The following is a 115,343-nucleotide window of genomic DNA, read 5'->3' on the forward strand; positions in this document are numbered from 1 at the left end:
AGTCAGCGGTCATCTCTTCCGGCAGACCGAGTCGGTTCTTGGCTTGCCAACCAGGACGCTCGACCGTCTTGATCACACGCTCGCCACTGCCGGTTGCAACGGTGCGATCCCTCCCGAACGATTCTTCGCTCTTGCGGGTGTAGACCTTGTACTGACCGAACAGAACTTCATCTGCCCATTCCTGCAGCAACGCAGAAGTCCGCTTGTGAAGCTTTGGAAGGTAGCGGTCGTAAGATTCGCCCTCTGGTGAATCGAACCGCTTAATGTCGCAGTGCGCCGTGAAGATGACATGCATCCCGCGATCACGCAGACCATTGCAGGCTTTCAAGAACCGCATGAATTGGCGTTCCGCCAAGTCATAGCCCTTGTTAAACCCTGCATCGGCGATCGACGAGATGCCCTTCTTGTTGCAGACATCATTCCAGTTCAGCTGTTCCAGCCAGTCTGCGCTGTCGATGATCGCGGTGCCGAAACCGTGACTGGACTGGTCATGCCCCAGTTCCATCACAGCTTGCATGATCGTGTTGTAATCCGTGAACAGCGGAAACGATGGACAGTCAATGTCCGCGTTGCCGTCCTCAGTCGGAAGGAAGATTGGCCGATACCACTGTGATGACCATGTCGACTTGCCCCAGCCATGAATGCTGTAGATGACAGTTCGGCGCGGTCGAGCTACGCGACCAGGGATAATGCTATCGAGCAGTCCCATTAAGCAGTGCCTCGAAATTGCGGGGAATGTCCCTGCGTTTCTTCTTTGGCTTGGGCGCTTCTGATTGCATTGAACGCAATTCAATGAACCGTTTAATTGATTCGCTTTTGTACCGAATCATCGGTTTAGAAGATGTCCGAAGTGAAATGTCGACTGCGACCAGATCACCGGAATTACGAAGTCGTCGCACATGCTTTTCATCAACGCATAGCAAGTCGGCGACTTGTGATTGCGTATAGAGAGCGTTGGGTGACAAACAGTCGTTATGGGTGGAATCCATCACAACAACAACAAAGAGATCCGCAGCAAAATAAACTTTCGCTGCATGCTAAGAATCAGACATGCCTTGTTCAGGACTATTTTCGGAGGATGCCGGAATAGCCGATAATGCTATGGCGGCAAGTCCTTGCATAACCTAGACTTAGCAGCCTAAACATTTTTATTCAGGAAAAAACAGCCCTAAGAGGGTGCCAAACTAGCCCTGTCAAGATAGAGTATTTGACACGTTTGGTCATAAGTACCCCATCACCCCCAGTTCGATATGCCACGCAATCCAGAAAAGACCGAGCAGATGAGTCCCGAGGAACGACGCTCATACGCGCGTCGCCTACGTGAAGCAGCTGACGCGATCGAAGCACTGCACGATGTCGTGGGGCACGAGACGACCGCGTGGGTGTTCCGCAAGCCATCGCTGGTTGATGGACTTCGTCGCGTCGAGTCATTCTCGCGAGACGCTCGTCGTACGATTAACCAAGTAATCGCCGGACGACCGCTAAAGAAAAGCAGCTCGAAAGACGACTTAAACAGTTAATCTCAGAAAACAGTCTTGATCTTGGCTGTGAGATCGCTACATTTGGCTGCTCAGTCGTTTAACTAGCGGAGAGAGTCATGGATGACACATCAATGGTCGCGGAGTACAAGCGTGTGACTCGCGACAGTATGGTGGCACATGTCGTGTTCGATGTATGGCTGATCGCAGGAGTGATCGCCGTTCTTTTTTTTACGCTCTAACAGTCCTGATCAAGACAGATGAAGAAGCACAAGCTTATCAAGCATATCAGCGGATTGATCAATGATGCTGGTATGAAGGTGGTCAACGTACGATGCAATGGTCACCTTCACTTCACCGTTGAAGCGAATAGCCAGCGTCGGAAGCTTCACTTTTCTTCCACGACAAGTGACCATCGCGCTATTAAGAACATTAGAGCTACATGCAACAGAATCGGCGCAGAGATGTGTGCCTGATCCTTTGCTACGACCACCCCAGTCCTGAACAAGACTAATGTTGAAGCTGATCACCGAAGCAAGCAATGCCCCGGCTAACACGAAAGTGAAGTGTCCTGCACATGGGACAGGCGACTTTATCGTCCGCCATCACATCGATCGCTGGGGAAGCACCTACACGAGCATCGAAGACCATCGCGGCAAGACAAAGGCGATTGTCGACAAGACGCCTGTCGAGATCACCATCGAGAAAAACAACCCGCACACGCGATGGCTCGCTGAAGCAACCTTCATCGGTGCGACCAGCAATTAACCGATGGCGAAACGACGCTCATCGAAAAGCAAAGCGACCTGCAACAACTGCGGTCAACCAACCCATTCAAAGCTGATCGATCGCGGATCTCACGTTGAAAGCGTTCCGCAAACGATCTGCAAACGATGCCAATGCGGCAAGTGCGACTATCCCGGCTTGTCGATGTTCTGCTACTGCAAACCACCTTACACAGACAATGGCAAAGAGCAAACAACGTCCAACTGCTGACACGTTCAGCACACTGCAAGAAGCGTACGACTTTTTTAATGATCAGTTGTGGGGCGGCAAGCTTCCACAGTGCATGCTCCTGGTACATCGCAAAGCGGGCGCGCATGGCTACTATTGGCCGATGCAATTCAAGGGTCCACGCGGGAAGCGGATCGACGAGATCGCATTGTCACCCGAGTCGATGGAGCGTACCGACCGCGAAGTCCTGTCGACGCTCGTGCACGAGATGGCGCACCTGTGGCAGCACCACTTCGGATCTCCGAGTGCCGGTTACCACAATGCGGAGTGGGCGGATGAGATGGATCGACTTGGACTGCCCGCTTCGGACACTGGGGAGCCAGGTGGTAAGCGTACCGGCAAGTCGATGTCGCACTACATCAAACGCAATGGACTGTACGCCAAAGCGTTCACGCAGTGGCGCAAAAAGAAACGCAAGCTGAAGTATTGCGCCGACGCTGCATTCGGCGATGGCGAGAAGGCTGCGCGAAAACGCGCGAGCAAGACCAAGTACACATGCCCTGAATGCGGACAGAACGCATGGGCTAAGCCTGCGGCGAAGATCGACTGCGGCGACTGCGGATTCGAGCTTGAACCAGAGGAACAAGGCTGATGCGACTTGTTAGTGTCCTCTGTGTTTCACCGACCAGCAACTACAAGCTGATCGATGGTGTCGATGTTTTCGATGCAGAGCGTGACTGCATGACGTTTGACGGCAGCACACCGATCGTCGCGCATCCCCCTTGTCGCGCATGGTCTGCGTTCTGTCGGCATCAAGCGAAACCAGATCCAGGCGAGAAGGAACTTGCGCCATGGTGCGTCGAGCAGCTGCGTCATTGCGGTGGTGTGCTGGAGCATCCCGCGTATTCGAAGCTCTGGGACGAACTCGATCTACCCAAGCCGAATGAACCACCGCGTGATGGCCTTTGGTCGATGTGGGTGAATCAGTCCTGGTGGGGCGATCGGCGAATCAAGAACACTTGGCTGCTTGTTTCCGGTCGAGATCCACGCGCAGTCGAGACGCCTCTGTCGCTTCACGGTGGAGTCTGCAGCACTGCAGCGTGGAACTCGATGAGCAAACACAACCGAGCATCAACACCGCTGGCGATGGCGCAGTGGTTGGTTGATCAAGCACGACAAACAACACTTAACCCCGAGGAATTGCTCTGTGCAAATTGAACTAACACTCGACGAATGTGGCGACTTCTACACGCATGATGGCATGCCTTTCATGTGTGAAGACGGTGCCCGTGAGTTCTTTGAGATTCCTGATAGTGTCACACGGATCTGGGTGGTCATGTCGACTGACTCACAGATCGGCTACGAGGTTGCTATGGGTGGTGAAAAACTACTCGTACATCAGTCTGATGGATGGCTGAACCGTGTCCGCGTGTACTACCGCTTGCAGATGTTCGTAAGGTCAGCATGTCGTCTCGACCTGACTTGTCTTGAACTCTATTACGAAGAACCAGAGGCGATTGAAGAATGAGTACCATCGAAGTTCACAAGGCGGATGCCGAGACGTTCCAGACCAGCGAGCTACACCCTGGTTTCAATCTGGCGTTTCTCGATCCACCGTTCAACATCGGCCAGGACTATCTCGGCTACCACGATCGCCGGAACCTCGATGACTTCGAGTCATCTATCCATGACGCGATCGCAAACACCAAGTCGCTGATGCGGCACGGTGGGATCATCGCGCTGCATGGTCCTGATGACATGGCTGACTTGTATCTTCGCTCTGCTCGATCACTGGGGATGCATCGGATCGAATGGGTTATCTGGCACTATCGCTTTGGCATGGGCGGCAAGCTCGAAACCAAGCGACAGTTCACTGATTCGTTCTGTCACTGCATCATCTTTATGGTCGGTCCACAGAACCACCGCTGGACGTTCAATGGCGAAGCTGTCGCGGTCGAGAGTGATCGCAAAGCGATCTACAACGACAAGCGCACTCGCGATGGCAATGGCGGCATGCGGGTTCCGTCTGATGTCTGGGGATTACCTAGCGACGGTCCTTACTGGGGTCGCGTCCAAGGTACAAGTCGCGAGCGCATGGCAGGACGTCCGAACCAGCTGCCCGAAGTCTACCTCGAGCGCCTGATCAAGGCTTACACCAACACAGGCGATCACGTTTACGATCCGTATGGCGGAACAGGAACAACAGCTGTCGTCGCACAAGCACTTGATCGCAACTGCGTGACACTGGATATCACCGATCACGCGGTGGCAACCATTCACGAGCGTCTTAAACGCGGAGCTATCCGCATCACTTCATCAACTACGGAACCTTCCGATGTCACTGCTATCGAAACCGATCAAGAACCAGAGCCTAGTCAATCAGGCGAAAGCGTTCTGTCGCCTGCATAGCCTGCCGGTCACGGGCATCGTTGTATTCAGCAATGGCGCACCGATCGAATGGCAGCACAACCGACCGTCCATCATGAACAAGTCAATGGGTGACATCGCTGTTCGGATCAGCGATGGCGAAGCGTGGGAAGCTCGCAAGAGCGATGCAAACAACAATCCAACTAAGTGGGAGTCGTACAACTAATGAACCGTCGAATCGTATTGATCGGGTGCAGCAAAACGAAGCTACCCTACAAGCCAGAACGTCGTCGCGGTGGTCGACTGTATCCAACGGAGTTGTACGGCGGCGACCTGTTCCCAAAACGGGTCGCGTATGCCGAGTCTCGCAACTTGCCCTGGATGGTCCTGTCAGCCGAGTATGGCGTATGGAATCCGAACCAGGAACGCAAACCGTATGACACGGCATTCAGTGATCTGTCACCAGCAGATCGCGCCGATTGGCACGCTCGCGTGGCATACCATGTCATCCAAGAATTGTTTGAACCGTTCGAAGTTGGCGAAGCCAATCGACCGCTCACGCCATCTGAGCTGACTGTCGAGATCCATGCCGGTCGAGACTACGCAGAACCGCTCGCCACGATCCTTACCGCTCTTGGCATCAACGTCGAGCTACCGTGCAAGGGACTTGCTATCGGCCAGCAAAAGAAGCTCTACGCATCAGGCAGTCTGTCTCCAGCAGCTGCGTGACCTGTTCGATCAACACCCATCAACCTTGGATTTAACATGGACTTTCATGCTGAAATGCTTAATAGGTTTTTTGTCTCAGTGGTGATGCCAGCGCTCCCTTGGCTGTTCTGGTTGGCAATCCTGTTCTTCGCACTCTATCTGGTGCTTCTGATCGCGTGCGTCTTTCGGTGTGCGATCAGTTTCCTTAACCCATTCGAAGACTACGAAGTCGAGTACGCACCGGATTTACATTCCGCAAATAACGTCATTCAGTTCGTTGACTCGAAACGTCGCCAAGTGATTGATACGCAGGGAAAGCCAGGACACCGCTTCTACGTTCGTCGACTTCGAATTTGGGGATACGGCAAGACTAACAAAGTAGCATAACCAACCAGGAATGATTTCATGAATCACAAAACAGATATCGAGCACTTCATGCGATACGCATATCAGATCGCTCGATATTCCACTGATGACAGCACCCAGAACGGCGCTGTTCTGATTTCCCCAGACTCCACCGGAAAATACTACGCCGTGTCGTCTGGCAATAACAACTTCCCAGATGGATTCAAGGCGGAACCGGAGCACTTAGAACGCCCTCGCAAATACAACTTCCGAAAACACGCTGAATGGGAAGCGGTTACTGGGGTTGACTGGAACCTTGCAAGGGCAAGCGTGCTGATCTGCCCCTTCGCTGCCTGCTCCATCTGCGCCAGGGCTATCGTGATGAGCGGATGCCTTCACATGATCGTTCATAAGCAAAGGATGGAGATCGCGCACGGGAAGTGGATCGACGAGATCAAGGACGGTAATTACATCCTCGACTGCGCAGGTGTGACACGCTCAGAGTTTGACGGGGTTCTCGGTTGTGAACCGATCCTTGCCGACGGCAAGCTCTGGACCCCTTAGTGATAACTGAACTCCTGACGACTAGGTAGCGAATAATGGACGACGACGAATTACCAGTGATTGAAAGCCAGTGCTGTCGCAACTGCGATCACTGGCTCAAATCTCGCGGCACAGCCGACATCGGGGTCTGCATGCTTTACGCAGAAGACTTCTGGGGGTGCGAAGGCGATGACTGCTCATCGTACGAAGCACGCGGAACGCAATTTGACAACGCAATGACCAAAGCACACGAGGGAAGGAATTGATCAACACACCACACTTTACAATCCGCGAATGGAAGTTTCCGAAGACTCCATTCGTCACCTACGAGAAGTCAGATGAAGCGTGGGCTATCCCACTGAAGATCGGCAAGTGGGTTGAACGTAAGGTCACGGCAGAACAAATTCGCCGGATGATCCAGGCCAAGCTCGATGGCGAAGCAAAGGTCACCGTCTGCTATGAAAGCCTTGATGGATGGGAAGGTTTCATCTTTAAGTGGCAAGAAACCATCAACAGCAAGTTGTATGCTCAAAGGTACTCTGTCAGCATGTCATCAATCGATTGGCTTGGTGGCAATTACATCATCGACCGTGCTCACGAGAAGTTTAATGTGCAACGCAGCAAGCTGATCAAGCAGGCCGACCAGCAACGCCGAGAAGACTTCACTTCCAACCCGTCACGCAGCCGGGTTGTGATCGATGGAGTCGAGCTTGCAGCAGAGAATGTCTCGATCGACTTCGGCGCTGTCGAATGCAGCCCTCCGAACAGTAGCATCTACAAACGCCAAATTGCTGGTCGTGCGGTCCGACCGACCATCACGATCACAACACCAACCAGCAATGCCCACAAGTGGCTTATGAACCATTATCCACAGCCTGACGGTCAGCCATTCCTGCGGGAACATGAGAACGTCTGGTATCCTCCCCGCGACTAGCGACGACGAACCCCTGACCAATCATCACTACGCCACCCATCAGCCATAGTTGCAGTTGGGTGGCGTAGCTCGTTTCTAGGATGATCGCCAGATCCACTTCATCGAGTCTGGTCACCTTCGTCATCGTCATTGCTGCAAGCGAGTAGGCGACCATCAGTCCGCCGACAACCCAGAATCCGTATTTCATCTCTTGCTATTCTTTAGCGGTTCCAAAAGCCATTCGCGGACAGTTTCCGCAACACGCTCTAATCTAGCGTCCGAGATCCGCTGGCGGTAGCGGCTCGACATCGAGTTGTCGTCATGCCCCATCACTAGCGAGATCGCAGGGAAGTCGCCAGACTCTTCCGCGACAGTCTGAAACGTGCGTCGCAGGGAATAGAAACCGACGCCATGCCGATAGTGACCAAGCAGTTTTAAGATCTTGCGAAATTCTGCCGAGATCGGGCATGCCGAGTCCTTGCCTTCCCAGCTGTTTCCGTATTTGGTTCGGAACACCAGCTGGTCGCCGGTCTGCCGCGTTCCATCGTACGATCCCCCGCAAGCTTTGATCGCCTCCATCGTTTCTGGCCAAAGCTTTGCTCGTCGCTCGATGCCTGTCTTGGGTCGCGGATAGTCGAGCCATCCTTCGCGCCAGTCGATGTGACGCAGCTGCAGCTTGCTGCAGTCTGAGTTGCCGAGTCCCGCGTTGATGCCCAGCAGTATCATTGCCGAGATCGGATCTTTACTCGCGCCAGCTGTTTCGAGGATTGCAAACGCCGACAAGCTCTGATCACCCTTCTCGGCTCGTTCCTTCCGCAGCACTTTGCGTCCTGGTTTCTTGAACGCATTACCCACCGAGATTGGCTGCTCGATCTCCATCACCCCCTTTGGACCGATGTGATTGATCACAGCCATGACGCGACCAATCTCATTGCCAAGCGAGTTCAGGTTACGAGACTTCCCAAGCTTGACGCGGAACTCAGCGAAGTCAGCCGGGCGAAGATCCTCGATCGACCTGCTCGGGCCGAAGTGCTTGATGATCCGCTCGCAAGTCTTCTTGTAGTCTCGGAACGTGCGCTCGACGATCTCCTTCGTCTTCACCTTGCCCTTGCAGTGATTGATGAAGATGTCACACATATCAAGTACCGTCAGGCTACCGTCAGATGACCTTGGCTTGCGTCCTGCGTACAAGTCATCGCGTTCTGCCTGGAATCGTTCAAGCGCAGCCTGCCATCCATCCGACCATGAACCAAAGTAGTGCGTTTTGCCTCTGATCGTTTTAGCCCAACGCCCCGAAGCATGGGCATACATCGGAAAGTCCGGATAGGGCTTGGCAGGTTTCTGTTTCTTTGGCATATTCTCGCTCCCTGACGGTTGACGGTGAGCCAACTACCGTCAAAACTACCGTCAGACGCTTGGCGGTCAAATCTTGAAACGAGAAAAACCCCGGTTTTTCCCGCACGGCGGCATAGCTCAGCTGGTTAGAGCAGCGGAATCATAATCCGCGTGTCGGGGGTTCGAGTCCCTCTGCCGCTATATCGGGGTGAGCCACCCCAAGACAATCAAAGCCGAACACCGAAAACACCGGTGCTCGGCTTTTTTTATGCGCATTCACGTAGGGAACGAGGCGACGAGTCCATATTGTCAGTTGCCGAAATAAGCCGGGACTCGTCGCCTCGTCCACTACCCGTTGAGACCCGGGCAGGTTGAAACACGGAGTAACAGAGTTCACAGAGAATGGCACGCTGGGGCGTTGATCGGGGTTTGATCGCGCTGAACTGTGCTGACAATCACAACTTGACTCTGTGTTCTCGGTGCCTCGGCGTTTCAATATCTACCCGGCTTGGTTGAACGAGTGAAGCTCATGATGTCAGCGTGTTCTTGACGCTTGATTTTATCTCAAGGTTGAGCAACCACTTTCACTCTGCTGCGGTGCTACAGTCTGGATCGGGCTGGATGCTTCGGGACCAAATTGGCTACCTTAGATTGGGTGGGGTACGGGATACTCTGCTCGCGTTTGGCTGTGGTTTTGGGCCTTGAGGGATCAGGATGAGTGCTTACGGTGATCAGCCCGGTGGTGGGTTCAGTAGCGTCGATGGCTACAACGATCTAGCTGGTTCGCAGGCTGAAGAACAGCGGAGAATGCAAGAAGATGAGATGAACCGCCAGCGTCAGGAGCAAGCGGCCAATGATGCTGCGATAATCCAAGCCGAACAGCAAGCCGCCTATGCGCAGCAGCGCACTGAAACATCGCAAGCACGGCGGAACGAACGCCAGCCTTCAAAAAAGAATGTCCGCCAACAACAGCGTCGAAAGGTTTCTAGAGTCAACGCAGCACCACCATCCAAGATCAATCCCGGTTTCGCACTGTTGGGGTTCGTTGTCGCGGGTACTTGGGGCCTAGGTTTGCTCGAAGGTGACGGCAAGGCCTTTGGAGGCATCGTCACGGGGCTGATCGGGGCCTATGTCGCTGGGCATCACTATAAGGTGCTTATCGCTGCCGTTTTGGTTGGTGGCGGATGGTGGTTTCTCAGCCAACCTAACAACGGCAAATCAAATCTGAAATTGCCGGCCATCGCTGACATCCCAGTCGCAAGATCGTCCTCGGTACCGAATCCGGTCTCGATCAATCAATCGCAGCCCAAGCCATCTAAAACCAGGGTTGCCAGTTCGACTGCGAAGTCAGCTAGTCACTTTGGATATCCCGCCAAGCCTTCAATTTTGCTGCGTCCCTACCAGGCGATGAAAACAGATCCGTCCCTGATGCGTCAGTTCAAGGCGGCAATGCTTGAATATGAACAGAGAACAGGGAAGTCCTTTCTAGATGACCATCCATCCATGCGGCAGCCGACTGCTACCACGTTTGACTATTTCTCGAGGTATGGCAACGGAAAGCTACTGGACGGAGAAGTGCCAATGAAGTCCATCCAATCGACGGACAATCTCTGGGAATACAGCAGTCCTCAACTTTGGGAAATCGATCTGCTCGCAACCGTGAAGCAGACCTTCGAGTATTCGTCGATTGATTCAAGTGGTGTATCTCGTGATGGAAAAACGCGGACTTATCCGGGCGAAGGATTGTGCTACCAGCCAATGAACCGCCCGCTCTATCGAAACGGGAATCGCTATACACCTTTCCAAGTTCCCGTGATCGGTGGCGATGTCTGGCGGAACTATGTTCGCTCGGTGTATCAAGCCAAGACCGATGCGGAATTGCTGAAGCTTGACCCATTCAATCTTGCGATCACTCAAACTCATCGCGACACCGCAAAAGCACAATCTGAGTACGAACTTGCAAAGCGTCAGGTCGATGAACGAAGCAACGCCGCCGCATCAGGCCAGCTAGAAGCGAGTCATCGCTAGTGCTTCGTTCCAATTCGAGTTTAGGATTAGCCGTCTGGCGTTAGCCACGGTTTCAGTGCAATAACCGGGCTAAGGCACGTCAGCTGATGACCCGAACTCGTATTTTCATATGGAACGGAGCACTAGCGTCTTCGCAACAGAATGGGGATACCAATCGCGATCGCCGCACCTAACGCAGAGGCTGCGTACGCGATCTGGACAGCTCGACCTGCAAGCGATGCAGGCAAGGGTGGACCACCAGGATTGCGAGACGCGATCGAAATCAAACATCCAAAGATGATCGTTGTCACGCCGACCAAGACTGCGGTGAGTGAAATGGCACGTTTGGTGTGGCTTTTCATACTTTTTTAGCGTTTGATTCGCCCTCCGGACTTCCCTACCTGTGCCTCACGGATCTCTTCTTCGTTGATCAAGCTAAAGTCGCCAGGGATCGTGTGGGCCAGTGCACAGGCCGCGACCGCAAAGTTCAAGCGATCTTTGTGATCGCGGAAGTCATCCGAAGTGATCGCGTAAATCAAAGCGGCCGCGAAAGCGTCACCGGTGCCGATTCGGTCGACGACCGCGTCAATGATGGCTTCTTCGGATTCGACTGTCGTTTCGTCTGTGGTCAAAGTGGCTGAAAATCGCTGCTCGGTCCCGATGCTTCGTCGCCGCGTTTGGATGACATAGCGAATGTTTTGATATGTCGAAGAGACGTCTGCGGCAATCGAAGCCGTTTTCGTTTCCTTGATTTGCAGACGCTCTTCAAAGTCGGTTTGGCCGCCGATCAATAGGTCGACCTGTCCGGCAAGTTTGCGCATCCACTCAGCAGCCAAGTCTGTTTGGGTAACGCTCTCGTGCCATAGCCACAGCTTGGAGCGAAAGTTCATGTCCAGCATGATTTTCACGTCATGAGCTTTCGCGTGACCGATCGCGTCGAGCGTTAGCGCGGCGGCGGACTTCGAAATTGCAGGCGATATTCCGGTCAAGATCAACCAGTCAGTGTTTTTAAAGATCGCATCCCAGTCGAACAGACTTGCAGAGACCTGTGCAAACGCAGAATCAGCACGGTCATAGATGACCTGACCTGGACGCGCTCCGATCGCCTGTTCAACGAAGTACAGACCCATCCTTGAATCATCAACGAGTTCAATGTGATCCGTGTTGACCCGTAGTGATCGAAGCTGCGAAACACATGCCTGTCCGATCGGATTATTTGGTAGCGCGGTCACGTATGTTGCGTCGGCACCAAGGCTGGCCAGCAGAGCGGCGATCGAGGCTTCGGCGCCGCCGAAGTTGAAATCGAGCGATCCTGGCATCGCTTGACGGAAACGCTGGTGACCTGGGGTGCTGAGTCGCCCCATGATTTCGCCAATTGTGACAAAGCGAGTGATCGCCATTTGAAATCTAGCTAGACGGTGTGTTTGTAGGCGGCGAGCCGCTATGGCTGCCCGTTGAAGCGAAACGTGCGATGTGCTGCTATTAAGATGGACTTCGATGTTGCCGGAGAAGCGCATTTAGCGATTGGCATCGTCGGGCAATTTCGTCCCAGTCTTGATCCTGTATCAGATGGCGAGCAGCGATCCATGATCCGCCGACGGAATGCACCAGTTTGGACTGGAAATAGGAGACGACATTCGTTTCATCGATACCGCCGAGCGGGATAAACTTGAGTCCGAGATGTGCGTAAGGGCCGGCAACCGCGTTCAAATACGGCAAGCCTCCGGATGCTTCTGCCGGAAAGAATTTAAGAAGCCTGCAGTCCAAGGAAATCGCTGTTTCGATATCAGAAGGCGTACAGATCCCAGGGGCAAAAGGTAGCCCGACATTTTTGGCCGCTTCAATCGTTGACGGGTTCAGTCCTGGTGAAACGGCAAACGAAGCACCCGAATCGGCAACCTCGACCACTTGATCGGATGATAAGACCGTTCCCGCACCGACAATCAATTCGGGAATCGTCTGTCGGATGCACTTGATTGCTTCGACTGCGATCGGCGTTCGAAGCGTCAGCTCAATCGCTTTGATTCCGTTTTCGAAAAGCGTTTCGGCAAGCGGTCGCACGGCGTCAAGCGAGTCAATCACAACGACAGCGATCAGGCCCGATTCGTGAAGCGATTGGGCCAGTGCGTTTGGGAAGACGCTAGGTGTGTTTTCTGGCGTATGCATCGCAACAGCATACCGTCTGGGACGTGATGCCGTCAGAGACTCTCGTGATCGGCGGCTGTGGACAAAGCAACTGGATTCCTAGTTTGGATCCGCTATCGGAACCGTTTTGTCTTGGAAGCGAAAATAGAGATCATCGGAGTCTCGCCAGCTTGTGTTGGTGGCCGAGCGAACGTTTTTCCAGACTTCCATTTTGTCAAATAGGAGATAGGTCTCTTTGTCAGTCATCCGAATCGGTGCGAATTTCCAAGAGGTTGCCGAAGAGTTCTCCTGGATTGCCTCGACGATGATTCCACATTCCAGGTCGTTGCCAAGATCACCCATCATGCCAAGGATGGCACCGAAACCGCTTTGGCCATCTCGCGAGATCGGGTAGAGCAGTAATGGAGTTGGCAGCACCCGCAATTCCCAGCGTTTTCCAGACGGCTCCAAACAGTAGCCGCTAAACCGCCGCGAGATTTGACGCACTGCCAATCTGAAACGAGTTTCTGTCGGAACCGGAATCGTGACGGCCGGAAGCGTCTGGCGATCTAGCGGCGATTGGGGTTTCCAAAGTGTACCTTCATCGGATCGGGAAACATCCAACCGGATCGGAGACAGTGCATGCATCTCATGGACAACTCGTCGTTGGTAAGGATCATTTTGCCAAGGGAACGAAAAGATAGCCGCAATCGCGACCGGCTCCTGTGACTGTTGCCAAACGAAGACGTGTCCCAATTGACCACTGTTGCGTCGTGAATTGGTCCACTGTGAAAGGGGCGTCTCTCGCAAAGCGATCTTGGAATCCGATTGGCCCTCTAGCTCAAACGAATAGGTTCGTGCCGCGTCCAAGTGGATTGGTAGTAGGCGGTCGAGCGTGATCGAAGTCGGTCCATCGTCTTGGCCGACACAAGCGCTAGATGACTGCCAAGCGAACGCTATCAGAACCAGGCTTACTTGGAACCATCGCATCGAATTGGCCTTTGTAAATTGTCGAACTTTAGCCGCCTGAGTCTGCACCGGCTGATTCGGTTCAACGAAGACTCAATGACGCTACTACACTGGGGCGCTGGGCAACACAGATTCATTGTAGACGGTATGTCTTTGGCCGTGTAATGAAAAGCCATTGTTGTCGCGATCTGGGAAAGGGTTGCAGACAACGGACGAATTGGACAAGAATGGCTATTGTTGGTGTGCGTTCCCGAAAGGCCAAGAAAGGACGACGGTGATCCAGCCAATCACGTTCACACCAAGGCTTTGTCTCGTTATTCCTTGGGCGGAACTTTCGCGGAAGTCGGCGTCGACTCACTTTCGGGTTTCAGCACGTTCATCACACCAGATTCCAGTGCGACTTCGGATTTGGTCACGGCTACTTTTGGATCCGATATCTTGGATTTAGAAATCGCTTCACCGTTCGACGATTGATCGGGAAACTGGCTGAGCAGAACGATCTTTTGCCAAATTTTGCGTGAAAGGCCGGTGCTAAGTTGTTCGATTTCACTGACCGCTGCGACTGCGACAGGATCATCGAAACGCTGAACGTAGAGGGCTGCAATTTTACCGATCAGCGAGAGCATTTCGCTGCAGTAATCAAGGTACCGGTTCAATTCGAAAGCCGTCATTGGATCGGCTGGCGAGTGCGCGGCGGCTTGATAGTTCCCCAATGTCCGTTCTGGATCTTTGGTCAACTGATGCATGTCGATCACGTGAGCGAGTGACCGCAGTTGATGAACCGCAATGAGTGCTCGGCGACGCTTAATCCTGACTTCCAGGGAGAGCAAGAAGTAGATCGTTGCGGCCAAAACGAGTAGGGCATTGGTACCGGCGTCAAACATGCCCAGTAAGTCTGGCCAGCCGAACGATTCGTCTTTGAATCGAACCGAGTGTGTGACGGACCAGACCATCGCACCCACAATCATGACGACAAGCGCGGCAAGGGTGTATCCGACGATGCGGATCCACCAAACCGACTCATTGATCGCACTAGCGGTGACAGCGGAGTGCTCAGCAACTTCGCGAAGTTGTTTGCAAAGACGCGATATCCCTCGACCGGCAAAACGATCTTCGATGCGCTGTTCGAGGGCGACGACGGTTTTGATAATCGCGTCTTCGCGAAGTTGCAGGTCAGAGATCACTTTTGGCGTTTGTCGCATTCGATGAATGCGAAGGCGTTGTGGTTGTGAATCGATTCGTAATTTTCACTACTGCACTGGTACCAAACGATACGGTCGTCGTTGTTTAGGGCGACAGCGAGGTCTCGAACGATATCTTCGACAAATTTAGGATTCTCGTAGGCTCGTTCGGTCACCCATTTTTCGTCAGGACGCTTCAGTACGCTAAATACCTGGGTCGACGCACATTGCTCGATAATCGAGAACAGCTCTTCGATCCAGAAATTGACTCCGTCGGCCATGCGGACCTTGACGGTCATGTCACAACGTTGGTTGTGGGCGCCGTACTCTGAGATCTCCTTGGAGCACGGGCAAAGGCTGGTCGCGGGGACTTTCAGCGTCATGACAAAGTCATCGGTCCCGTTGCTAGCCAGTTCGAACGCAACATCGAAGTCCAGTTTACCGCATTGGCCGGTAACGGGGGCTTTCTTGTTGATGAAGTACGGGAACGAGAGTTCGAGGTAGGCCTCGTCCGATTCCAGCTTTTCCTTCATCCGGTTGGTGACCATCGAAAGGGTGTCGCTGCACAGCTCTTCGTGGAATTCATATAAGACTTCCAAGAACCGAGACATGTGCGTGCCTTTGACATCGTGCGGCAGCGATACAAACATGTTGATCGTCGCGACGGTGTGTAGGAACTCGTTGCCTTGTCCCGAGCCCGGCGTGCGCAGTGAAATCGGGTAACGAACATTGGTCACGCCAACCTTGTTGATATAAACCTGGCGACCGTCTCCGGTGGATTGAATGTCGGGTAGCGGTGTCGATGTGATCGAAGGTTTCGTCATAATTGAAATCAATTGTGCGGATCGGTTGATGCGCGTAATCGATCGAAGAATCGATAGGGATTGAATCCAAACTGAGAGCTGAGGTTTTCTACAGATCAGTCAGTTCGGAAAGCAATCCCTGAGCGCAAGCAGGTTCAAGCCCACTCGGAAAACGCAAGTAGCGACGCCGAGTTCATTGGTTGGGAGTACTGTCTTTGTACGCAGGAAATGTAAAGGGGCCGCAAAGCCTCCGCCGCATTTCGCCGAAACGCAGCCACTCCCAAACACACGTGCAAATTCATTAAGTCGGCTCTTAAACAGTCAAGCTTAGGGAGGCGGCAGCCGCGGGCGAGCCTTCGAAAGCTGGTGGGAGTCGGTCGCAGAAACAGTAGCGATAGCTGTGTATTGAGCTAATACCGCTGTTTTGCCGTTTGCAAAATGCAGACGTCCCAGCCGTACTAGTTTGACGCGTCGGCAACCCCTTCACAATGGGGAGTACCGCAATGCAATCGAATCACCCAGAAAACGACCGAAAATTGCGAATCAGAGATGGTTTCGTCCTCCACCGTTTGGGGTGAAATATGATTGCTGTCGCAGTAAAGCTATGCCGGTCGAAAACTTACCCGGTGAATCTGTCGAGATGAAATCGCGATTCGAATCAGCGAATTTTTGCAGCTTCGGCAAAACACTCTGCCGCAAGTTCGTCCTCCCCCAATTGCGAATGAACTTGCCCAAGTGACATCAGTGCGGTGCGCTGGCGTGGACCCTGACTGACGAAGACAGCCTGCAGCAGATATGTCTTCGCGGCTTGCAACTGACCTTCGCGAGCAAGAAGCTCTCCATAGGGCAATGCGGCACGGTCAAAGCCGCCGCTCTGAAACAGCACCTCGTACTGCTGGAGCCCTTCGGTGAGCTGCCCGAGTTTGACGCAGCAGTCCGCCATAAGGTACTGACTTTCCCCGTCGCCCGGGATTAAACGCAGTGCATCAGTGGCATGTCGTTTCGCCTCACTAAACTTGCCTGCCCAGTGTGTAACTTTTGCGAGGTTCCGGAAGGCAACTCCCTGACGGACGCGGTCAATCGATCCATGAATCACGTCGGAAACTTCCTGAAAGACACCGTCCGTCGGTTGGTTTGTGACAATGCCTTCAGTCGCAAGTTCGTTGACAATCATCCGAGCCAATTCGCCGTGACAATCAATTGTCGGATGCACGTGGTCTAGGAAGTACTCTGCACCAAAACATTGATGACCAAGCTCGGACATCGATTGGCGAGCAAGTAATGATTCGAAGTCAACTTGAATGATTCCCGGTTGTGAACTGAAGCGACGAATCGCTTCGCGAACCTTCGTCGGTGCTCGCAATGGACAAACGTCTTCATCGACTGCGGTTTGAAAACTCAATTCCGCAGTGCTGAATTGTTTCTTGTCGAACATCGCTTTTCCAAGCAGGTAGTTCGCTCCCGCATGCCTGGGTTGGTCACCGACAACCGACTGCAGCATCGCCGTCGCATCTTCGATCGCACCAATGGAAATCAAATCACGAGCCGTTTCTATAGCGTTGTTCAAATCTTGCTTTCGATTAGATACCTGGCTGGCAGCTTCAGCGGTGGGAGACTGCTGCGGTGCAATTTGTTCCGCAAATGTCCCCAGTGATTTGAAGGGTTCGCAATCACGAAGGTTGCTAGCCGGATTGATGATCGCGAGTCTTGCTCCGGCTTGTTCGGCGATCAACTTCATCCGGCCGAGGTTGAATTCCAAGTGGGCGAGAACTCCTTCATGCCACAGGTCATCACGAACATAGCTTGACGGTCCGACGCTGTGGTTGAGCATTTCGTCGACGTCACCGGACAGCTGTGCTGAATCACTTGCTGGTGGTTCTACGATTTGCGTCACCAGCTGCCGTGTAAGTTTTCCGACATAAGTTTTATCCACAGCAGAAGAAAGACGGGGGATCCAAGGAGACTGCTGCCGTTGTTCATCGTAAGTCCGCCATTCCAAGAACTCATTTTGCCCGGTGTAGACAATGAAAAGGTCGATGTCATAGGGAACAAACTGTTCCATCACCGCTGCCACACGGTAGCTGGCATAGCTAATGGCCCCAGCGTTGATGACTTCCCACTTCGTTTTAGGTTCAACGGCAGGAAGCAGCTTCCTCAACCATCCGCAGAAAGAAGTCCCGTCATCGAAGGGACGTCCGTAGGTGGTTGACCCACCCAGGCAAACGATTCGAAAAACATCGGCTGGCTTGTCACGCGAAAACCTCTGCTGGTTGAACCAAACCAGTTTTGCGGAATTGAATTCAACTTCTGATGGTATCGATGAAGGAACAATCAGCGGTACCGATTCAGAAAACCCGACGTATGGGTCCGTGGGGGGCGGTGGACTCCAAACCAATCTCAAGCAAGCCTCGAACGAGGCAAATGCGAAGATCAGCATCAGCGAAGAAAAAACGATTCGTTTCCGGCGACTTAAAGGAGACGCTTGCCGTGGGCGGACCGATTGTGTATCTGATGTTCCCAATAATTCATCACCTGAGAATCTGAAACGACGCTTCTGTTCATGGCAAAGAAACGCACGCAATCTTCTGAAGCTCTCATTGTGTCCCCGGGCCCCTCGGCGAATCAAGTCGTAAACGAAGCCGGCGTGACGCTCTCAGTTCCCGCAGGTTGGGAATTGCTGCCACCCGGCGACGCCGGACTGACACGCCGGGTTAAGGCGGCTGGGCCCAGTTGGACTGTAAAAGAAAAGAAAGGGCGACGCACGTTTTCGAAAGGCGTTTGGGCACCGGCGGAAAATATCAACGCCGCGCGATCGAAACTCGACCAAGAACGCTCAACGGAAGCCTACGCAAAACGGCGTGTTCGTGATGCGGAACGCCGAGACAAAAAACAGGCGGAGTATGTCGAGGATTTCGAAGCAGCCGTCATCGAATTTCTGAACTTCTCGAATGTTTACGCGGACATTGCGAAACGGCTCGCCAAGCTTGTCACCACCCATGCCACACCGGTCGGCAGCGGCACAGTCGCGAGGACAGAAAGGATTCCGATCGAACGTCGGGCAGAGTCGGCTGTCATCGCTTGGATGCGACACCAGACAACAGCCTATGACGACATGGTGATTCCTCGTGTCAAAGGAAAACGGCGTGAAGTCAGGCGGATGTTGGCGGAGCAGTCACGCAAGATCCTTGTCGCGTACCGCCAAGGCGCGGCGATCGATCGGTCAAGCTGTCCGTTGTTCAAGGCCCTAAAATCAGATGCCGCCTCCTGACGAACGTCGCTATTGACGTACGTCATTGATTGTTGCCCGACCCGTTTTGTGCGAACGCTGCACAACGATTGAAGACACATACTCTCTCTTGCTACTGAAAGGGAGAATAGGTTTTGGCAGTTCGCTAAAGTTCACGGATTCGAATCGATCGGAAGTAAAAGACGCTTTGGGGATCATGTGCCTGCAAAGCGATAGCGCCACCTTCGGGATCAATCAGTCTGTGTGCTCTGTCGGGCGCGCGGATCGGTGACTCAGGTTCCGTGTAATCGTTGACGAGCTTGTCATTTAACCAGACGCGAATCTGCTTCCCTTCGACACGGACTCGAACGGTAAACCATTCGGTTTCATCGACCGGAGATTGATCGAGATCAGCGACAGCATAAAGACTTCCGGTTTTGCGTTTTTCCTTTTCGGTGCTATTGAGCTGCACCTCGTAACCTTTGGCGAGGTACTTTTTGCGACGCAAGTCGTAACCGGTGTGGATGAAAAGCCCTGAATTCGAATTCGGTTTGCCGCGGGCGACCAATTCAATTTCAAAGTCTTTGAAAGCCTCAAATGGTTGCTGATGCCCGATAAAAAACAAGTGTGACATCGCGGTTTTGCCATGCGCTTTGATCGCCCCGTCATGAACCGAGAACGATTCGGGAGCCACATTGGCTTTCCAACCTGATAGGTCGCGTCCGTTGAAAAGTTCCCGCCATCCTTCATTGTCACGTTCGTCGGCCATCAGCCCAGGTGATTGCCAGATCACGCTAACTGCAAGCAAGGTGAAAATGTGACATTTGTAAAACACAGCTTTCGGGAGCAGAGCCTGAAATATTGACATCGGTGCTTTGTCGCCAGACGTTGAAAAAGTTGGGGAATTCGAAATGCCTACATCGTATGACGGCGACACTGATATCTGACTCCGTCAAGGCGTACTCGATTATAACCGCTCGACTTCATCGGTATCGACTATCGTTACCAGTGAAACCCAAGCAAGGTCGAGATGAAAGGACTTTCAAAGCATCGAATCGATGAAATTGCGTGGCAGGCATCGTATCGTTCGGTACTTGAAGCTCAGGTTAAATTTCGATTGCAGATCCAACTTTAGGTTTCAAAACTGCAGTCCAGGTGCACGCTGCGGCCAACAACGTCAGCAGCGCGATCGTTATAGCGGTTTGCCACCATTCGACTCGCCAGACCCGGGTCAGCTGCAACTGCAATTGCAGTGGAGCGTTCTCACTGACCTGCACCGCTCTGGTGAACCGATACACGGTGCCTTCTTCGGGAAGGCTGATGGTGATCGCTTGCGGAGCTGGCTCGGTGCCATGCTGATGCTGAACCAGACGCGATGCAATTTGACCCAAGACGGCGTTGTCCTCGGATGTGTTTCCTTGCAGTAATTCCGTTAACTGTTGCGGGCGAAAATTCAATTCGTTCTGCAACAGGATCGGGTTGATCGCGGCAGCATCACGTAGTTGCTTGTTATCGTCGAAGTCTGAATCGACCGGGCGATTATCAAGGTAAAGTCGTTGCCGTCGCGTGTTGAGTCCGACGATGGCTTGTTGTCGTTGGAGGTTTTCAAGCTGAACGCGAGCATCCTCGTTGGAGGCCGCGTCGAGGGCGTATTGGTTGGCGACGCTATTGAGTGCCCAAGTTGCCTTGGATTGTTCACCTTTCATCAACAGCTCGTTTGCCTGTTCAAGCAACTTCGATGCCTGCTCGGCTTGCGTTTCACGGCGTCGATTCATTTTTGACAAGTAACTGCCGCGATCATACTCATCACGATAGTCCAATTCGATCAGTTCAAGATCACCATCGTTGTCGGTCAATTCAAATCCCTTTGGCGCGACAACGTTCCACTGGATGTTTTCAAGCGGAACGTTCAGAGTCGGACTAACCAGTGTTAGGTTGGAAACACCATTTCCAGCAGCGGAATACGTAAAGCGGACGGTCGCGCTCCGGTCGTTAATTCCAGGCAAGACATAGAATTGCCATGTGTCGGAGGCTTCGCCAAGTCGAATCGAATTGACGCTTTCTCCGTTGACAAACACATTGAACAAAGTCCCTTCGCCAGGGATCTTGATTGTCATGCTACTGCGCTGAATGACATCCATCGTCAATTCGACAGACGTGAGCTGGTTTCCTGTAGAAGCGAGCACCGTTGTCAGGTTTCCTTCCGCGACACGAAGCTTCAATGCTTCGGCAAGTGAGTGGCGTTGGATGCTGATCGTCAGGGGTTGGCTGGCTCCGACCGAGCGAAACGCAAGAGCAGGCGCGTTGCGGTTTCCGGCATTTCGAATCGCTGTGGGTACACTGTTCCAGTCGATCCGTTGCCAGCCTGTTGGCAATGCTTGGGGCGAAAGTTCCAGACGACCACCGGCACGAATTGCGGCATAGCATGTCAGTTGTTTCGATTCGGGAAACTGGATTGGACGGAGCGTTTCGACGTTTCCTTGGCGATCGCCCCGACGTTCGTACTCGATTTGAAATTGAACCTTGCCAACGATTCTGCGTTTGAATTGCAACTCCCAACGATCCGAATTGGCCGTACTGCGAATGAAGTCACTGACGGCCTCGCCAGTGGCCCGCAGTGTTTTGATCTCGTCCTCAACCAAGCCGGGAAGTTCAATCATGATCGAGCGAACCGACGCGTTTTGAACTTCCATGTTCGCTAACAGCGTCGCGCGCGTTTGACCTTCGCGGAGCGTGATTTCATGGAGAACTTGGCCCGTGACCCACGGGGCAAGTTTTTCGATGCCGAGTTGCAAACTCCAATCGCGTTGCAATATTCGATATGCCAAATTTCCTTGGCCAAGCCCGCCAAGTGAACGCGGATCCGTTTCAGAGACGTTCTCTCGGGTGATTGTGCGGAGACGGATTCCAGTCGTCGGCCGCACCACAAACTCACCCGTCTGTCGCGTTGATTCATTTAGGATGAAAGCCGGTGCTTGCCACTGATCGACATCGGTCGGTGTCGCGGCAGTCAATGTGGCAGTGAAGCTTTGCACGCCAATAGTCTTGCCGTTCAAATGCATCACAATGGTCCGTGTATCTGATTCGTTCACTTCAGACCAGTGGTGCAAAGCAGGACCCGACAATGATTCGACCTCGAATCCCGATGGAAGGGGGAAACTAAGTTTGAAAACACCCGAACGTGTTATTTCGACAGCAAGGTTGATCCCGAAGACAATCCTTTCGTCACCAAAAGAGAGCACCTGCTTGGACTGAACGCGAACTTCAGGCTGCACTGGCGCTACCGCGATCGAGGCTGCACCTGCGTCACCGGTGTATCGGTAAACGCGGTGCAGTGTGATGTCTGTCGAGGGCATCAGGTCATGACGGAAATCACTTAGGTTGACTGCCGACAGTTGATCCGCTTCGATCTTTTCAGGTTGGGCATCCTGGCCAAAACCCAAAGCGATCAAACCAACTTGTCCGTTGGCATTTTCGACAACAAGCGGTTTGACCGTGACTTCAGCTGGTAGGGCACCCAATCCACGTTGAGTTTGAATGGTCAGTTGAAAGGTCGTTGCCTGGGGCGGCTGCAGTTCGATATTCAGTTTCCGAGCGTCCGCATCAAACTGCCACGATTGCACCGGACCGGCGACATCACTTACGGTCAGTTCATCCGGCACGTCGATAACCAGTTGGCTCAGTTGGCCTTGTGACGTGCGGATCTGAAACTGGTGCACTCCGTTGACCACACCAGGTCCCGGCATATAGACCTGACTGCCTTCGACATAGAACATCGATTTTTCAGTCGAAACGTCACGTGCCTTTGGGCGGACAAAGATGACTCCAGGACGCGGCTGAAGAAGGATTTCTGCTTTCGTTTCGTCGGCCGAGTCAGTCGGTTTGATTCGGACAACTGACGGACTTGTCACTTCCCATCCCGATTGGTTGGACGTCACGGTGATGCGTTGGATTCCGGCAATGCCAGTTGGAATCGTGATTCCCGCAAGTGGATTCACTTGTTCAATCTGGTATTCGAATGTCGCTTTGTGCTGCGAAACGGAGTCGTCATCAGAGTCGATCGGGATGCTGACAACATAGGCCGATGAGCCCTCTTGCAACGTCGTCTTTGTGACCGACAGAGAGTCACTTTTGAAGTCCGTTAGTATCGCGGAAGCCTGTAGTAGCATAGCCGAATCACCAGGGCGGCCTGTCAATTCCAAAGTCGCTGTCGCTGACAGTCGTGACTTTTGATGATCAACTTCCCATACCTGCTGAATCACATCGGCGCGAATTAACGAGGCTGTGTCATTGGCGACGGATGGTGATTGTTGACTGGCAACAAGTAATCCGATGAAGAAAAGTAATAGCGGCGCGCTACCTTCTACGATCGGAATGGCTGACGATTTTTTGCGGCTCGATTTGACAAGTTCTTTCGCGGTATGAAACGTGGCACCGACTAGACGCAAGATCGGCTTGATCAGTGCCAAGGCCAGTAAGACGGCGATAACACCAAAGAACAACGGTGCACTTCCCCCGTTAAGAAGAATGCCAAAGGAAATCGATACAAAGCCTAGCAGGTAGGGCAAAGTCGCGAGCTTGCCGGTTGGTGTTTCGGTTTGCGTTTGACCGCGACGCTTCATGCGTTGTCCAACGACCGGTACTAGGACAAGAAAGAGTCCTATCGCAACCAAGACGATCCCGATCCAAGAGATATCCACTCGCCATGCCGGTAGATTGTCCACCAACAGGCTTGCCGATTCACCGATCGAAAGAACTGGAATACTCAGTTCAATCGCTTGCGGGGCTTCAAGGTCCATCCATGCGATGCCGCTGGTGATTGAAGCGACAACAATGGCAACGGCGGTGCTGATGATCCCGACGACTTGCCATGGCGTTGATCGGCGAAGCGCCGACCAGCCTAGGATTGCGAAGAAGGCGGTCAGTGCAAGTGCCGGCAAGCCGCTTCTTGCGACCCAATTGAATCCAATCTGACGCGTAGTTGGACGCGGCGGACGAACATTACCACCCGACGCGATAAGGACCCGATTCTCATCACCCCGAACAACCCATTGGGTTTTCAGCACAGGGGCGTCGATAATCGGCAACGCCAATTCAGGACGTTGCTGGTCAACGCTCGGCTTTCCCAATCGCAATCGAACTTCGACCGGGACGTTGGGATCCGTTCCACCGGGAAGCGGAATCAGGGTCGCATTCTCAGCCTGGCGTGCCGTGACGATTTCGTTGTTGACCGATACTTGCCAAAGTCGAACGGGTTCGGGGGGCAACTGGACACGTAGACTTCGTTGACCACGAGACTTCACGTAGTAAAGCACATCGGTGACAAGCTCACCGTCTTGTGAAACGTGACTTTGGGCCTCCGAAAACTCAACGATTTGCGGAACTGTCGCGCCTGGCTGAAACCAGTCGACGTTAAGTTGCAACTGAAATGGACGTTCGGTGTATTGCCAGGTGCCGAGCGCGGGAGCGGTACTGAGCAGTCGGAATTCGGCCGGCAGTTCAAGCGGGTCGAGCGCGAGCAGGTCATCGGAAGCGGCGACCGTTTCTAAGTCGACCTGCATCGGACTCACTACTTGCACGTAGCCTCTTTCACCTTCGACTTCGAGTGGTGCGACAGAACCGGCTGAGAACTGACCTTGGTCGCGATCGGCCTTCTCTTCAAACGTCACCAATAGGGTGTAGGCGCCCATCACCGGCTGATGCAGTGTCACATACAACGTCGAACCATCCCGTCGCCATGTTCGGACATCTTGGCCTTCGACCATCAGGTTGCCCAACTCTTCGGGGACTGTGAGCTTCCATTGTGAAACCGGGGCTCCGGTAACAAAGTAGTTGACCAATGCGCTCCCATAGATGGTCTGTTGGCTAAGGGAGTAAAGATGGAAAACGTCTGACTGCACGTTGCGTTGCAGCAATTCGATATTCGCAGTCGCGGCCCAATCGGCCTGGCGGATTCGAAAGGCTTGTTGAAGACCAGGCGTGGATTTTGCAAAGTATGCGAGCGGCCGCTCGACGAGTTCGGTCGTGTCTGCAATCGAGATCCTAATTCCGGCGGCACCAACAATGCCGATGTCTCCGCGTGTCGATTTGACCGACGGAAACAACAGTTTGGGCAGTTGCCATTGTCCTGCCGCTGCGGGTTCGTTCTTCTCCAATGTCAACGAGATCAATTGCCGGCCAATGATTTCTTGCCCAAAGAAGATTTTCAATGAGCGGTGTGCATCGGTGATCTCGCTTCCGGCTAAGTAATCGACAACGCTTGCTCCGGTCGCGGAGACAATCGAATAGTCTTCGGGGATCGAAAACTCCCATTCACGGATGGCTGCCTCGCGTATGTCTAATTCGATATCTGCATTGATGACGCGATCCGCTTCGGCGACTTCGTAGCGAGTCAATGTCGAAACGTTGATCTCGGGTTGAATTCGATCGGCAGATACGCTGAAGCCATAGTCGGATGATGGGAAGCGATAAACGAACGTTTGACGCGCCTCGATCGGCTCAGCTGGAAACTGCTCCGGTGACAGCTGAGTCAAACCGCTTAGTTCGACAGGTTCCAATCGAATCGAGCCGAGGTTAGTCAAGCGAAGGTAACCGGAGTGCCTGATGGTCTCTTGCGGTGTGAGACGCAAGCCTTCGACGCGAACCGGAAATTCATCGAGTGCCGTTTGGCTACGAACAATTAAGCGACTCGTGTTTCGGATCGGCTGGCTGAGCGTGATTTCTAAGATCCGCTGGTCATCCTCGGATAGAACTTTCCATCCCAGAATGTCGGTCCCTTGGATATCAAGGATTTCGCCCGGACCAGAAAGGGCAAGCCGAAGTGTATCGAGTTCCCCTTGAAGGACTTGATAGTCAAGCTGGTGTGTTTGCTTTAACAACCCCGCACCGATTTGCGTTTCGATCTGTGCGTTGGTTGTGAAGAAGAGCTTTCCTTCGCCGGTTTTTCTCGCCGTCTTCCAACGCAGGATGACATTCCCAGAAGCAGGCAGGAAACCTGTCCATTGATCTTGCTGCAATTCTGGCACGATCGCTTTTTCGGTTCCGATAAACTGTAAATCGGTGCTTAGACCTTCGATCGAAAGCGGCATGACCGCCCCGGTCGCGATCACGAAGTCGACTCCGTTAAGGTCATTTTCCGTTGTTGTTATTGGAGCTGCAAAGTCGACTTGTAGCGGGAATTCGCCGGCGCTTGGAAAGTCGACTTGGTAGGCGTAGTCATTTTCCTTCTTGGATAGTTTTAGGCGGTGATTATCGGAGGAAGGAATAGTTGTGACAGCCACGTTCCCGGAAAGTACCTGTAGTGAGGCGTTCGGTTTGGTGACGACCGCTGTACCGATCAATTGAAAGGCAATCGATTTGCCAGTTTCGTCAACGACGCCTTCCAGCCGAGCGTCTTCAATCGTCACGGCAGCTTGTGGCACACCTTTGCGTCCGATCTTTAGAGCAAGCTTGCCACCAGTCGTGCTGTGAAAACGTTCCATCCGGCCTTCGTTAAGCACAGGTGAGAAACCATCCACATCAGCGACCGTAAACTGGACTTCAGGGCTGGTTGAAAGAGTCAGATCAGAATCGAAGGCAATCGCGTCCCCTGGCGATAGGTGAAGAAGCTCCACGTCGATCGGTAAACTCGGCAGCTTCGTTATCGAAGAGATTCGCCCGGCAAACTCCACGGCGTCATCCTTCAGTCGAAGATCTAGAAATCGGTTGCCCCCTTCACGACGAACCGACCAGGCCAGCAGCTGTTCCGATTCAACATTTGCGACTTCGCCCCATCCGTTGATTCCCAGGACGAGCACTTCGGGTTTACCTTGAATCAGTTTCGCTGTGATCTCGATGTCATGTGATACCAATTCTTGATCTATCCATACCGATGCTCGCGTTTTAACACTGTAGAAATCCGGCAGTTCTTTTGGTTCTGTCGATCCCTCGACGATGATCGTGGTGTGGCCGGAACGAACGCGTTTGGGACGTTGCTTTTGGTCGATTTCTGTTTTTTGAACTTCATCAGCAACTTCCACATCCGAGGTTTCCGATTGCTCGTCGGTCTGGGGCTCTTGTCCCGGCACGGTGTTCGCTAGCAGACTTGAAAGCGTCAGCAACGCGGTCAGTAGGTATCGACCGAAGGGTAAGATTTGCTTGGATGTTGACAACATCATGATGCTCCGGTAGCAGACCGCGCAGAAGCAAGCTTTGCAGGTCAGGACGCCGTTCAATAAGTGAAGGAGAAAGAAACGTAGGAGGTTTAGCGACGAGTCGCATGGAGGTTCTTGGATCGCAGAAAGTGGATCTGCGAAAATGGAACGTCCAGTCAGTTTGTTAGTTGGAGGACAATTGACTCGCTTGAGTGATCATCTCGATCAAGTCCTTCGTGTTGGATTGTTTCCCCAATGCCGTCGGCAATCCCTGCAGCAGTTCCGTCAAGGTTGAAAACTGAATCGTTTCACCTAACGGTTCGCCCTTGAGCTTGCTTGCGAAGAATGCGGCGGCCGCAGCCAAACGCATGGAGCTGTCGGCGGACTGAAGTCGTGCAGGAGCTGACTGATAGGGGATAGTCCAACGGTTTTCGACCATCTGTCCCGTTTCTAAATCTTGGAAGCGAACCGATACGGTTCCGATTTCACCATCGCCGTCAGGTTTTGCTTGGACTTGGTAAAGTGCGACGCCTGCTTCTTCAGCAGTCAGCTCTGCCGCATCGACGGCATCGTTTCGAAAGTCTTCTTTTTCTAGACGATGCTTTTCAAATCCCAACAGCTTGTAATTTCCAACTCGATTGGGATTGAATTCGATTTGTACTTTGACATTCTTCGCCGAAGGTCGCAGTGCACCGGCTATCTGCTTTGCGAATCCATCGTCCGCCGATGCGACATCGTCTAGCAAGTAGTATCGTCCGTCGCCTTTACGAGTCAGTGTTTCCAAGACCTCATCATTTAGACCCTCGGCACTAATGCCGGCGGCATCGAACGCGATGTCTTCAATGCGCATCGATTCAACAATGTCTGAAAGGTGGCTGGGATTTGCGTCACCTAGATTGACCGCGCCATCGGTCAGAAGGATGACGCGACTTTGTGCTCCCGAACTGCGGTATTGGCGAGCCTTTTGGAAAGCAAGTTCAAGTGCCGACTCGATGTTCGTTCCGCCTTGAATGGGTAGGTTGTCAAGCAATCGCAGCAGTTGGTCGCTCTGTCCGCCCTGTAGATTGTCCGCAATGAGCCGAGGTTGACGCGAAAAGCTGATCAAAGTGACTCGATCATTTGCCGTCAGTTGATCGGAAAGCAGTTTCAAGCCGCGACGGAGGATTTCTTTACGATCCGTTCGCTCCATCGAACCTGAGTTGTCCACTAACAGCGTTAAGTGCAACGGCGTTGATTGGCTTCGTCCAAGAGCGGCCGTTCGCAGCGAAACCCGCATCAAGTTTCGCTGTTGAAGCGAGGGATGAATTGCTTGCTCAATACGACATGCGACTCGTTTATTGTTCTGTGGTAGTGGGTCACCATAGTCGAAAGCGTTGACGAATTCTTCGATTCGAATTTTGCTTTGTTCGGGCCAAGTCCCCCCTGCCAAAGCGGACTTTGCGAGTTTGAACGAAACATCGCTTACATGAAGCGAGAATGTTGAAAAAGCTTCCTCTGCAGCATCGGTCTCGTCGATTGTGACCGATTCGAAGGCGTCCGTGTATGAGCGTTTACGGTCGGTTTGCGAAACCAGCGGTGTGAATCCCAGCGCAACTTGCGGCAGCTCCTCTTCTTGTTCGATGACAATTTTAGGTGTCACACCTAACATCACCGAGCGAGATTCGGATTCAACGGTCCGATACCCTCTGCCAAAGCCCTCCAACTGCGACTGGTCTTCGAATGGGTGATCGGCGAGCCCCGGTAATGCCTTATCAGACAAGGCAATCGCGGCATTGGGAGCCTGCAGGTCTAACGAATTTGGTTCCAGACCACTCGCCGCCACACCGGCCATTCGGTCATCGGCGGAAAGCTGCTTCCCTGCTTTTGCCGTTTCCGCAGTTGGTTGTTGGCTTTGTCCGTTCTGCTGTGAAGGGAAGGCCATGCCAGAGCTAAATGCACCATTGTTCGGCGCAACGCCCCATTCGTTTGGCACGGGAACTCCGTATGGAGCACCGCCTATCCCCTGCCCAAAGAGCAACTGATTGGATGCCTGTTGGTTGGGAAGCGGCGAATTGGGCGAGGCACCATTTGTGACGACGCTGTCTAGCTTTTCTGCCGATGCCGACTGCCGGCCAAGCGATAAAGGCTTTTCGGCGGGTGCGGATTCTGACGCGCCATAACCGAAGGACATCGTTGGTGAGGGCTGTGTCGGAGAGGAAAGCTCTGATTTGGGAGAGGTTCTTCGCATCGATTCTTCGGCCAAGGATTCCTGACGTAATGATTCACCCAAGTCCGATTCAATGGTCGAAAGTTTCGATTCGACTTCGGCAATCTCTTTAGAGGCTTTTTCTCTAAGACTCATTCGTTTCGAGATGGCTCCACGAGTTACAGTCGCGCCCGATTGAGGCGGTTGAACTCCGAGCGTGCCACCCATCGCAAAGTTGGGTGTCATCCCCGATTGTCGCGATTCCGACGGTGTACCTGATTGTTGAAGTGAACGCTCAACGTCTTCGACGATCGTATCGCCACCAACCACTGCGTAATCAAGATAGACTTCGTTGTCGGGTGAAGTTTGAGCTGGTTGATTGTCTCCGGACGGGGCTTGAAATCGGCTCGGCTGATTTTTAAACAAATCATTGAAATGCTGTTCGCCTTCACCACCACGACCCGCGTCGGAGTTGACCGCACCACCTAACACAATACGACCGGCCCTAGCTGGTGCACGTTCGTCAAACCTCCATTTCGTGATCGCGCCGTCAGCGGAATCGGGCATATCACCGAACCGAGGCGTGGGGCTTGCCGCGTCGCCATCGGAGTCAAAGTCGAGGGGCTCACCGAGTCTTTGAAATCGATCATCACGCGAGGGTTCGATCTGGGGTTCTTCCCACGACTCGCCTGAAATCGAGCTTCCGCTGTTTTCGGCGAAGTATAAATTCACTTCGTTTTGCGACTTGGGGACCACTGGCGAATATTTGGCTTGCGGTCCAGGTGTTGGAAGGTATTGAACGTCGTCTTGCAGGTAGAAGTCGCTAACGTTCGTGGGGCTATTGATCGTCTGTTTGATCCTATCGAGAGCTTGTTTCGAACCGGAACTGTTGGGACGATCAATCACAACACCTTTTCCAAGGCCAGACTGTTGAGACGCAGCCAACGCGTGTGATTCCAAGCTAAACTCATCGATGGCGAGCGAGTCGACTACCTCATCGCCACTTGCGATCGACTTCATCGGGCTCATCGCACCGGTACGGACATCGACGGCTTGGTACAACGCGACACTTCCGATCAACCCGAAGAACAACAATGAAGCGGCAATACCGATCGCATACTTGACCAGCCGTCTCATCGGCTCGCCATCGGCCGAATAGGCTGTCAAAGGCTCTGATAGGTCCGGTTGAGGCGATCCCTCCAAAGCCGACAGAAGCTTGTTTCGTTGTTGGTCGGGCAGAACCCAGTTGTCATCCGGGACTTCTCGGTCGCCCTCGCCGATCTGTTCCATCAAGGCGTGCGTCTGCTGCATCTCTCGGTAGAAAGAATTGACCTGTGAATCTTGATCAATCAGACGAAGCAATTGCTCTCGTTCGAAATCCGATGCTTCGCCAAGCACCATCGCAACAATGCGGGCTTCAAGCTGAGGATCAAGCGAAGGAAATTTGGATTCGTCTGTCATGAGTTTTCATCAATTCCGAGCGAACGCAGTCGCTGCGCCAGCTCTCTTAAAATGTGATGCAATCGGTAGCCCACGTTACCGATGCCTAGTCCCGTCCGTTCGCTGATTTCCTTGTATTTGAGGCCTTCAAAGTATTTCAACGTCACCAATTCGCGATCGACGTGATCCAGTTCGGAAAGCATCTCACGAAGCTTTGCCATCGCTTCCATTCGCGAGAACAATGCATCCGGCATTGCTGTTTCACTGTCCTGAGTGGGCTGGTTCGTACCATCGTCGCCCAAGACCTCACGTCGATGGTTGCGGAGGTGGTTGTAAACTCGGTTTCGAACACTTCGATACAACCAAGCTTTGGGAGAGTCGATGTCGTCCCAGCGTTGGTGCAATTGCAGGAACACTTCTTGGACGATCTCTTCCGCCAAGGCCCGTCGCCCAATCAGCGAAAACGCATAGCGCAGCAATCCCGTCTCTTCGGATTCGAACAGTGTTCTAACCGAAGGTTCTAAGGTTTCCTGGTCACCGGACCTGCTGAGCGGCGGCGTCGGTTTCAACATTCACTCTGCTTTTTCTGCATCGGGCAGTCCATCTCGCGAAATTCTCGCCTTCAAATAGATGAACCGGCAGACGCGGGATTCTTAGAGAAGTTTGCAGAAAAGTTTTTTGAGGTGTAGAACGGCCTGCTCAAGCCGCAGGAGTCTCATTCAGCCATTTTACGTATGGCGACGCACGGTAGGAGAAGAAATCCCTGTGCTCGAATGGGTTGATTGGACGACAAGCCGAGCAATCGAGCCCGCCGAAACGAATTTCGCCTTGCCAATCAACTGGACTGAGCAGGCTGGTTTGGTCAGGCTGGACTGAGCAGGGCCGGGCAAAATCGGGACATCGATACAATCCTGGCGAAAACGTAGCGACCGCCGAGGAGTGAAGAAGCAGTTCATAGGGTTCCCGGGCTTTCCAGGACCACGCAGCCCCATCTTTCTGAAAAGAACCTATTTCAATCGTTTCGTCAGTGTTCGATCGAGTTGGTTAGCAAATGTCTGGGCGTCTTTCTTGCCAAATGCTTTGGGGCCGCCGGTTTCGACACCGGAAAGTCGAAGCTGCTCCAGAAGGTCGCGGGTCGCCAGACGATTGTGAATATTTCGCTCGTTGTAAAGGTCACCCCGGCTTGTGATAACCACAGCCCCTTTTTCGATGACTCGGGCGGCTAGTGGGACGTCATCGGCGATGACGATATCGCCATGGGCAGTCGCAGCGACGATGGCATGGTCCGCCATATCAGCCCCATCGCGGACGGTGATACGACGAACCCATTGCGATTTAGGAATCGGGATCGATTGATTGGCGACAACAACCACCTTGATCTCTCGCTTCTCAGCCGCTCTGAAGACGAGTTCCTTGATCGCGACGGGGCAGGCATCTCCATCAACCCAGATCGTCGGTCGATCCGGGGGCGCTGCCTCGTCGGCATTGTCATCTTGACGATTCACCAATCACTACACCAAAGCTTTTTCGAACAGGGCTAACATTCGCGACCAAGCACGCTCGGCCTGCTCTTCGTTATAAACCCGCGTGTCAGGTGGGCACCATCCGTGCCCCGCAGGATAGACCTCAATTTCTGCCTTTAGATTCGCGTCGGCAAAAGATTCTTTCAATACCGTCTTCGATTCAGGGTCACGCTCGTCGTCGTTCTCGGCAATCGCGATCAAGAATTGAGCTTGCATTTTTGGGATCAATCGGTGGGGGCTGTCGGGATTGTCACTGACCAATCCACCACCATGAAAAGTGCACGCGGCGCCGACACGTGTCGGAACGCTCGCAGCTGTTCGCATCACGATTGGCCCGCCCATGCAGTAACCGGTGGTGCCAACCTTTTTCGCCGTGTCGACTTCGGGTTGTTGATCCAACCACCCGATGAACGCTTTCGCATCCGTTGCCTGAGTTTCTGGGGTAAGAGATCTCGCCAGCGGGATGACGTCCACAATGGGTGTGCTCGCACCGTCTTTCGCTGTCGGTGCAGCTTGTTTGCGGTAGAACGGATTGACAACTAAGACGCTGTAACCTGATTCGGCGAGCCGTTGAGCCATTTGTCGGAACGCTGGACGCAATCCAAAAATGTCTGGCCAGATCAAGACCGCTGGTGAAGCCCCTGCAGTTGGCGTGACATAAAATGCATCACATTTTCCGTCGGGTGTCGTGATGGAAACATCGCGACCGGAAACCTCTTTGGCGTCCGCGATCTGCGGAAATAGCATCGCAGCTCCCATACCCGCGGCTGCCATCGCCCCGAGATCTCGACGCGAGTATTTGGAAAGGTCTTCTTCGAAATGATCTTGATCACACATGTTCGATGGCCAGGGAAAACGAATGAGGCTAACTGGTAAAACGACATGTCAGTTTAAGACACTGCCAAGCTTGGTTGCGATCAGGCTCGCTGAACCGCCATTGCTGTACAAAAATCAGCAGGATCGCTGTTGGCGTCAGAGTGATTGATCGCGATAACGACGGAGCTAAATCACCCCGCTCGCGCGAAGGATGGCTTCATGAGTCGCGACGTCATGAGCTGCGTCCCAGCGGAGCGTTTTCTCTCCCCGAATCACAGCGGCAAGATCGAGGAACTCGGCGTCGTAACGGCCGCTTGGCTTTTGAAAAGAAACGTCCTGAAACCCTTTGCGGTACGTCCCACGCGGTTTGGCTAGTCCGAGTCGGCCCTTGGGGTGTGGTTCCAAAGGATTGATTTCGAAGGTTCCTTCGGTTCCCGTCACAGAAAATGAACGGCGAGGGCCTCCCATCGGGTCAATGTGATTGCATCGAATCGTTGCCAAGGTCTTTGGGTATTCTAAGATAGCGAGCTGGTTATCGGCAAAGTTGTCTTTGGAAGGAAACGAACGTCTATTAAATGAACTGACGCCGGTAGGCGGGCCGAGCAGATAAACGACTTGGTCAATCAAGTGACACGCCAGTTCAAACATTCCGCCGCCGGCGTACTTTGAAAGGTCAAGTCGCCCCGCGTCATTCATGTATTTACCCATCATCGCATTGATTTCGGTGATCTGGCCAAGCCATCCATCATCAACAATTTGCTTTGCGAACTCGAAAGCAGGGTTGTACCGAAGCATATAGCCCATCTGAATGGTGCGATTGTTTTGAAGGGCCAAGTCATGTAACCGGCGGCAAGCATCCAGGTCTTCGCCTGCGGGTTTATCCAAGTGAATGTGTAGATTGTTTTCGATACAGCGTATGGCTGTCGGAACAAGTTCTACTACTTCCGTCTCAACCGCGACGGCTTGCAAGCCTTGTTGTGCAAACAGTTCGCGTTCGGTCATCCATGGAATGTCTGCGAATGACTCGTGATCACGAAGCTGCGATCGACGCTCTGCGTCCGGTTCAACAACGCCGACGACTTCGAATACATCGGGGAACTTTCGGATCGCTTGAAGTTTGCCGATCGCGTGTGCATGCTTGGTCCCGATCTGCCCAATCTTGATTGGCGATTTGACAGTCGCTGGCTCGGAATCCTTTGCGGTCGCGTTGCTAGTGCATGTGGTGGCAATCGCGGTACCGATTATCCCGAGTGTTTGTCGTCGGGTTGGTTTCATGTCGTTAACAGCAAGAATAGCGGGTGGGATTTTTGGCGAAGGAAGGCGGCGTCATTATAGTTTCTCTTCGGGCATCGCGGCACCAACTCGCATTCGCCATTGTTTTAGCATCGTCCGCATTTCTTCCACTTTGTCGGGCATTGCCTTCGACAAGTCATGCTGTTCCGAAATATCGTCTCGGAGGTTGAAAAGTTGGACGGAGCCGTTTTCAAAGTACTCTAGTAATTTGAAGTCTCCCATCCGGATCGCACCTCCAGGGCTTTGCATCCCGTGATTGCTGTAGTGTGGGAAATGCCAATAGATGGCCTCACGCTTCAAATCACCGGTGCCGGTCAAGAGCGGCACAAGGGTTGTTCCGTCGACTTTTGCGGTAAGTGGAGCTTGTGGGCGAGTGATGTGTTGGATGGTGGGAAAGAAATCGTTGCTAATCACGGGGACATCACAAGTGGTTCCAGGTTTGGTCTTCTGCGGCCAGCGGATCAGTAGTGGTACCCGTATTCCGCCTTCGTAAAGCCAACCCTTTGCGCCTCGCAGAGGAAGGTTGGACGTTGAATACGCAAGGTCCAGTTTCTCAGGTGAGATTCGTCGATCAGGGCGACCAAAGTTGGCTGCGGCCATTCCGCCGTTGTCAGAGAAGAAGATGACAACGGTACGTTCCGTCAGGTTAAGTGCATGAAGCTTGTCGAGCACCCTTCCAAAGCTTTCGTCCATCGATTCGAGCATTGCCGCAAACTGAACATTGTCTTGCCGTTGTTTGATTTTCACCATCTGCTTGGGAAGGACTTTATAGCCCGACCAACCGGAGCGATTCAAAAGTTGCAAACGCTCTTCAGCAGTGGTTGCCGACTCTGAATCCGGATTTCCTTCGAGTAGATACGGCTGGTTGTCTGCACCTGATGCACTGGTATCTTGGGTTTGCGCAGCTTGCAGTTTGCGCTGGTATTTTCGAACAAGGTCATCGCGACCTTGAATCGGATCATGAACCGCAAAGTGTGATAGGTAGAGGAAAAACGGTTGCTTGGAATTGGTGTCGATAAACCGAAGTGCTTCGTCGGTCAGGCGGTCGGTAAGATAGTCGCCATCATGGTCTTCCAATCCCTCGAGCTGAAACGGTGCATGATATCCGGCTTTGGGCCAACCTTTGTTCCACCTCGGGACTTGCACATCAAATCCTTGATTCAAGGGCCCATTGGGATCTTCGCCAAGATGCCATTTTCCGAAGTGTCCCGTTTGATATCCTATTGAACGAAGATGTTCTGCGATGGTGACCTCGTCCAACGGCAGTGCCGGGCATATGTCCGCGTTCTCAAGCTTTTGAAAGTCGAACTCTTTGCGACCTGGTAGCCAATCTGTCAACTGTAGCTTCGCGGGGTATTTCCCCGTCATGATGCTTGCCCGAGTCGGCGAACAAACGTGGCACGCGGCATACGCCGAAGTGAATCGCATGCTTTCAGCTGCAAATTGATCGATGCGAGGAGTTTCGTAGAACGAACTGCCGTAACACCCAAGGTCTCGCCAACCCAGGTCGTCAACCAGAAAGAACACGATGTTCGGAAGAGTCGATTCGCTTGTCCCATCTGCAACGGCTTGTTCCTGATTTGCCAATGAGAAACAAATCGCAAGTACGAATGCGATGTCGCGGATAGCGGCTTTCATATTTCACGCACCAGATACACGCTAAAGATAAAACGCAGAGAGGCGAAGACCGCAGAGATTGCTAAAACTGACCTTCTGTGAGCCTGGAAACACGGTGCCTATCATTGTTACATGATTTGCAGTGTTCCGTGTTGGGTGGAAGATTGAAACACCGAGTAACAGAGATCACGGAGTAGTGACTAGGCTCCGTAGAAATCTACCTGCCTCGCTCGGCCGCACTGAGCTTTTTGTGGAGAAGCTCCACTTCCTTTGCAAGCGTTGGCTCAAGCTCGGCCAAACGCTCTGGTATGTCTTGTGATGCGTGAATCACAGCTAGCACGATGATCGATGCTTTCTGAAGATCACAAACAAGCAGGTGTTTGTTGACGCGGTAGAAACAGAGGTCGGAGCGAAACTCCGGTTGAGGGCGAAGCAGATCTGGGTGCTCTTGAATTCTGATGATCCCTGCTTCCAGATCATCGATGTAGCGTGCAGCAACTTTCTTGCCCCAGTTCTCAATCGAGTACTGCTCAATATCGCTGATTGACGTCAGCGCGGACTGGGTCAGGGCGAGTCTAAGTGGCTTCTTGGAACTCACGACTTGGCTTTGTTCATTGCCTTTCGAAGGTCCCCGGTGAACTCCACCGTACGGCCTTCGATCGCATCACGATAACCAGCAAGGATACTGTCGCGAGCCTCAGCGGCTTCTTTCTTGAGTTTCATCTGTCGCAGAACATCACGCACGAACTCACTGGGGGTGGCGTAGAGCGTGCCGTCACCGCAGTTTTCGTCGATGAATGCGCGAAGCTCGTCGGTGAGCGATAAGTTGAGTGAATTTGGCACTGGATCAGTCCCCTAGAGGTTGTCTGGTCAGGCTACCACTAATGGCAGTATTTGTCAATATTCGCCACTAGCTCAAGTGTTACCAATCAAAATTCGTCGGAAAGATAGCCGCCCAAGGTAACCGTTCACCAAAACCGCTATAGACGCGTGGGGTATCACTGCTAAATGATTTACATTGTTCCGTGTTGGGGGGAAGATTGAAACACGGAATAGCGGAGATCACGGAATAGAGACTAGGCTCCGTACTCTGCGACCTTCGGGTCTCCGCGTTTATTACCCCGGTTCGTGCCGTTCTCCGTGAACTCTGTTCCTCGGTGGTTGAAACCTCCGGTCTTGGGCAAGATGTGCTCTCATCATCACGACGCCCAGATTCAGATTCGCATCGTCGCGCCAAGGACACGGCGTACTTCCACTGGGCTGGTTCTACCTGAACGCACCAAGTCCGTCGCAGACTCCCAAATCGATTTCATGCCACTGTCGACGGCGATTCGGTAGGCCGTGCGAGAGTCCTTGGTGTCCAGGATTTCTGCAGCACGCGTCGCCTCACGAAGCGAGAGAAACTCACTGGCAATGACTCGGCCTTGATAGCCAGTGCCATTGCAGGCTTCGCAACCGACTGGGACATGACATTCCCCGATGGGCAAGCCATAAAAATCGGCTCCATCGGTCGACATTGTCGAACAGTCGCATAGTTTTCTCAGCAGCCGTTGGCAGCACAGCCCAATGATGCTGCTACGCAATAGATAGGGTTCAATCCCAAGATCCAGCAGTCGGCTGACCGCAACGACCGTGCTATCGGCATGAAAGCTGGTCAGCATCAGTTGGCCTGTCAGGCTCGCTTGGATCGCGATCGACGCGGTTTCGGGATCTCGAATTTCTCCGACCATGATCACTTCGGGGTCTTGCCGAAGCAACGACCGTAGGCCGGATTGAAGTGTAAAGCCTGCCGCGCTGTTGACCTGGCTTTGAGCGACGCCTTGGATCGGGACTTCGATCGGATCTTCCAATGACATGAGGTTTCGGCAGCCTTCGGTTTCTCTGGCGAGGTGCCGCAAGGCTGCGTAGAGTGTCGTCGACTTTCCACTTCCGGCCGGCCCGCAAATAATCAGTGCCCCACTGGTTTCGACCAAGCAGTCTTTCAGTGATGTGGTGACCTCGCGAGTCAAGCCAAGGTCATCCAAATAACGATACTGATCGCCGTGGCCAAAAAAACGTAGCACCGCGCGTTCACCGTGCAGTGTCGGAAACGTGCTGACGCGGATATCGGTCCCACTGCCACTCATATCGATCCGTCCTTCCTGGGGCACATCGCTACGGTAGGTTAATAGGCTGGACAGGACCTTCAAGCGAGAAACGACTGACGAGCTTGCACCGGAAGGAAATTCACCCAGCCGATGTAAAACTCCATCACTCCGGAATCGAAGTTCCAGCCCGTGCGAAGTCGGTTGCAAGTGGACGTCACTCGTTCGGATCCGTGCGGCAAAGCTAAGAATCTGGTCGACGAATTCAGTCGCATAGGCGTCGGTTTCTGGCCTTAGATGCGCGATCCGTTCCAAGATTTGTTCGCGATGGCGTTGCAGATCTCCCGCCTTGTGCTCGGTCGTTTCCGACTGCGCTTCGGCGATTCGGTTTGTAGAGTGCGAGCCGGTTTTGGACAGGATGCCCGAGGAGGTTGCCACGGTATTTACGTGATTGGGTGGTGCCTGGGCTGCGAGGTCGGATGTGGCGATGCCATTGTGAGCGTTTGCTTTACCGAAGTCCCCGAACCATGGTTTTCGAAAGATAGTCATTCACTTACTCGCATCGGTTTCGTCAAGCCAAGGGGAACACATCGGAACGGGCCCCAAAGTCGACACCTGTGGCAAAAAAGCTTTGCCGCATTGGCAACGATGAGATTGAAGTCCTGGGCGACTACGTCGCTCTGCGAAGTGACGTTTTTCCAAAGATGCAAATCGAGGTTATTGCAGTTCGCATTTATTAGCTAGCAGTTCATCATGAAGGTGAACGACGTAGTCGCCTAAGGCTTCGACCTCATGTTGGTTGTTAGAGTGGTAGGTATTTGAAAAATGAATCAATCAGCATCGGTTTCAAATGTCGGTGCGTGGATCAATCGCGTTGACCGCCGCATCGCCGATGTTGTTGATATACAACGAGAAGACTCGGAAGATGATCAGGATCAAGACAGCGGCGATCGCTGCCCAGATGATTGCGGATGCCAGATAAGTGATCAGACCCATCGAACTTCTGACCTGTGTCTTCAAGTGGCTGAAGTGTTTGTCTAATGTTTCGGAAAGTCGTCCCGAAGCCTCACCAAGTTCCACTGCTTCGATCGTATCTTTTTGAAACAAACCGCTTTCGTCCATCACGACATGTATTTCTCGGCCCTGGAGAATGGCTTCCTTCGCTACTTTGGCACGCCCTTCAAATTGAGGTGTTCCGGCGCTTCGGAACGAAAGGTCAACTGCCGACCAAGCATCCAGGCCTGATTCGATTGCCAATGCCAAAGTCTGCACGAAGCGAGCTTCGGCAAAGATCCGTAGCTTGGGACCAATCACCGGAACGCGAGCCAGCCAATCGAGTGCAAAATTAAACACGCCTCGATTCATCATCCATATCAGAGCGAAGATGACTGTAGCAAACACGGCGACCAACATCGCATAGATCATCACGCCACGCTCACCCACAAGTCCGATGCCCAACAGGTCGGTGTCGGCTTCGCTGGTTGTCGGGACGATCACGCTGGGAAGATAGATCATCAAGCCGATAACAAGCACGGCGATCATCAACTGGATCATTGGCCAGATGATTGAATTAACGAAGATGCGACGAAAGTCAGCGAGTTGTTGATAATACTCGGCCAAACGATCGAGAACTCGGTCGAGTCGACCGGCGCGTTCACCCGCTTCGACCATCTGTCCGAAGTGATCGGGAAAGTAATTCCCCTGTGCTTTGATCGCATCTGCCAGGGAACCGCCTTTTTGCACATGGTCTGCCACCGACTTCATGTGGCGACCGTAGTTACTTCCGTGATTTTCAGCTTCACGTGCGAAGACTCGGTGTGGATCGAGTCCGACTTCGAAGGAGACACCCACGCGTTCGCACAAGGTGCTAAGTGTCTGCGGTTTGATGCGGCCGGCCAGCACGTTGCTATCTCATCATTGATTCGGATTTTTGCGCGGCGAGCTGTCGATCCGATTCGACGTCAACAACCGTGGATAATCCGAACTGCATTGAAACGAGGAGGACGCCTTCCGTCCGAACTGAGATTCGGCCGGGTACTGGCGTTGTTCATGCAGGATAACAATTCGACCCTTCGATTATGTAAAGAAGCAGCGAAGGTCAGGTGCGCCTTCAATGAATGCTTTTTTATCGAATGTCTACGCCCACCCGATCGGTAGTGTGGGCGACAAGTCGTCTTATTCGACGCGCGCTCAGTCTTTGACGCGTAAGCGAACGACCGAACCGTTAATGACGGGAAGAGCTTCAAGTTTTACAACCGCTTGTTGGGCTGCACCTTCACTTGCTTCGTGCGTCATGATGACCAAGGGGACCAATCGATCGGCACCTTCGCTTGTGTCGGTTTCATGCTGAATGACCGAAGCAATGGAAATCGAATGTTCCGAAAGGACATTTGCGATGGCGGCGAGAGTGCCAGGATGATTGGCAACCAATAGCCGCAGGTAATACCGACCTTTTAAACTGGCCGCGTCGCGTTGAATTGCACGCGGTGGGTTTTCGCCGCAGAAGTACTCGAGCGTTTGGAACGTCAACTTGGTCCGACCGACAGCCGTGTCGATCAGGTCAGCGACAACGGCCGATGCTGTTGGCATTTGGCCAGCACCCAAGCCGTGATAGAACACAGGTCCGACCGCATCACCGACAGCACGGATTGCGTTGTAAGCATTGCGAACTTCGGCCAACGGTGTGCCGATTTTTAGAAGCGTCGGCGCGACGGACAGCTCTAAGCCGTCTTCGGTCAGATTTGCAACCGCAAGCAGCTTGATTCGGTATCCGAGTTCTCGAGCATAGCGAAGGTCAGCCGGGTCCAACCCATCGATGCCGATTCGCGGAATCTCGTTCCATTTGACAGTCGCACCGAAAGCGAGGTGAGAAAGGATGGCTAGTTTCTGTGCCGCATCGGTGCCGTCGACGTCCATCGTCGGGTCGGCTTCGGCGTACCCCAGACGCTGTGCTTCGGCGACGACGTCTGCGTACTCGCTGCCGTTTTCATCCATCTGGCTGACGATGAAATTGCTGGTGCCGTTGAGAATGCCTTCGAGCGATTGCAGCTGGTTGGCAGAAAGGCATTGGCTGATATTGGCAATGATGGGGATTCCACCAGCGACCGAGGCTTCAAAAGCAATGCTTCGTCCTAGTTGACGAGCGCGATCGAATAATTCTGGCCCGTGTTCGGCTAGCAGGGCTTTGTTCGCGGTAACGATGTCCTTTCCTGACTCCATCAGCTTCAGCATGATGGTACGAGCGGGTTCCAAACCGCCGATTAGCTGTGCGACGACGGTGATCTCTTTATCGTTGATCACTTCGTCCAAGGAGTCGGTCAGGACTCCATCGGGCAGTTTCATCCGCTGACGGGCTTTTTCGATATCGCGAACGACGGCTTTTCGAAGCCACATGGTGCGTCCGGCGTGTCTCGCCGTGCGGTCACCATGATCCAACAAGAGTCGCGCAACGCCGCTGCCGACGGTTCCAAGTCCAACGATTGCAATATTTGTCTTTTCCATGACGCAAATATTAACCGCGATCGCTTCGGAGAACGAGACGGCATCAGATTCCCCGACAGCAGAGCAAAGAATACGAACGCGGCGCAAAGCCCAGACGAGTTTGACTTCGATCGAGGCGCTACAGGATCGGGTTTTCGGCTGCGGAGTTTGGCATTTCCCAGCCAAACAGCAGCATCGGCCAGGCAACGATTTGTCAGCGACTAGCGGTGCACGTTGATGAATTGCCAGCCAGAAATCATCCAGTTTTTACCGAACGGACGACACCATCGGCACTGGGCCAACAATTTTAATGGCCCGTTCTTAAGACTTTCGACCGTCAGAACTGCCGTGGCACCTTCGTGAACGACGGTATCGGTGACGAGGCCGATGCCCGAAGCGGAAACGTTTCGAGAAAATGCACTCAACGATTCGCGTTCTCCTCGGACAGCTAGGGTGACAGGGCGCACCAGGTGTTCGCGGTATGCGTTTCGATTTTCGTTGTCGTAGATAGCGTCTTCGTCAAGCATGTCGCGAACGGCATTTTCGACATCCTGGTTAGGCGCCGAACCGGATAGGCGTAGCATCGGGGTGAAGACTCCAGTGTTGTAGGGCAGGAAGCTTAGGAATGTTTATGAATATTGAGGGATCGCAGTCAGGCTGATTGCGGTCGACTGTTGGTAAGCTATGAACGAAGTGCCCAAAAACAATTTGCGTGCGAAACCTCCTTCGTGCAAACGGAAAGCTCATCGAATTTTCAAAATTCGCGAGTACGTCACCAAAGCTGACGTAGCGCCGCAAAAGAGACACGCCAGCTGTCGTCAATCGAATGATACGGCGTTGCAAAAAAGCCACATCACTGACCCGTTCGGAGGTCATTGGCCTCCGAGTCAGATGTCAACGTGGGCTGGACATGATCGTCACAGATTTCGCGTCCAAGATCATCGGCGCGAATAAAATTCCCACGACTATTCCTGACGGGTATAGACGGCCGGATAGGTAAATGTCGGCAGTTCATTTGGCAACAGATATGCAACCTCTTCACTGACGGATTCGTCTTCATAGACAAGAGTCCAGCTAAGTTCGACCGGTCCGGATTCGTCGGGATCAACGATCGATGTCAGAACCCAGTCGCCTGTTTCAGTTCGCTTGATCGATTGCGATGTGATCTTGCCACGGATGGCGGAGGTCTTAATCTCCAGCTCTGCATCTTCGTCGAGTTGTTTGACTGCAGGCCCAGCAAACCGAATTTCGATTTCGGCAAGTCCTTCCGACCGTGTCACTTTCAAATTTGTCGCTCGGGCGACCTTGGTCTTGATTGACGGATCGCCGGCAAAGAAGCTGACGGTGTACTCAAGTTGCAGCGGAGTATCGATATCAACCTCCGCATCGGTCACCCAATAGGCACCGATATTGTCGATCCCTTCATGAGCGCCCGGTAGCTCTAGCAACTCGACACGTCCACCAGTCCAAGGGGACTTGGGTGTTACCCAGACACTCGGTCGTTTGTCGTAGCGGGCATTGTGATCATCGTAGTGATAGAACGCTCGGTTGCGTTGCAGCGTGCCGAAGCCGTGAAGTGAATCGACGTGCACGGAGGTCACCGAAGGAAAGTCTTGACGTGCGTAAGGACGCCAACGCCAGTCATCGCCGCCTTTCCAAATCAGTAATCCGTCTGAATCATGCACCGACGGACGTGCATCCAGTGGTGGACCTTGCAGCCCGTCGCCCCAGATCCACATGGACGTCAGCGGCGCGATGCCAACCTTTTCTGGAACCTTTCGAAAGTTAAGTTCACATTCGATTTCAATGTCGGTCTGGTTCGTTCCAGGATGCAAAACGAAACGATAGGCGCCGCAGACGGACGGTCCGTCAAGGAAACCCAGAACCGTGATGCACTCGTCTTCGCTGCCGGGCATCTCGATCCAGAAAGCTCGAAAGTCAGGAAACTCTTCGACCTTTTGCAGAGCGATGTCGATCGCAATTCCACGAGCTGAGCTGCCGTAGATGGTGTCCGAACTTCGAGCGCGGAAGTAGCTTGAACCGAGAAACGAAAGTATTTCTTCAGGTGAATCATTGCCAGGGAATCGACCGACGACCCGCATTCCGGCATGCCCTACGTTTCCAATCGCTTGTGGGTCAATCGATTCGGGGTATTTGAAGTCGTCGCTGGAGAACCGCAAGCGTTGGCAAACCATCTTTTGTTCGACCGACTCGTCAATGCTTCCTTGCACTTCATCATCGCTATCGGATCGAAGCGACTCAGTGGAGCTTGGTGCAACGGTTGCCGGTGGTCGCGACAATGTGAAAAGGTGAACCCGATCGCGTTGGACAAATCCACGGTGAAAGGTCTCGAGCCAGAAAGGCAAACCCTGGTGTGCCCATGTCGCTTGGTCATGACGATACTGGATTTTGATGTACTCGTCATAATCAAGCTTCGCCAACGACTCTGTCAGTTCTGGTTCAGGAACATGTTCAGATTTGGATTGCTGTTTTGCGAGCTTCTTCAAGTCTTCGAAAGAGCGGACCAGGACAAAGGACTCCTCCAACGATACTGCGGTGGGTTTGTTCTCGGTGACATCTGGTTGGTTGGTATCTTGCGAGGTATCCGATGCCGCACATGGGTTGGTCAACATCAGCGCCGAAAGGATGGCTGGTGTCGCGAACGATCGAGAGAAGACACGCATGGAGAAGACCCTGTGATCACAAACGTTGGTTTGAAAAGTTGTCGGAATAGATGCAGTCCCGCGACTTTCGTCAAGCAATCGACGTTCAGGTGGCTTGATCAAACCTAGCTGGCATCAGCACTGTGTCTGATGAATACTACTGTGTCTGATGAACACTGTGCGATTGCTGAAAACCTGCACGTGACAGCCCAAACTGCGCTAGCGGGTGACGCATGAATGCATTCCAGACGCCACCACAAAGCAAGTTGTGCGCCATTAACATCGTGATTCCCTGGTCAATTCCGATCACATCGGAACTGTACCAACCTCGTCCCGGGTGGTAGGCATTTACAAAGCCATACGGTCCAAAGATAGCTTCACCATAGGTCTGCTTCTGAAACTGAAGAGTCCGTAAAGCTTCTTGCGGAAGAATCGCCAACGCACCACCAGCTGCACTGGGAACCACAGTGCCATCGATGCCGCGTCTGGGGACAGCCATGCCGTCTTCATAGGGACCGCCCCAGTCACGATATCCGCGTTGGCTATCACTGCTGGTAATCCCCCAGCAATCATCGCCATAGTGAGAAAACTTCTCAGGCTGCGACTGTGAAAGCGATTTTAAATAATCGATGTGGGCGCGATGCGCGACTTGGCTATTGCTCCAAAAATCCCATCCGCTGCGATCGCGTTGCCCACGTACATCAAAATACGCCCAGGGATATTGATGCACGAACAATGGCGGATAGCTTAGGAATGGGGTTCCGTCGTAATGCAAAACGGGTTGTCGCTGCCAGGCATCCCAGCACTCCGTTGGCAACGTATGTTCGGGGGCGGCTATCGCTAACAGATAGAGGATCGGGTGTTCGCTGAATTGATCCCACTGAGCCTTTAGGGTGCCATTCTCCGGCGTCCACCCCATGTGAAGGCAACCGTTTGATCCGATCAAGCTGTTCCAATTGGCTCGCTGAAACAACTTTTGTGCGTCAGCGCACAAATGGGCGTCGTGGCTAAACACAACACTGGCATGCAAGGCTCCTGCGATAGCCAATGCCGTATCGATCGTCGACGCTTCGCAATCACCGATTCGGGTGCCACTGTTTGCGGCAACAAAGTGAAAGAGGATGCCTTGAAAATGTTCAACCTGGTTCGCTAGCGACCAAAGCAAGCGTCGTGCATGTCGAATTGCATTCAATTCGCTCAGTCGCCCGGTTTCTGCAGCTATAGCGAACGCTGACAGACCAAAGCCACAAGCCGCAACGCTGGCGATCTTTCCACAAGAGGATCCATCGAACTTCGCACGGTCGGCGATTAAGCCTGTATGCGGATGCGATGCATCGAGAAAGTACGTTATCGCACGATCTATGAGGGACGTTAGCAGCGCTTTGTCCGTTACATCCATTGGACGATTTGCAATCAGAGTTGAAGGGTTGGGGCACGATCAACCAACCCGTGAATTGAAATAGTTGTATTGAACGAAGTCATTCACTTTGCGGTTTGCGAAACGTTTATTAATTGGTTGAAAAAGTTTTTTACAAGCGCTGACCGGTTTTTTGCCCTTCAAATTCCCCCAAGTTCTCGTTGCGTGAATTCTCTTCAAAACTTTCTTTTTTCACCATCGCACCGTTAACTGTCGTTGCGAAGTTTTTATGGCAGTCCCCGGTGCCCTTATCGATGTCGGGATGGTTGGCTGACTGTGAAAAGCAATTGGCGTCAGTATTTTTGGTCTTGGCTGTCCCACTCGGATGGCGATTTTCTTTTCGACGCAACTGGCACGCGAGTCGCGTATGCACCGCACCAGTCCTGTCTGCTTATCTACTGAACAAATTGAATTACGAAGGGAGGAGGGTCATGAGTTTTGACCCAGCTGCATCTGCTTCGACAGAGACTCCGGAGCATCAAGCAATCTCAAAAGACGCCGCTTCAACAGTCACTGCGACTGAAAGTACTGCGACTGAAGCGATTCACATCAATACGGCCGAGCAACCGTCCGATCAGGACAGTGCGTTGATGGCCGTTGCGGGATACTTGCGTCTGTGTGGAATTCAACACCCAGATGTCTTGCGTGATCAGTCGCACCGCATCCTCCAAATCGTGTCCGAACGTGAATGCGACGCGACAAAGGTTTCGTTGGTCAACAGCGCCATGTCGGTCGCAATCGACGAGATGCAACGTATCCATGATCATGTCGCTCAGCATTCAATCACGCCCGCTAATTTAAGCGAGCGAGATGTGAATAACCGCTGCGTGCTGTCTTTCAACCAAGTGATGAAAGACCCGAGCCTGCTGCGTGAAGGCGACGACCAATATCGTCGTACCCGGCAGTATGGCGAACGGCACGCCGTGACGGTGATCCCTAGACGGATCGACCGACCGATGCGACACAACGGAACACCTGAACTGTTCCCCGTGCTTCGTCCCAATTGGTGGGTCACGATGGTAAACCGAAGCTTTGAACAAGTGGGACTGGCATTCCAGTCTCTGCTGTCACCATCGCGAGCAACGAAGAATACGCCCACCATTTCTGAATAAGTAGGTGGAGCATAATACGATGAATACGTCGATGACGCGGCAAGGCATCGCGATCACCACGATCGCGATCACGTCGTTTGGAATGTGGGCTTATGTACGAACCATTCAAGTTGGCGGAACCAACGTCTTTGAATGGGTCGGTGCGATCTTGTTTGGCATCCTATTCGGATGGATCGCTTTTTCGTTTTCGGTCGCGACGATTGGAGTTATCCATTTGCTGCGTGAGAAACGCTCGAATGCGAACGTAAAATCGACGAGGGCTGCTGCAGAAGAGTTGAATTCCTGCGCGGTACTCGTTCCGGTTTATAACGAGTCTCCCGAAGACGTTTTCGCACGCGTCGAAGCGATGTATCGCGATCTGATGCGGTTGAACGCGACGAAGCATTTCGAGTTCTACGTGCTAAGCGATTCGACGGACCACGAAAAGTGGCTCGCCGAACAGTGGGTCTGGTCCGAAATGATGAAGCGTTTGGGTAGTCAGGCGCGAGTCTACTATCGCCATCGCTCTGAAAATATTGGTCGCAAGGCAGGCAACATCGCAGACTTCTGCACCCGGTGGTCTGGTAACCATCAGTTTATGGTCATCCTCGACGCGGATAGCCTGATGTCAGGTGAAACGCTCGTTGAAATGGTTCGACGGATGTCGGCCGATCCGAAACTGGGCATCTTGCAGGTTCCACCGATCCCAATCGGACGGCAGTCTCTGTTTGCACGACTACAGCAGTTTTCGGCACACGCATACGGTGCGGTCTTCGTTCGTGGCTTTGACCGCTGGGCGGGCGACCAAGGAAACTATTGGGGGCACAACGCGATCATCCGAATCGATGCGTTTCGTGATCATTGCGACCTGCCCGTTCTTCCTGGCGTTGCGCCACTTGGTGGTGCGATCCTAAGCCATGACTTCGTAGAAGCCGCATTGATGGTTGCTGCAAACTGGAAAGTGCGATTGGCGGACGATCTTGGCGGCAGTTACGAAGAATGTCCAACAACGCTTGCAGACTATGCACAGAGAGATTTGCGGTGGTGCCAAGGCAACTTGCAACACTCGCGGTTGATCCTTTCGTCCGGTTTTCGGCTGCCCAGTCGTCTGCACTTTGCAAGTGGCGTGATGTCTTACGTCAGCTCGCCACTTTGGATCGCATTTACCATCGCGTGCATCGCCGGTTGGTTACTCGACGGCGCGGCTGAAAACGTTGGCGTGGTTGCCGCGTATGGCCAACTGGCACTGTTTGCTGCAGCAATGTTGATGCTGTTAGTTCCAAAAATCTATGGACTCGCGATCACTGCCAAAACACAACGCGATGAAGAACGCTCAAAGCGGAAGTTGACCGCCAGCGTTTGCGTCGAAGCAGCAATGTCGATTCTGATTTCGCCAATCATGGCGTTACTTCACACTCGATTCGTGATTGCAACGCTTCGTGGCAAGAAAATTCAGTGGAACGCTCAGCAACGAGACGAGCACGGTGTGACCTTGATGGACGCGTTTCGGCAGGGGCTAGGATTTACGCTCGCCGGAATCGCAATCACCACGATGGTCTATTTGGCAAATCCAGCTTTGTTGATCTGGTTCCTACCAATCGTCACCGGACTGCTGCTGGCAATTCCTTTGATCATGCTGCTTGGTAGCCAGGCGGCCGGGAAGGTGCTTGCACGCTGGGGCGTGTTGTCGATTCCAGAAGAAATCAAGCCACTGCAGCTCAGCCGCGACTTTGCGACAGCATTAACGGCCAATCAAAAAGCGATGGCTGGGCAATCGGGACGACTGTTCCGCCGTGTGTTGGACGATCCGGGGTTCTTTCGAATCCACTGTCGCGTGCTCAAGGCAAGTGACGCTGACCGTCCGCTCAGCAGTGAAGATCGATTGCAGACACAGGAAATCGCGGAAGCCGACTTGGAGAAAATTCCTGTAAGCGAACGAGCGAAGGTGCTCAGCGATACAGAATTGCTAAAGCAATTGCATGTCCAATCGCAATTGATGGCTCAGTCAGCTTAATCTGCTGGCAATGATTCCGCTGTTGTAAATACTGAACGCGACGAAATAGAAACGTCACAGCTTTCCACGATTTGAAAGCTGTGACGTTTTCGTATTGGTGACGATGTTGGTTCACTTCGAGGCGGGTTGTTTCGATGGTTGTGGACATCGAAGTAGTCGCCTCGCGCCAACACCGACTCTTTTTAAGTGAACGACGCAAAACCACAACGCAACATTCGTTGATGTTCGAGGCGTTGTTCCCAGCTTGTCTGGTTAAACGGTTTCAACCGAAGGAACTTCATAACCAGGATTGTTTGGGTCCTTCAGCAACTGGTTTGCATCCTCAGCTTTGGGACCGACGAAGATTTCTTTTTCGGCATCGAACTGCAGCGTTGGCCCCAATTGCCACGGTGCATCTTTCGCGATGCCAACCCCATCGGTCATCACAGAACGAAGTTTGCCAAAGTGCTCTGCGGCGTCGTCGTTGCCAAAGTCAACTTCGGAGTCGGCGAGCGAAACGGATTCGCCTAAGCGATACGAGTTATTCATCATGTGGCCGAGAACACATCCGTAGTGGGCGTCCATCACATTCCCATTGGCCATTGACGGATCATTTGCCCGAACTGCGGCGATGAACGCGCCCCAGTTGCCACCGGGGGTGACATTGCCTTGTTCAATCTCCAGTGGTTCAGGTTGAGACGCTCCAGGGCGTAGAATCTTGTACCGACCTTCGCCGGTGATCACGCTGCCGTCTTCAAGATAGTATTCATTGAAGACTTGATGCTGGTATCCCTTGTAGTTGACGTTCCGAACGTTGAAGAACACCATTTGCCCGTTGGCATATTCGGCCATTGCAAACATCGTGTTCGGCGTTTCTCCCTGGTCACCCCATTGGAATCGATTGCCGATTGCCATTGTGCGGACGGGGTGCGTTTGATCGTCGTCGATCGCCCATCGCGCAACATCCAACTGGTGGGTTCCCTGGTTATTCAGGTCGCCATTGCCGCTTTCCCAGAACCAATGCCAGTTGTACGGTACATAGTTGGCGTGATAGTTCTTGATGACGGCAGGGCCTTTCCAGTGGTCCCAGTTTAGATCAGCAGGCGGATCCGTAATCGGTTTGATGCCAATGCCAGATCGCGGCTTGCAGCAGTAGCCATAGGCGATCTTTAATCGAGGAAGCTTGCCTGACTTTAACGCCTCGTGAAGACCGGCGATGCCTGCGTTGCTTCGTCGCTGTGTTCCGTGCTGAATGACAACGCCATACTTCTTTTGAGCTTCAACGACGACTCGACCTTCCGCGATATCGTGGCTCATCGGTTTTTCGACATAGACATGCTTGCCTGCCTGGGCAGCCCAAATCGTCATCAGCGAATGCCAGTGATTTGGGGTCGCGATCGAAATCGCATCGAGTGATTGGTCATCGAGAGCTTTACGAATGTCGTCAACGCCTTTGGTAACCAGGTCTCCTTTGGAACGCTTTTCGAGCGAGCCCATGGTTCGCTCGAGCACCTTGGCGGCCGGATCGACAACGTAGGCTAGTTCGACATTCTTTTGCTCGCTCCATCCGCCGATATGTGACTGACCGCGACCGTTCAAACCTGCAACGGCGATGCGAACCCGATCGTTCGCTCCGTTGATTTGGCCACTCGCTTTAGTACCGGTGATAATCAGTTGGCTACCGGACATCCAGCCTGCAGCGGCAACGGCTGCAGCACCGGTCCTTTTTAGAACTTGGCGTCGATTCGTTTTTGGTTGTGGCATGTCGTCAATCAGGTAGGAGGCGGTCCGATGGAGGGAACGATGAATAGAGGTGGGTTGTAGGGCGGCTATTCTAGCACAGCCAATCGGGTTCCGTGGCCAAACAATCCACACAGAATCATGTCGACAAGGCGCAAAAAAACAGCAGACGCGCCAAAACGCATCTGCTGTTCAATTGGGGTCTGCTGATCGGGGAAATGCGAACCGAAGAGCTTTTTACTCTTCTTCAGACTTCTTTGCGGGCTGTTCTTTCGAAGGCGATTCGCTTTCCGAATTGATTTTCGATTCCAGCACCAATTTTGGAGGCAGTGGCTTGCCTTCTGGAATCAATTTCATCGAGATCGAATTGACACAGTGGCGGGTATTCTTCTCGGTCAACTGTTCACCTTCGAAGACGTGTCCGAGGTGTCCGCCGCAATTGTTGCAAACGATCTCGACTCGAAAGCCATCAGCATCACGCTGACGTTTGACAGCACCTTTGATCTCGTCATCAAAGCTCGGCCATCCGCAGTGGCTGTCGAACTTGTCTTCGCTCTTGTAAAGCGCGGCGTTGCAGCGGCGACAAATGTAGGTCCCCGCTCGCTTGGTGAGGGTGTACCCGCCCGGACCCGGACGCTCGGTACCCTTTTTCATGATGACGTAGTTTTCTTTCGCATTGAGAAAATTGTAGACATCGACTGCCTTCTGCTCCTGCGCGACTTTGTCTTCGTCTGCTTCGTCGGTCATTTTCGTATCCTTCTTGTCTTCCGCCTTCGCGGTTGTCTCAGACGCAGCGTCTGGCTTGTTTTCAGATTTTGAGCTTTCGGCCTCGTCGCCGCTAATGGGCTTGTCCACAACGGCTAACGCAACGGTGGACGTTTCCGATACGATAAGTTCGGTTCCCGGAAACGACTCGAGCGCAGCTTGTCTGGTTGAATCATCGCATCCGGTCAAGAGGACCGCTGCGGTAATGAAAGCGTGTCCGGTCGCAAAAGAAAGGGTTCGTTTAAGCATTTTCGAAATGTCTCTATTTACCACGGTACCACTCCAACGTGATTCGATAGCAGAACAGCATTACACCCATCATACCCGCTAGGGCGATAAACAGCCAAAGGATGAACGGCCCGAGGATGGCGAAGTTGCCTATGAACCAGCCTCCAACGAGGTCATCCCACCAAATAATGGTCAACATTGTCCCGGCACAAAGGTAGGGACCAAAGGGAATTTCAGCATTTCGCGTCACGATGGAGTAGATCATCACGATTACGATGGCAGCGATCGGTGAGACAAAAAACGCCATCACGGAACCCTGCCACCCGATAAACGCGCCAACCATGGCCATCAAAGTCACGTCGCCAAACCCCAAAGCCTCTCTTTGCATCGCGACACTACCTACAATGCGGATTGTCCACACCACTCCGCCACCGACGCCCAGGCCGACCAATGCGGACAGTAGGCCGATCCACTGGACGCCGCCGATCGAATAGAGGATTCGCAAGGTCACTGCGCCGACGATCCAGATCGCCAGCAGCAATTTCCAGTTGTAATTGCGGACCAATGACGCCATGAAATACTCGAGGGCTTTAGCCAAACCGCGTCGCAAAATCACTCGACGATTCGCCAATGCAAAGCACCAGCCGGACCAAATCGCGATCGCGGTCCACCATCCCTGTGGCCCCTGCCATTGATTTCCCACACCCGCCGGGGCGGTGAAAATTGTCGGCAACGGGCCGTTGGGGCCTGCCCAAGGCAAAAACACCCAGACGGAGCACCATGCACAGATCAATGCGAAAATGGTTCCTGGAATGGTGAGCGTGTCGGGAATCGTTTTTTCATCGAAGTCGATAAAGGTGGCTGCGACCATGATCGCAATCATCACCGCATGCGACAGAAACACCGTGGTCAACCAAGGTTCTGCCAAAGCGATCACGTCAGCCCCTCGGAAACCGATCGGCAATAGCTGACCGGTTTGCGTCGCGAACCAGTAGTAGCACGGCAGTCCGATCATCATCGCGATTTCAATCAGGGCTGGCCGGAGCCAAAACCCCCTACCATGGATGGCTGATTCCCTGCGAAGGCCCAGCCAACCGACGATCGGCAGCCGGTCGCTTAGGTTGCGGTTGGGGGCATCGGGCGAGGGTTTGGCCCACGGACCGATGGGCCGAGCATTCCAGGCGAAGTTATAGATGGCGTAGTTGCAAAGGACGCCGAACAACAGACCCGTCAGGCTGACTAAACCGACGCGTAATTCGATCGGCAGCGTTATCCAAAAGTTGATCAAGAGAACAAAACTCGCGAAGTTCCACTCTGGCCAAAGTTCGGTCCAAGTCATCTTGAACAGGTTCTTCGTTCAGAGCCATCGATGGGACGGGCGGTTTCAAACGTCGTACGGCCAACGTCTAATAGGGCAAAACCATTATTGTTTTAGCAATCGTTTTCGCAAACCATGCCACGCAATGCCGCCCCAACGCCGTTGCTCGCCTCGAGCGTTCTTCCGCGATGGGGTGGGGCAAGCGATACGCGTCCAACTCGGTTTGCTCACACATCTGGTTTTGACATCGGTACTTAACAAGGTCATTAATGTAGCGATGGCACCCGATCCCTCCAACGCCTGGATTATTGGCGATGCACGCCCCTGAAACACTGCGTTTTACGTCAAATCAACTGGAACTGATCGATCAGACAAAGTTGCCAATGCAGTTGACACACCTGGTATGCGAAACTGTCGAGCAGACACACCATGCGATCCGCCGTCTTGTCGTTCGCGGTGCTCCGGCGATTGGGATTGCTGCCGCCTATGGGGTTTGCTTGGCAAAATCCGAGACTGAGGGGCAGCCGGCAAGCAAAGCGGATTACCTAAAAGCGATCGAGTATCTGGCCACCAGTCGACCGACAGCGGTCAACTTATTTTGGGCTCTGGATCGGATGAAAGCGGTCGTCGAAGCGACTTCTGAACCGGACCTGCATGCGACTTTGATTGCCGAAGCGAGAAAAATTCATGAAGAAGATCGGCACATGTGTCGTTCCATCGGTCGAAACGGTGCTGCCTTACTTGCCGAAGTCGACTCGGTCTTAACGCACTGCAACGCTGGCGGATTGGCAACATCGACTTGGGGAACCGCCTTGGCGCCGATTTATCATCTGCATCAATCTGGTAAAGCGATCAAGGTTTATGCCGATGAAACGCGTCCGTTGTTGCAAGGCGGTCGCTTAACCGCATGGGAGCTATCGCAAGCTGGCGTGGACGTGACGGTGATCACGGATTCCATGGCCGGGGCCCTGATGCGACAGGGATTGATCAACGCAGTCATCGTCGGTGCGGACCGCATCACATCGGCGGGTGACGTCGCCAATAAGATCGGAACCTATTCGGTCGCCGTTCTCGCGAAGCACCACGGGATTCCATTTTACGTCGCCGCACCAAGCAACACCTTCGACATGGATCTGGTTTCCGGCGACGACATCCCGATCGAACAACGAGATCGTGACGAAGTCGCCTGTCCACACGGCACGCGCATCGTGCCTGACGACGCTAAAGTCCTGAACCCAGCGTTTGACGTGACGCCCGCCGAACTGGTCACCGCGATCATCACAGAAATTGGCGTGATCGAATCACCCAATCAAGCAGCCATCGAAGATCACTTTACGTCAAAATCGGTCTAGCGAACAACCGTTTTGCTCGATTCGCCAGGTTGCTCGACGACAAAGGTCGGGACGGCATAGCCCGGCAGGCGACTACGCATCTCTTCGACCAATTGAAGCCCCGTTTCCGGGGGCACCCAAAAATGGCTCGCCCCCCGGACATGATCAAGCTGGTGCAGGTAGTAGGGCTGAACGCCAAGATTGATCAATGTATTTGACAGGTCGGTCAGCGTATCAATGTCGTCGTTCACACCAGCTAACAGCACCGATTGATTCATCAGCGGGATACCGCTGCGTCGCAGTTTGGAAATCGCATCGGCGACTGAAGAGTCAAATTCATGGCTGTGGTTGGAATGAATCACAAACCAAACCATCGCTTCCGCTTCTTTTAAAACTGCTACAAGTTTGTCGGTGATCCGCTGGGGAATCACGATTGGTAGGCGACTGTGAATTCGAATTCGCTTGACATGTTCGATGGACGCAAGTGAGTTGATTAATTCCTCCAGCTTTGCATCCGATAAGGTCAGCGGGTCACCGCCACTGAGTAAGACTTCTTCGATCGAGGAGTCATTGCGGATGTAGTCAATTGCCTCAGCCCACTGTGTCTTTTGCGCGTTGTGTTCCGCGTAGGGAAACTCACGACGAAAACAGTAGCGGCAATGAACTGCACAAGCCCCGTGGGTCACAATCAAAGCTCGACCAGAGTATTTGTGCAGAATGCCGCCAGACTGACTGGAAAGTAAGTCACCGACGGGATCAGAGACAAAACCTGGTGATTCAACAGATTCCTCGGAGACCGCCAAGACCTGACGTAGGATTGGGTCGTTGGGGTCCCCCCGTCGGATCCGCTTGGCAAATTCGATCGGAACGAATGTCGGAAACGGTTTGGGATCACCGCCGGCAAACAATTTCTCTGCCGAATTCAAGTCTTCCGAACGGTCTGGCAACCCGACAAAACGCAGCAGCTCCGATGAGCAGCGGATGGCGTTTTTCATCGCGTTTTGCCAAGATTGCGATGGAGACGATGCCTTAGACGGAATTATCGTCGCCGCCGTTGTGCCGGAATTTGGTTCGCTGGAGAACATGGACGGAGTCCCAGTGACGAAAGGCGCGATGCCGGATAAAACAGGGCGGAAAGCTGGTGAGGACAAAAACGCAATTGGCCGGTAAACTGCCGGCCCAATCATTCCCCTAAACGCTCGCCGGATCGGAATTCAACGGAGCCGAATGAAACATGGCAACTTACAACACAAGCGATTTTCGAAAAGGGCTGAAGGTCCAAATTGATGGCGAACCGTACCTGATGACGGAGATGATGTTCGTCAAACCTGGTAAAGGAAACGCCCTTTACAAGTGCAAGCTGAAAAACTTGATCCGCGGTACTAGCTTGGATCGGACCTACAAGGGTGGCGATTCGCTGGAATCTGCTGACGTTGAAACCACGGACGTATCTTTCTTGTACCGCCAGGGCCAAGACTACGTATTCATGCACCAGGAAACCTTCGAACAATACGAAGTCGAAGAGAAGGTTGCCGGTGACATTTGGAAATACCTCAAAGACGGCATGATCTGCACGATGACGCTTTACAACGGTAACGCGATTATCGTCGAGCCACCGGTGATGGTCGAGCTTCTTATCACCGAATGTGTCCCCGGAGCGAAAGGCGACACGGCGACGAACGTCACCAAGCCAGCAACGGTCGAAACCGGTGCCGAGTTCACGGTTCCCGGATTCATCAAAGAAGGCAACGTGATCAAAGTCGATTCTCGAACAGGCGAATACGTCGAACGCGTCAGTAATTGATGGTTAATACCCTCTTTTTGCCTGAACTCCGCGAGATGCTGGCCGAAGACAATTCGGCTGAGCTGACGGAGTTTTGCAATACCTTGAACGCAGGCCGTACCGCCGAGTTCATGGAGGGGTTGGACGATTCAGATCTGTGGGCCGTTCTGCAATATGCGGACCCAGACAGAAGGGCCGAGATTTTCGGCTACTTCGACGAACAGCGACAAGTCGAGCTCCTGCAGTCGCAGGAGCCTCGCCAAGTTGCCGAATTGGTCGACCGCATCCCATCGGATGACCGCGTCGACTTGATTCAACAACTGACCGCGGCTCGGTCACAGGCGATCTTGCCGTTGTTGCCCGCCGCCGATCGCCGTGATATTCAGCGATTGTGTTCTTACGACGAGGGCACCGCTGGCTCGCTGATGACCTCCGAAGTAGCGATGCTGTCGGAATCGTTGACAGTGACAGGTGCTCTGGAAGCACTGGGGCAACAAGCGAGCGAGTTCGAAACGATTTATTACCTCTACGTCGTTGACGACGACAATTTGCTAAGAGGCATCGTTTCGACCCGTCAACTCGTTTCGTCGCTTCGAACGCCAGATAAGTCGATCGGCGACTTGATGGAAACCGACGTGATCGTGGCCGAAGTGGACGAGGATCAGGAGTCGGTTGCAGAGAAGGTTGAACACTTTAACCTGCTAGCCATTCCCGTTGTCGATTCGGGGCGGCAACTGCTCGGTATCATCACGCACGATGACGTAATCGACGTTGTTCGTGAGGAGCTAGCCGAAGACGCACAAAGGATCGCGGCGGTCGAGCCTTTAGAGGAAGACTACCTCCGGATCGGCCTGCTGACTCTGTCTTGGAAACGAGGCATTTGGCTGATCATTCTGTTCTTTGCCGCTTTGCTGACCGCCTTTGCGCTCGAGCACTACCACGAAGAACTAAACACCTACATTTGGTTGGTGTCCTTCATCCCGTTGATTATCAGTGCCGGTGGGAACTCTGGTAGTCAGTCCGCAACGCTTGTGATCACCGCAATGACGAGCGGGCAAGTCGAATTGTCGGATTGGAAAGCGGTACTGGGTAGGGAAATCATCGTCGCTAGCGTTCTCGGAACGTTCCTCGCCGTGATCGGATACGCGGTTGCGATATTTATCGCGCCGACGTTGATCGCTGCCTTTGTAATCCCTTTGACGCTCGTCGCGGTGATCTTCGTCGGCTGTTTTTTCGGAGCTTCGCTGCCGCTGATTTTTCAGAAGCTTGGCCTCGATCCGGCCATGATGAGTAATCCCTTTGTCGCCGGTATTGTCGATATTTTGGGGATTGTCATTTACATCAACATCGCGCGAATGTTGCTGTAGTCAATGGACCGGCAATCAGCATCATTATTCCGGATGTGGTTATGCGGCAAGAATCTGACATCGCACCTGTTCGGAATGAAGAACACTACGCTGTAATCTTTTCGTCCATCCGCAATGAAGATTCTGGAGTTGACTACAACCGCGCAGCAGATCGGATGTTGGCACTAGCTGCTCAACAAGACGGTTTCCTTGGCGTTGAATCCGTTCGTGAGCAAGACGGAACAGGGATTACTGTTTCTTATTGGCGGGATCGGGATTCGATCGAAGCCTGGCACCAAGTCGCTGAGCATCAAAATGTTCAAGAGCTTGGACGGCGCTTGTGGTACGCCGAGTTCGCGGTGCGCATCTGCCGGGTTGAACGGTCCTATCACTTCAAAAAGTCATAGGATTAGAGCGACATCGATTTTTCGGCAGTGAACCCTCAATGTTTTTGCCCGTGAACGGACATCGGGTTTGGGTTATACGTCGAATCGCGTTCTGCCTCGGAAGAGCTAGTTCGGCTGAGCTAGATTCGTGCATTGGTTATCCCCGTTAACAATGCGAATCTATGCCACTCCCATCGCCTGGACGTCTATTGCAGCGCACCAGTGTTGCAATCATGGTCATTGTTGTCACGCCGGCCGTCCTGATGATTGGGGCGACGTCAATTTGTTTGATTGCATACGCACGCGTCGGCGCAAGCCTCGATGACATCGTGAAAAGCAGCTTGCCCGCATCGCATGCCTCGTCCGATGCCGAATTGGCCCTGACCAAGATGGGCGTTGAAACGCTTAAAGCGGCGGCCGTCTATGACTTGGAACTGCGTCGGAAACATCTTGCGGAGGCCCGACACCAAGGGCAAGTGCTTTCACAAGCTTCCGAACGATTGTTGGAGATCCCGTTTTCTGAAGAGGGGCGTAGGCGAGCGGTTGCGATCGCCGAAAGTGCACCAAACCTAGTGCAGACTCATCGTCCGATTTGGGTCTTGTTGGATGAATGCACCGTGTTCGCCACCGAGGACGCCCTCGAGCTTTTTGCAAGTGACGTACCGCCTTTGCAACGCAAAGTGTTCGAGAGCATTGCTGCCTTCAAATCCTATCATCAAAACAGCGTCAAGCAGCGGAACGCGACGGCAGAACGGTCGCTTGAGTTCTCGGAAAAGAGTTTGTTGGTTGGCAACGTTTTCACTTCTGCGCTTGGACTTGGCTTGGGAATGCTGCTTTCCAGACGCATCCTCAAACGTGTGCGGCTTACTCTACAGACGTTAAAAAAAGTTGCCGATGGCGATCTCTCCGCACGACTTGAACTCGATTCCCAAGGGGAGTTCGGCGAAATTGCCGAAGCGACCAATCGCGCGATCGCCGCATCACAACAGACATTGGAAGCGTTGTCGAACCGCAATCGTGATATCCAAACCCTACTCGATTCGGTCGATGAGGGGTTCTTTACTATTGATCACGGTTTCATCATCAGCGAAGAGCGATCCGGTGCTGTCGAACGAATGCTTGCCGCTCCCAAGCAAGGTGAGACCTTCCCAGATTTCATTCGACGCTTCGATGAGACGACCGGTGATTGGCTAGAATTTGCGTTGCAAGAAGTGTTTGGGCGAATCTTGCCGGTTGAAGTCACCATCGACCAAGTTCCAAAAAGGTTTGAACATGAAGGTCAAACGTTTGCGATTCGCTGTTCGCCGTTTACGGATGCCGACAACAATCTGAAGCTCGCGGTTGTACTAAGCGACATTACTGGTGCTGTCCAACAGGAAGTCTTGGAAACAAGGCAGCGGGAAATGATGGCGATTGTGTCCAGGATTACAGAAGACCAAGTCGGCTTCATGGAGTTCTATAAGGAAGCAAATAGCCTCGTGGCGCTGTTATCTGCAGATGAAGGCCTCGACATCACATTGACTCAAAGAAGACTGCATACGCTTAAAGGCAACGCATCGATATTCGGACTTGAACGCCTGGGTGGTGTCTGTCACGAGATGGAACAGTCCATCGTCGAACTGGACGCCCTTCCCGAAGATGGCACACTGGAACGGTTGATCGCTTGCTGGACCTCAGTGACGCAGTATGTTGAACAGATCATGGGAGGCAAGAGTGATCGGCTAGAGATCCAATACAAAGAGTATGACGAAACCGTCATCGCGGTGCTCAATCGAACGCCTCACGAACAAATCGCCACTCGAATGGTTTCTTGGACGCTTGAGGCGACCGAAATCAGAATGAATCGCGTGCGTGAACAGGCGATTGCGCTTGCCAATCGGCTTGGAAAAGGAGAGATATCAGTTCGCTGTACCGGAGGACATTTAAGACTTGCGCCTACCGAATGGAGCGGTTTCTGGGCGGCATTCGTTCACATTATCAGAAACGCAATCGATCACGGATTGGAGACGCCGGAGGAACGTGTGCGGGTTGGCAAACCTCAATCAGGAACACTGGAGCTAAGCACGACCGTCGATGATGAGCACTTCATTATTAAACTCTCCGATGACGGTCGCGGTATCGATTGGGACAAAATCCGTCAGTTGGCACAGGAACGCAACTTACCTTGCAAATCCGATCAAGAGTTGTTGGACGTTCTGACCTTTGATGGCGTGACAACTCGTGAAACCGCTTCGGAAATTAGCGGTCGAGGGATCGGAATGTCAGCGGTTCGTGAATGTTGTCGAAGCCTAGGTGGCGAATTGTTTGTCGAGTCAAAGTTCGGTGTAGGAACGACAATCTCTTTCCATTTCCCGATCAATCAAATGGCTCCGAAGATGTTTGCTTCGCTTGAGAGTTTCGGCATGAAAAATCCGTATATCGCAGCGATTGGAAATTGACCGTCTATGAACAGTCCACTTAACTGCATCAGCACTCTTCTCATAGTCTTGGTGATGCTTTCAGATTTTTGTATCGCTGCGAACGATGATATTGCACAGCAGCAAGTCGAAGAAGAACGCATTAACGAGATTGTTAAGTCCTATGCCGAAAAGCACGTCCAACTGTACCTGGTTGCACATCAAGGACTGATCGACCAGCTAGAAACGGTGAACATTGAGCGGGAGCAATGGAAGCCGTATAGCAATCGCTGGAAAGCGTGGTACCCTCATGAAGTCGAAATGAATAATCCAAGTTACGACTACGCGGAATACATTTGGTCCGCTCGTCGAGATCGAAGTTTCCGAAACCAACACACCCGGTCAGTCGTCGCACAAGAGCTGCGTGATTTCAGCGAATCTACCGACGGAATCATTTTAGAGTTGTTCGTGGTCGATTGCCGCGGAGGCAACGTCGCGCTCGCCTCATGGACAACAGACTGGTTTCAAGGTGACGAAGCGAAATTTCAAAAGCCATTCGAGAGCTTGGAGATCGAAGTTTTCCCACCCAGTCGCGACGATACGGTTGGGAAAATGGTGGTTCAAGCCAGTATCCCGATGTTTCGTGCCGATGACACATTGTTAGGTGTCGCCGTGGTTTCGCTCGACGTCGATCGATTACTAGCGTCCAAACGCTAATCTTCTAAAGCTTCAGATCTTGAAGATTACCTGCTCGAATAGTGGCTAAATCACTTGCTTCAGGGCTCGATCAGCAAAACAACTAGGCCGGAAAACTCCAGCAGATGCTTTTGCCTATTGCTTTGCGACTTGGAGCACCTGTCAAATCATGCCCCCCGGTTAGGTTCGGTTTTGTTGTCGGTGAGAATTTGCTGCTGAGGATGAGGGATAACCCGAGTCCGTCTTCTGTCGTCTGCTTTTACCTGTAAGCCACTTTTTCACAAGGCGTCCGTAAACGCCAACGGTGAACAGACAAGCAAACAGATGGATTGGCGGAATGTATCTTCAGAAGCTTACGGTTAAAGCAAAGTTAACGGCCTTGGTTGCCGTCTCAGGGATAGCCTTCTTTCTGTACGGGGTCTGGTCCTGGAACACCCTTTCGGTCGCCAAAGTCCACGGACCCTACTACGATCGGATCGAGATGGGTAAGGATCTGATTGCCGACATCTTGCCACCGCCAAACTACATCATCGAGTCTTACTTGATGGCGCTGCACATGGCCAACGAAGTTGAAGAAGGGGCATCGCAAGCACAGTTGAAATTGGATGCCAAACGCTGCAAGGAATTGGAGAAAAAGTTTCTTGCACGCCACGAATACTGGAAAGCCACGCTGCCAGAGGGCGAGATGAAACACATCAAGTCCGTGAACGCTTTCACACCCGCTCGAGAGTTTTACCGGGTTCTAGACGAAGAGTTCATTCCGGCCTGTTTGCGTGGTGACGTGCAACTGGTCGAACAGCTTGAACGCGGTGTACTCGGGTCGCTTTACGATGAGCACCGCAATGCCGTTGATCGAGTGGTGATCATGGCGCAGGAATACAACAAGACCGCCGAAAATGAAGTGGCATCGTTGGTCCAGCGACGAGCTTATATTTCGGTCGCGGCAATCATCTTTCTGACCCTGTCGATGATTTCTGTCGGAATGATCATCTCACGTGACACCGTTAACCCTCTGGTCGCATCGGCTGCTCGATTGCAGGAATTGTCAAAATACGTCCGCTCCGAACTTCTAAAAGATGCCGAAGAGACATCCGCTCAGGCGATCATGGCTAGCAGCGCTGCAGAAGAAGTGAGTGTCAATACGCGAAGCTTGGCTACGGCAGTCGAGCAATTTGAACTCAGCATTAAAGAGATCTCGCACAACGCATCAAGTGCTGTCAGCACCGCTTCGGAAGCCGTATCGGTCACCCAAGAAACGAGCGCCCGTATCAGTCAGCTCGGATCCAGTAGCTCTGAAATCGGCGAGGTCATCAAAACGATTAGCGCGATCGCATCGCAAACCAATCTACTCGCTTTGAACGCGACCATCGAATCAGCGCGGGCTGGTGAAGCTGGCAAAGGTTTCGCAGTCGTAGCCAACGAGGTGAAGGACCTTGCTGCCGATACGTCTCGCGCCGCTGACGAAATTATTACAAAGATTGAAGCGATTCAGAGCGATACCCATATGGCAATCGAAGCGATTGCAAGGGCAAGCACGGTTATCGGCCAGATCGCCGAGAGTCAAAATGCGATCGCCGGTGCCGTTGAAGAACAGTCCGCGATGACCGGCGAGATCTCCAAAAGTATCGGTGAAGTCGCAGCAGGAAGCAGCGAAATCGCACGAAGTGTATCGGCGGTATCCTCGGCAGCGATGAATACGACAAGCGGATCGGGAAACGCGGTGAAAACCGCGTCCGACTTGGAAGATATGGCGATTGAGCTGCTTCGCCTTGTGGGCGAGATACGCGAAGAACCTGTGGAAGTTTGATCTCGTACGACTGCTTTGAATCGTTGATTACTCTGTCAAAAACAACAACGATGATAAAGGCTAAAGCGACAGGATATATTTGAACAACTCAATGCGTTCTCGATCATCGAGCGTATTTAATAGGCCTGACGGCATGAACGAGTTTTCGGAGATTTTGATCTCTTCGACATCGTCTTGGTTGATCGTCACGGTCTTCGTTGCCGTTTTTACAACGATCGCCGTTTCTGTCTCGGATTGGATCAAACCAGTGACGACTTGGCCATCGGTTGTCAGAATCACACGAGCTTGAAAATCGTTGCCGATCACTGCATTCGGGTCGATGACGTTCTCAATCGCATACTCAACGCCTTTGGTCCGTGTGCCTTCGAGTTTTGGCGCCAATCGAGCTTGTTCCAGTTCAGGCTGATGACAGGCGGCGCAAAGCTTTTTGAAATGGATTGCTCCTTGGCGTTCGCTGAATGCCCATTTGGGTGCCGCGTTGTAGGCATTGATCGTTTTACGGATTTCATCTCGTAGTTCAGCTGACGAACCACCGATACGGCCCCATTCACTTGCCAATCGCTGATTCAGCGTCGTGTCGCCTAAGTTTGCCATCTGATTGGCGAAGTAAGCGGTTAACTGTGATTTATCAATTCGCCCGGCCTTTATCTCATCGAGCAGCTTTTCGGCCCAGCGAGGGCGGCTCGATAACAATTCCAATGCCGAATTACGCGTGCCGGCATCCCACTTCACGAATCGTTCCAGGACACGTTGCGGAATGTCCGCATGATCGTATCGTGCCAATTGTGGCAAGGCAGTCGATGCGAACGCGTCTTCGTCTAGTAGTGATAGGAGAGACGCCACGTTGTCCTTACCGGGGTCGGCTTCTAGCAACCGAATCGCCCTCCGTCTTGCCGATTCGTTCGCCGTCTTATCAACGACAACCGCTCGTAAACGTTTGAATAATGAAGGGTCAGAAAAACTAGCGCCGATTTGTTCGGCCGATGTCCGCATCGCTGGGTCGTTTGAATCATAAAGCTGATCTGAAATGTCAGCCCATCCGGTCGGTGGTGTGATTTTACGCATCCCCGTTAGAGCATGCGCAAACAATGTGACCAACTGCTTTTGTCGTGGCCGATCCGCTGATGTGATTTGTTTGACAATCGCATCACGACCGACTTCGGATTGCCTAGCCGCATACCAAAATGCGTAGTCCGCGAACACAGTGTTGGGGGACTCGATCGCAAGTGCCAATCCACGTGTCAAATCCCTTTGCATCAATGGCGCAAAGACCTGCCAAAGCAAGATCGGAAGGTCGCGGTCGGTTGATAAGTCGTCGCGGCTGAGTAGCTGTTCCACGATTTGCCATCTGTCAGACGGCTGCAGATCTGGTATCGCCGAGGCGATGGAGCGGCAGACGTGCAACGATTCTTCATTCGCGCAGTGGTTCAGGATAGCCTTGCTGGCGTTTTTCGGTTCGGGGTAATCAGACAGTAACTGAACCGCCCAAGCACGAACGTATTCACTTTCGTCGGACAACGCTGAAGTCAGTACAGTTAATGTTGTTTCGTCGCAAGCAGCGAGCGTCCAAAGCGATTGCAAACGAATGGACTCATCATCGTTTTCTAGTAGCATCCTGAGATGCACGAGGGTGGAAGCTCTCAAGCCCGATGTTGCTGAACGCTCAGCCAGAACCAAACGAGCGGCTCGGGCATGCCAATGGTTTTTATGCGAGAGTGCTTTGACGAGTGCCTTTTCGTCCGCATTTTGATAGTCGATCGAAACCGGATTGAAACCGGAGTCAAACTGCATCCGATAAAGACGCCCGTTTCCTCGGTCCCAGAGTTCGACGTTGGGATTATGGCAGTGCCGTGGGTCATACCAGTCGCTGATGTAAACAGCACCGTCAGGGCCGACCTTTAGATCGACGCCAACGAATTGTTGGTCGCCACAGAACAACACATCATTTCCGGCATGCACCGTTTCATAGCCGCCGGCAACACGCTGGTTGACTTGGTGATTGATCTGATGTCCATGCAAATTCAGAGTGAAGAGATGATTGCGATAGCTGTCCGGCCAATTGTCACCCAGATAGATCATTGTGCCCACGTGTGAATGTCCACCATAGACTTCTCGCGAGCCGCGTTTTCCGGCGCCACCTTCACCATGCCCGTACCGAGACGATGCGAGCAGGTAGTTTTTCATATGTGGCATCCCAGGCAATTCTGTAGCTGACACGAATGGTGCATAACCGCCGTTCACCTGATTCCAGTAGTTTCCGTTACGCATGACGTGCGTGGTCGAACCCTGGCCCCAATGGCTTCGGCAGTGCGTCATGAACAGTTGACCGTGAATGTCGTAATCGAGTCCCCATTGATTGCTGCCGCCATGGGCGAAGACTTCGAATTGATGCTTGGTCGGATGGTATCGCCAGACGCCAGCTGCCAAGTGCACCCGATCTTTATCTTCGGATCCAGGCTTACCAATCATCGACGTGTTGAAGACCCCTTGGTTCCCATACAGCCAGCCGTCAGGTCCCCAAAGAAAACTGTTAAGCGTTTCGTGGGTGTCGCCATAGCCGAATCCATCGAGCATAACGATGGGTTCAGAATCCGGAGTGTCATCGCGGTTAGCATCGGGAATGAACAACAACTGCGGTGCAGCACCAATCCAAACGCCTCCGAACCCGACCTCGATTCCACTGACAAGGTTCAAACCTTCCGAAAACACCTTTCTGGTTTCAAAGACACCGTCGCCGTTGGAGTCTTCAAGGATCACGATTTTGTCCAACCCTTCGCCTTCGGCCCGTTTCTCGGGATAGGAGTGTCCTTCAACGACCCATAGACGCCCCTTCGTATCGAAAGTAAACGCGATCGGCTGGTGCACATCCGGTTCGGCGGCGACAACGTCAACCGAGAAGCCCTCGGGGACCGCCATTTGTTCAACCGTTCGGTTGACTTGAGGAAGATCTTTGCTGACCGATCGTACCGTAGGCTGGTTGGGGATCAGGTGATGCAGCAAAGGATTGAATGTCGAACGCCAGGCGGTTGATCGTTCGACCTCAGCGGGCGGAGTTTGATGCAAGCGAAAGTCATCGAAGTTGATATGCCCCCAGCCGCCGGAACTTTCATCGATGACTTTTACAGCCAGCGTTTGTCCCTGGTAGTCATTTAGATCTGCCACGACACGTCGCATCTGCTCGCGATTGTCGCCACTGGCCTTGAATATTGCTTGCGTGGCTCCGTCGTCTCCGATCGAGACAATTTCGACTCGTGTCGCATCGGAGTTGCCGCCACCGATCAGAAAACTTGCATAGCGTTGATCGAGTTTAAACGATGGTGAAGTCAATGTGCCAATGGGCGCATCACCGCTAAGCTCGAATCCTCCCACGAAGAATTCACCAACCTTGTTGCTTTGTTGCCCAGCCCAGCGGCTAGCGATCGAATCACGACTGACAGGTTGGCCTTTAAACGCGTTGCCGTCGGCTGTCCAATCTTGGAGCGATCCGGTTTCAAAACCGAAGCTCGCGGAATCACCTTTGGAAGCTTTGGGAAACGTTCCGGTGTTTTTGTCTGTGGAATCGACTTTTGCTGCAGGCTTAAAACTGAAATTGGTCAGGCGGTCTTGATTTGCACTGCTTAGATTCTCGAGGCGGATATCTTTAAACTCGATCTTCGTTTCGCCGCCACTATGCAATTGGAAGGCAAGTTTCCCTGTGAGGTCGTGTTCGTTCTTCTGAACATCCGACAGTTGAGAGAACAAAGTTCCGTTGACATAGACGTCGATGCGAGGACCGATTGCGACGATTCGATATTCGTTCCAGCGGTCTTCGCGAAACAGAACCTTGTACTGTTCCTTTGGTGCAAAGACTTCGCTTTGACGGTTTCCGTCGGCATCAATCTTGACCCTTGTGCCACGTTCAACCAACAAAGCTCGGCCGTGTTCGTCGTAGATGCGTCCTAGCCATGTGTCCCCCATATCCAGGTCAGCTTGGTAGCCGGAAACGTGGTCAACGTTGTCGACTTGGCATCGGATTTGAACACCGCTGTTTGCGCCCGCGCCTCCCGTTAGCCGGAAACGAAAGTTCAATTCAAAGTCACCTAGCTCGCCGCCTTTCCAAACCAGCCAAGTGTTTTTGTTAAGCCTTGTTCCGGGAGCGATTTCACCGACAAACGCGCCATTTTGGATTCGCCAGTACGATTGATCGCAATCCCAGCCATCAAAAGTCTCGCCATCGAAGAGGCTGTGTGTCTGAGCCTCACAAAATGCGTTCCAACCCAGAACGAACAACAAGGCAAACGCGAGCGATAAGAATCGGTTCATCACTGGTGGACTTCAGGTGCGGGGCTGAATGGCGGCAGGGGGCGCCGAAGGGCGCAATAGTGGCAACTATTGTCACCCGATCGCTGCCGGTCGTCAACGAGATGGACAAATCGGCGGAGCATCGGGCCAGCTGAAAGGAACTCGACGTTGCGGGGATTGAAGTTTGGTTTGCTCGATCAGCTTTCGTTTGTGCTAGCGATGGGCGTCCATGCAGTGTGTCAGAGCAGGCGTGGGGCCGTTCGATTTCAGTTTGCGACCGTCATCTGAAGCTCCGATCGGTCTGTTAATTGGGGCTGCAAACTGTTGGATAAATTCTGAAACTTTCTAGGCGGATTCGGGCTGGGCTCGCAACCATTGGCGTGAGGCAGGGTTTGGTAAGATGACTCTCGAACTAAATCGCCCATAACGGTGGGCGGGTGACTGAGTTTTCAGGTGGTCGACCTCCCCGCCGACTTTTCAATGGAGAAACAAATGAACCTTATCTCTCGTCGTCGTGCTATCGCGACCGGATCAATGGCGCTATGGACGACTCGCGGATTGTTCGCCGAGCAATTGATGTTGCCGACACCGCGATTGACGGAAGGCCCCTTCTACCCAGACAAACTGCCTTTGGATCAGGACAATGATCTGATCCTCATCAAGGACAGTACAACACCAGCGGTTGGACAGATTGCACACTTCACCGGTCGAATCCTTACCCGCAGTGGTTCGCCGGTCCGAAACGCGACAATCGAAATTTGGCAATGTGATGCCAACGCCGTCTATCTTCATTCGGCCGACAGCAACGGCAAGAAAGATCAGCAGGACAAACACTTCCAAGGCTACGGCAAGTTCGAAACCGCTTCAGATGGTGGATATCGATTCCGAACCATCAAGCCTGTTCCGTATCCGGGGCGTCCCGCTCCGCACATTCACATCAAGGTTTCACAAGGTGATCGTGAAGTCTTGACAACACAGTGCATGATTCGGGGGCACGAAGGGAACGCACGCGATGGCGTGTTCCGCAGTGCGGGTGATCTTGTAGACCATGAATTGATTCAGGCAGACTTCAAAAAGCTACCTGATTCGAAGATGGACGAGTACAGCGCCGTATTCGATATCGTCCTCGGTCGTACTCCTGACGATCGACAGATGCAGCGGCCACGCAACTCGTAACAGGGATTCAACGCCAGTTCAAAGTCACCACCTTTTGGGTGCACGGACTGCTAACCGCGTTGGAATTTCTGCCGACAGCGATTTCCAACGCTTCACCAAGCTTTTCTTTACGTCTATTCGAGTCTGAAAAATGAAACGTTACTTGTTTTCTATCGCAGTGTGCATGGCACCTGCGTTTGCAATTGCACAGCCGCCTGGTGGTCCTGGTCCGCGTGGTGGTCAACGTGGCTTTGGCGGGATGGATCGACAGTCAACCGGTTCGCCAATTGATAAGTTGATGCAATACGATGCCAATCAGGACGGTGTTCTGACCAGCGATGAGCTAAGCGATCCGCGATTGCAGCATCTTTTTCAAAGGGCCGACCAAAACGGCGATGGGCAACTCACGCGGGAAGAGATCGCTTCGGTCGTAGGCCAGCAGTCCGAGAGTGATCCTCGAAGGATGCAGCGAGGTTTTGGTGGCGGACCTCCCGGAGGCTTCAACGGCCCTCCACCAAACGGTTTCGGCGGACCTCCTCCTGGCGGCGGTCCCGGCGGTCCGGACAGCTCTTTTGCGGGCGAACAACGCGGCTTTCAGCCTCCGCGTCCGGGCACCGTTTTGCCGGATCACTTGATCAGCCAGCTTGGCCTGACCGATGCGCAGCAGAAAAAGCTTGCCGCGCTACAGGAACTTGTTGATAAACGGCTCGCAAAAATCCTGACCGAAGAACAGACCCAAATGCTGCAACATGGACCTCCCGGCCGCTAAGCAACATTGGGACTCGGACTGGCTCGATTGATTGGACGTGATCAATTGAGCCAGTTTTTTGTTTTCTTCAAAGCCCTACGCAAGGCGAATCAAACTAGTCTCGATTGGCTTTCGCAGAACCGGATTCGACGACGAACGAGATACGTTCAAATGTTTTTCCGCCGGGCTTCAGGACATCGTCTACCGCCATGTAGTCGGACTTCCAGTGTTCCGGCGTCACCTCGCAGCGAATATAGCCACGCTCGGCATTGTGGTATTTCACGCAAGGATTGTTTGCGAGCACCGCGTCCAAGTTCTTTGGTTTCTCGGGTCCGTTTCCACCGCTAGAAATCGATGTCGCGACGAACTCCGTTGCCACGGTGTTTTCGTCTTCATTGCGATCATCCACTCGCAATTCATTCACCCAGTTGGAGTGAATGTCTCCGGTAAGGACGACCGGATTTGAAACGACGCGGTCGCGTAGAAATTCAACCAACTGCTTTCGTTCGTACATGTAACCGGGCCATTGATCCATCGAGAAAGCTGGCGAGTCGTCATCGCCGCTGCGGTTGACAACCCCCATCATCACCTGCTGCGCTAGCACGTTCCATTTCGCCTGCGACTGGACCAGTTCTTTGCTAAGCCAACCGCGTTGTTTGCGACCTAGCAACGATTGGTTTTTGTCCCAGGCGGCAGCGTTCAAAGGAGACTTTCTATCGTTGTTGGGTTGGTCACTTCGGTACTGGCGAGTGTCCAGCACCATGAAATTCGCAAGCTGGCCGAATTGCGACGTTCGATACAAACGCATGTCGTGACCGGTCGGCATCTGGGCGAGCCGAAGTGGCATCATCTCATAGTAAGCCTGATAGGCGTTAACGCGTCGGATCATAAAGTCGACCGGGTCGACTCCTTTTTGTTCCGAAATGTCGCCCGCGCAGTTATTGTCAAATTCGTGGTCATCCCAGGTCAGTACCCAAGGACACTGCGCGTGCATGTTTTGCAGCAAGGGATCAAGCCGGTATTGGGAGTACCGCGTTCGATATTCTTCAAGCGATTCGACTTCGGGGCCGTGGTGGGTACGGACTTTACCATTTCGACCGGCCTCGTATTCATAGATGTAATCGCCGAGGTGAAAGACAAGATCCAGTTCGTCCTTTGCCATTTGCTCATAGGCGGTAAACAGGCCTTGTTCGAAGTTTTGACAGGACGCGACTGCGAATCGTACTTTCGATGGCGAACTTTGCGGATGTGGCATTGTGCGTGCACGTCCAATGGTGCTCTCTGCATCACCGCAACGGAAACGGTACCAGTACCAGCGATCCGGTTTTAGATCTGTCAGTTCAACATGGACGGAGTGACCCAACGCAGGGGTTGCCAGTTGAGTTCCCTTTGCGACGACCGAGCGCATTTGGTCGTCTGTTGCGACTTCCCAAGTGACTTCCACGTTTTGTGCAGGCATTCCGCCACCCGGCTGCATCGGCTCCGGTGCGAGACGTGTCCATAGTACGAAACCACGGTGGTCGGGATCACCGGATGCAACACCGAGCTTAAACGGATTGACGTCTAGCCGCACCGATTGGTCGGCGTATGTTTGCTGGGAAGCGAGGACGATCGTCGAAAACAACCCGGAAAAGCTCACAAAGCCTCGTCGCGAGACTTCTTGGCGGGCGAAGCGATCGATTTGGTCGGCAGGGTTTTTCATAGCGGGATGGTGCGTGGGCGTTGATTTGATGGGAATTCGCTTAGCGGGTAGGCGAAGAAAATCCTACACCATTTGGGTGAGTGGCGTGCGGGTCATGTGTCGAAACGTATGCGGAGCCGGCTTCGCATTTGACGCAACGATTTTCCTACCTGAACGCGTGCAAAAGAGCCGCATTGGCTCGGCAGCAAAAGCCTCTGTCGCTCTTTTAGGTTGACCGTCTACAATGGACAACCCATCCCATGACCACGTGCACTTAAAAGCGGTGGGGACCAACTACCGCACTTGTGCCGCCCGCCTCAAATTTTACAGACAATGCGTCAATTGTCATCGATCCGAATAATGCTCTCGGTGCGCGAACATCTGCCGGTTTTCACGGCGTTTGCTTCGATCATTGTGCTCTCGAATTCGTGCTTGCTTCCGCTCGCGTTTGCAGACCAAGCCTCACCAGAATGCGTGATGAAGTTTGTCGGAACATTCTGTGTTGATTGCCACCAAGGTGAAGACGCCGAGGGCGGATTGCGACTGGAGGAATTCGAAAATGGTTTGAACGAAACTGGTCTGAACATCGGTGATCATCTGGAAACGTGGAAGAAAGTTGTCTCTAGAACAGAGAACTTTTCGATGCCGCCACGTGAAGCTGATGTGCCTGATGAAAGCGAGCGTGTGGCGTTTTTGGAAAGCATCCGGAATCTGATGTTAGAAACCGTCTGTGACAACGGCGCTCAACCCGGACCGGCACAGTTGCGTCGGCTCAATCGAACGGAATACGCCAATACCGTTCGCGATCTTCTTGGTATCCATGTCAACGCCGCACACTCATTGCCCTTTGATGGTGCGGGCGGTGAAGGGTTCGACAACGCATCCGAAACACTGTTCATCTCGCCCATCTACGCAGAGAAGTATATTGATGCCGCTGGCGAAGCGTTAGGTCACGCTTTCAATGACCCCGGTGCAAGGCGTCGGCTACTCGTTGCCGAACCGGACGGTTCGCGAACAGCTGTTGAAGCCGCAAAGATCGTGCTGAAGAAATTCTTGACGCGAGCCTTTCGTCGACCGGCGACCGATCAGGAAATCGCCGAGTACACCGCTGTCTTCGAAAACGCATTTAAAGCTGAGGATTCATTTGCAGGTGCGATCGAGATGACGATGCAAGCGGCGATGGTGTCCCCCAAGTTTTTGATGTTGTATGAAACGCCGAATGCTTCGGGAGAAACTGTCGAAGTTGACCAATACGAGCTAGCCGCACGCTTGTCCTATTTCCTGTGGGCGTCGATGCCTGACGACGAGTTAATGAATCTCGCTGCCGCTGGGAAGCTGCACCAACGTGAAGTGTTGGATGGACAAGTCGAGAGGCTTCTACACAGCCGGATCAATGATGAAGGGCTACGGCGAAATGCGAAGGTACGTGAGTTCGCGTCAAGCTTTATGGATCAATGGCTCGGAACGAGAGCGCTCGGCCGAGAGTTCATCCCCGACCCGAAAGTTGCCAAAGGCTACAACTCTGAACTTGAAGGCGGAATGAAGTATGAGCCGGTCTTTTTCTTTGAGGACATTCTGTCGGACAACCGTTCGCTTTTGAATTTTATCGATTCAGATTTCACATACGTCAATCGAGAGCTGGCATCGCACTATCGCATTCGCGGTGATTTTCGAGAGCAACCCAAGCGAACCGATTTGGAAAAGGAACACAACCGTGGCGGGTTGCTGGGAATGGGAGCCGTCTTGGCTGTCTCATCGCATCCCTATCGCACAAGCCCGGTGTTGCGCGGTAAGTGGATTTTAGAAACGATGCTCGGAACACCGCCCCCGCCCCCACCCCCGGACGTTCCCGCGTTGGAAGAAGGCGATGGGGCGAACGTGCCTAGCTCGCTTCGCGAAAAACTTGAACAGCATCGTGCGAACGCGACCTGTGCCAGCTGCCACGACATGATCGACCCGCTGGGATTTGGCTTGGAAAACTATGACCTGCTTGGTCGCTGGCGTGATGAGGTTGCCGGACAACCCATTGATACGCGAGGGGAATTACCCGGTGGAAAAACCTTTGACGGTCATCAAGAGTTGAAAAGTTTGTTGATGGATCGCAAAGACCAGTTCATCCGACATTTCGTTTCCAAGGTTTTAGGATACGCCCTTTCACGCGGATTGACCGAAGAAGATGAATGTGTTGTCGAAGAAGTGACCAAGAAACTGGCTGACGATGGCTACAAGGCTCAAACGTTGATCAAAGAGATCGTTTGGAGTACGCCTTTCCGTTTCAAAGCCCCTGTCGCATCCCACCCCTAAAAAAGTCGTGTCATCGGTTGACGATGACACGTCTCCCCGCAACCCGATTACGTCCTACCTCGTTTTATTCTGCCTGCAGGTTGACTGAGCAATGAATCGCATCAATTCACAGAACAAGAAATCGATCTATTTGGCAGATCAGGATAAGCGTTCGACCTTCTTGTCTCGCCGAACTCTATTGCGTGGGTCGGGCATGGCACTGGCGCTTCCTTGGTTGGAAGCGATGATCTCACCCGCCAAAGCTGAAAGCGACGATTCGCAGCCACAGCGGGAGGACACGCCGATTCGAATGGCAGCGTTGTTTGTTCCCAATGGCGTCCGTGCAGATCAATGGACGCCCGAGGGTGAGGGGACATCGTTTGAACTATCGCCGACGCTGCAACCGTTGGCTTCGCTGAAAGAGAAGCTGTTGGTGGTTTCAAACCTATGGAACCAAGCGAGCAATGTTGGCGATGGGCACTACGTCAAATGCTCGGGTTACTTAACCTGCACTACGATCAATAAGTCGCTTGGAATTGATCTGAATTGCAACGGTCGATCAATGGATCAAGTTGCAGCGGACTACAGTGAAAAGTTTACGCCGCTCCGTTCCCTGGAACTGGGGATCGATCCGGTCACAACCGGGGTGGATACCAACGTCGGCTACACCCGTGTTTATGGATCGCACATTGCGTGGAACGGTCCGACCAGTCCGTTGGCAAAAGAGTTGAGTCCGCGATCCGTTTTTGATCGTCTGCTGCGGTCTTCCAAACCGTCGGCACAGTCATCGTGGCGAAATCGGTTGCTTCTTGATCGCGCCCTTGATGACGTCAAGCAGCTGAACCATCGGCTTGGTGCGAGCGATCGACAGCGGATGGATGAATACATGCAATCTTTGCGCTCGATCGAAAAGCGACTTGAGCAGCAAGATTCGGATTCGAGTCATGCTTGGCAGCCGCGTGTGCCGCTAGATTCTTCTGCAAGACCGAACGAAGAGCGGCGGGATGATCACCAGGAACACGTTCGCTTGATGATGGATATGATTGCGTTGGCGTTTCAGACCGATACGACACGAGTCTGTACATTCATGTTTGGCAATGCTGTCAGCGGTAGAAACTTTTCCTTCCTTGATGGCGTCAGCGGCGGACACCACGACATCTCGCACCATCAAGGCAACTCCGAAAAGCTGACCCAGTATCAATTGATCAACCAATGGCACGTCGATCAGTATGGCTACCTGCTCAATAAGCTGAACTCAATGCAGGAAGGCGAAAGCACCGTTTTGGATCATTCGATGATTCTGTATGGATCGGGGCTTCGCGACGGCAACAGCCACAGCCCACACAATTTGCCGATTGTTGTGGCCGGTTCGGCTGGGGGCAGGATTCAAAGCGGTCAGCATTTGAAGTGCGATCGTGACACTCCGTTATCGAACCTGTTCACTTCAATGCTTACCGCTTTTGGCGGGCATCAACAGCACTTCGCAGACAGCACTGGTCCGTTGGCAAACGTGCTTTCATAGCTTCGCAGTCACTAGAGAATGCGGATTCATCCGGTATGCCCGCTGAGGGGGCAATACTGGTTAGAAACGAAAGAGAGAGCGCGGTTGTTGGACGATGCCCCGCCGCTTCAATTCCGCCTTTGCCGCATCGGTGAGCTTGGTGAAGTGCGCGTTTTTCAAATTTTCCAGTTCTAGAATTGGTGCCAGGTCATCAAGTGTCAAAGGCTGATCGTTGTTAACTCGGATGGATTGCAATCGCTTTAGCTGGGCGATCTGTGCAATGTCTTCCGGACGAAGTCTTACTTGGCCTGTCAGACTTAGATGTTGCAGCTTCATCGATGGTGAGAATCGAATTGGTTCACGATTGATCTTATTGACCATCAGTGAGTTCAATTCGGTGAGCTTCGGAACCATTGTCCAAAGCACGTTCGAGTGATTGACGGTCAAATGTCCGTCGAAATTGCTCGCGATACATTCCTGCAAGTCGTCCAAGACATGCAAAGGTCGATAGAGTCCGATTCTTGCACAATCATGCTGAATCCATTTCCCAATCCCAAGGGAATCTTTGGTCTTGGCCGGGAAGTAAAGCATCAATGGTCTCTGCCCGCGAATGGTAAAGTACAAACGATTTTCGTAGGCGGTAGCGGACAGCACAGAGTTTGGCAAAATCTCACTGAACTGAGAGATTGTCAATTGCTCCGACTTCGGATCTTCTTCTAAGTAGATTTGCAGCCTTCGTTTGGGGCGGAGTGATAGACCTCGCAGTTCATCTGCTGAGATTGAGCAGAATTGAAGTCCCAAAGTCCAGACGTTGATCCTATCGATTCGCTCGAGCGTCGGTCGATCGAGATCGCAATTTCGGATCATCATCATGGAGACTCTACTGAGGTCGTTGCTGATGAATTTCAGCAGCGTGTCGCGGTCGATGTCGGACAGGTAGCAGACAGAGACTGGCTGTAGGTTCGGAATGCCGCGAAGTGCGTTGATGTCCGCACCGGTCAGGCCGAACTGTGTCGTTGACTGGTTCGGCGTAAAGATAAGTGTGTGAAGCTTAGGGCAGGAGGCAAGCTTCTTGATCTCGGATGAATCAACGCTTGTTCGGTGGATATCCAGGACTTGGAGGTTGGGCAGCTTGGCAAGTTGATCGAGTGCTTCGCCGCCGATCCCTCGAATTCCCCAAATGGCGAGTCGCCGAAGTTTTTTGCAATGCAGAATGTCTTCGATATCGCTGGAACGAATTTGAGTTTTTTCCAGATACAGACGTTCTAGCTCGGTCAATGGTGACAGTGCTTGAAGATCGCCAGGGCCAACGCTGCAAGATGCCAATCGGACGGTGATCGGCGTAGCAAAATAGTGATTGGTGCGTTGGTGGAACGAGTTCAGAAAGCTACTTCGATACTCGACCTTGCCACCGAGTGTTTCGATGTAGTCGATGGCGATATGGATCCGCTGCCGCCTTTTGTGATACCAGCTGCCAAACGCAACGAGTGTCGCTAGGACAAGCAACGTACGTATCGAGAATCGAAATTTTGACATCGTTAATCACGGTCAGAGTCGATCGACAAGACGCGATTGAGTCTAACAATGTCAGCAAAGCTTGTGTTTTTCAGCGAGCTTATTCGCTGATGTAGGTCCGCCGCGGACTTTTTTCTTGCAGACGTTCAAACGCGGCGGCAAATTGCTGCCCCAAGTCGATATAGCCTGCCGAGTCGTAGTGCCAAGGGTCCGAATACTCGTAGCCATCGGTTGACGTCACGATCGCGGCACAGCTGTCGTTTTCGACAAAAGATTGTTGCTGAGCACGCAATTGCTCACCAAACTCCCAAACCTTGCCCGACGGCGTGTTGCCACTATCGGAGATCTGCCCGATCACGACAGGGATGTCATCCTTTCGCAGTGCTGCTCGCAACAAGTCCATCAACCGTTTTAGATTCGCAGCGTAGGCATTCGCGGTGGCTTCATCGATGGTTGCATCGCTTTCGCCTTGCATCCACGCAATTCCGACAGGATGAAGGACGTCAATCTCACCATCGTTGTCGATATCGCAGTCTGAAAATGCATTGCGGATCGTTGCCAAACAATGGTCGTATTGGTTGACGTCGCGGTCCAAGCCTTCTTCGGAATGAAAGTCGGGATCCCAACATCCGAATCGTCCGGCGGCTTCAATCGCGATGGATGAGCCATTGCGAGCGTATTTGATGACAGCGATTTTGCGAGCGGGGTTTTGTTGCTTCAACGCGTGCAGCATTGAAACCTCTAACCCGAAACGGTCTGAATAGCGGTTCGATCCGTTGCGGAGCTGAAAGCCCGTCCCATGACCGGGTTGAAATCCGGACCAAAATCCATCACCGACCGCAGCCGTTTGGTCGGGAAGTGGCGGGCTGTGGAAAATGTAAACGTCCGCCAAACGTCCTTGAAGGTCTTCGGGCAGTTCATCAACCTTGCCGAAGCCTTCCATATTGGATTGGCCCCCTAGGAAGTAGAGGTCGAACTCATCAGCAAGGCAATTGTGCGAGACGGGAAACGCAATCATCGAGACCGCGAAGGCGGCGACGGGCAATAGCGATGATCGAATTCGGGCGAGGCGTCTTTTCAACATGCTGGTTCCGGTGCACGTCACTTGGGGCAGTAAAAAAGGCAGCGTGCAATTCAAACACGCTGCCTATGAAGTAGTGTAGCACTTGTCGACCGGGTGAGCGTCGTGATCAGCGATTCTGAAATTTCAAAATCTTTCCGCCGATGACGTTTGGTCGCTGTTCGTCAGATTAGGTCTTCGTCCGATTTCGGAATCGGGGAAAATCTTAATCGAGACGAAGCATGTATTGCCCGGGTGCCTCTGTCGTTACCGACGCTTGCCTCGGCCTTTGCTCTTCGTGGGGCCTGTCTTTTTGTGGTTTTCCACATTGTTGTCGACCAACAGTGAAACGACTTCGTTCCAGGTAGGGACGACCGCACGGCGTCGCGGCGAGTCACCTGAATCGGCATCGTTGTCATTGCGTGGGCCACGGCGTGGGCGACGTTTGTCGTCATCATCGGAAGACTGTTCTGGCTCGTCTTGCTTTTCGCTATCGCCTTCACGGTTGGTACGTCCTCGGCCACGTCGTCCGCGACGACGGCGTCCACGACGGATCGCTTCGACCTCATCATCGTCTTCGTGATCGTCGTCAAATGCCGATTGGCTGGACAGCGCGTCTTCGACGTCATCACTGTCATCATCGTCGTTTGATTCTTGCATCTCTTCAGACGAACGACGTTTGCGACCACCACGGCGGCGGCGTCCTCGACGACGTCGGCGACGGGTGCCCGATTCTTCGTCCTCATCATCGTCATCGCTATCGTCCGAAGCATCTTCGGCGTCCGATGCGAGGACGTCATCATCATCTTCGACGACTTCAATTTCTTGATCATCAAAGTCACGACGGCTTCGACCACGGCCGCGTCGTCGGCGGCGACCTGACGTTCGTTGTGAAGGTTCTTCACTGACCTCTTCGAAGGGATGGTCGTCGGACTCCAGTTCGTCAATTGCCGCATCAACCGAATCGGTGTCAAAATCTCCATCCGCCATACGCTGACGCTGTCCACGGCGACCGCGACGCGGACGTCGTTCACGATCGTTGCTCTCGTCACGGTCTGACGGACGCGAGCGACGTGAAGACGTTTCCTCTCGGTCGTCCGATTCCACAGCGGCGACGTCGGTGCCATCAACCGACTCGTCTTGATCGCGCTCGGATGAATTGCGACGTCGAGAGTCTGAACGTTCGCTCCGTCTTCGGCGGCGAGGCCGATCTTCACGTTTTGGTTCGTCGGTAACTTCGGCTTTTGTTTCTTCCGCTGCAACGTCTGAGTTTGTCGATGTGTCATCATCATCGTCTTCAAAGTCACGGAAAGACTTGAAGGACAGAGGATCGATCTCCTCAAACGTGTCGGTTGCTGCAACTGGCTCGGACACAGACGCTGATGAATCCGTCTCGCTTGATGCAGAAACAGAATCGTCTACCAAGTCCGATTCGGTATCTGAATCGCTCAAATTGGTGTCTTCAGAGTCGGGAGCAGGTCCCAAATCCAATCCCAGACCATCACCAAAACCGCTTGCCGATCGTTTGGACTTTTTGGGGCGAGCTTCACCGCTTTGTCGGTTTTCGACTTTGACCGGTTCGCGGTGTGGCGGAGGCGGCGCGGTGTCTTCGATTCCCAATTGTCCGGCAAGATCGGCCCATGCACCGGAATCTTCCTGTGGCGATTCTTCTGCTTCAGCGGCAGGTTCGAATAGTTCGTCCGATGCGGTGATCGTCGTTTCTTGAACGAGAAGCTCTTCGACAACAACTTCTTCTTGGGCTGGGGGACCACCGGCGGTCAGTTCTTCCATCCCAGGAGCGCGGGTGGGAATGCCAAATCCTGGCAGTTGCGTCGTCACCGTCTGTGACGTCAAAGCCTGTAGCACGTCTTCGGCGGAGGGTTCTTCTTCGGGCGATTCGTTTTGCGGAGCGAGATCGCCTCCGAAGTCAACAGCCGCTTCGGCAACCGGCGGCAACTGTTGTGTCGCCGACTGCTCATCCTGTTCTGAATCGGATGAAGGTTCTTGGTCGGTCGCCTGTTGGTCTAAAGAGTTGCCATTATCGACCGGCGATTGCGGTTCCGCCGGGGCTGGCTTTTCCTCTTTAGGCTGGGGTGGTTGGGGCGTTCCGAGTAATTTTGCGAGAAGATTCCAATTGTCTGACATTCAATCAATTCTGCGTATCGTTTTTGAGTCGCCAAGCTTTCGTAGCGGCAACTCAGGGTTTATCTGGCATCGCAACGCGATCGACCAAATTCGGGTTCACCACCGATTTTTATCAATCGTTCAATTCGGTCGGGCGGCAAATCGAGGCAAATTCTAGTGCAGTCGGGCTCGTGGCATAAACCAAAGCTACGTTTGGAGGCCAAAAGTATCTGGAGCCGACTTGATTCATCTTCCTCGTGCGGAGTGAGTCAAGAAAAGTCGTCTTTCACTCACTGTCGCTTCCTGCCGAGCGGTCAATCTCCGTTGCGACGGGGCTGTATTCGATTCTGTGACGGCCATCTAAATTTTCGAGACGGCATCATTTGGACTATATGTATAGCCGCGCCGAAACCAATTCCCAAGGGGATTTGCGAACAAACCAACTGCGCGGTGGGCTGGTATCGGCGAAACGATACGCCCCTGGCGGTTGCCCCCCACTGGTTCTTGTGACCTAATCGGCAAAGTTTCCCTGAAACGCCAACTCGCATCGGAAATTCGTTCGATCTCGTGACCAGCCACCTGATTCCTCGTCAAAATGGTGATCGCCTGCGCCCTTTGCTGGTGTTCGGTACCCGCCCAGAAGCGATCAAGCTTGCGCCGCTGATTCTGCTTTTCGAGCAATTTCCCGACTTAGTTGATCCGATCGTGTGCAGCACTGGACAGCATCGCGAGATGTTGGATCAGGTCTTGGGGTACTTTTCCATCAGCCCAGACCTCGATTTGGGACTGATGCGTCCCGGCCAGACGCTTCCAGGATTGACGGCACGGTGTATCGAAGCGGTCGACAGCGTCATCGTCGATCAAAAACCTGATTGCGTGATTGTCCAAGGCGATACGACAACGGTGATGGCTGCGGCGATGACCGCGTTTTTCCATCGGCTTCCGGTGGTGCATGTTGAAGCCGGGCTGCGAACTGGTGACATGCAGGCACCCTGGCCAGAGGAATTCAATCGTCGCGTTGCGGGATTGGTGACCACCTTGCACTGCGCTCCGACAGATCGCAGCCGGCAAGCGTTATTGGCCGAAGGCGTTCCGTCAGACAATATCCGGGTGACCGGTAACACCGTGATCGATGCGTTGATGTTGGCTGTCGCTAAAGAACGGGCGGATGACCAGCGCTGGCGCGAAAAATACCCGATGGCTTGTGCTGACAGCGTGGTATTGGTGACTGGACACCGACGTGAAAACTTTGGCGGCGGGCTAAAACAGATCTGTAGCGCCCTGCTAGAACTGTCAGCCTCTTATCCAAACACTCAGTTCATCTACCCGGTCCATTTGAACCCGAACGTGAAAGGGCCGGTCCACGAGCTACTGGCCGAAAGCGAAAACATTCACTTGGTGCCACCGGCGGACTACCCAGGATTCGTCTGGCTGATGGACAGGGCCACTGTGGTACTGACGGATTCCGGAGGCGTTCAAGAAGAGGCACCGTCGCTGGGCAGTGGCGTCTTGGTGACTCGCGATAAAACAGAACGCCCCGAAGCCGTCGACGCCGGATTGGCAGAGCTGGTCGGGACCGATCGCGATTTGATCGTCAAGCGAGTCTCAAGCTTGCTGGACCAGGGCAAACGCAGTGTCGCGACGTCACCTGTGGATAATCCCTACGGTGACGGCCAAGCCTCCAAAAGGATTCTCGACTGGATGACCAGCTGACAAGCCGCCTCTCAAAAGCAGGCTTCGGTTCTTCCGATGTGTCCGCCGCTGATTGAGCTTGGCGAACACACGTGTCGATTGCTGTGATTCAGTAAAGCTACTGAGGAATGACTTCGCTACGTGTGAGGTCTTCGAAGGTTTCACGTTTGCGAATCAGTTTCGCCTGACCGTCTTCGATCATCACCTCAGCAGCACGCAACTTGCTGTTGTAGTTGCTGGCCATGACAAAGCCGTATGCGCCGGCGTTTTCAAGGATGACGTAGTCGCCAACACGGCACATCGGTAGGTCACGCTGATCGACGTAGCCGCCTTCACGCTGTGTGAAGATATCGCCAGATTCGCAAAGAGGTCCACCGATCACGGCGGCAACCGATTCACGGTCTTCGACGGCGTTCCCGTCTGCCCCACATACGGAAATCGGATGATACGCGCCATACATGACCGGGCGCGCCAAGTCGTTGAATCCTGCATCAAGAAGAAAGAAAAGGTTATCACCGACCTTTTTGACGCTGCGAACTTCAGCGATCAGATAACCTGCTTCGGCCGAAAGGTATCGTCCTGGTTCGATCTCGAGTTGAATTTCGTGGCCGAATTCCTCGGCGAGCTGATTTCGCGTCGTATTCCAAAGATCAAAGTACTTGTCCAAGTCGACGTAGGACTCCGAGGAGTTGTACGGCACGGGAAGGCCACCGCCGGCGCTGATTGTTTTTACCGTGCGGCCGACTTCAAGTGCGATCCGGTGCATCGCCTCGCATACTTCGCTGAGGTGTTCGAGGTCGGTTCCCGAACCGATATGCATATGCAAACCGGTGATGGTGACACCGTATTGATCCGCAAGACGCAAGCATTCGTCGATTTGTGAGTGCCAGATACCGTGCTTGCTCTGTTCGCCACCGGTGTTGGTCTTTTGGCTGTGCCCGTGACCAAAGCCGGGGTTAATGCGTAGAGTGATTTCCGCTCCAGGTTTGCGTTCACCCAATTGGGCGATCATGTCTGGCGATCCGCAGTTGACGTGAATGTTGTGCTCGAGCACCAATTCCAAAGCAGCCGCGTCGAAGATGTCTGCGGTATAGACGATGCCATGGTTTTCGGCGGTGTATCCCCCGGCGATCGCACGATGGATTTCACCCGCACTGACGGCATCCACGACGACACCGCGTTTACGCATTCGGTCAAGAATGGCCAGGTTGCTGCAGGCCTTTTGCGCGTAACGGATAAAGTCAAACTTTGCCAAGTCCGTGATCCGCTGCTCGATCACAGCGAGATCGTAAACGTACAAAGGCGTGCCGTAGTTTTTCGCCAATTCGGCAACGGACAAGCCCGCGATTTGGTGACGACTGGTTGAAAAACTAGGTGTCGCAAGTGTGGTCATGGAATCGGCTGATGGTGGAGTTTTTCAGAGAGACAACTCACTATCAAAACCGGTTCGCGTCATTTTGTCTAGGGACTGCCGATAGTTGGCCCGTATGACGCCCCCTAGGCTGATCATTCACTGCGGCAAAGTCCGCGCAAACTGCAAGGAATGACCAGCCAGACGTTTAACACAAAGCTTTGGTTAACAGGGGCTTTGATCATCAGGGACCGTGATTGACCGCAGCCCAATCAAGCGGCCCCATCAATCAGTTGGCCGGATCTTTGCCGTCGACCCATGCCCCCGCCAGTTTCATGTATTCGGGCTCGTTCAAGCGGCTTCCGAACTCGCCGGCGGTCCAGCCGGGAATGTGATTGGGGCTCTGTCGGTCTTTTGACATCGCTTCCCACTTGGCGGCCCAGCCAGGGTCTTTGGTGGTGATTTCTCGTGTATCGCCATTGACGAAATAGACCTCGCCTTTGCGGTAGCTTTGCGCACCAAGGTTCACGACCGCGATTGCGGATGCTCCCAAATCTGGTGGGTTATTACACAACTGTGGGTCGCCCGCTTCGCAAGCGTCCAAGAAGTTCGTGAAGTGGGCCCGAGTCGTATTCTTCACCGGCGTTGTCGGAATTCGCTCGGATTCGAACGTTCGTTTCGACGAGTCACCGCTGGCGGTAACTTCGCGTCGTTCGGGAACAAAATCAAATCCGTCGAACTGTTCGCCGTTGCCAAGCATGAATGTGCCGTAGTGACCGCGAATCAACTGGTTGACTCGAGATTCCTGATTGCACATCGTTGCGGTCACCAAACCTTGGACGCCTTCGTTGAAGTCGGCAACAACGGTCGCAACATCGGGAACATCGCGTCCGTCATACTCAAGAAAGATTCCGCCAGCACCGACAACGCGTGCCGGAACACGCAGCCCCGTTGCCTTCAACATCGACGTCGTACGATGCACGAACAAGTCCGTGAACATTCCGCTACCGAAGGGCCAGAATCGGCGCCATTGTTTGTAGACCGCTCGGTCAAATGGCATGTCGGGGGCTAGGTTTTCGTTTTTGCCTAGCCAGCGATCCCAGTCGATCGTCTTGGGTGACATGTCGGGTTCTAGTTTGTAATAACGCCATTGGCCTCGGTCGCTGTTGCGGAAGTACTCCGTTTGAAAACCGAGAACCTTGCCGAGCTTTCCGTCTTGCAACAAGGAACGGATCTCATTCCAAACCGGCAAGCTTGTTGATTGCACACCGACTTGCATGACCAAGCCGGACTGACGCCATTTTTCTTCAACATCGAACGCTTCTTGGACCGTCTTGCACATCGGCTTTTCACAGTAGACGTGTAAGCCCGCCTCCAAAGCGTCGATTGTCTGTTTGTGGTGCCAGTGGTCTGGTGTGCCAATGCATACAGCGTCCAAGTTTTCCTTGGCAATCATGTCGTTGTAGTCGACGTAGCGTCCGGGATCGGTCCCGGTTTTATCCTTGATGTAGTCCGCGACCTTGTTTCGCTGGGTTTCGTAGACTTCGGCAACGCCGACCAAATCGATCTTTCGACCTTCACCGTGCAGTGCGCAAAGGTTCTTGACGTGGGCTCCGAAGCCACGACCGCCTGGCCCGATAAAGCCAATTCTCAGTCGCTCATTGGAATCCGCCGCAGCTTTCGCTTTGCCCGAGAGACCGACGACAGAAGCGGCACTTGCGGACGCACCAACTTTTAAAAACGAACGGCGGTCCGATGCCTTGTTTGGCTGGTCTTGTTCACTCACGTGTGGAGGCCTCGAAGAGATTGAGTTAGGAAGGGGATTTCCAACCGATCCGACTGAGGTTTTGTGATCAATTTCGATCACGCCAGCATGCTAACTCGCATAACAACCGACAGCCCGACGCGGTGGCAGGTGGGACACATCAAAGTGCAGCGGCCTATCCTAACAAAACCCAAACACACGCGTGCGAAATGCACGAAAAGAAGGTGCATCGAATTCCTCGGGGACTCGCGAGCCGACGAGGGCGATTAAGTCCACCGTCTGAATCCTCCGACTGCTGTCACAGCTAGCGAGCTGTTGGCCAAGACTGCACTCCGTCGATCAACGGCTGAGGCTGAAAACCATCGAGGATCAAATCGCGATTGTAGAAGTACGTGTAGGCTGAGACTTGCCGCTTGCCTGAACCATGGTGCGGGATCAAAGCTTCGATCAGATGCCTGTGATAAAGGTCATTTTCCGAGTTTGCTGAAGTGCCTTCGATCTCGTCGAGCACTTCCATGACCACTGGCATCTGTTCGGGTAAGAATGACCAAACTTCGCCGAGTACCAAATTGTCGCCGGTTGTCATCGCGGGGTAGTCGTCGCGACCGAACAAGGCGGCTCTCACAACGGCTGGATCAACTGACAGCGGTTTAGCTGGCCAAGCCTTTTCACGACACTGGCCGCGTTTCAGGGTTCCGTAGACGAACACTTGGCAGATTGATTCGGTCGAGTCCATTTTCGTTCCGCTGATTGAATGCCGTGGTTGAAAAAGAAACCTGGATGCCATCGGCTTGGTCAATCGATCGCAGGAAGCGTCGTGATCAAAACTTGGCGATCAAAGCTTGGCTACGCCGATCCGGTCGGGGCGATTGGGCGCATCGAGGGAAACGACTCGCCGAATCGGTTCATCGAATCGTTGATGTCATCGCTGCCTATTTCCTCAAAAAGTTCCGACCACCGCTCGTAACTATTAAATCCGAGTCCCCCCACCATCGCGGCATCGACATCGTCCATGGACTTTGCGATTTGTTCACGAATGATTTGCTGGGCTTCGATCCACATCGGGATCGAAAGTAGTCGCAGCACATCGCCATCGCTGAACGATTCTTTGGCGGTTCGATAGGTTTCGACCAGCGCTAGAGCTTGGTCGCAAAGTGTTCGACTTCGTTCCCCTGCGACGTAACGGTAGAGGCCTAGCCCATGGCTGCGTCCGAGAAGTTTCTGTTTCACCAAAGCAGGAATCATCGGCGAAGGATTCAGCCGTGATGGGAACGCGTTCAGATAGGCCCGTCCGGCATGAAACATTGTCGGTGCGCCGATCCAGTCGATCAATTCCAAAGGCGACATAGGCATTCCATACGCGATCGCGACTCGCTCAAGTTGCTCTGGCGATGCACCACGACAGAGCAGTTGCAATGATTGATTCAAGTACGGCGACAACATTCGGTTGACGATGAAGCCGGGGCCATCTTTGCAACGAATCGGCCGCTTGCCTATACGTTCGGCATGTCGCAACGCCGCGTCGGTCGTTTCTTTGGCTGTACGCGAGCCTTGGACGATTTCAACCGCTGGACGTTGATGGACCGGCATAAAGAAGTGCAATCCGCAGACGCGGGTCGGGTCAAGTCCTTTTGCATCAGCGATCGAATCGATTCGCAACGTGGACGTGTTGCTGGCGAAGATCCCGTCATCTGACAGTACGGCTGAAAGCCTGCGAAACAAGTCTTGCTTGATCGGCAATTGTTCTACAATCGATTCAATGACGATCGGAACGGACAATTCGTCCGACTCAGACTGCTCTGCGGATGACGGCGATGTTGCCTGGATCGGATTGGCCGGAGGGACAACGGCGATCGCGAATAGGCCATCGATCGGCCCTGTAAGGTCCCACGCATCCGCTTTGAATTTTTGGAACTTAGCTTTCGCGCGATCCAAAGCGTTTTGATCAACGTCACACAGACAAAAAGGTTGGCCGCTCAGGAAATGAGCTTCGGCGATTGCCGTACCAACAACGCCAGCACCGATCAAAACTGTCGATGGGGTATCGGATGGCCAAGTCGAAATCGACATAGAAGAGATGCTTTTGGATTCACGCGATGAGAGTTTCACTAACGCATGTAGTTCAACATCAACAGGCAACTCGGGCAAGCCTGCTGCCTTCGGAATTGCCCGGCAGTTCAATACGGGCGTCTGCAGAATCCAATTCGATACGTGGTTTCTGGCCAATAAACCCGGCCCATCCCGTGAAGGTACTCGGAGGACCCAACATCAGATCGGTTTCGGCCAATGCGTACATGTCACCCAATGCCGAACCGGGACCCCGGCATAGATTCAGACCGGCAAAAGAAGACTCGTCTAGTTTCTCGTGACTGCAAACCAAGAAGTTGACGCGACGGTTCGGGTATTGCTCCCGGACTTGGTGCATCCAGTTGGCGTACTGCTGATCGCTGAAGTAATACCTACCGCCTAAAAAATTTGCGTAATCGCCTCTGCGAATGTGAACTCCGACAAGAACGTCGGATTCGCCGCGGGCTTCGGCGACTGAGTCATCCACCGTTTTTCGGTCTTCTTGCGAGAGCGCGAAGTAGTCGCGGATCCGCGCCCAGTTTTCCATCAGCAATTGATCGCTACGAAAACGCCAGCCTTGCAGCAGCACGGTCCGGCCGGAGCGGATCGCGTCTTCAAAACGATCACTTTGCAGATCACATTCATCGTGTTTGGATAGTCGGATGACTTTGAATGGACGACGCCGCAAGCCGGACAAGTACAACGCTTTTGTGCCGATCTCAACTGACTTCATCAAAGCCATCCGCTTTCGCAGTGATGGTGAACCGTCCGGGCGGCTCGAGCTTGATTCGGTTGAGTTTGAACTTCCATCGAACTCGCACCAGAGATCGCTACTGGTTTGGGGAAACAACCCCGCGTATTCGGCAAAGCATGGATTGCGCAGACGAACCTGATAATGTTTTGCCGCCGCAATTAAATGTGCAAACAGAAACAGACGGTTCCCCAATTGCCCAAAGCGTCGTGCAATAACCAGCATGATGTCAGATTCTTGTGAAGCGAATATTTCGTCGTGCGGGCGGATGCAAATGCCCGGCAACAAGTCGACTTTTACGCGTTTTGATAGCTCTGTTTCAAGTCCGGCATGGCAGTTCAGCCGAGAGGGCGCGAGGCATTGTGTGACGAGTCCAAACCCCACCTGAGGGCTCCGATACAGATTTCCAGATACTTTTGTGATTGATCTTGCAGCCGAGCGGCCAAAAGTGCGATAGCAAGGGTTATAGGGCTTGATTGGTGACCGGCCCGATCGATTTTGCATTTCGAAGAATAGAGCTATCGCGATGAAGATTCGTTCTGCCGCTTTCGCCGCTGCGGTTTTAACAACGCTTTTTGTATTGAGCCCCTCGACGGGCTTTGCCCAGGAAACGACTCCTGATCTGCCGCCTGCCAGTCCGGTGTCTCAACTGGTTAGCAACCTGAACCCGCTAAACTGGAAGATGCCTTCGATGGGCAGTATTTTGCCTTCGAAAGCTGAAAAAGACCGTGTGATCACGAAAAAGAACAGCTTGGTCACAGAGGTTTCCACTACAGCGAAGAAGAGCTGGCAGCGGACAAAAGAAACACTCAATCCGATGAGATTGATTCCGGCCGGATTCCGTACGCCGAGCACGGAGACAAAGCCTGCGGAACCGAAGTCTGAAGGCTTCTTTAGCAAGTTGTTCTCGCCATTTCCGCCCAAGGAAGAAGACGAAGCGACGGTGACTGATTGGCTACGACAGGATCACGTTCAGTAGTCCACTGAGTCTCTTGTGCATTGTCATCAGCCGCAACGCGCCAGCGTGCGGATGCAAGCCCTTATTTATCTAGATCAGCCGCAACGCGCCAGCGTGCGGTTCTCTTGGCAGCGTCAATCGGCGCTAGAAACAGTTGGCACACATACGTGCGGTGATTTTCGGTTGCAGCATTGCTCGCTGCTTGCACCCTCACCCCCGGCCCCTCTCCCTCAAAACCTTCGCGGGATTATCCATCGCGATTTCAGCGTCCTCAGCGCGAAGTCTTTGAAGGAGAGGGGAGCCCGCATGGTTGTATTGCGTCGTCCCGCTTGATGACACGATCACCCGCCTCGCACCAGCGTCCGGTTTATCGCCCGCCCTTCATGCTGATCAGCCGCAACGCGCCAGCGTGCGGTTCTCTTGGCAGCATCAGCCGGCGCTCGAAACAGTTGGAACAGATACGTGCGGTTGTTTTTGGTTTCAGCATTGCTGGCTGCTGGCACCCTCACCCCCGGCCCCTCTCCCTCAAAACCTTCGCGCGTTATATCCATCGGGATTTCAGCGTCCTCAGCGCGAAGCCTTTAAAGGAGAGGGGAGCCCGCATGGTTGTATTGCGTCGTCCCGCTTGATGACGTGATCACGCTCCTCGCACCAGCGTCCGGCTTTTTACCCGCCCTTCATGCTGATCAGCCGCAACGCGCCAGCGTGCGGTTCTCTGGGCAGCATCAGCCGGCGCTAGAAACAGTTGGCAAACATGCGTGCGGTGGTTTTCGGTTGCAGCATTGCTGGCTGCTTGCACCCTCACCCCCGGCCCCTATGGTTTCATCGCAGCGTCCCGCTTGATGACGCGATCACCCGCAACGCACCAGCGTCCGGTTTTTTACCCAGCCTTCATGCTGATCAGCCGCAACGCGCCAGCGTGCGGTTCCCTAGGCAGGATCAATGGGCGCTAGAAACAGTTGGCAAACATGCGTGCGGTGGTTTTCGGTTGCAGCATTGCTGGCTGCTGGCACCCTCACCCCCGGCCCCTCTCCCTCAAACCCTTCGCGGGTTTATCCATCGGGATTTCAGCGTCCTCAGCGCGAAGACTTTGAAGGAGAGGGGAGCCCGCATGGTTGTATTGCAACGACGCGATCAGCCGCAACGCGCCAGCGTGCGGTTACATGCCCGCACAATCTCGCCGAGGCCAGCGACCGCCATCAGCTGATAGTTTGTGAAAATTCGAGCGTTCAACAGGCCTACGGCACCCCGGATGCTATTTAAACACAGCTCATCTCAGACGGCTCGGATCAAAAATCGCGGCGATTTTGTCGCAATCGGGAAAACATGGTAGACTACGCGTCCCGCATTCCCTCCTTCCAATGTACTGATCGCCAGGCCCTCGTGGTTCCCGCCGTTGATCAGCCTAGCCCACCGATCCAAACATGCGATTGCCGTTCATATCGCTCGCCGTTGTGGCCGTGTTGTCTGGCTTGAATTCGATCTGCATTGTTCAGGCCGACGATCCGAACTCCGATGAGTTGGCGGTTCACCATGAATTCACAACCGATGTGATGCCGGTGTTATCAAAAGCGGGCTGCAATCTTGGCACTTGCCATGGCAACTTGAATGGCAAAGGGGGGCTGAAGCTTTCGCTGCGTGGCCAAGACCCCGAGTACGACTATCAGAAGCTTGTTCGATCTCTCCGCGGCAGACGCATCAATGTTGCCGCCCCCGAACGCAGCTTAATTCTGCAAAAGGCCATTGGCGAAGTTCCTCATGGTGGCGGGTTACGTTTGTCAGAGGATAGCGAGCATTATGAAATCCTGGTTCGGTGGCTGCGTAGTGGAGCGCCCGGGCCATCCGAACAAGCCGCGACGTTGGTCAAGCTTGATGTCCAGCCGAAACAAGCGATCGTTTCTGATCCCCTGGATCATGTGGCGATCAAAGTTACCGCTACGTTTTCCGACGGTTCGACTCGCGATGTGACCGACACGGCTTGCTACGAACTGTCGAATCTGAAAGCGACGGTCGATGCGAACGGAATTGTCACTCGTAAAAAGCACGGGGAAACAACGCTGATCGTTCGGTACCTGCAAATGCAGCAACCGATTCCGATTGCCTTCATCGAATCGCGTCCTGATTTTCAATGGGACAACCCAGCGCCGATCAATGAAATCGACGAGCACGTCTTTGCAAAGCTTCAGCGACTGCGACTAAACCCCTCGCCGGTCTGCTCTGACGCGGTTTTCGTTCGGCGTGCTTATGTCGACGCGATCGGACGGATCCCAAGTGCCGATGAGGCGAAAAGTTTCGTTGCCGACAGCAGCGATGATAAACGTCAGCGGCTGATCGACGAGTTGCTTCAGCGTTCCGAGTTCGCGGATTTTTGGTCGTTGAAGTACGCGGATATCCTACGGACCGAAGAAAAGGTCTTGGACACCAAAGGCGTCGAGGTGTTCCACCAGTGGATTCACGATAGCGTCGCTACAGCGAAACCGATCGATCAATTCGTCCGCGAGTTGGTGACGTCTTCGGGAAGCACCTTTAGCAATCCGCCAGCGAACTACTATCGCGCAAATCGCGATCCGTCCACACGCGGCGAAACCACCGCGCGCCTTTTTCTCGGCACGCGTCTGCAATGTGCCAAATGCCACAACCATCCATTCGATGTCTGGACACAGGACGACTATTACCAATGGGCGTCACTATTTTCCCAGCTGAAGTACGAAGGAGGTGACGCTGATCGCCAAGACAAGCTCGACAAAAACGAGATCGCCGGCGACGAGACGGTTCTGGTCTCGAAAAATGATGAAGTCAAAAACCCTGATACAAAGAAAGTTGCTGAGCCAAAATTTCTTGGCGGAGCAACTTTGTCGGGTGAGCAAAAAGAACAACGGTTAGAAGAGCTTGCTCGTTGGTTGACATCGTCTGAAAACGACTTGTTCGTTAAGTCGCAAGTCAACTTCGTCTGGTACCAGCTATTCGGGCTCGGCATCGTTGACCCGATTGATGATTTTCGATTGACGAACCCGCCAAGCAATCCCGCACTGATGAACGCCTTGGCTAAGCGTTTTGTCGATGGCAAGTTCGACCTGCGGAATCTTGTCGGCTGGATCATGAAGTCGAAAACGTATCAATTAGCTTCTGAACCCAACGAAACGAACGCATTCGATCACGTCAGCTATTCCCATGCCTCGGTTCGTCGTCTGCCGGCCGAAGTCATCTTGGATATGCAAAGCGATGTATTGGGCACACCGGTCAAGTTCCTTGGCCAAGCCGAAGGCATTCGAGCTATTCAGATACCTGGGGTGCTGAGCAAACAAGTCCGGCGAAAGGGGCCCAGTGAGGGCGATCGCTTTCTGAAAACATTCGGCAAGCCTGAACGTATTTTGGCTTGCGATTGCGAACGCTCCAACGAAACGACTTTAAAACAAGTCTTGATGCTTATCGGCGAGGGGCTAAACGATCGGATCGTATCGCCTAGCAATACCATCGCAGAACTTGCCCGGTCTGACCTGAGCAACGAACAGGTCATCGAACAATTGTATTGGTCTGCATTGACGCGAGCGCCGAACGAAAGCGAGTTAAACGCGGCATTGGCGCTGATAGAAGATCGCTCTGTCGAACGAGCCGATGATCTTGCCGATCTCGCGCGATCGATCGTGACAAACCCTTCCAACAACGAACGTCTCGTTGCGCTCCAGGATTTGGCTTGGGCCCTGATGAACGCCAAAGAATTCCTGTTTCGCCAATAACGAATCTCCCCAAACAATCGAGAGCCGCATCGCAATGTTCTCATCAATGAATCGGCGTGCCGCCTTGCGCATCGGTGGCGCAGGAATGCTGGGGTTGAACATGCCCAAACTGATCCGAGCGGCCGAAAGCAGCAAGTCGATCAAGCCTCGCGCCAAATCGGTGATCTTTCTGTTCCAGTGGGGCGGTCCAAGCCAATTGGATACGTTCGACATGAAGCCAAACGCGCCCGAAAAGGTGCGAAGCCCCTATCGGCCGATTTCGACCAGTGCCCCCGACATTCAGATCTGCGAGCTGATGCCTGAAATGGCAAAGCGGATGCACCACGTGACGCTCATTCGCACGATGACGCATACGATGAACAATCACGCGTCCGCCGGTTACTATGCATTGTCGGGACACAAACCGCCGACAGACGATCAACGTTTAAGAGACTCATTGGATCTGTATCCCGCGTACGGAAGCGTTGTTGATCATCTAGCACCAAACGACAACGGCATGCCGACGTTTGTCTCGTATCCACACGTGATCCGTGACGGTTCGGTTGTGCCAGCCCAACATGCAAGCTTTCTTGGTAAGCGACATGACCCACTGCGTTTCTTGGAAGATCCCAATGACAAAAATTTTAAGCTGCCCGAACTGAGTCTTCCGCAGGGGCTTTCGATCGATCGGTTGCATCGACGACGCGAAATGCAAAAGCTGATTGACCAGCAAACGAAGCTGATGGACTATTCCAGTCAGGCACAAGGTTTCGACGACTACTACCAGCGAGCGATGTCAATGTTGACATCCGATCGTGTTCGCAAAGCATTTGATTTGTCCGCCGAACCGGAGAAGGTTCGCGATCGATATGGCCGGACGACATACGGTCAAAGTTGCCTGCTGGCGCGCCGGCTTGTCGAGTCAGGTGTCAAATTTGTGACGGCATACTTCTCAGCCAGTATCGGCGGCCGACGTGTCAACGATGGCGGCTGGGACACTCACGGCTTTGACAACACGCGGATGTACGAAATTGTAAATAACTATCAATTGCCTTTGACCGACCAGACATTGCCAACTCTGCTAGATGATTTGGAAGAACGCGGGTTGCTTGACGAGACTTTGGTAGTCTGGATGGGTGAGTTCGGGCGCACCCCGGACATCAACAAAAATCTTAGTCGAGATCACTGGCCACGGTGCTACACCACACTGCTGGCCGGCGGTGGCGTCAAGGGCGGATACGTGTACGGAAAATCGGACGAGCACGCGAGACTCCCAGCCGAGAACCCGGTCCGACCGGAAGATCTGGCGGCCACGATTTTCCATCTTTTGGGAATCGACCCGCTGACCGAGATCTATGATCGCGATAATCGTCCACTCGTCATTGGCGGTGATACGATCTACGACATCTTTGCCTAGCGGTCGGTGGCCTGCCTCCCGGCGTGCTGGCAATTCCGAACGACAAACAAAGTTCCCGGCAAAGCTGACCTCTGCACAATCGAATTCCGATTGGTATAACGAGATCGGCCCGTCAGTGCCTTTCGATTCGTTCTCTCCAATGGAATTGCTATTGCCGCGTTATGGACGACAAAATACTCCAGCAGATCGCCGACGAACTACAGCTGCCCATCAAGCAGGTCCGTGCCGCTGTAGAGCTACTCGAAGCCGGCAACACGATCCCATTCATCGCCCGCTATCGAAAGGAAGTGACCGGAACACTTGATGAAATTGCGCTTCGGGCGATCGAGGATGCGCTCGAAAAGGCTAACGCTTTGGCTGCTCGCAAAGCCACCGTTTTGAAGTCGATTGACGATCAAGGATTGCTGACCGATTCGTTGCGAAAAAAGATCGAAGCGTGCAACGATCTTAAAACGCTCGAAGCAATCTACCTGCCTTTCAAACCGAAGCGACGCACCCGAGCAACGATTGCCCGTGAACGCGGATTGCAGCCCTTGGCGGATTTGATCACCAGCCCCAAACGCCTGCCCAAATCCAAGAAAGAGCTACTGGCTTCGTTCGTCGACGCAGGCAAAGACGTCCCCGACGCCGACGCTGCACTCGCCGGTGCCCTGGATATCGTTGCCGAACAATGGTCCGAAGTTCCCGAAACGCGTCAGTGGTTGGCTGACCAATCGATGAAATTCGGGAAGGTCACTTCGGCAGTCAAACGCGGAAAAAAGACCGCGGAAGGTGCAGACAAGTTCGAACAATATTTCGATCGCCAGGAATCGGTCAGCCGCGTTCCGGGGCACCGCTTGCTTGCCATGATGCGCGGTGCCGGTGAAGGTTTATTGCGTTTGAACATCGAACTCGAAGGCGATCGAGAGCTAACGGATCTGAAACGGAAGCTGGTTCCCAATCGAGATTCTGAATTCACGCCTGACCTGCTCAATTGTGTCGAAGATTGCTTCGATCGTTTGTTGATGCCCGCGACCGAATCGACGGTGTTGTCGGAATTGAAGGACCGAGCTGATGCGGAAGCGATTGAAGTGTTCGGCAAGAACCTGCACGAACTGTTGATGTCACCCCCGGCAGGTCCACGTGTCACGCTCGGGATCGATCCCGGTTTCCGAACCGGTTGCAAAGTCGCGGTCATTGACGGGACTGGCAAGTTTCTTGAGAACGTGACCATCTATCCGACCGCTCCGAAGAACGACATCAAGGGTGCCGGCCTCGCACTCTTGAAATTGATCAAGAAACATCAGGTGGAGTTGATCGCGATCGGCAACGGCACCGCTTCTCGTGAAACCGATGCCTTCGTTGGAGATCTGCTGAAGCAAGAAAAGTTAGACGTCACGAAGGTGATGGTCAGTGAGTCCGGCGCATCAATCTATTCCGCGAGCGATGTCGCGGTGAAAGAGTTCCCAGATTTGGACATTACCGTTCGAGGTGCGATCAGTATCGCGAGGCGTCTGCAAGACCCGCTTGCCGAATTGGTGAAAACGGATCCGAAGTCGATCGGGGTTGGCCAATATCAACACGACGTCAATCAAACTCGACTTCGCAAGTGTCTGGATCGGACGGTGGAGTCCTGCGTGAACCAAGTCGGCGTCGACTTGAACACCGCCAGTGTTTCTCTGTTGTCCTACGTCGCTGGTATTGGGCCAAAGTTGGCTGAGAAGATCGTCGAATATCGTGACACCCAAGGCCAATTTAAAAACCGCAAGGAACTTACATCCGTTCCAAAGCTTGGCAAAAAGGCTTTCGAGCAAGCCGCAGGTTTCCTGCGAATACGTGGTGGTGACCAACCGTTGGACCAGTCGGCTGTCCATCCCGAAAGCTACCCCGTTGTCGAACAGATGGCGAAGCGGTTGAAGGCAGATTTGACAGCGATGGTCGGCAACGCGACCTTATCGACCAAGCTGCGTCCGGAAGACTATGTCAGTGATCGATTTGGCCTGCCAACGGTCCAGGACATTATTACGGAACTTGGCAAGCCCGGTCGTGACCCGCGGCAAGAATTCAAAGCGGTTCAGTTCGACGATTCACTCAATAGCATCGAAGATTTGAAAACCAACTTGGTTGTCGAAGGCGTTATCACGAACGTGACGCACTTTGGCGCATTCGTGGACATCGGTGTGCATCAAGATGGCTTGATTCATGTGTCGCAACTGGCTGACCAGTTTGTATCCGATCCGAACGAATTTGTTTCGGTCGGCGAAGTCGTACGAGTCAAGGTATTGGAAGTCGACGTCGACCGAAAACGAATTTCACTCACAAGAAAATTCTAAAACTGGATCGTGGTCCGAAACTACCCGTCACGCTCCATCGTCCCGAGCGACACCCCATCCCACCGGAACCAATACCCGACATCACGGGGACCGTGATGGGTACCATTTGAGTTTTCCAAAGTACCCGGCACGCTCCGCCGTGCCGACCGGCCTCGATCCCGCCGGAACCAACGCCGTGCATCACGGGGACCGTGATGGGTACCATTTGAGTTTTCCAAAGTACCCGGCACGCTCCGCCGTGCCGACCGGCCTCGATCCCGCCGGAACCAACGCCGTGCATCACGGGGACCGTGATGGGTACCATTTGAGTTTTCCAAAATACCCGGCACGCTCCGCCGTGCCGACCGGCCTCGATCCCGCCGGAACCAACGCCCGGCATCACGGGGACCGTGATGGGTACCATTTGAGTTTCCAAAGTACCCGGCACGCTCCGCCGTGCCGACCGGCACCCAATCACACCAGAATCAATACCCAGCATCACGGGAACCGTGATGGGGACACTGTTCACCCATCAACACGAACTTTAACCACCACCTTCTTCAACGAGGTGGTCGTCCCAAGAGGTGCGTGCACGTCTTCGGGATAGAAGATTGCAAAACTGCCAGCGGACACACGTGTCCAGGAAGTGGGTTGGTCGTGGAAAAACGCGAGGTCTTTCGTTTCGTCATAAGCGTCTCGAATTCGTTGGCAGTCCGCCAACGGGCGCCATCCCATGACGTCAAAACCGGTGACAACATACTGGATATCGATATAACGGCGGTGGCTTTCCAAAACCGATTCGCTTTGGCCTTTGCCGATCCCTGACCAAGCGATCGCGAATAGATCGTCACCGGCAATCTCGTGTTTTCCCTCGACCAACTCGTTCGCACGAACTGTTTCTAGGTACCGAAAAGCTTCGGCAAACCGTGAGTGCAGCGGCGTGTAGCGAGACGCGTCTGCGAGGGTGGAGATAATCATGAAGCGAATTTCTTAAGCGGAGCGGTTTGGCGGTGATTTCGGAGCAGGAACAGAATCTAGAATTCAAGCTCAGGGTGCAAGCCTGGTTTATAGCTGATGGACATAGTTGCGGCCGCGAGAGCAGTGCAGTTGAAAGTCACACCGAGATAGGGAGCAGTCGGCACGGCGGAGCGTGCCGGGTACTTTGGGGAGACTCAATTTGTACCCATCACGGTTCCCGTGATGCCGGGCGTTGGTTTGGTGGGTAGGCCCGTTGGTCAGCACGGCGGAGCGTGCCGGGTACTTTGGGAAACTCAAATGGTACCCATCACGGTCTCCGTGATGCCGGGCGTTGGTTTGCTGGGTAGGGCCGGCGTTCGGCACGGCGGAGCGTGCCGGGTACTTTGGGATGCTGAATTAGTACCCATCACGGTCCCCGTGATGCCGGGCGTTGGTTTGGTTTATCATACCGATAACCATTCCCCACCGTTTCAACGACATCCCACCTATGAAACACTCCCTCGTCTTTGTCATTGCCTTTGCACTTGGGCAGTCTGCCTATGCGAACGAATCATCGCATCGATTCACCACCATTGTCCTGAGTGAAGAGTTCCACAGCGAAGGCGCGTCGGTTGCTGATATCAATCGCGATGGAAACAACGATATCATCTCAGGCCCCTTTTGGTATGCCGGCCCCGACTTCCGTACCAAGCATGCTTTCGCTGCGGTAAAACCCTACACGATCAAAGGCTACTCGGATCACTTCTTTTCATTTCCAGGTGATTTCGATAGCGATGGCTGGACCGACATTTTGACCATTGCGATGCCAGGCACACCGGCGTATTGGCATCGAAATCCGGGGTCATTCGAAGACGCGGCCGAACCAACGGCGTGGGAGAAGTTTTTGGTGCTAAGCGATGTTGGCAATGAATCGCCGACGTTGGTCGATATCGATCGTGATGGCGTCGACGAATTGATTTGTGCTTCCGGTGGGAAGCATGGATATGCCAAACCGAATCCGTCCGACCCAATGGCACCGTGGACCTTTATCGCCATCAGCGATCGAGGCGGATACGGCAGGTTTACACATGGCCTAGGCGTTGGTGATATCGATGGCGATGGTCAACCGGAACTATTGGAAATGGATGGTTGGTGGAAATCGACGCAACACGCTGGACAGCCTTGGGACTTTCATCGTTTCACATTTGCGCAATCGGGTGGATCGCAAATCCATGCGTACGATTTCGACGGAGACGGCGACAACGATGTTGTTTCATCGCAAAACGCCCACGGATACGGATTAGCGTGGTTCGAAAACCGTTCACAGAATAAAGGTGAGCCGGTCTTTGTCAGACACGAAATCATGGGGAATGATGCCAGCAAGCATCCATACGGTTTGGCGATCTCTCAGCTTCACGCTTTGGCCCTTGCCGATGTCGATGGCGACGGCGTGAAAGACCTGGTTACGGGAAAGCGATTTTGGGCGCACGGCGGCAATGACCCTGGTGCCCAAGAGTTGCCGGTGTTGTATTGGTTTCGCACCGAGAGGTCGGCTCACGGAGTCAACTTTGTACCGATGTTGATTGACCGACGCGTGGGAGTAGGGACACAGTTATGGGCAAGCGATGTTGACGGCAATGGACATGTCGACATCGTGGTTGGAAACAAACTGGGAACCTATGTCGCCCTCAATAGCGGCGTGTCAGATGCGCCACCGGTGATGTCGCAAACTCCTCGTCATACCGCTGGAACGTCTGAATTCCGTTCGGGGGTCCGGACGACGGAACCTCTGACACCAGAACAGGAACTTGAAACCTTTGTGTTGCCCGATGGATTCGTTGCGGAGTTGGTCGTGGCGGAGCCGCAGATTGCGAAGCCAATGAATATGGCCTTTGACTCGCGAAATCGACTTTGGGTCAGCAGTTCGAATGAATATCCCTATCCAGCGGCCGATGGCGAAGGCAAAGACACGATTAAAGTGTTGGAAGATACGACCGGCGACGGAACTTACGATCTTGTCACGACCTTTGCAGATAACTTGAACATCCCCATCGGGCTTTATCCATACGGCGACGGTGTTATCTGCTTTAGCATCCCGAATATCTATTACTTGCGCGACACCGACGGTGATGGGAAAGCGGATAAGCGAGAAGTTCTATACGGGCCTTTCGATACGTCACGCGATACGCACGGAATGTGCAATGCGTTTACGCGTGGCTATGACGGTTGGCTATACGCATGCCACGGATTCAATAACCAAAGTTCCGTCGCTGGCAAAGACGGAAACGTTGTGACAATGCACTCCGGTAACACTTTCCGAATGAGGCTGGATGGATCGCGGATTGAGCATTTTACGCATGGCCAAGTCAATCCATTCGGTTTGGCTTTCGATGAAGACGGCAACGCATTCACGGCGGACTGTCATACGAAGCCTGTCTCGTTTTTGATGCAGGGCGGTTACTATCCGAGTTTCGGAAAACCACACGACGGCCTGGGGTTTGTTCCGCAGGTCATGGAGCACCTCAACGGTAGTACCGCGATCGGCGGCATGGCTCTTTACAATGGTGGCCAGTTCCCATCGGTCTACCAAAACAGCGCGTTCGGTGGGAACGTGATGACGAGCCGTATCAACAGGAACGCAATTGTTAAATCTGGCGGTTCCATTGAAGCGATCGAACAATCCGATTTCCTGATTTCCGGCGACCCTTGGTTCCGTCCAGTCGATTTGCAAATCGGACCTGACGGTGCACTCTACGTGGCTGATTTTTACAACCGAATCATCGGGCACTACGAAGTTCCTCTCGATCACCCTGGTCGAGACCGGGATCGCGGCCGTATCTGGCGCATCCGCTATCAGCCAACCGAAACTCGACGTGATGTCACATCAGCGACGACTGTCGAACCGGCAAAAGGCCTAGCGAAACACGATGACATTGACGCATTAATTGAACAATTGGCATCCGATGAACTGTCAGCTCGACTGATTGCTGCTGACACAATCGTGGATCAATTTGCAGAAGCAGCCATCACCCAAGTCCGTGCGGCATTTTCTGAGCCACTGAATGATCATGCGAAAATTCATCTCGCATGGGTTCTTCATCGTTTGGGTGCTCTGGAACTTAGCGACGTCGAAAAACTCATTCAGTCCAGTGAAAGTCGAGTTCGCCAGCATGGCTATCAGATTCTCAGCGCGATAGCTGGCGAACAATTTGATGCAGCTTCGACAGAGCTGTTGCAACAAGGATTGGTGGATCCCTCGAATTCAGTTCGACGAGCCGTCGTGATGGCAATGATTCAGCACCCCTCGCAGTCTTTCGTTAAACCTCTGCTGGATGCATCGGTTCAGGTCTCCGGTGATCCACATTTACACCATGCAATACGTATGGCCTTGCGAGATCACCTTGGGAAAAAAACTTGGTTTGAATCCTCGGTGAAGGATCTCAGCGAAGCTCAAACTGCAGAAGTGCTGTCACTTTGTCTGGCAATCAAAACGGACTTCGCAGGTTACTACGTCGCTCAAAACTTGGATCGGATTTCCCGTCAAATTCCTTCCGAGCTAACTGCATATCTTACTTTTGCCAGTCGCTATTGTGGCGATGCAGAGCTTGATTCGATTGTCCGACTATCAAGAGAACGTTTTGCTGCGGATCCTGACTTTCAAAAGGAGCTATTGCTGTCGATTCGGTCCGGCCGAGCACAACGGGGCGAACCGCTTTCACCGGTCGTTAAAAGCTGGGCGATCGATCTTGCCTGTCAGTATCTTGGAATTGATTCTCCTTCGGATGAATTACCCAACGAGCAGCCGCCATTGCCTTGGTCCTATCGGGCGGATCCGTCTGCACCGAGTCAAGTCAATCCCTGGCAAGTGTCGACCCAACGCAATTCGTCCGATGGGCAGCAGAACTCGTCGCTGTTTAGCAGTTTTCCGAAAGGTGAAAAGCTGGTGGGTTTCTACCGCAGCGGATCTTTTCCTATGCCTTCACAGTTCAGTTTCTTCTTTGCCGGACATGACGGGCAACCCGGTAAGCCACTTCAACAGAAGAACTATGTGCAAATTTGTGAAGCGGGGACGGATCAAGTAATCAAGCGTTGGAGCCCACTTCGAAATGACACTGCACAATTGGTGAAATGGTCAAGCGGCGAACATGCGGGTAAACAGGTCTATGTTGAACTTGTCGACACCGACACCGCGACGGCCTATGCATGGATCGCAGTCGGAAGGTTTTCGCTCGAATCGCTGAATCCATCCGACATAGTGCAGCGACGGGAAAAGGCGATGAGCTTGTTAACTGAATTCAAGCTTGGTGAATTGGAGCAAGCTGTTTGTGCATTGCTAACTGCCGACGGTATTTCGGGGACAGATCGGGCTGTCTATGCAAAGGCGTTGGTGTCACTGTCGCCATCAGCAGTCAAGGAAGCTGCGGCGGAAGCGTTGTCGATCGAAAACTTGGACGACGAAGTTCGCAATTCGATCGTTGATTCGCTGCTTTCCGATAATCGTTCTTCGATGAATGAGTCGCTGAAGCACGTGATGAAGGTTGCGACGTCATCGATGCAGTCTCAAATCGCTGAGCAATTATCGTCCGATAGAGATGGCGCAGCGATGCTGGTCGATCTAATCGAACAAGGTGCCGCATCGGCTCGACTGCTGAAAGTTCCGTCCATTGAAGCGAAACTTAGCCAACTCGCTAGCGACACGTTAAGAGACAAGATTGCACGACTGGCGAAAGATTTGGGCAGTGAATCGCCGCTCGTTCAAGAGGCCATTTCGGCAAGGCAAATCGATTACCGTGAACATGGCGGAGATCGTTCCCAAGGGATGGCGATCTTCAAAACACAGTGTGCGATCTGTCACAAGGTGGCTGGACAGGGGGCCGAAGTCGGTCCCAATTTGGACGGCATTGGCAGTCGGGGCTTGGAACGAATCTTGGAAGACGTCATCGCACCCAATCGCAACGTCGACGCTGCGTTCCGTACCAGTGTTGTTTTGCTTGACGATGGACGAGTTTTGAGTGGATTGGTTAAACGATCCGAAGGTGCCCAAATCATTCTTGTGGATGAGAAAGGTAAAGAGTCAGCGATCGCAATCGACACGATCGAAGCGCAACAGCAGAACCGAAACTCACCGATGCCGGCTAACTTTCACGAGGTTCTCACGGCCCAGCAGTTCAATGACCTCTTGGCGTACTTACTGTCGCTAACAAAATGATCGCATTTGAGTTAACACCCGTTCCATTTTTGAGCTTTGCGAGTGACCAACGGTTTTAGATCGATCCGAGTTCTTTTCTTATGTGCCCTGATCGTTTTCGGATGTTTGGCTTATTTCCTAATACGCGGGCCACAACGTTCTCCGCTGCCAAACCTTGCCGATGCGCATCGAGACCTCATCGAATCGCTTCCTGTTTTTCCGGGGGCCGAAGGTTTTGGAACGGACACAAAAGCCGGACGTGGTGGGAAGGTGTTCGTGGTCGATACGCTCGCAGATAGCGGACAGGGATCATTGCGTGAAGCCCTTGCCGCGAAGGGGCCGCGAACGGTCGTGTTTTCCGTTGGCGGCGTCATTGAGGCGACGAGCAACTTCGTTGTCTCTGAACCCTTCGTCACGATTGCTGGGCAAACCGCGCCATCGCCGGGGATCACGCTGGCCGGTGCGGGCCTGTCGATTCGAACTCACGACGTACTGGCACAACATATCGCGATTCGCATTGGCGACGGCGCAGGGCATAAGCCAGAAGACCGCGATGCCGTCCAGGTTATCGGCAGCGAGGATGGCAAGACCGATGTGTTCAATGTTGTCATTGACCACGTCAGCATGAGCTGGGCAATCGATGAAGGCTTTTCAACTTGGTACAAGGGTGTGCGTGATGTGACGGTAAGTCATTGCCTGATTGCCGAACAGCTTGATGATTCGCTTCACCCGAAAGGAAGGCATTCAAAAGCTATGTTGATCGGCGATCACAGCCGCCGTGTAAGTTTGATTCGCAACGTTTCCGCACATTCAGACGATCGTAATCCCACGATCAAGGGCGATACAAGCAGCTTGGTTGTGAACAACCTGGTCTACAATCCGGGCCGTTGGCCACTGGGATACTTTGACCCCGAAGGATCTGGTCCACTACTGTCGACGGTCTGGAACAACCGTTTCATTTACGGACCGTCAAGTCAGCTCGATCACTTGGCAATGATTGTGGAAACCAACATCCGGTCAAATAGTCAGATTCACCAAGAGGGAAATGTGAGTCCTCACGAGCGGATCGTCGACAGTCGAACGGAACCGAGTCCGATCGTCAAAGAGGCTCCCGTGACGGTGTCACCGCTCACCCGCTGGGATGCCGAAACCTTAGAGGCTCGCTTGCTTCCAACCGTTGGAAGTCGCCCTGCCCAGCGCGACGAGAACGATCAAAGGATCATCGAAACGATAAAGAACCGAACCGGACGAATCATCGATCGCGTTTCCGAAGTCGGCTTCGTCAAACCGCCTGCAAGTTCGACCACTCTCGAATTGCCAAACAATCCAAGCTTAGACGAGGACGGCGACGGATACACCAACCTCGAAGAATGGCTTCACGCCATCGCACAAAAACGGTGTCAGGAATCGCTTTGATACCGTGTTAATCAAAGCCCTGACCCTGAAACGACGATGAGCCTCCGTGAATAGGTGCAAAATAGCGAGTTCAATATTCACCACTAAGTTGGTTTAGTTTAGGTATGGCAAAATCAGCAGTATTCATAGCGGTGTGTATTCTCGGTTTGCTCACGTGCTCCTGTGGCGAGTCGGATATCAATGAAACCATCGTCGCTCCGGTCCCAAAATTGCCCCACTTCACTGGCTATTCATCACAGAGGTTTGAACCCCATCATGCTGCCGGGAAGCCAGTCCTGATTTACTATTTCGGAAACTGGGGTGTAGGTGCTGATCCTTCGCCATCAGAAGATCTGTTCACGCGAGAAGTGTGGCGATTGGCAATGTCGGCAGAGGTTTTGATGATGCAAGACGACCTAACCGACGCAGATCCGAGGGTGATTGAGTATCTACCAACCACGCAGTTACCGGCAATCATTATCTATCCGGCGGATGAATCGCAGATGCCTATTGTGCTGTCAGGCAAGATGACCGAAACGATGCTGATTGACGCGATTGGGCGACTTTAAGGTTCCAGTAGAAGTCTGCATTTAGCTTATTGCAGATCATTTGAGGAGGCTAGATTTGCGTCGCATGAGGCTTTCATCACTTGATAGGCGTGAATCCGACTCGCTTTAGCACATTAATGAACTGGAAGAGGGCGAAGTGAAGGCCGACCAACGCAAATCCTCGTCATGCTACCGTCCGCTGCGGGGCCGAAAACCGCGTTTTGGCTGCGATTGCGGTGGATGGGGCAACATACCGGTGTGAAGATTTACTAACATTTAAAGGTTCGACATTTCGTTCTTCACGTTTTCATTGCTCATTCGTGGATGGTTGCCATGTCAGAATCTGAAAGTTCATCCGCAGCTTCAGCACCAGTCTTCTCGTCACCCAGTGATGACAAAGAGATGGAACAAGCATCTCAAAAGGCGAGGCATAGCTTTCGCTTCTTTTGGCGAGAGATGTCTTGGGAAAGGCGGCGCATCGTTCCTGCTCTGGAACTCGCTGCGGTCAAAGGAACGTTTCGCGACCCGCCTGAGTTAAAGTCGGACGACCCCGACGCCCTCGAAGTCGAACATATGTGGCTGATCGATGTGGACTTTGACGGCCGAGAGGTCGAAGGCACGTTGATCAATTCGCCCATCTCCTTGAAATCAGTCAAAGAAGGCGACCGCGTCACCATCCGCGGCAAACAGATCTGCGATTGGATGTACGTACTCGATGGGGAAGTGTATGGCGGATTCACCGTCGATTTGTTGAGATCCAGAATGGGAAAGGCTGAACGCAAGCAGCATGACAACGCCTGGGGATATGACTTCGGTGAAGTCGGAATCATTAACCTTGTGCCCCCGACCTACATCGGCGATGACGCTCCTGCGAAGAAGGGACTGTTTGGGTTTGGGAAACCCAAAGTGACCCAGCAGGATTACACCAAGGTGGCCGCTGCGGAACATCCGATGTCCATCAACATGCGGTCATCGCTTTCGGACACCATCGACGAAAACCCCGAGATGAAGTCCCAGGCGGACGACCACGGGTACACCTTCCTGCACCAGTTGGCACTGGCAGGGTCTTATGACGGCGTCGATGTTTGCCTGCAGAAAGGGTTTGACCCATCGCAAGAGGCACCCAATGGGATGACCGCCTACACGCTGGCGAAAAGTCTCGGATGGAAAAAAGTAATGCAACGTCTCGAGCAAGATGGTGCGGCATAGCGCTTCAAGCGTTTGGTTTTACGGATTCCCGCCCCATAGAAGGCTTCGGAAGCGACTTTCTGTGAGCCGACTGGCTTTGATTTTCTCTGCCATCGAAATTTGGTGAATTTGTGTTAAGGGGAATCCGTGGCGGCTTCGCAGGTGTGGGTGAAAGGCATCAATTCACTCGCACCCGCAGCCAAATCGATGAAAATCACCTCCACCATATTTCTGGCAATCGCCCTCTGTTTGTCCTCTGCAGTCTCGGCGTCAAGTATTCCTTACAACATGCCGCAAACACGGCGAATCGACTCCGATCTAAGTCAGCTACGCAGCGACATTTCTAAGATCAGCCAAGAGTTGTCGACGTTGCAATCCAATGTTCGTGGGGCACGCGGAAAGGTCGACAATGCGATCACCGTTTCGAGAACCATTCGCGAAATGGATCGCAAACTCGATCGTTTGGTTGACCAGTTAAAACCGTACTACTCGGTTCCCAAGGTTCGAACCGTCGCACGGACATTGGCAAAGAACTTGGAGCGGATTCAGACACAGGTTCACGCCCTACGAAAGAAAACGGATAAGTGTGAGAAAGATGTTCTTAAACCGATGAAGCAAAGACTGCTGCAACTGGAACAGTCGATCGCGGGGGCTCGCTCAAAGGTCAATGGTTACTCATTGTCCGTTCGCGGTTGGCAAACAGAACTGGCTTCCTTAGCGATTTCCAGTCAATCGATCCCAGGTGCGTCTGCGGCATTTGATTCCGCTGCTGGGCAAATTAGCCCTCCAATCCGATCCGCGTCTTCTCAGATTCATCAGGTTTCAGTGAAATGCCAACGGCTATTGTCGGACGTTAACCGCTTGACCTCGATCTTCGCCGCGTATCAATCGGTTGATCGATCGCTGAAAGATTTCGACAAGAAACTGAAGCCCGCCGAATCCACCGTCGGCAACTTGGACAAAACGCTTGGAAAGAAACTGACAGTGAAGATTCCGTTCACAAAGAAGAGTGTTAGCTTCAGTGTTCGTGATATTCTGGAAAAGCCTGGCAAGATCATGAACGTTGTGATGAAACCGCTTGAGGCTCTCGCTGACAAAGTGTTGCAGCCGGTCTTAAAGAAAATGAAGCTTGATATTAAACCGCCAGCGGGTCTCGCGGAACTGAGTCGAAAGCTGGATCAAATCGATTCGATCTACAGTGGACTGACTCGTTCATCGCAACGATTGGTGGAGCCGATGCTTGATTCGCTTGTTCGGATGCAACAAGAATGGAGCCGAGTTCATGCTCAGCTAAAATCGCACTGCAGTGCTGTACGATCTCGTGCGGGCCAAGTCAACTTGCGTCTCCCCAACAAGTCGGCTGGAGAAGTTGTTCGCGGCAAGCCCGCACAGAATGTACCCGTAAAACGAAACGGTCCCGTGATGTTCGTTCAGTTTGATTGACAGACGAAACCAATGCGGTCCGATGAAGCATGCCACGGAAACAAAACGTTTTACCGTGGCTGCTGGGCGTTTCGAAGTTTCAAAGAAACGAAATCGCCATTTTTAGCCGGGGAAGCGTTCCCGTGGGTCGGTCAAACCGTCGGCAAGGCGACGCAGTGCTTCGGTTTCAATTTGTCGAACACGCTCGCGGGTCAGTCCGAGTTCTGCCCCAATCTCTTTAAGCGTCTTCGGTTCCGAACCGTCCAAGCCGAAACGAAGTTTCAATACCATCGCTTCGCGTTCTTCAAGATCATCGAGCAATTCCATCGCGTGGTGCAAGATGTCGTGATCGAGAAGCATCTCGTCAGGACTTTTTAGACGCTCGTCCATCACCATCTCGCCGAGCGACCAGCCCGATTCACTTTGATCGCTTTGCGGAGTGCTGTTGCTGATGCGAATTGCCTTGCGAATGATCGGCAACTTCTTTTTTGGAAGTCCCAGAACGCGAGCAACTTCTTCATTGGTTGGCGTGCGGCCAAGTTCTTCGCTCAGCCGGGCCGTCGCACGACGCCACTTGCTTAGCAGTTCGACCATGTAGGCCGGAATTCGAATCGTCTTCGCGCTGTTGATCAGAGCACGCTTGATGGATTGTTTAATCCAGTAGCTGGCGTAGGTGCTGAATCGCGTTCCGACCGTTGGGTCGAACCCTTCGACGGCACGAAGCAAACCCAAGTTGCCTTCTTCGATCAAGTCCTGCAGGCTAAGCCCTTTGCCGGTGTAGCCTCGCGAGATGTTGACGACCAGCCGCAGATTCGCGCGAACCATTCGGTCACGAGCTTCCACATCACCTTGCTCGATCTGCGATGCCAGTTCGAGTTCCTCTTTCGCTGTCAGCAGCGCGGTCTCGTTGATCTCTCGAAGATAGGTCTCCAGGGGAGACTGTGCCGCGTCGGTTCGGCGAGTAGTCGATTTGCGGACCTTCTTAACATCAGCCAAATCGGGATCGACCTGGGGAGCAGCAAAATCGGACATGGAGCTTCTTACAGTAATTGTTCGTTGTTTGGTGCCACGACAACTGAGCTGCGATCGATGCGATGGTGATTCGCTGGAAGGGATGCGAAACGCCGCGATCGTGACCGTGTCATGTGTTGCCGTACGCAATGCATCGGATGCAAGCTTCAGCGGACTGAAGTTGCACTTAAATGCGTATGGGTTTGCTGTCCGTGCGGATTATTCCATTGCTTCCGATTGCACACAAAACACGGCTGAAGCAGGATCAGTCGGTCAGTGACGGCTTGCCGAACAAGCCCTCATCTCGTTTACTGATCAACCCGGAACAATATTGGTTGGTATTAACTGCTGCGAAGGTTCGAGTTTCCCCGAAATGTTGATCGATTCCCATCACCACCTGTGGCAATATTCGGCAACCGAGTATCCGTGGATCGATGATCAGATGACTGAGCTTCGCCGTGATTTCTGGTCCAATGAGCTGCGCGAGATCGCTTCGACGCACCATGTGGATGGATTTGTCAGCGTTCAAGCACGGCAGTCGTTAACCGAAACCGAGACGCTATTGCAACTTGCGGAAACTGAGCCGCTGATTCATGGAGTCGTCGGTTGGGTAGACTTTCGATCACCTGAGCTTGCTGCGCAACTCGATCGGTTTCGCCACCATCGAAAGTTGAGGGGAATGCGACATGTCGTTCAAGATGAGCCCGATGACGATTTCCTTTTAGGGAAAACCTTCAACGACGGTGTCGCTCAGCTCGCCGGGAGCGGGCTGGTGTACGACGTTCTGATCTTCGCCAAGCATTTGAAACCGACGATTCAGTTCGTTCGAAATCACGCTTCAATCCCGATGGTGCTCGATCACATTGCTAAGCCGGCCGTGGCTGCCGGCCAGTTTGATCAGAGCTGGAAGGCATCGATCGAGCAGCTTGCCGAACAAGACAATATCGTTTGCAAGTTCTCTGGTGTAGCGACAGAAGTTCGTGATGCGACTTGGGACGTGGAAACGATTCGGCCCTATTGGGACACGGTCTTAGAAGCGTTCACGCCCTCGCGTCTGATGTTTGGTAGCGATTGGCCAGTCTGCCTATTGAGAACCGACTACGGCTGCTGGCTCGCGACGGTCAGGGAACTGGCAGCCGAACTGTCATCCGACGAACAACAACAGATCTTTTCCGGAACCGCGATTCAAACCTATCGACTGGAGCAAAGCTGAACGTGCGCGCGATTCAAATCAGTGATATCAAGACTTTAAAGCCGATTGAAATTGATCCTCCCGCCGCACCGGGACCCGGACAGGCACTCGTACGGACGCACCGAATGGGCGTGTGCGGGACGGACATCAGTTGCTACCTCGGGAAGTTTCCTTTCTTTGATTTCCCAAGGATTCCCGGGCACGAATTGGGTGTCGAAGTCGTCGCCGTCGGTGAGGGCGTCAGCAACGTTGCCGCTGGCGATCGATGCAGTGTCGAGCCTTACATGAATTGCGGTGAATGTTACCCCTGTCGCCGTGGCGCAACGAACTGCTGCCAGAATCTGAATGTCATCGGAGTGATGTGCGACGGCGGACTCTGCGAATCATTTTTAGTTCGTGCGGAGAAACTCCACCCTTCAAAGAAGCTGTCGTTCGATCAATTGGCCCTCGTCGAAACGCTCGCGATCGGTTGCCACGCCAATGATCGTGCCAACCCACGTCCCGCCGACCACAGTCTGATTATCGGGATGGGCCCGATCGGATTGGCGACGCTGGAGTTTGCCAAGTTGACCGGTGCAAAACTGAGCGTGATGGATATGAATCCGGATCGTCTGGAATTCGTTCGTCGAAACTACGGTGTTGAAAACACGATCCAGTTTGTTGGCGATGGCAGCGAGCTCGATGCGATGCGATCGCTAACCGGTGGGGATCTGTATCAAACGATCGTCGATGCGACAGGCAATCGCCACTCCATGGCCGGTGCGCTCAGTTACCTGGCACCCACCGGAACACTGGTTTACGTCGGAATCACAACGGATGAAATCACCTTTCGTCATCCAGCGATGCATAAGCCGGAAGCAGCAATCCTGTCATCACGCAATGCACTTCCAGGCGACTTCACGCGTATCATTCAGTTGATCGAGATGGGCATGATCAATACCGATCCTTGGATCACACACCGATCTGATATGAACACCATCTTGAACGACTTTGAATCCTATACCAAACCCGAAACCGGGGTCATCAAAGCCGTCATCAGTGTCCAATAGAAGGGCGATAACGGAAAATTAACAGGCGGTTAGCCGATTGTTGAGACTCGCCAGAAGCCAGCGGACACAAGGAACGGGCGTACCATCGGCGACCAAACGTTGTCAACAAACATCCGCTGAGAAGCATTCATGTCTCCGCCAGGAAGGTTTTCCTTGGGGCTCTTCAGCGGATCATAGTAGCCTTGTAATTTGTTGAAACCAGACGCAGGCGACTGCCTAATGGAATCAGCGACTTGATCAAAAAGATATCGTGCCGGTAGCAATACCGGCGGCGCTTCAAACGAAGATTCTGACGCAGGCGTGTCCGCTGAATCGGAGTTCTCAACCTCGTCGCCCGGTTCCTCTGACGACTCATCAAGTTCAGTCTTGTTCGCCGCTTCTTCAATCGCGGTGTTTGCGGCTTCGAGTGACGCGCGAAGTGGCGAGATTGAATTCGCCAAACGAAGATCCTTCGGAGCGATCATCCCATGACAAGAAATGCATGCGGGCGACTGGATCGAACAAAACACGTCGAAGAGGGCCACCGCTGATTGTGCTTGCGGGCGGAGCTTGAACTCGCCGATCAGGTAGAGGAACAACACGTCTGTGTTGATCGATTGAACGCAATGATTCAAAAGATCGATCAACGGCTTTCCGCCAGATTGAATGATGGGGGCTATCTGAATTGGCATGATCGGAGTTTTCGGTTGCATTTCGGTGTTTCAGGCTCGATTGCAACCAAACTATCGGCAATTCATGTCCCACTTCATCAAAACACCGCTTGCTAGCAAGGAGCAGGGTGCATCGATGGTGAAGGCCAGAGCTGCGAGATGCTAGCAACACCTCCGCTGCGATTTGGGATTCATGTACGACCAAGTTATTCGAAGTTTGTATTCTGAGAACGCTGGTACTGAAGCGAAGTGCCATAAACGTCGATTTAGCGTTCAAAGCGGAGTTGATTGGTAGCAAGAGGCCGACACGTGAAAATCAGCAGGTTCATTACCGAACGAGGGAAGCTAGGAGCGACAAGATGAGCGATCAGCAAGAGACCGTGTCGATGAAAAGCAAATTGGATCAAGCGATTGAGCTGCACCGTGCTGGCAGCTTGACCGACGCCGAGGAAATGTATAAATCGGTCCTTCAAGCTGATCCCGATCAGGCCGATGCGCTGCAGTTGCTGGGCGTCATTGCCGCTCAACTGGGCAATCTTCCCTTGGCGATCAAGCGAACCGAGTTGGCTTTGTCAAAGTATCCGGATCAGCCGGTCACATTTAATAACCTTGGCAACATGCTCGTCGAATTGGATCGATTCGACGAAGCGATCAAGGCATATCAGAACGCGGTGCACCTGCGTCCCGATTATGAACAAGCTTTAATGAATCTCGGTCACGCTTGCAGTCGTTCGGACGAACTGATTGGTGCGTTAGAAGCCTACAACAAAGCGACGGAACTAAACCCAGAAAATGCGAATGCCTGGGATTCGCTTGGAGATACACTCGACAAAATCGGTCGAACCGAAGAGGCGCTCGAGGCGTTTGAAAAAGCCATTGCGATCGAGCCTGAGCGGGTGTCATTCCTGCATCGATATGGGAAGGCACTTCGAACTTTGAATCGGATCGAGGAAGCGGCGGACATCTATGACCGATGTTTGCGGCTTCAGCCTGACGACGAAATCGCCAAACATTTTAAGTTGGTTTGCCAAGATTCGACGTCCGTTCCCGAGCGAGTTTCCGACGCATATGTCGCCAAAACGTTCGACGAGTTCGCCGAATCGTTCGACCAAGTCTTGAATACGTTGCGGTACAAAGCGCCTAAGCTGCTTGGTGAATTGGCTTGCAAGTTCACCGAGAACTACGACCGTGAAAGGTTGGACGTCGTCGACTTGGGTTGTGGGACAGGCCTATGTGCTGAATACATTCAAGGCGTAACAAACGAGTTGATCGGTATCGATCTTTCGAAAGAGATGTTGGCGAAGGCGGAGGCACGCGGCGGGTACGATCAGCTGGTGCACGGCGAGCTGACCGGTTACTTGGAAAGTTGCGATCGAAAGTTCGATCTTGCCCTTTCTGCAGACACATTTATTTATATCGGGGATTTGGAATCCACCATCAACGCAGCGGCAGGAGTGCTACGCCCTGGCGGTGCATTGATCTTTAGCCTCGAAAAAATAGCACCGGAACTTCTAGAACGCTATTCAGTCGGCTATCGCTTGGGCCCCTCGGGCCGCTATCAACATGGCAAAGACGTAGTCCTTGGCTGGCTCAACAATGCGGGTTTTGTCGACCACGAAATTCATGAAGACATTGTGCGTACCGAGGGCAAAGAGAACGTCCAAGGATACCTCGTTTCAACGCGTCTGCCCTAAATCGCACATTACTTGCTCTCTATCGATGTCGAACTGAAAATGATAAAGACCGCACCTCCAAAAGTTCTGCTCAACGAAGAAGCGAAACTCGTGCGCGAGGTCTTTCGTGCGGCCGGGTACACCGAAGCGGCGCTGCAAGAACGCACTGGCTTGTTGGTACCGCCGCCGAGTGAGATCATTCCACCGGCGGTATTGGCGGGGTTCGAAGAATGTGAGGACATGTTTCAGTGTCTTGTGCGTGTGTTCTTTCTGGGCCTCGAACTCGATTCGGTGACGGTACGCAAGTTATTGCCCAATGATTTCGTGCGTATTGGCTTGCGATCAGGAATGCTCGAAGAGAGGGTTCAGGGATTTAGGCCACGCGTCTTGGTCATCCCTGTCGGTGATTACCTACTGGCGTCGGACTTGCAGTTGATTCGTCACCAGGATGAAGAAGGCTTTGTGCCGACACTTTGTGATGCGGCTCTACATTTGAATGCGGTCGCGATTCGCAGGCCGGTAAAGAAGCTCTTGGATCTCTGCGGCGGTTTCGCGTTGCATGGTGTTTTGGCAAGCGAAAGCGCAACGCATGTAACCACATCGGATCTGAACCCTCGAGCTGAAAAGTTCGCTCATTTCAATGCATCGCTGAATGAGATTTCGAATCTGACTGCCGTCACGGGAAGTCTGTTCGATGCCGTTGAAGGTCAACGCTTTGATCAGATTCTCTGCAATCCCCCATTCATTATCTCGCCTGAAGCGGCAACAACCTATCGATTCACGCCTGTCGAGTTGGATGGGTTTGTGCGTCAACTATTCCAGGCGGCACCACAATATCTTGAAACTGGAGGCGTGTTTCAATCGATTTGCGAATGGGGTGAAATTCAGGATCAGCCTTGGGAAGAGCGTCTGCAAAATTGGTTTTCCGATTGCGGATGCGACGTTTGGGTCCTACCCGCAAATCGTCAATTGCCGTCCTCCTACGCTCTGACAACATTGCGTCAAAGCACGACCGATGCCGCGGAGCTTCAGCAGAAACAAGCGATATGGGAAGAGTATTTTGCCGAACAGAACGTCGCTGCAATTCATGGCGGATTCGTGTTTATGCGAAAACGTTCGGGCGACAATTGGTTCGAAGTGACTCAATTGACCAAACCGATCCGTTCACAAATCGGTGAGGCGATCCAAACCGGTTTTGACAATCGAGACTTGATCCTGGGACCGTCAGCAGACAAAGAAATCCTGAACAGTCGATTGCGAATCACCAAAGGCATCCGCATCGTCGAGGAATCTGTTTACAACGGAATTCGATGGGACTGCGAAGCGATGACACTGCACGTGGATCAGGGAGTCCCCGTCAGTATTGGGATCGACAAATACGTCCGCAATCTCGTTGCTCGATTTGATGGGCAACGCACGGTCGCGGATTGCTTGGCGGATTTTTCCAATCACGTCGGTTTGCCGATGGAATCTGGTTTCCAGCAGGGACTGCAAATCACCAAAGCGATGTTGCGGACCGGAGTGCTTTCGATTTCAAAGTCGACAGAGATCAATCAGTCGCTACTCGGCCTCTAGTCAAAGCCGTTGCGCCGGGAACCCTTGGGTTGAATCCCAGGACTGCTAGAATGTGCTGTGAAGCCCAACTTATTCTTGATTGCCGTGATAGTGAATTGAGGGGCAAGGTTGAGGCTACAGAGTTAGTTTCACCACGCACTCCGTTTGCAGTCCTGTGCATATGCAGAAATTTGGCAATCCGCTTCCAGCCATTTCTTTGAGGTTGGCACTCGCAATAAGCTTCATTTCGGTAGGTCTTCACGCGATTTCAGCGGAACCAAAGCGAATCGCCGTGGTCGCTCCGGAAGGCTGCCATCAGATTCCCGCGTCGATTGCGGGGCGAGTCGTCGAGTTCACTGTTTCACCTGAGTTGAATAGTGGCGTCGTTCTTTTGCCGATGTCGGATCCGAATTTCGATTTAACGGATCATCGGTTGATGGGTGCATGTGGCAATTGGGTCACCCTTCCCCCCGAGCTTTTCGAATGGAAAGACGCGTCGGTTTTCCGGGGCGTCGCAAGCGGATCTTGGAGGCCAAATGCGATAGGACGCGAGCACTCTTTGGAAGGGATGAACCGTGTCGAAACGGCGTTGTTCAATCAATCGCGACCAAGCGTTGATTGGATTCCGAGCGATGTCGTTCTATTCGCGAGTGACGAGAGGCTGTTGCTTGGCTGTGATTGGAATTGCGACCTCGTTATCAGCGATTCGGAGCTTCAAGTTCTCAAAAGTGAAACTTCTCCATCGGTGACGCTTGTTAATTTCGGCCAAGAGAGCCTGTTGATAAATCTAAGTCGGTATGAAGCAGCGGATCAGCTTGTAGTAAATTTCATGCCCGTGGGAGGTTCAAGCGAATCGACTCTGGATGCTACGTGGCAACAGCTATCTGCAACGGACCAGACAGAATTCGTCGTGTCTTTCGGATCACATTCGCCCTCAAAGCTTTGCGACGCGGTGAATCGGGCTAGCGAACTTTCTTGTGACTTGATGATTGTCGATTTGGCAGAGAATGACTTCCAAGGAATGCAACTTCTCGCTCAGCTTTCGAGTCGGTTAGAAGTCAAAATCTTGTTGACGTCGGCCAGTCTTTATGCACCAGACTTTTGGATCGCCAAAGACCGAAGGGCAGCAAACGCATTGGAAGCCACGCTTTGGCAACGAGGGAACGCTACCAACTTTGAAACCCAGTTATCGAGGGTTCTTGCAGGCTCATTGCGATCGGATCGCATTGGCCAAGATCGCGAATCGAATGGAGACGATGATCTGGCGACGACTCTTGATGCATTGCGGTCGGAGTTAGGAGCTGGCAAGTGTTTATCGTGTAGTAGCGGAACAGCGTATGTCGCCCGGATTCCTCCCAATGTGACCGGTGGCACAGTTTGGGTTAACGGTGGGGAAAGTATTGACGTCCTAAACTGTGCTCAGGCAACGTTCTTCGATTCCACCGGGGCAGCACTTTCAAGAGGCCATTTTGAGCAAGGCCAGTTGTTTTTGTCTCATCGATGCACTGGTGGCTTTGTTGTCTTCGATGGTCTCGAATTGACTTCGCAGCAAATCGAGTGGCAGACACATCCGGAGCTGCACACAGAACAACAGCAGGGTGATGAGACAGCTTTGTTATCTGTGTCGGAACGGACGTCGAAAACGGAGCGTCGTGAACGACTTCGCGGGGAAAAACTGTTGCATCAGGTGCCGCTAAAGCTGTCCAGCGAACAAGATGTTCCGAAACATCTGCTGCAAGCCAATCGAACCAATGCGAACGAAAGCTCGCAATGTCGGTCCTGGTGGTATCGTGTCGCACCGATCCCGCTCGACGTCCAGCTGACGATCGATCAACGACTTGGTGACACTGAAGTTTCCTTTGCACCGGATGGCATCCGATTTTACGCCTTTTCCGAATCCGGATGGAGTGACATGAATCCATACCGTCTCGGCGAAGTCGTACACGCCTACCCAAGAGTCGATTGGATTCAAGTGCAGTACGTTTGCGACGATGCACAAGTTCAGCTCAATGCACCTCGTCTGGTCAGTTCCTTTCGTCTGGCGGAAACCTCAAAGCGAACTTGGTCGGCAGCGGAGAACAATGCGGTCTACACAAGTGAGTTGCTACCGAGTGACTCTGCAGTTCCAGACATTGTTTGGGAACGCTTGACTGATTGGAAGACTGGCGAACTGATTGGAATTCTGGAAAACGAACGAAGCGGAATTCAAGCTGAAAGAGACTGGCTATGGCATTACGACAATGACCCAATTGCCGCCGAGATTGAATCTGTCCTCCAAACAGGACTTTCGCCATCACATATTCTTGCTCAGTCTCCATGGGTCGAGTCGGATTCTGCATCAATCGTATCGATGCGAAGGCGGCTGTTGGCCCTGGATCAACCGTCACTGCGAAAGCAAAACCTAGAAGCAATCATCCGCCTGTGTGATGCGGTTGTAGAAACCTCAGCTCAACAACTAGGTCACAGCGGAGTCCAGAAAGATGGGGCGACCGTGATTGGCTATCCCGTCTTGGAAAGCTATGACTTTGAGAAAATTGACAGCGAGAATTCGAAATATCAAATCACGCAGGCATGGATTGCAGACGCCGCATATCGCCGTGTCCGCGCAATTGGCTATCGAGAACTGCCAGATGTCGTAGCCAAGCATCCGATTGTAGATCAGCAAGCCCAAGACGCG

General features: G+C 53.1%; 86 protein-coding genes and 1 tRNA gene (2 of these 87 running past the window's edge). 44 read left to right on the forward strand and 43 right to left on the reverse strand.

Annotated features, from left to right (window positions below):
• On the reverse strand, positions 1-709 hold the 5' portion of the coding sequence (locus tag LOC67_RS23570) for an ATP-binding protein (protein WP_230265297.1). Its footprint begins 50 nt before the window's first position; only the first 709 of its 759 coding nucleotides appear in the window; it begins with the start codon at positions 707-709; its stop codon lies off the left edge, out of view.
• Positions 693-989 carry a helix-turn-helix domain-containing protein gene (locus tag LOC67_RS23575; protein ID WP_230265298.1) on the reverse strand — a complete coding sequence of 99 codons (297 nt, stop codon included), beginning with the start codon at positions 987-989 and terminating at the stop codon, positions 693-695. Before LOC67_RS23575 ends, LOC67_RS23570 begins: the two co-directional genes overlap by 17 nt.
• Positions 990-1,250: 261 nt before the next feature.
• Here LOC67_RS23575 and LOC67_RS23580 point away from each other — a divergent pair, with 261 nt between their 5' ends.
• The 11 genes from LOC67_RS23580 to LOC67_RS23625 all read left to right on the forward strand — a co-directional run bounded on the left by LOC67_RS23580 (position 1,251) and on the right by LOC67_RS23625 (position 7,329).
• Positions 1,251-1,520, forward strand: coding sequence for a hypothetical protein (locus LOC67_RS23580; RefSeq protein WP_230265299.1), 270 nt, complete (start codon positions 1,251-1,253; stop codon positions 1,518-1,520).
• Between the two features lie 77 nt (positions 1,521-1,597).
• The gene (locus LOC67_RS27455) at positions 1,598-1,720 is read left to right on the forward strand and encodes a hypothetical protein (RefSeq protein WP_261367088.1); all 123 of its coding nucleotides are present in this window, start codon (positions 1,598-1,600) and stop codon (positions 1,718-1,720) included.
• A 271-nt stretch (positions 1,721-1,991) separates the two neighbouring features.
• Positions 1,992-2,246 carry a hypothetical protein gene (locus tag LOC67_RS23585; RefSeq protein ID WP_230265300.1) on the forward strand — a complete coding sequence of 85 codons (255 nt, stop codon included), beginning with the start codon at positions 1,992-1,994 and terminating at the stop codon, positions 2,244-2,246.
• 196 nt (positions 2,247-2,442) lie between these two features.
• Positions 2,443-3,084, forward strand: coding sequence for a SprT-like domain-containing protein (locus tag LOC67_RS23590; protein ID WP_230265301.1), 642 nt, complete (start codon positions 2,443-2,445; stop codon positions 3,082-3,084).
• Complete coding sequence (locus LOC67_RS23595; RefSeq protein ID WP_230265302.1) at positions 3,084-3,650, forward strand: hypothetical protein; 567 nt, start codon at positions 3,084-3,086, stop codon at positions 3,648-3,650. The genes LOC67_RS23590 and LOC67_RS23595 overlap by 1 nt, the downstream gene beginning before the upstream one ends.
• Positions 3,640-3,960 (forward strand): hypothetical protein, encoded by a 321-nt coding sequence (locus LOC67_RS23600; protein ID WP_230265303.1) that lies wholly within the window; start codon positions 3,640-3,642, stop codon positions 3,958-3,960. The genes LOC67_RS23595 and LOC67_RS23600 overlap by 11 nt, the downstream gene beginning before the upstream one ends.
• Positions 3,957-4,841 (forward strand): DNA-methyltransferase, encoded by an 885-nt coding sequence (locus tag LOC67_RS23605; protein ID WP_230265304.1) that lies wholly within the window; start codon positions 3,957-3,959, stop codon positions 4,839-4,841. The genes LOC67_RS23600 and LOC67_RS23605 overlap by 4 nt, the downstream gene beginning before the upstream one ends.
• A gap of 183 nt (positions 4,842-5,024) precedes the next feature.
• On the forward strand, positions 5,025-5,528 hold the full coding sequence (locus LOC67_RS23610; RefSeq protein WP_230265305.1) for a DUF6884 domain-containing protein: 504 nt from the start codon (positions 5,025-5,027) through the stop codon (positions 5,526-5,528).
• Positions 5,529-5,564: 36 nt separating this feature from the next.
• Positions 5,565-5,894 (forward strand): hypothetical protein, encoded by a 330-nt coding sequence (locus LOC67_RS23615; RefSeq protein WP_230265306.1) that lies wholly within the window; start codon positions 5,565-5,567, stop codon positions 5,892-5,894.
• Positions 5,895-5,912: 18 nt separating this feature from the next.
• Positions 5,913-6,416, forward strand: coding sequence for a hypothetical protein (locus tag LOC67_RS23620; protein WP_230265307.1), 504 nt, complete (start codon positions 5,913-5,915; stop codon positions 6,414-6,416).
• A gap of 241 nt (positions 6,417-6,657) precedes the next feature.
• Positions 6,658-7,329, forward strand: a complete 672-nt coding sequence (locus LOC67_RS23625; RefSeq protein ID WP_230265308.1) for a hypothetical protein — start codon at positions 6,658-6,660, stop codon at positions 7,327-7,329.
• A 183-nt stretch (positions 7,330-7,512) separates the two neighbouring features.
• On the opposite strand, the gene LOC67_RS23630 is transcribed toward LOC67_RS23625, so the two are convergent.
• Positions 7,513-8,664, reverse strand: a complete 1,152-nt coding sequence (locus LOC67_RS23630; protein WP_230265309.1) for a tyrosine-type recombinase/integrase — start codon at positions 8,662-8,664, stop codon at positions 7,513-7,515.
• A gap of 106 nt (positions 8,665-8,770) precedes the next feature.
• Here LOC67_RS23630 and LOC67_RS23635 point away from each other — a divergent pair.
• Together LOC67_RS23635 and LOC67_RS23640 are read left to right on the forward strand one after the other, a co-directional pair.
• Positions 8,771-8,844, forward strand: a tRNA-Met gene (locus LOC67_RS23635).
• 513 nt (positions 8,845-9,357) lie between these two features.
• Positions 9,358-10,671 carry a hypothetical protein gene (locus tag LOC67_RS23640; protein WP_230265310.1) on the forward strand — a complete coding sequence of 438 codons (1,314 nt, stop codon included), beginning with the start codon at positions 9,358-9,360 and terminating at the stop codon, positions 10,669-10,671.
• A 122-nt stretch (positions 10,672-10,793) separates the two neighbouring features.
• Here the strand turns inward: LOC67_RS23640 and LOC67_RS23645 are convergent, their stop codons facing one another.
• The 7 genes from LOC67_RS23645 to LOC67_RS23675 all read right to left on the reverse strand — a co-directional run bounded on the left by LOC67_RS23645 (position 10,794) and on the right by LOC67_RS23675 (position 18,128).
• Positions 10,794-11,012 (reverse strand): hypothetical protein, encoded by a 219-nt coding sequence (locus LOC67_RS23645; protein ID WP_230265311.1) that lies wholly within the window; start codon positions 11,010-11,012, stop codon positions 10,794-10,796.
• 6 nt (positions 11,013-11,018) lie between these two features.
• Positions 11,019-12,050 (reverse strand): sugar kinase, encoded by a 1,032-nt coding sequence (locus tag LOC67_RS23650; protein ID WP_230265312.1) that lies wholly within the window; start codon positions 12,048-12,050, stop codon positions 11,019-11,021.
• 82 nt (positions 12,051-12,132) lie between these two features.
• On the reverse strand, positions 12,133-12,816 hold the full coding sequence (eda, locus tag LOC67_RS23655; protein ID WP_230265313.1) for a bifunctional 4-hydroxy-2-oxoglutarate aldolase/2-dehydro-3-deoxy-phosphogluconate aldolase: 684 nt from the start codon (positions 12,814-12,816) through the stop codon (positions 12,133-12,135).
• Positions 12,817-12,894: 78 nt separating this feature from the next.
• Positions 12,895-13,764 (reverse strand): hypothetical protein, encoded by an 870-nt coding sequence (locus LOC67_RS23660; RefSeq protein ID WP_230265314.1) that lies wholly within the window; start codon positions 13,762-13,764, stop codon positions 12,895-12,897.
• A gap of 293 nt (positions 13,765-14,057) precedes the next feature.
• Entirely contained in the window at positions 14,058-14,945 is an 888-nt protein-coding gene (locus tag LOC67_RS23665; protein ID WP_230265315.1) for a hypothetical protein, read from the reverse strand.
• Positions 14,924-15,748: a GTP cyclohydrolase FolE2 gene (folE2, locus tag LOC67_RS23670; protein ID WP_230265316.1), complete on the reverse strand. Its 825-nt coding sequence runs from the start codon at positions 15,746-15,748 to the stop codon at positions 14,924-14,926. The genes LOC67_RS23665 and folE2 overlap by 22 nt, the downstream gene beginning before the upstream one ends.
• A 637-nt stretch (positions 15,749-16,385) precedes the next feature.
• Entirely contained in the window at positions 16,386-18,128 is a 1,743-nt protein-coding gene (locus LOC67_RS23675; protein ID WP_230265317.1) for a tetratricopeptide repeat protein, read from the reverse strand.
• Between the two features lie 159 nt (positions 18,129-18,287).
• On the opposite strand from LOC67_RS23675, the gene LOC67_RS23680 reads away from it, so the two are divergent.
• A complete protein-coding gene (locus LOC67_RS23680; protein ID WP_230265318.1) occupies positions 18,288-18,995 on the forward strand; it encodes a DUF2293 domain-containing protein in 708 nt (235 codons plus the stop codon).
• A gap of 124 nt (positions 18,996-19,119) precedes the next feature.
• Here the strand turns inward: LOC67_RS23680 and LOC67_RS23685 are convergent, their stop codons facing one another.
• From LOC67_RS23685 to LOC67_RS23760, 16 genes are all read right to left on the reverse strand, one after another.
• Positions 19,120-19,821: a DUF1080 domain-containing protein gene (locus LOC67_RS23685; RefSeq protein WP_230265319.1), complete on the reverse strand. Its 702-nt coding sequence runs from the start codon at positions 19,819-19,821 to the stop codon at positions 19,120-19,122.
• A 238-nt stretch (positions 19,822-20,059) separates the two neighbouring features.
• A complete protein-coding gene (locus LOC67_RS23690; protein ID WP_230265320.1) occupies positions 20,060-27,109 on the reverse strand; it encodes a Na+/H+ antiporter NhaC family protein in 7,050 nt (2,349 codons plus the stop codon).
• A 160-nt stretch (positions 27,110-27,269) separates the two neighbouring features.
• On the reverse strand, positions 27,270-30,731 hold the full coding sequence (locus LOC67_RS23695; RefSeq protein ID WP_230265321.1) for a vWA domain-containing protein: 3,462 nt from the start codon (positions 30,729-30,731) through the stop codon (positions 27,270-27,272).
• On the reverse strand, positions 30,728-31,282 hold the full coding sequence (locus LOC67_RS23700) for an RNA polymerase sigma factor (protein WP_230265322.1): 555 nt from the start codon (positions 31,280-31,282) through the stop codon (positions 30,728-30,730). Before LOC67_RS23700 ends, LOC67_RS23695 begins: the two co-directional genes overlap by 4 nt.
• A gap of 435 nt (positions 31,283-31,717) precedes the next feature.
• Positions 31,718-32,215, reverse strand: a complete 498-nt coding sequence (locus LOC67_RS23705; RefSeq protein WP_230265323.1) for a YaiI/YqxD family protein — start codon at positions 32,213-32,215, stop codon at positions 31,718-31,720.
• Positions 32,216-32,221: 6 nt separating this feature from the next.
• On the reverse strand, positions 32,222-33,070 hold the full coding sequence (locus LOC67_RS23710) for a dienelactone hydrolase family protein (protein ID WP_230265324.1): 849 nt from the start codon (positions 33,068-33,070) through the stop codon (positions 32,222-32,224).
• Between the two features lie 165 nt (positions 33,071-33,235).
• Positions 33,236-34,324: a Gfo/Idh/MocA family protein gene (locus LOC67_RS23715; RefSeq protein WP_230265325.1), complete on the reverse strand. Its 1,089-nt coding sequence runs from the start codon at positions 34,322-34,324 to the stop codon at positions 33,236-33,238.
• A gap of 54 nt (positions 34,325-34,378) precedes the next feature.
• A complete protein-coding gene (locus LOC67_RS23720) occupies positions 34,379-35,980 on the reverse strand; it encodes a sulfatase (protein ID WP_230265326.1) in 1,602 nt (533 codons plus the stop codon).
• A 196-nt stretch (positions 35,981-36,176) separates the two neighbouring features.
• Complete coding sequence (locus tag LOC67_RS23725) at positions 36,177-36,557, reverse strand: type II toxin-antitoxin system RelE/ParE family toxin (RefSeq protein ID WP_230265327.1); 381 nt, start codon at positions 36,555-36,557, stop codon at positions 36,177-36,179.
• Positions 36,554-36,802 carry a type II toxin-antitoxin system ParD family antitoxin gene (locus LOC67_RS23730; RefSeq protein WP_230265328.1) on the reverse strand — a complete coding sequence of 83 codons (249 nt, stop codon included), beginning with the start codon at positions 36,800-36,802 and terminating at the stop codon, positions 36,554-36,556. Before LOC67_RS23730 ends, LOC67_RS23725 begins: the two co-directional genes overlap by 4 nt.
• A 371-nt stretch (positions 36,803-37,173) precedes the next feature.
• Positions 37,174-38,592: a GspE/PulE family protein gene (locus LOC67_RS23735; protein WP_230265329.1), complete on the reverse strand. Its 1,419-nt coding sequence runs from the start codon at positions 38,590-38,592 to the stop codon at positions 37,174-37,176.
• Positions 38,593-38,889: 297 nt separating this feature from the next.
• Positions 38,890-39,894, reverse strand: coding sequence for a type II secretion system F family protein (locus tag LOC67_RS23740; protein WP_230265330.1), 1,005 nt, complete (start codon positions 39,892-39,894; stop codon positions 38,890-38,892).
• A 339-nt stretch (positions 39,895-40,233) separates the two neighbouring features.
• On the reverse strand, positions 40,234-41,544 hold the full coding sequence (locus LOC67_RS23745; RefSeq protein WP_230265331.1) for a homoserine dehydrogenase: 1,311 nt from the start codon (positions 41,542-41,544) through the stop codon (positions 40,234-40,236).
• A 200-nt stretch (positions 41,545-41,744) separates the two neighbouring features.
• Positions 41,745-42,107 (reverse strand): PilZ domain-containing protein, encoded by a 363-nt coding sequence (locus LOC67_RS23750; protein WP_230265332.1) that lies wholly within the window; start codon positions 42,105-42,107, stop codon positions 41,745-41,747.
• A gap of 381 nt (positions 42,108-42,488) precedes the next feature.
• Positions 42,489-44,207, reverse strand: a complete 1,719-nt coding sequence (locus LOC67_RS23755; protein WP_230265333.1) for a glucan biosynthesis protein — start codon at positions 44,205-44,207, stop codon at positions 42,489-42,491.
• 136 nt (positions 44,208-44,343) lie between these two features.
• Positions 44,344-45,585: a glucoamylase family protein gene (locus LOC67_RS23760; RefSeq protein ID WP_230265334.1), complete on the reverse strand. Its 1,242-nt coding sequence runs from the start codon at positions 45,583-45,585 to the stop codon at positions 44,344-44,346.
• Positions 45,586-46,034: 449 nt separating this feature from the next.
• On the opposite strand from LOC67_RS23760, the gene LOC67_RS23765 reads away from it, so the two are divergent.
• Together LOC67_RS23765 and mdoH are read left to right on the forward strand one after the other, a co-directional pair.
• On the forward strand, positions 46,035-46,715 hold the full coding sequence (locus LOC67_RS23765) for a hypothetical protein (protein ID WP_230265335.1): 681 nt from the start codon (positions 46,035-46,037) through the stop codon (positions 46,713-46,715).
• Between the two features lie 19 nt (positions 46,716-46,734).
• Positions 46,735-48,708 (forward strand): glucans biosynthesis glucosyltransferase MdoH, encoded by a 1,974-nt coding sequence (mdoH, locus tag LOC67_RS23770; protein WP_230265336.1) that lies wholly within the window; start codon positions 46,735-46,737, stop codon positions 48,706-48,708.
• A gap of 252 nt (positions 48,709-48,960) precedes the next feature.
• Here mdoH and LOC67_RS23775 read toward each other — a convergent pair whose 3' ends face one another.
• The 3 genes from LOC67_RS23775 to LOC67_RS23785 all read right to left on the reverse strand — a co-directional run bounded on the left by LOC67_RS23775 (position 48,961) and on the right by LOC67_RS23785 (position 52,759).
• On the reverse strand, positions 48,961-50,451 hold the full coding sequence (locus tag LOC67_RS23775) for a Gfo/Idh/MocA family protein (RefSeq protein ID WP_230265337.1): 1,491 nt from the start codon (positions 50,449-50,451) through the stop codon (positions 48,961-48,963).
• A gap of 213 nt (positions 50,452-50,664) precedes the next feature.
• On the reverse strand, positions 50,665-51,441 hold the full coding sequence (locus tag LOC67_RS23780; protein ID WP_230265338.1) for a methionine-R-sulfoxide reductase: 777 nt from the start codon (positions 51,439-51,441) through the stop codon (positions 50,665-50,667).
• Positions 51,442-51,454: 13 nt separating this feature from the next.
• Positions 51,455-52,759, reverse strand: coding sequence for a prepilin peptidase (locus LOC67_RS23785; RefSeq protein ID WP_230265339.1), 1,305 nt, complete (start codon positions 52,757-52,759; stop codon positions 51,455-51,457).
• A 293-nt stretch (positions 52,760-53,052) separates the two neighbouring features.
• On the opposite strand from LOC67_RS23785, the gene mtnA reads away from it, so the two are divergent.
• Entirely contained in the window at positions 53,053-54,090 is a 1,038-nt protein-coding gene (gene mtnA / locus LOC67_RS23790) for an S-methyl-5-thioribose-1-phosphate isomerase (RefSeq protein ID WP_230265340.1), read from the forward strand.
• On the opposite strand, the gene epmB is transcribed toward mtnA, so the two are convergent.
• Positions 54,087-55,064: an EF-P beta-lysylation protein EpmB gene (epmB, locus tag LOC67_RS23795; protein ID WP_230265341.1), complete on the reverse strand. Its 978-nt coding sequence runs from the start codon at positions 55,062-55,064 to the stop codon at positions 54,087-54,089. The genes mtnA and epmB overlap by 4 nt on opposite strands.
• Here epmB and LOC67_RS23800 point away from each other — a divergent pair.
• The 7 genes from LOC67_RS23800 (at position 55,051) to LOC67_RS23830 (ending at position 62,483) form a co-directional block, all read left to right on the forward strand.
• Positions 55,051-55,239 carry a hypothetical protein gene (locus LOC67_RS23800; protein WP_230265342.1) on the forward strand — a complete coding sequence of 63 codons (189 nt, stop codon included), beginning with the start codon at positions 55,051-55,053 and terminating at the stop codon, positions 55,237-55,239. The two genes, epmB and LOC67_RS23800, sit on opposite strands and share 14 nt — an antisense overlap.
• Positions 55,240-55,303: 64 nt before the next feature.
• Positions 55,304-55,873: an elongation factor P gene (gene efp, locus LOC67_RS23805; RefSeq protein WP_230265343.1), complete on the forward strand. Its 570-nt coding sequence runs from the start codon at positions 55,304-55,306 to the stop codon at positions 55,871-55,873.
• Positions 55,873-57,219: a magnesium transporter gene (gene mgtE, locus LOC67_RS23810; RefSeq protein WP_230265344.1), complete on the forward strand. Its 1,347-nt coding sequence runs from the start codon at positions 55,873-55,875 to the stop codon at positions 57,217-57,219. The genes efp and mgtE overlap by 1 nt, the downstream gene beginning before the upstream one ends.
• A 41-nt stretch (positions 57,220-57,260) precedes the next feature.
• Complete coding sequence (locus LOC67_RS23815) at positions 57,261-57,605, forward strand: antibiotic biosynthesis monooxygenase family protein (protein ID WP_230265345.1); 345 nt, start codon at positions 57,261-57,263, stop codon at positions 57,603-57,605.
• Between the two features lie 161 nt (positions 57,606-57,766).
• A complete protein-coding gene (locus LOC67_RS23820; protein ID WP_230265346.1) occupies positions 57,767-60,022 on the forward strand; it encodes an ATP-binding protein in 2,256 nt (751 codons plus the stop codon).
• 6 nt (positions 60,023-60,028) lie between these two features.
• Positions 60,029-60,697 carry a PDC sensor domain-containing protein gene (locus LOC67_RS23825; RefSeq protein ID WP_230265347.1) on the forward strand — a complete coding sequence of 223 codons (669 nt, stop codon included), beginning with the start codon at positions 60,029-60,031 and terminating at the stop codon, positions 60,695-60,697.
• Between the two features lie 316 nt (positions 60,698-61,013).
• Positions 61,014-62,483 carry a methyl-accepting chemotaxis protein gene (locus LOC67_RS23830; RefSeq protein WP_230265348.1) on the forward strand — a complete coding sequence of 490 codons (1,470 nt, stop codon included), beginning with the start codon at positions 61,014-61,016 and terminating at the stop codon, positions 62,481-62,483.
• Between the two features lie 60 nt (positions 62,484-62,543).
• On the opposite strand, the gene LOC67_RS23835 is transcribed toward LOC67_RS23830, so the two are convergent.
• Positions 62,544-66,785 carry a PVC-type heme-binding CxxCH protein gene (locus tag LOC67_RS23835; RefSeq protein ID WP_230265349.1) on the reverse strand — a complete coding sequence of 1,414 codons (4,242 nt, stop codon included), beginning with the start codon at positions 66,783-66,785 and terminating at the stop codon, positions 62,544-62,546.
• 471 nt (positions 66,786-67,256) lie between these two features.
• On the opposite strand from LOC67_RS23835, the gene LOC67_RS23840 reads away from it, so the two are divergent.
• Both LOC67_RS23840 and LOC67_RS23845 read left to right on the forward strand, forming a co-directional pair.
• On the forward strand, positions 67,257-67,940 hold the full coding sequence (locus tag LOC67_RS23840) for a protocatechuate 3,4-dioxygenase (RefSeq protein WP_230265350.1): 684 nt from the start codon (positions 67,257-67,259) through the stop codon (positions 67,938-67,940).
• A 130-nt stretch (positions 67,941-68,070) separates the two neighbouring features.
• The gene (locus LOC67_RS23845; protein ID WP_230265351.1) at positions 68,071-68,688 is read left to right on the forward strand and encodes an EF-hand domain-containing protein; all 618 of its coding nucleotides are present in this window, start codon (positions 68,071-68,073) and stop codon (positions 68,686-68,688) included.
• Positions 68,689-68,782: 94 nt separating this feature from the next.
• On the opposite strand, the gene LOC67_RS23850 is transcribed toward LOC67_RS23845, so the two are convergent.
• Positions 68,783-70,369 carry an alkaline phosphatase D family protein gene (locus LOC67_RS23850; RefSeq protein WP_230265352.1) on the reverse strand — a complete coding sequence of 529 codons (1,587 nt, stop codon included), beginning with the start codon at positions 70,367-70,369 and terminating at the stop codon, positions 68,783-68,785.
• Positions 70,370-70,708: 339 nt separating this feature from the next.
• Here LOC67_RS23850 and LOC67_RS23855 point away from each other — a divergent pair, with 339 nt between their 5' ends.
• Together LOC67_RS23855 and LOC67_RS23860 are read left to right on the forward strand one after the other, a co-directional pair.
• Positions 70,709-72,652, forward strand: a complete 1,944-nt coding sequence (locus LOC67_RS23855; RefSeq protein WP_230265353.1) for a DUF1588 domain-containing protein — start codon at positions 70,709-70,711, stop codon at positions 72,650-72,652.
• A 91-nt stretch (positions 72,653-72,743) separates the two neighbouring features.
• Positions 72,744-74,153 carry a DUF1552 domain-containing protein gene (locus LOC67_RS23860; protein WP_230265354.1) on the forward strand — a complete coding sequence of 470 codons (1,410 nt, stop codon included), beginning with the start codon at positions 72,744-72,746 and terminating at the stop codon, positions 74,151-74,153.
• A 60-nt stretch (positions 74,154-74,213) separates the two neighbouring features.
• Here LOC67_RS23860 and LOC67_RS23865 read toward each other — a convergent pair whose 3' ends face one another.
• The 3 genes from LOC67_RS23865 to LOC67_RS23875 all read right to left on the reverse strand — a co-directional run bounded on the left by LOC67_RS23865 (position 74,214) and on the right by LOC67_RS23875 (position 78,852).
• The gene (locus LOC67_RS23865; RefSeq protein WP_230265355.1) at positions 74,214-75,668 is read right to left on the reverse strand and encodes a hypothetical protein; all 1,455 of its coding nucleotides are present in this window, start codon (positions 75,666-75,668) and stop codon (positions 74,214-74,216) included.
• A 79-nt stretch (positions 75,669-75,747) separates the two neighbouring features.
• Positions 75,748-76,731: a sialate O-acetylesterase gene (locus tag LOC67_RS23870; protein ID WP_230265356.1), complete on the reverse strand. Its 984-nt coding sequence runs from the start codon at positions 76,729-76,731 to the stop codon at positions 75,748-75,750.
• A gap of 243 nt (positions 76,732-76,974) precedes the next feature.
• Positions 76,975-78,852: a hypothetical protein gene (locus LOC67_RS23875; RefSeq protein WP_230265357.1), complete on the reverse strand. Its 1,878-nt coding sequence runs from the start codon at positions 78,850-78,852 to the stop codon at positions 76,975-76,977.
• 546 nt (positions 78,853-79,398) lie between these two features.
• On the opposite strand from LOC67_RS23875, the gene wecB reads away from it, so the two are divergent.
• On the forward strand, positions 79,399-80,544 hold the full coding sequence (gene wecB, locus LOC67_RS23880) for a non-hydrolyzing UDP-N-acetylglucosamine 2-epimerase (protein ID WP_315861084.1): 1,146 nt from the start codon (positions 79,399-79,401) through the stop codon (positions 80,542-80,544).
• A gap of 97 nt (positions 80,545-80,641) precedes the next feature.
• Here the strand turns inward: wecB and lysA are convergent, their stop codons facing one another.
• The 5 genes from lysA to LOC67_RS23905 form a co-directional block, all read right to left on the reverse strand.
• Positions 80,642-81,916 carry a diaminopimelate decarboxylase gene (gene lysA, locus LOC67_RS23885; protein ID WP_230265358.1) on the reverse strand — a complete coding sequence of 425 codons (1,275 nt, stop codon included), beginning with the start codon at positions 81,914-81,916 and terminating at the stop codon, positions 80,642-80,644.
• 247 nt (positions 81,917-82,163) lie between these two features.
• Entirely contained in the window at positions 82,164-83,660 is a 1,497-nt protein-coding gene (locus LOC67_RS23890) for a Gfo/Idh/MocA family protein (protein ID WP_230265359.1), read from the reverse strand.
• Positions 83,661-83,943: 283 nt separating this feature from the next.
• The gene (locus LOC67_RS23895) at positions 83,944-84,375 is read right to left on the reverse strand and encodes a gamma-glutamylcyclotransferase (protein WP_230265360.1); all 432 of its coding nucleotides are present in this window, start codon (positions 84,373-84,375) and stop codon (positions 83,944-83,946) included.
• 110 nt (positions 84,376-84,485) lie between these two features.
• On the reverse strand, positions 84,486-85,709 hold the full coding sequence (locus tag LOC67_RS23900; RefSeq protein ID WP_230265361.1) for a 3-hydroxyacyl-CoA dehydrogenase: 1,224 nt from the start codon (positions 85,707-85,709) through the stop codon (positions 84,486-84,488).
• A 58-nt stretch (positions 85,710-85,767) separates the two neighbouring features.
• Complete coding sequence (locus LOC67_RS23905) at positions 85,768-86,841, reverse strand: hypothetical protein (RefSeq protein WP_230265362.1); 1,074 nt, start codon at positions 86,839-86,841, stop codon at positions 85,768-85,770.
• A gap of 142 nt (positions 86,842-86,983) precedes the next feature.
• Here LOC67_RS23905 and LOC67_RS23910 point away from each other — a divergent pair, with 142 nt between their 5' ends.
• From LOC67_RS23910 to LOC67_RS23925, 4 genes are all read left to right on the forward strand, one after another.
• A complete protein-coding gene (locus LOC67_RS23910) occupies positions 86,984-87,436 on the forward strand; it encodes a hypothetical protein (protein ID WP_230265363.1) in 453 nt (150 codons plus the stop codon).
• Between the two features lie 1,403 nt (positions 87,437-88,839).
• Complete coding sequence (locus tag LOC67_RS23915) at positions 88,840-91,152, forward strand: DUF1549 and DUF1553 domain-containing protein (protein WP_230265364.1); 2,313 nt, start codon at positions 88,840-88,842, stop codon at positions 91,150-91,152.
• Between the two features lie 46 nt (positions 91,153-91,198).
• Complete coding sequence (locus LOC67_RS23920) at positions 91,199-92,548, forward strand: DUF1501 domain-containing protein (RefSeq protein WP_230265365.1); 1,350 nt, start codon at positions 91,199-91,201, stop codon at positions 92,546-92,548.
• A gap of 161 nt (positions 92,549-92,709) precedes the next feature.
• Positions 92,710-94,860 (forward strand): Tex family protein, encoded by a 2,151-nt coding sequence (locus LOC67_RS23925; RefSeq protein ID WP_230265366.1) that lies wholly within the window; start codon positions 92,710-92,712, stop codon positions 94,858-94,860.
• Between the two features lie 504 nt (positions 94,861-95,364).
• Here LOC67_RS23925 and LOC67_RS23930 read toward each other — a convergent pair.
• Positions 95,365-95,817, reverse strand: coding sequence for a YhcH/YjgK/YiaL family protein (locus LOC67_RS23930; RefSeq protein WP_230265367.1), 453 nt, complete (start codon positions 95,815-95,817; stop codon positions 95,365-95,367).
• A 487-nt stretch (positions 95,818-96,304) separates the two neighbouring features.
• Between LOC67_RS23930 and LOC67_RS23935 the strand changes: the two genes are divergently transcribed.
• The 5 genes from LOC67_RS23935 to LOC67_RS23955 all read left to right on the forward strand — a co-directional run bounded on the left by LOC67_RS23935 (position 96,305) and on the right by LOC67_RS23955 (position 105,558).
• Positions 96,305-101,005 (forward strand): PVC-type heme-binding CxxCH protein, encoded by a 4,701-nt coding sequence (locus LOC67_RS23935; RefSeq protein WP_230265368.1) that lies wholly within the window; start codon positions 96,305-96,307, stop codon positions 101,003-101,005.
• A 42-nt stretch (positions 101,006-101,047) separates the two neighbouring features.
• Positions 101,048-102,400, forward strand: coding sequence for a polysaccharide lyase family 1 protein (locus tag LOC67_RS23940; protein WP_230265369.1), 1,353 nt, complete (start codon positions 101,048-101,050; stop codon positions 102,398-102,400).
• A gap of 104 nt (positions 102,401-102,504) precedes the next feature.
• A complete protein-coding gene (locus LOC67_RS23945) occupies positions 102,505-102,948 on the forward strand; it encodes a hypothetical protein (protein ID WP_230265370.1) in 444 nt (147 codons plus the stop codon).
• 312 nt (positions 102,949-103,260) lie between these two features.
• Entirely contained in the window at positions 103,261-104,136 is an 876-nt protein-coding gene (locus LOC67_RS23950; protein WP_230265371.1) for a DUF2314 domain-containing protein, read from the forward strand.
• A gap of 186 nt (positions 104,137-104,322) precedes the next feature.
• Positions 104,323-105,558 carry a hypothetical protein gene (locus tag LOC67_RS23955; protein WP_230265372.1) on the forward strand — a complete coding sequence of 412 codons (1,236 nt, stop codon included), beginning with the start codon at positions 104,323-104,325 and terminating at the stop codon, positions 105,556-105,558.
• Between the two features lie 102 nt (positions 105,559-105,660).
• Here the strand turns inward: LOC67_RS23955 and LOC67_RS23960 are convergent, their stop codons facing one another.
• Positions 105,661-106,569, reverse strand: coding sequence for an RNA polymerase sigma factor RpoD/SigA (locus LOC67_RS23960; protein ID WP_230265373.1), 909 nt, complete (start codon positions 106,567-106,569; stop codon positions 105,661-105,663).
• On the opposite strand from LOC67_RS23960, the gene LOC67_RS23965 reads away from it, so the two are divergent.
• From LOC67_RS23965 to LOC67_RS23975, 3 genes are all read left to right on the forward strand, one after another.
• Positions 106,568-106,828, forward strand: coding sequence for a hypothetical protein (locus tag LOC67_RS23965; RefSeq protein WP_230265374.1), 261 nt, complete (start codon positions 106,568-106,570; stop codon positions 106,826-106,828). The two genes, LOC67_RS23960 and LOC67_RS23965, sit on opposite strands and share 2 nt — an antisense overlap.
• A gap of 93 nt (positions 106,829-106,921) precedes the next feature.
• Entirely contained in the window at positions 106,922-107,761 is an 840-nt protein-coding gene (locus tag LOC67_RS23970; protein WP_230265375.1) for an amidohydrolase family protein, read from the forward strand.
• A 2-nt stretch (positions 107,762-107,763) separates the two neighbouring features.
• Positions 107,764-108,789 carry a zinc-binding alcohol dehydrogenase family protein gene (locus tag LOC67_RS23975; RefSeq protein WP_230265376.1) on the forward strand — a complete coding sequence of 342 codons (1,026 nt, stop codon included), beginning with the start codon at positions 107,764-107,766 and terminating at the stop codon, positions 108,787-108,789.
• Between the two features lie 29 nt (positions 108,790-108,818).
• On the opposite strand, the gene LOC67_RS23980 is transcribed toward LOC67_RS23975, so the two are convergent.
• Positions 108,819-109,460 (reverse strand): hypothetical protein, encoded by a 642-nt coding sequence (locus LOC67_RS23980; RefSeq protein WP_230265377.1) that lies wholly within the window; start codon positions 109,458-109,460, stop codon positions 108,819-108,821.
• Positions 109,461-109,798: 338 nt separating this feature from the next.
• Between LOC67_RS23980 and LOC67_RS23985 the strand changes: the two genes are divergently transcribed.
• The 3 genes from LOC67_RS23985 to LOC67_RS23995 all read left to right on the forward strand — a co-directional run.
• Positions 109,799-111,133 carry a tetratricopeptide repeat protein gene (locus tag LOC67_RS23985; RefSeq protein WP_230265378.1) on the forward strand — a complete coding sequence of 445 codons (1,335 nt, stop codon included), beginning with the start codon at positions 109,799-109,801 and terminating at the stop codon, positions 111,131-111,133.
• Positions 111,134-111,172: 39 nt separating this feature from the next.
• The gene (locus LOC67_RS23990; RefSeq protein ID WP_230265379.1) at positions 111,173-112,687 is read left to right on the forward strand and encodes a methyltransferase; all 1,515 of its coding nucleotides are present in this window, start codon (positions 111,173-111,175) and stop codon (positions 112,685-112,687) included.
• Between the two features lie 271 nt (positions 112,688-112,958).
• Positions 112,959-115,343, forward strand: partial view of a hypothetical protein gene (locus LOC67_RS23995; RefSeq protein WP_230265380.1) — the 5' portion only. Its footprint extends 270 nt past the window's final position; the window shows 2,385 of its 2,655 coding nt (coding positions 1-2,385); it begins with the start codon at positions 112,959-112,961; its stop codon lies off the right edge, out of view.

This window comes from Stieleria sp. JC731, from assembly GCF_020966635.1.
Taxonomy (GTDB): domain Bacteria; phylum Planctomycetota; class Planctomycetia; order Pirellulales; family Pirellulaceae; genus Stieleria.

What these genes read in the sequence shown, in the direction of transcription:
- LOC67_RS23640 (WP_230265310.1), top strand. Translation starts at nt 9,358, where the DNA reads ATGAGTGCTTACGGTGATCAGCCCGGTGGTGGGTTCAGTAGCGTCGAT.
- LOC67_RS23910 (WP_230265363.1), top strand. Translation starts at nt 86,984, where the DNA reads ATGAAGATTCGTTCTGCCGCTTTCGCCGCTGCGGTTTTAACAACGCTT.
- LOC67_RS23835 (WP_230265349.1), bottom strand. Translation starts at nt 66,785, where the DNA reads ATGAACCGATTCTTATCGCTCGCGTTTGCCTTGTTGTTCGTTCTGGGT.
- LOC67_RS23695 (WP_230265321.1), bottom strand. Translation starts at nt 30,731, where the DNA reads ATGACAGACGAATCCAAATTTCCTTCGCTTGATCCTCAGCTTGAAGCC.
- LOC67_RS23615 (WP_230265306.1), top strand. Translation starts at nt 5,565, where the DNA reads ATGGACTTTCATGCTGAAATGCTTAATAGGTTTTTTGTCTCAGTGGTG.
- LOC67_RS23915 (WP_230265364.1), top strand. Translation starts at nt 88,840, where the DNA reads ATGCGATTGCCGTTCATATCGCTCGCCGTTGTGGCCGTGTTGTCTGGC.
- LOC67_RS23750 (WP_230265332.1), bottom strand. Translation starts at nt 42,107, where the DNA reads ATGCTACGCCTATCCGGTTCGGCGCCTAACCAGGATGTCGAAAATGCC.
- LOC67_RS23690 (WP_230265320.1), bottom strand. Translation starts at nt 27,109, where the DNA reads ATGATGTTGTCAACATCCAAGCAAATCTTACCCTTCGGTCGATACCTA.
- LOC67_RS23850 (WP_230265352.1), bottom strand. Translation starts at nt 70,369, where the DNA reads ATGAAAAACCCTGCCGACCAAATCGATCGCTTCGCCCGCCAAGAAGTC.
- LOC67_RS23845 (WP_230265351.1), top strand. Translation starts at nt 68,071, where the DNA reads ATGAAACGTTACTTGTTTTCTATCGCAGTGTGCATGGCACCTGCGTTT.
- LOC67_RS23765 (WP_230265335.1), top strand. Translation starts at nt 46,035, where the DNA reads ATGAGTTTTGACCCAGCTGCATCTGCTTCGACAGAGACTCCGGAGCAT.
- mdoH (WP_230265336.1), top strand. Translation starts at nt 46,735, where the DNA reads ATGAATACGTCGATGACGCGGCAAGGCATCGCGATCACCACGATCGCG.
- LOC67_RS23970 (WP_230265375.1), top strand. Translation starts at nt 106,922, where the DNA reads ATGTTGATCGATTCCCATCACCACCTGTGGCAATATTCGGCAACCGAG.
- LOC67_RS23935 (WP_230265368.1), top strand. Translation starts at nt 96,305, where the DNA reads ATGAAACACTCCCTCGTCTTTGTCATTGCCTTTGCACTTGGGCAGTCT.
- mgtE (WP_230265344.1), top strand. Translation starts at nt 55,873, where the DNA reads ATGGTTAATACCCTCTTTTTGCCTGAACTCCGCGAGATGCTGGCCGAA.
- LOC67_RS23650 (WP_230265312.1), bottom strand. Translation starts at nt 12,050, where the DNA reads ATGGCGATCACTCGCTTTGTCACAATTGGCGAAATCATGGGGCGACTC.
- LOC67_RS23980 (WP_230265377.1), bottom strand. Translation starts at nt 109,460, where the DNA reads ATGCCAATTCAGATAGCCCCCATCATTCAATCTGGCGGAAAGCCGTTG.
- LOC67_RS23855 (WP_230265353.1), top strand. Translation starts at nt 70,709, where the DNA reads ATGCTCTCGGTGCGCGAACATCTGCCGGTTTTCACGGCGTTTGCTTCG.
- LOC67_RS23925 (WP_230265366.1), top strand. Translation starts at nt 92,710, where the DNA reads ATGGACGACAAAATACTCCAGCAGATCGCCGACGAACTACAGCTGCCC.
- LOC67_RS23900 (WP_230265361.1), bottom strand. Translation starts at nt 85,709, where the DNA reads ATGTCGATTTCGACTTGGCCATCCGATACCCCATCGACAGTTTTGATC.
- LOC67_RS23860 (WP_230265354.1), top strand. Translation starts at nt 72,744, where the DNA reads ATGAATCGCATCAATTCACAGAACAAGAAATCGATCTATTTGGCAGAT.
- LOC67_RS23780 (WP_230265338.1), bottom strand. Translation starts at nt 51,441, where the DNA reads ATGCTTAAACGAACCCTTTCTTTTGCGACCGGACACGCTTTCATTACC.
- LOC67_RS23755 (WP_230265333.1), bottom strand. Translation starts at nt 44,207, where the DNA reads ATGCGTGTCTTCTCTCGATCGTTCGCGACACCAGCCATCCTTTCGGCG.
- LOC67_RS23955 (WP_230265372.1), top strand. Translation starts at nt 104,323, where the DNA reads ATGAAAATCACCTCCACCATATTTCTGGCAATCGCCCTCTGTTTGTCC.
- LOC67_RS23840 (WP_230265350.1), top strand. Translation starts at nt 67,257, where the DNA reads ATGAACCTTATCTCTCGTCGTCGTGCTATCGCGACCGGATCAATGGCG.
- LOC67_RS23965 (WP_230265374.1), top strand. Translation starts at nt 106,568, where the DNA reads ATGGAGCTTCTTACAGTAATTGTTCGTTGTTTGGTGCCACGACAACTG.
- mtnA (WP_230265340.1), top strand. Translation starts at nt 53,053, where the DNA reads ATGCACGCCCCTGAAACACTGCGTTTTACGTCAAATCAACTGGAACTG.
- LOC67_RS23960 (WP_230265373.1), bottom strand. Translation starts at nt 106,569, where the DNA reads ATGTCCGATTTTGCTGCTCCCCAGGTCGATCCCGATTTGGCTGATGTT.
- LOC67_RS23865 (WP_230265355.1), bottom strand. Translation starts at nt 75,668, where the DNA reads ATGTCAAAATTTCGATTCTCGATACGTACGTTGCTTGTCCTAGCGACA.
- LOC67_RS23990 (WP_230265379.1), top strand. Translation starts at nt 111,173, where the DNA reads ATGATAAAGACCGCACCTCCAAAAGTTCTGCTCAACGAAGAAGCGAAA.
- LOC67_RS23985 (WP_230265378.1), top strand. Translation starts at nt 109,799, where the DNA reads ATGAGCGATCAGCAAGAGACCGTGTCGATGAAAAGCAAATTGGATCAA.
- LOC67_RS23760 (WP_230265334.1), bottom strand. Translation starts at nt 45,585, where the DNA reads ATGGATGTAACGGACAAAGCGCTGCTAACGTCCCTCATAGATCGTGCG.
- LOC67_RS23715 (WP_230265325.1), bottom strand. Translation starts at nt 34,324, where the DNA reads ATGAAACCAACCCGACGACAAACACTCGGGATAATCGGTACCGCGATT.
- LOC67_RS23595 (WP_230265302.1), top strand. Translation starts at nt 3,084, where the DNA reads ATGCGACTTGTTAGTGTCCTCTGTGTTTCACCGACCAGCAACTACAAG.
- LOC67_RS23590 (WP_230265301.1), top strand. Translation starts at nt 2,443, where the DNA reads ATGGCAAAGAGCAAACAACGTCCAACTGCTGACACGTTCAGCACACTG.
- LOC67_RS23950 (WP_230265371.1), top strand. Translation starts at nt 103,261, where the DNA reads ATGTCAGAATCTGAAAGTTCATCCGCAGCTTCAGCACCAGTCTTCTCG.
- LOC67_RS23665 (WP_230265315.1), bottom strand. Translation starts at nt 14,945, where the DNA reads ATGCGACAAACGCCAAAAGTGATCTCTGACCTGCAACTTCGCGAAGAC.
- LOC67_RS23785 (WP_230265339.1), bottom strand. Translation starts at nt 52,759, where the DNA reads ATGACTTGGACCGAACTTTGGCCAGAGTGGAACTTCGCGAGTTTTGTT.
- LOC67_RS23870 (WP_230265356.1), bottom strand. Translation starts at nt 76,731, where the DNA reads ATGTTGAAAAGACGCCTCGCCCGAATTCGATCATCGCTATTGCCCGTC.
- LOC67_RS23815 (WP_230265345.1), top strand. Translation starts at nt 57,261, where the DNA reads ATGCGGCAAGAATCTGACATCGCACCTGTTCGGAATGAAGAACACTAC.
- LOC67_RS23580 (WP_230265299.1), top strand. Translation starts at nt 1,251, where the DNA reads ATGCCACGCAATCCAGAAAAGACCGAGCAGATGAGTCCCGAGGAACGA.
- lysA (WP_230265358.1), bottom strand. Translation starts at nt 81,916, where the DNA reads ATGACCACACTTGCGACACCTAGTTTTTCAACCAGTCGTCACCAAATC.
- LOC67_RS23825 (WP_230265347.1), top strand. Translation starts at nt 60,029, where the DNA reads ATGAACAGTCCACTTAACTGCATCAGCACTCTTCTCATAGTCTTGGTG.
- LOC67_RS23575 (WP_230265298.1), bottom strand. Translation starts at nt 989, where the DNA reads ATGGATTCCACCCATAACGACTGTTTGTCACCCAACGCTCTCTATACG.
- LOC67_RS23875 (WP_230265357.1), bottom strand. Translation starts at nt 78,852, where the DNA reads ATGTCAGACAATTGGAATCTTCTCGCAAAATTACTCGGAACGCCCCAA.
- LOC67_RS23605 (WP_230265304.1), top strand. Translation starts at nt 3,957, where the DNA reads ATGAGTACCATCGAAGTTCACAAGGCGGATGCCGAGACGTTCCAGACC.
- LOC67_RS23585 (WP_230265300.1), top strand. Translation starts at nt 1,992, where the DNA reads ATGTTGAAGCTGATCACCGAAGCAAGCAATGCCCCGGCTAACACGAAA.
- LOC67_RS23920 (WP_230265365.1), top strand. Translation starts at nt 91,199, where the DNA reads ATGAATCGGCGTGCCGCCTTGCGCATCGGTGGCGCAGGAATGCTGGGG.
- efp (WP_230265343.1), top strand. Translation starts at nt 55,304, where the DNA reads ATGGCAACTTACAACACAAGCGATTTTCGAAAAGGGCTGAAGGTCCAA.
- LOC67_RS23645 (WP_230265311.1), bottom strand. Translation starts at nt 11,012, where the DNA reads ATGAAAAGCCACACCAAACGTGCCATTTCACTCACCGCAGTCTTGGTC.
- LOC67_RS23660 (WP_230265314.1), bottom strand. Translation starts at nt 13,764, where the DNA reads ATGCGATGGTTCCAAGTAAGCCTGGTTCTGATAGCGTTCGCTTGGCAG.
- folE2 (WP_230265316.1), bottom strand. Translation starts at nt 15,748, where the DNA reads ATGACGAAACCTTCGATCACATCGACACCGCTACCCGACATTCAATCC.
- LOC67_RS23610 (WP_230265305.1), top strand. Translation starts at nt 5,025, where the DNA reads ATGAACCGTCGAATCGTATTGATCGGGTGCAGCAAAACGAAGCTACCC.
- LOC67_RS23680 (WP_230265318.1), top strand. Translation starts at nt 18,288, where the DNA reads ATGGCAAAGAAACGCACGCAATCTTCTGAAGCTCTCATTGTGTCCCCG.
- LOC67_RS23685 (WP_230265319.1), bottom strand. Translation starts at nt 19,821, where the DNA reads ATGTCAATATTTCAGGCTCTGCTCCCGAAAGCTGTGTTTTACAAATGT.
- LOC67_RS23620 (WP_230265307.1), top strand. Translation starts at nt 5,913, where the DNA reads ATGAATCACAAAACAGATATCGAGCACTTCATGCGATACGCATATCAG.
- LOC67_RS23830 (WP_230265348.1), top strand. Translation starts at nt 61,014, where the DNA reads ATGTATCTTCAGAAGCTTACGGTTAAAGCAAAGTTAACGGCCTTGGTT.
- epmB (WP_230265341.1), bottom strand. Translation starts at nt 55,064, where the DNA reads ATGAAAAACGCCATCCGCTGCTCATCGGAGCTGCTGCGTTTTGTCGGG.
- eda (WP_230265313.1), bottom strand. Translation starts at nt 12,816, where the DNA reads ATGCATACGCCAGAAAACACACCTAGCGTCTTCCCAAACGCACTGGCC.
- LOC67_RS23700 (WP_230265322.1), bottom strand. Translation starts at nt 31,282, where the DNA reads ATGTTGAAACCGACGCCGCCGCTCAGCAGGTCCGGTGACCAGGAAACC.
- LOC67_RS23775 (WP_230265337.1), bottom strand. Translation starts at nt 50,451, where the DNA reads ATGCCACAACCAAAAACGAATCGACGCCAAGTTCTAAAAAGGACCGGT.
- LOC67_RS23930 (WP_230265367.1), bottom strand. Translation starts at nt 95,817, where the DNA reads ATGATTATCTCCACCCTCGCAGACGCGTCTCGCTACACGCCGCTGCAC.
- LOC67_RS23710 (WP_230265324.1), bottom strand. Translation starts at nt 33,070, where the DNA reads ATGTGTGATCAAGATCATTTCGAAGAAGACCTTTCCAAATACTCGCGT.
- LOC67_RS23630 (WP_230265309.1), bottom strand. Translation starts at nt 8,664, where the DNA reads ATGCCAAAGAAACAGAAACCTGCCAAGCCCTATCCGGACTTTCCGATG.
- LOC67_RS23720 (WP_230265326.1), bottom strand. Translation starts at nt 35,980, where the DNA reads ATGAAAGCCGCTATCCGCGACATCGCATTCGTACTTGCGATTTGTTTC.
- LOC67_RS27455 (WP_261367088.1), top strand. Translation starts at nt 1,598, where the DNA reads ATGGATGACACATCAATGGTCGCGGAGTACAAGCGTGTGACTCGCGAC.
- LOC67_RS23895 (WP_230265360.1), bottom strand. Translation starts at nt 84,375, where the DNA reads ATGGACTCGACCGAATCAATCTGCCAAGTGTTCGTCTACGGAACCCTG.
- LOC67_RS23820 (WP_230265346.1), top strand. Translation starts at nt 57,767, where the DNA reads ATGCCACTCCCATCGCCTGGACGTCTATTGCAGCGCACCAGTGTTGCA.
- LOC67_RS23735 (WP_230265329.1), bottom strand. Translation starts at nt 38,592, where the DNA reads ATGACTATCTTTCGAAAACCATGGTTCGGGGACTTCGGTAAAGCAAAC.
- LOC67_RS23800 (WP_230265342.1), top strand. Translation starts at nt 55,051, where the DNA reads ATGGCGTTTTTCATCGCGTTTTGCCAAGATTGCGATGGAGACGATGCC.
- LOC67_RS23745 (WP_230265331.1), bottom strand. Translation starts at nt 41,544, where the DNA reads ATGGAAAAGACAAATATTGCAATCGTTGGACTTGGAACCGTCGGCAGC.
- LOC67_RS23945 (WP_230265370.1), top strand. Translation starts at nt 102,505, where the DNA reads ATGGCAAAATCAGCAGTATTCATAGCGGTGTGTATTCTCGGTTTGCTC.